This window comes from Pseudomonas sp. LBUM1660 (assembly GCF_059695935.1).
The window spans coordinates 1-115,343 of the sequence record NZ_CP166796.1; the positions used below are offsets into that span (position 1 = coordinate 1).

The following is a 115,343-nucleotide window of genomic DNA, read 5'->3' on the forward strand; positions in this document are numbered from 1 at the left end:
ATGAATGCAGCTACTGAACAACTCGATCAATACACCTTCACAGACTTCGCTGCCTTGAGATACAGCCCGAAATTTGCAGCGGAAAGCTTGCAGATCAGTAAGCAAACCCTAAAGGCGATCGAAAAGGATAACGACCTCACAATCGACCGCATTCGTGGGCCTGTCGGTGTTCGTAGTTACTCACTGGCGGATTTGTTTCGTATCGCTGCAATCCGGCGCCAAAATGGCAATACTAAAGGCCTTAGTCGCCAAGTCACTTTCAGCACCTATGTACAGAAAGGCGGCACGGCTAAGACCACGACCACGTGCAACATAGGGATTTTGTCCGCACTTGCTGGCTATAAAACCTTAATCATCGACAACGATCCTCAGGCAGACGTTTCCAGCATGCTGGGGTATGACCCAGATCAGACGACTGAGGAATTGGCCGAGCTCGGGTTGCCGGTGGACCGCGCAGTTGAAGGCCATTTGGGAAACCTCATGCAACTCGGGTCTACATTCCCAGCTATGGATCTGAGTCAGGTGATCAGGAAGCCTTTCGGCGAGGATGGCCCTCACCTAATTCCCGCTTTCGATTCACTCGATGATATGGATATTGTTCTTCGTAATGCGCATGTCGCTGATTTTCGCTATTCGCTCTTCATTGAGAAGGCTCGCCAAGGCAAGTTCCCGCATTGCGACCTTTCCAGCTATGACGTGATCATTATGGACAATGCCCCCTCAGGCACCATGCTTTCGCGTAACAGTCTTGCTGCTGCGGATTTTTTGTTGTGCCCCATTCGCATGGACAAGTTTTCGTTTCGCGCCCTTTCCCGACTGGCGTTCAAGATCAGTGACATGAGCCAGGACTTCGGGCGTGCTCCTGAAATCATTGCCATTCCTACGATGTACATCAAGAATCGTCCGCGCATTCAAGCCAATTTGGCCAGGCTTTCCTCGCTGTTCCCGGGTAAGGTGACCGAGCAACAGTTGATCCATTCCGAGGACTATTCGAAGTGCTTGGAGGAAGGCATTCCGCTGGTGCTTTGGAAACAAGGCTCCGAAAACTCCCTCGGCGCCTTCCGCAAGGTCTTTGACGAAGTAATGGACCGCGCCAAATCCGTGCTGGAGAAATCCAAATGAGGAAAACAGCTCCTATCGGTCGCCCAACAGTCATTTCTGCCGAGGGTAGTAGCATTCAGGGAGTCTCAGTACCAAAGCATATCCCTGAAGCCAACCTGAAGCCGATGGGCGAAGTTCTTCGTCAACTCGGGCTGGCTGATGAAGAACCAGCCAAAACGTCACCACCTCAGAACGGTGCGTCGGTGTCCACTACACGGCACTTTGAGCCGGGCCCTACGGATGTCGCGCTCGCCGGGGAGAAATTTCCCGGCGAAGTCATGTTTCTTCAGATGTCGAAGATTCGAAAGGGGAAGTATCAGCCCCGGCGAGTATTTGACCAGGAGAAGCTTGCCCTACTCGCGAATACCATCGAAGACAACGGCGGACTCAACAACGCAATCGTCGTGCGGCCGTTGTCGGATGGAAACTACGAGCTGATAGCCGGCGAACGTCGCTTCTTGGCGCACGAGTTGTTACGCAAACACACCATCTACGCCCTTGTCCGTCAGCTCACTGATGAAGAAGCGGCCGTACTGTCCGTTGCGGACAACGACGCACGCGAAGACCTCACCGATTTCGAACGTGGCGTTAGCTACAAGCAGTTGCTCGACGACAAGATTGTTCAGAACCAGACAGAGCTGTCCCGCCGGGTTGGTCGTAGCATGGCGACCATCAGCCGGTGCCTGGCGTACTTCAAGCTACCCGCGCCAGTCATTGGGATGCTTGAGGAAAATCCGGAACTCATCGGTAACAGGGTAGTGGCTGATCTGGTCGCGCTATCTGACCATGGCCATACCGAGACGGTCATTGCGGCTGCCTCAAGGATTCGAGACGGCTCCTCCCAGGACAGCTCTATCAACTGGGCCAAAAGCGAAGTCCGTAAAAAGGAACATCCGCACACCCCGTCGCCTCCCAAGCACATCGCTTATAAGGAGCGCACCCAGCTGGATGCTCGCATTGACGGGCGTAAAGTGATCCTGACTCCACCAAAAGGTGTCAATCCAGAAGACGTCCTGAAGTATCTGGAAGAGATGCTTAAAGCCCCTTCGTAGCAAAGCCTTCTCAATCGATATGTAGTGGTCTAATGAAACCGGACACCCATTTAGGCGAGAATGCTCGCCAGATCGAGGTGTCAGATGACCAAACAACGTCGTTCCTTTTCTGCTGAATTCAAACGCGAGGCTGCCGACCTCGTGCTTAAGCAAAACTACAGCTACATCGAAGCCAGTCGTTCACTCGGCGTCGGCGAGTCGGCCCTGCGCCGTTGGGTTGACCAGGTTCAGACAGAACGCCAAGGCGTCACCCCGCAAAGCAAAGCGCTGACCCCGGAACAGCAAAAAATTCAGGAACTGGAGGCCCGGATCGCCCGCCTTGAACGGGAAAAATCGATATTAAAAAAGGCTACCGCGCTCTTGATGTCGGAAGATCACGAGCGTACGCGCTGATCAATCAGCTAAGTGTCCATGAGCCGATTGATTGGCTGTGCAACGTGTTTGAAGTCAACCGCTCAAGCTATTACGCCCACCGCCTCAGGCGCCGAACGCCTGATGTTGAACGGCTTCGATTGCGCAGCCGAGTGAGCGAGTTATTTTCACAAAGTCGCAGTGCTGCCGGCAGCCGTAGCATTCTCTCGTTGATGCGTGACGATGGTGAGCAACTCGGTCGATTCAAAGTGCGCAGCTTGATGCGTGAGCTTGATCTCGTCAGTAAACAGCCAGGTTCTCATGCCTATAAACGAGCGACGATTGAACGGTTGGATATCCCGAACATCTTGAATCGGGAGTTCAATGTCCCGGCACCCAATCAGGTGTGGTGCGGCGACATCACCTACATTTGGGCTCAGGGGAAATGGCACTATCTGGCGGTCGTGCTGGATCTTTGCGCGCGTCGGGTGGTGGGCTGGGCATTGTCGGAAAAGCCGGATGCCGAGCTGGTTATTAAGGCCCTGGATATGGCTTACGAGCAACGAGGAAGGCCTCAGGGCCTGCTATTTCACTCGGATCAAGGGTCGCAATATGCGAGTCGTTTATTTCGCCAGCGGCTGTGGCGTTATCGCATGCGCCAGAGCATGAGTCGCCGGGGAAATTGCTGGGACAATGCGCCGATGGAGCGCGTGTTCCGCAGCTTGAAAACTGAATGGATACCGACCACGGATCGTGTCCCTGGACGTGGTGTAACTCCCGTGTTCTTGGCTGTTGAGTTTGATGCCTCAGTTAATTATGGCTGATAGTTTAGCCGTGGGGTTGTCACTCACCGCCTGGAAGCCTTCCAGCTGCATGTAGCGCTTCTGCAGGCTCCATTCGTCGTTCTGCTCCAGTAGCATGGCGCCGACCAGGCGCACGATGGCGGCGTCGTTGGGGAAGATGCCCACCACGTCGGTTCGCCGCTTGACCTCGGCGTTTAAGCGTTCCAGTGGATTGGTGCTGTGGATCTGTTGCCGGTGGGCCTTGGGAAATGTCATGTGCGCCAGGACTTCGTCCTCGCTGGCATCCATCAGCTGGCTGATTTTCGGGTACTTTTCGCGTAATTGATCCGCCACGACACGCCATTGCCGGCGTGATTCGGCCTCATTGTCCTGGGCAAAGACCGTGCGCAGCAGGGCCGCCACCATGGTGCGCTGGCCTTTGCCCACATGGGCCATGGCATTGCGCATGAAATGGACCCGGCAACGTTGCCAGGTCGCGTTGAGTACCTTAAAGATCGCGGCCTTCAGGCCTTCATGAGCGTCGGAGATCACCAGCTTTACGCCCCGCAGTCCTCGCCGCATCAGGCTGCGCAAAAAATCCGTCCAGAACGGTTCAGCCTCCGAGGGGCCTACGCGCATGCCCAGCACTTCACGACCTCCGTCAGTGTTGACGGCCACGGCGATTATGACGGCGACCGAGACGATCCGTCCGGCCTCCCGCACTTTGACGTACGTCGCATCGATCCACAGATAAGGCCAATCTCCTTCGATGGGGCGATCCAGGAAGGCGTGCACACGCTCATCGATTTCGCCCGCGAGTCGTGAAACCTGGCTTTTGGAAATCCCGGTCATGCCCATGGCCTTGACCAACTCGTCGACCGATCGCGTTGAGACGCCTTGGATGTAGGCCTCCTGAATGACCGCGGCCAAGGCCTTTTCAGCGGTGCGGCGCGGCTCCAGGAAGCCAGGGAAGTAGCTGCCACTGCGCAGCTTGGGGATGCGCAGATCCACGTCACCGGTGCGCGTCTGCCACAAACGGTCCCGATAGCCGTTGCGGCTGTTGGTGCGCTCCATGCTCTTGATGTCGTAGCCGGCGCCGCACAGGCCTTCAACATCGAGTTCCATCATGCGCTGGGCGACAAATTGAATCATTTGCCTGAGCAAATCGACGTCAGCCCCTTTCTCCAGCAGCTCGTTCAGTGAGACAGTAGGTTTGGTCATCGTGGTTCTCCCGGTTCAGGTTAGGTCTTTGCAAACTCAACCTTAGCCAAGAACCACGGTGACCCACTTCTTTCGCCGCAAGGCGCCTTCAGCTGGTTTCAGTTACACCACTTCCAGGGACACGATCCCGACCACGGGTTACAGAACTGCTCAAGAAGCCCAACGCGATATCAGCCATTTCTTGATGCATCGGTACAACTGGATTCGGCCCCATCAATTCAACGGTGGGCTGGCGCCAGCTCGGGCCGAAGAAAAACTTAACGTCGTGTCCGGGATTAGTTGACCACTACAATAATCGCCACTGGAGACGGTGGCGTGATTTCGTTCATGGACGAGCCCCATGAAAGACAGGACACCGTTTCCCCCTTAAGATAAGGGATAGGCAAACGGTTATGTATATGACTAATAGTAGTGATAAGGGTGGGGAGCTGCTGGGCCAGGAGCGTCGTCGCCGTTGGAGCCCAGAGCAAAAGCTGGCGATGGTTCGCGAGAGTCTGCAACCAGGACAAAGTGTTTCGGTCGTGGCCCGGCGCCATGGCGTGAATGCCAACCAACTCTTCCAATGGCGCAAGCTTTATCAGAATGGCAGCCTCTCGGCGGTCAGTGCCGGAGAGACCGTAGTGCCGGCTTCTGAATTGGCCGACGCACTCAAACAGATCCGTGAGTTACAACGGATGCTGGGCAAGAAAACCATGCAAGTCGAGATCCTTCAGGAAGCCGTGGAGATTGCTCGGTCGCGAAAATGGATTGCGCACTCACCCTTGTTGCCGGGGGACGACCTGTGAAGCTGATCAGTGAAAGTCTCGGTGTAGCGCGCTCGCAATTAACGGTTCGACTCAAGCCAGCTGCACGGCCCGCAAGGCGTCGTCCAAGAATGGACGATGCCGCTTTGGTCAAAGAGATTCAGTCTGAAGTCAGTGAGTTGCCCAGCTATGGCTACCGCCGTGTGTGGGGTTTGCTCCGTCGTCGGCGCGAACAACAAAGTCAGGCGCCAATCAACGTCAAACGGGTCTATCGCGTGATGCGCGATCATCAGTTACTGCTGGAGCGTCGAATTAAACAGCCCGGAGTGGCGCGCCGCCATGAAGGCCGCATCGCAGTGGCCACCAGCGATACCCGCTGGTGCTCTGACGGGTTTGAGTTTCGCTGTGAAGACGGCGACAAGCTGAGCGTGACCTTCGCCCTGGACTGCTGCGACCGCGAAGCCATCGGCTGGGTGGCCAGCCCGACGGGGTACAGCGGCGACGATATCCGCGATCTGATGCTGGAAGCGGTGGAAACACGCTTCGGTGAAGAACCGCCTGCCACCCCGGTGCAATGGCTGAGCGATAACGGCTCGGCCTACATCGCTGAACAGACACGCCAGTTTGCCCGACAGATCGGTTTACAGCCGGTGACGACACCGGTGCGCAGCCCGCAGAGCAACGGCATGGCCGAGAGCTTCGTTAAAACGATGAAGCGCGACTACGTCGCGCACATGCCCAAACCTGACCGGGAAACCGCCTTGCGCAACCTGACGGTTGCCTTTGAGCATTACAACGAGGAGCATCCGCACAGCGCTCTAAAATACCGTTCACCGCGGGAGTTTAGGCGTTTGGCAGCGGCATCAATTTAACGGGGTATTGGTGTCCGGTTTAGCAGGGGCCAGTCCACTCCACAGCTTCCCTCTGTTCGTCATTGAGCCTCATTGCTCCCTCAACCAATTAATCGCATTAACGATGTACGAGGGCACCGTTCCCGCCAATTCCACATGGCGAGCTGCGACTTGGGCGAATCGCCCCTTCCCGAAGCGCTTGGCAGTTCGGAGGACCTTATTCCTCAGCTCTACGGGTACAGGATCTAACCCGAGCAGATCGTGACGTTCCAGCGCCTCACGCAGTCGTGGTGCGCATTCCACGCCATCCGGCCACCCAGCCCACCAACATCCGGCCACCTATTCCACGCTCATCCGGCCGGGCAGTCGGAGCGCAGCGACGCAGGTTTGTATTGTTAGTCTGAAGTCTCTGTCGCCGTCAATTTCGTTGCGCGTCTGCGCATCGATTCGCCCTTCAGTTCGATCCGATAAGCGTTGTGCACCAGCCGGTCGAGGATCGCATCGCCCAAGGTTGGATCGCCGATCAGCGCATGCCATTTGTCCACTGGCATCTGGCTGGTCACTAGCGTCGAGCGGTTGCCGTAGCGGTCGTCCAGCAGTTCAAGCATGTCGCGCCGTTGCGCAGCGGTAAACGGCGCCAAGCCCCAGTCGTCCAGGATCAGCAAATCGGTCTTGGCATAACCCGCCATCAGTTTCGCGAAGCGGCCGTCGCCGTGGGCCAGGCCTAGTTCTTCCATCAAGCGCGGCAAGCGCAGATAACGCACGCTGTAACCGTCGCGGCAGGCCTTATGAGCCAGCGCGCAGGCGAGCCAGGTTTTGCCTACGCCAGTTGGGCCGCCGATGATCAGGTTCAGGCCGTCGCGCAGCCACTGGCCGCTGCCCAGTTGCAGGATCAGGGACTTGTCCAGACCGCGCGGGCTGCGGTAGTCGATGTCTTCCAGGCAGGCGTTATGGCGCAGTCGTGCAGCCTTGAGGCGAGTAGTCAGGCGTGCGTCTTCGCGCTCGGTCAGCTCGCGGTCGACCATCAGACCGAGGCGTTCGTCGAAGCTGAGATCGTTGATGTCAGGCGTTGCGTGTTGTTCGCCAAGCGCCTTGATCATGCCGTGCAGGCGCAGGGTTTGTAGCTTGTCGAGTGTCGGGGTGGGCAGCATTTTGGTGCTCCTTTTTCAGGTCAGTGGTAGTAGCCAGGGCCGCGCAGATTGATGTGTTCTTCGGGCAGTAACGGCAGGTTTGGCTGGGCAAGCGGCAGCCGTTCCAGCCCTTGGCGCAGGATCGATTCCAAGCTTTTGTAGCTGCACGCGCCCAGTGCCAGCGCTCGCTGGCAAGCGGCTTCCAGCCGCTCTTCGCCGTGCTGTTTGCTCAGGCGCAGGATCCCCAGGCAGGCGCGGAAGCCGTGCTGCGGATGGATTCGGCGTTCGAGGATATGAGCGATGACACCAGCGGTGTTCGGCCCGGTCTGCTCAGCCCAGTGGATCAGTCGCTGCGGCGTCCATTCGGCATGTTCGCGGTGACTTTTGGGCATGTGCTCGGTTTGGGTGGTGTGGCGGCCTTTGTGCATGGAGCGCAGATGGCTGGCCACCCGCTGGTTGGCGTGGAAGCACTCGACGGTCTTAGCGGTTAGCCGCACTTCGAGTGGGTGCTTCACCAGCTGGTACGGAACCGAGTAGTAATGGCCGTCGACCTCCACGTGGTAGTCGATGTGCACTCGCACCTTTTTCCATTCGGCGTAGACATACGGATGTTCTGGTAGCGGTTGCAGTGCGGGTTGGTCGATGGTCTCGAAGGCCGAGCGGCGTGAGCCGGGCAGTTTCTTGAAGGGCTTCTGATTGAGGCGATCCAGCAGCAGCGCGATGGCTGTGTTGAGTTCGCCCAAGGAGAAGAACTGGCGGTTGCGCAGCACCGCCAAGATCCACCGCTCGACTACCTGTACGCCGACTTCAACCTTGGCTTTGTCCTTGGGTTTACGCGAGCGCGCGGGCAGCACGGCTACGCCGTAATGCTCGGCGAGATCGCGGTAACTGGGGTTGATATCCGGCTCGTAGCGATGCGCCTTGGTGACGCCGCTGCGCAGATTGTCCGGTACCAGGATCTGCGATGTACCGCCGAGAAAGGCGAAGCAGCGTACGTGCGAGCCCAGCCAGTCGGGCAGTTTCTGCGACCAGGTGGCCTCGGCGAAGGTGTAGCTGGACGCGCCGAGGACGGCGACGAAGATCTGCGTCTGGCGGATCTCGCCGGTTCGCCGATCAATGACCGGCACGGTCTGGCCGGCGTAATCGACAAACAGCTTTTCTCCGGCACGGTGTTCCTGGCGCATGACCACGTCGACCTTGGCAGCCCAGAGGCGGTAGTGCTCGCAGAACCAGCTGTACTGGAAGCCTTGCGGATGGGTGAGCCGATACTCTTGCCAGAGCAGGGCCAAGGTGACGCCGGGGCGACGTAACTCGGCATGGACATGAGCCCAGTCCGGCATCGGACGTTGATCGCTGGGAACCGTCGGCGCTGGCGGAATAGACATCGCTCCAGTTCGGCGTCCGGCAACTGCGTGGGCCAAGTCAGCCCGCAAGCGTTGAAGCGGTGCAGGTAATTGCCGGCACTGCCGCTGCTAATGCGCAGGCTGGTAGCAATTTTACGCACGGACAGGCCGGCGTCGAACTTTAGGCGTAGTACCTCTCGGATTTTACGCATGGATATACGCTCCACGACGACCTTTCGCTTCGAGAAAAGAGGTCGATGGTAGTGAATAATCCTGCGGTTGCTGCCTGCCTGAGCTTGGGTCGGATCAGTGAGAGATCACTGCCCAAGTGCTCGTGGAATGAGTGTCCAAGTCAGCGTGGAATCGCTGTCCAAGTGTTCGTGGACTGGGTGTCCAAGTGCGCATGGAATCCCCACCCTGGCGTAACAGCAAGCCGCGATCGCCCAGATAGCCATTGATGACCTGCAAAATCCCGCCGGCCAGCTCATGTTTTTCCAACAGATGGCGGAAATTGAGGATCGTGGTTTCATCGGAAATTCGATCCAGATGCAGCCCCGAAAACTGGCGCAGAATCGTGGTCTCGTAAAGTGCTTCTTCCATCGCCGGATCGCTGTAACCGAACCAGTTCTGCATCAGATGAACCCGCAACATGGACAGCAACGGATACGCCGGACGACCGCCTTCACCCTTTGGATAATGCGGCTCGATCAAGGTAATCAAACCCTTCCAGGGCACGACCTGATCCATCTCGATCAGGAAACGCTCGCGGCGGGTCTGCTTACGTTTGCCGGCATACTCGGCATCGGCGAAGGACATCTGTTTCATCGGGGCTCAACCGTTGGGTTCGTGTGAGGTGCGTATTTCACCAAATTTGGAAGTCTTTTTCAGAGTTTCCCTAGGGTCTGTTCCCGTTTCCATCTAAGTCATTGATATATAAGAGCAAGCTCGTATCGTTGTAGCTCTCACACAAAACCAATACGAGCTTGCAATGCCCCGATTACTGCTCAGTGATGAGCACTGGTCGAAGCTGCGGGAAATTCTGCTGCACAAGGCCATCTACAACAAGCGCGATCTACGGATGACCGTCGAAGGCATGCTGTATCGCATGCGCACAGGATGTCCCTGGAGAGACTTGCCCGAGGCCTTTGGAAGCTGGAGCAAAGTCTACAAGCGTTTCAATGCCTGGTCCGCGTCAGGTAAGTGGCTCAAGGTTTTTCAGGCGCTGGTAGCTGAACCGGACATGGAATGGGTTTTCATCGATGGCAGCTATGCCAAGGCCCACCAGCACAGTGCCGGTGCTGCCAGTGGCAAGGATGAGGCAATAGGGAAAAGTCGAGCAGGCAACACCAGCAAGATCCACTTGGCTGTAGATGCCTACGGGCTACCCGTCGTATTTGAAATCACGGGTGGCCAGATCAACGACTGCACACAGGCGCCTGCGTTGATTGCCAAGGTTCCCACTGCCGAAACAATCATTGCGGACAAAGGCTATGACAGTGAGGCCATACGTGAACAGGTTGAACAACAGGGCGCCAAAGCCGTGATTCCGAGAAAACGCAACTCGGTGAAAGGCAATGCGGATCTGGATAAAGAGCTTTACCGCAACCGGCACCTGGTAGAAAACGCCTTTGCCCGGCTGAAGCACTATCGAGCGGTCGCATCGCGATTCGACAAACTCAAGAGAAATTACGAAAGCGTGGTGGCTATGGCTTGTGCCTTCCTCTGGCTACCCATGTGAAACGGGAACAGCCCCTAGTGACGATAAATATTCGAAACCACAAAACTGTAGCGCCTACTTAAAGTCAAATTTCTTGGCCAGAGCCTGATCACGCTGTTGCAGGTACGCAAGTTTTAATGCGCAGTGATCGGCGTCTGCGGCAAGAGCCGCAAGATCTGCTGCAACCGCAGGATGAAGCTCGGCGGTGTCGGCACCATCGCCCACGACGCTGGTGGGGGCGACGGATGACATCCCACTGGCCCATACCGGGCTGACAACCCGGACTGACAACCGCTGGCTAGCAGTAGCGAGATCAACGTTGAGACGCTGGGCGGTGTTCTGAACATCCTGGACCTCCTTAAAGCGGCGGTGCTCCAATTGACGGAGTGCTTCAGCCAGTTGAGCATTGCGCTTTTGCTCCTGGGCGATGGCGTGGCTGGTGACGCTCGAACGTTGCGTTTCGTTTTCGGCTACTTGGGCCGTGATACTGGCAATTTCGGCGTTGTATCGATTGGCCTGCCAGTGCCAGACCACGAAAGCACCGACACTGGTGAGTGCCAGCGCCAAGAAGCCGTGGAGTCGTCCGCTCCACGCACTCACTTTAATACCGACAGCGCTAAACGATAAAAGACCAAGCGCTCAGGGTATCCGTTGAGACCGCCGTTGATCCGGCGAGTAATCGATTCAAATTCCCCCTCATCCGCCAAACGGTTTAATCCTTTGGAGTGCCAAAACCAGGCCGCGGAAAGGCAAGCATATTCGGGCAGTTCCAGCCATTGGGGGTGATTGATCAAGTCGAGCGCTAACGCCTCGCCGCACTGGCGATAGTTACTTAATCCTGTGATCTGAATGAGCCCGCGTCCGCAATATAATTGGCCGTCCCCATCCGCTTCAGGGGAATTACCCAAGCGCATGGCGAGCTCACCGGTATCGTACCGCTGAAGGTATGTCTGACTGCCCATTTCACGTAAGTAGCGTAACTCACCCGATTCGTGACCGATTTGAGCAATGAAAGCGGCGACACGATCTTTGGTATTAATGTGATATTGATCCATCGCCTTGTTGAGCAACGGGGCAAAAAGCCCCGCGGCCGGACCTGACCGAGGAAGAATCGTAGAAAGTTGCAGAACTGTAATTGCCATGAGTCAATACCTTTATATTAATGGATCACTCGCAAACCAAGGTCTATACCCCAACAGCCAACGTACAGCACCCCATCTGCAACACCAGTGCGTGTATATTCGTCGGTCACATACGGCTATAATACAGGTTAAAAACCTTAAATTCGAAAAAACTCAGATCAAAGGCATTTAACGACTGCGCGAAGTAACACATAACTATTACAACTTTCAGTCGCCAAAATGACACAAATCATCCCCGCAAGCATGTAGCTGATTGGGAGGCCCAGCTCGTGCGTGCATATCTTGTCACTCGAAAACCGCCGGAGCTTTTCATCTACACATTTAATATGATCGTAGTATTCAAAGCCACGCGCTGAAAAGCCCCCCCATAGAGACCGTCTAATAAAACTACTCAATGACGCTCTTACCGCTACGGGGTCTTATTTGGCTTTTGGTTCATCGTCAGAACCTGGTCCGATTTTAAGCCTTTTATAAATATAATCCTGCAGCAACATTAAAGTAGCATCCGCCCCCAGCCAACCGCACAAGCCAATGATGACACCTGAAATATCCGGAGGGATACCAAGTGAACGACAACCCAGCAGAACCAGATACCCGGCAAATGCCGCGCCTACACCTTGCAATACTGTTTCACCGACACGAACCGGTTGTTGAGCGCCTAGACGACGCATCATATGCCCTAATACACCACCGATCGCAGCAATTGAAACAAAAATCCATGTGCGCATTATTTCCTCCATACTTTTTTCGTCCATATTTTCGCGTCCAAATAAATCAACCTTACGAGCGGCGTAGAATAAACCGTTAATCACCCTTAAAGCTGATTACGCTTCTACGATTAACACCCCTAATAACAAGCAGCACTAAACCATCCGATAAAATAAGTGAAGCGCTGCATGACTCAAGCGGCCTGCAAGCGTTCCCGCCGTGAGACTCAATCCCCGTCTCTAATACAGCGTATTTATAGCGAGCGTTGCGCATCATTGGCAATGACAAAGTCTATTAGCGGAGCCGGGTAGCGACCACGACTCATTGTGTGGTACTCGGTATTCCGTCAACACATCACCAGTGTGCTGTTCTCGAAATCTTCAAGTCACTCGGTACAAATTAAAACCCATCGTTCACGCGCTATGATCGTGCTCAACATCTCCGCGACCCTACATACAAAACTTACCGAGCAGCCTTCGTGTCGGGCAATAATGTCGGGGTGACGGATCATACCCAACACTCATCTTGGCCCCGATGTCAGGCGCCATGGCCGAAGCACGGAGAAACGGTAAGTAATCCATTTTGGGAACACCTACTGGTTTCGCTCACTCTGACATTGTAGAGCCCATACGCGAGCAGTTACTGCCCCTTTGACCGCCGAGATCGCATTCAGTTTTTTCAATGACTTAATTATTTTTATACATACAAAATATTTCAAAGAAATCGCCAAACTTAACCACGAAAGCTGGGAAGTCTAATATCGGATTTCCCCTTGAGTTACTTTTTACTTTGTGGCGTATTAACATGCTTCACTGCAGTCGTGCGTTTAACGCGCCGCTGCAGTGGTGATGTGGAGGGGGACCAATCTTGAAGAGCTGAGCTTATTTGCAGTTGCACCAAGCCTGTCTTAATCACAATAAGGAAATAAAATGACCACGTCCGGCTCCCAGAATCTCAAACGTTGTGAAAAATGTCAAAACCCGGCGAGACTATCCAGTATTTACGCACATGGATAGAGTAGCATGGAACATTTAGGATTGCAGACGACGGAGATAAGATATCCAGCGTTGATAAACGAGCAATAGTTTCAGTCGAAGACGGTGCTTGGCAAATGATTGTGGGAGGGCATAGAACAATCAACATAATTTGCGCTGACGGAATTGTTTGGCTTGACAACACGCTGCCCGAAGATGCCCAAGAGCCCACGCAATACAAGACTATTTCGCGCACTCAGTACTACGAACTTCCGATCAACCCCACTTCGCTCTCTGCGCTTGACCCTCAGTTCGTCAATGGGATGTTCGACTTTGTAAGTCGTAGCACAAGCGAGATATCACATAATTGGTTGACTCAATGTACCAATGATAGCTATAAAAAATAAAGGCCTTCCTGGAGTGGATTGATTCACTACCACGCAGTATCAAAGAAAAATTCACCATGATATTTTTCATAAGTTCCATCACTGGCGAGTGGTGTCCCAGATTTTGTGTATACGGGATTTCTATTAAACCGTTAACAGCCGATCTTCAAACTGGATACTGAAGCGATTCAACGCCGCTTTCTAGTCCCGGATCGGCATTGTCCACTTCTTGCTGATGTTATTCAGCGCCAGATGAAACAGCTTCATTACCGCCTCACCGGTCGGAAATGACGCACGGGTTTTGATTTCTTTGCGCAGGCTCATGTTGATCGATTCGACGGCGTTGGTGGTGTAGATCACCTTGCGAATTTCGGCTGGATAGTCAAAAACGGGATCACCCGAGCCCAGTTTCGTCACCATGACAGGCTGATCAATTGGTACTCGGCGTCCCATTTTGCTTCAAATTCGTCGAGCCGTTGTTCAGCCAACTCGGCAGTGGCCGAGGTGTAAATCAGCCTCAAGTCAGCCGCGACTTCCTCCTGCCGTTTCCACGATACGAAGTTCAAACTGTTGCGCACCATGTGCACGATGCACAACTGAACGACTGCCTTCGGGTAGACCGTTTCAATCGCCTCAGGGAAGCCTTTGAGGCCGTCCACGCAGGCAATGAAGATGTCCTGCACGCGCCGATTCTTGAGCTCGGTTACCACTTGCAGCCAGAATTTGGCGCCTTCGGTTTGCGCGATCCACAAGCCCAGCACCTCTTTGTGACCCGCCATGTTGACGCCGATGGCCAGGTAAACCGCCTTGTTGCGCACAGCGCCGGCATCACGCACTTTGACGTGAATGCAGTCCAGATAGAGGATCGGGTACAGCGCGTCCAGCGGTCGGGCCTGACAGAGTTTGACCTTGTCACTCACCGCGTCGGTAATCGCCCGAGATGAGGCTGGGAGAGACCTCGGTGCCGTACATTTCCTGCAAGTGCGCCTGAATTTCTCTGACGCTCAAACCACGAGCGTAGAGCGAGATGACTTTGTCATCGAAGCCCGTCCAGCGGGTTTGATTCTTGGTCCCCAGCTGCGGCTCGAAGGACGCCTGCCGATCGCGTGGGATGTCGAGCGGCAGTTCGCCGAAGTCGCCCTTGAGGGTTTTACCGCTGTGGCCATTGCGCGCATTGACGGCAGCGTTGGTGATCGCGGCGCTTTTGTCGTGCCCCAGATCCGTTTACACAAAACTAATTACCCCCTCCCTGGCACGAACGCATACTGTGCAACACAATTCTTCCCACAAACTGGCTTTACGGCAGCCAGAACTTACGTATTGAATTATGGCGGAGCTGTATTTTCAAAGCTTTATATGTATTGTATACGGTAAAAAAATCCCCTAGGGAAGGTCTGAAGTACCCACGGATTTTTGATGCCCTCACTACTTGATGCTCAAAAAATCATAAGCCGGTCGAAAATCAGACCTTCTTGTCCTTAATTCACGGTTCTTTCCTCTAATCGCGCTGTTTCAGGGCGATTAACCCGCATTACAGACGCACCTCGCCCATGCCCATCAACCGTTTTCGCACCATCCACAAGTTCGACAAAGCGAACAACGTTGTCTGCTGCGCGATATTTTTCGACAAGCCACGAAAGCGCACTTTCGTATAACCAAACTGGCGCTTGATCACGCGAAACGGGGGCTCAACCTTGGCCCGCACCTGCGCTTTCGCGTATTCGATCTTGCATCGCATGCGCCCGATCAGACTCTTTTTTGCGTGCTTTTTATAGCTGCTTGGCCGGGCGGCAATCGACCAGATCATCTGGCGACCCTGATGTTCGGGACGCTTGTCTACACCGGTGTAACCGGCATCGCCAGAGACGTACGTTTCATCACCATGGAGCAACTGATCGACTTGAGTCATGTCCGCCACATTGGCCGCCGTGCCCACCAGGCTATGCACCAAACCCGTCTCGGCATCGACACCGATATGCGCTTTCATTCCGAAGAAATATTGATTTTCTTTCTTGGTCTGGTGCATTTCGGGATCGCGTTTGCCGTCCTTGTTCTTGGTCGAACTGGGCGCATGAATGATCGTGGCATCGAGGATGGTGCCCTGGCGTAACAGCAAGCCGCGATCGCCCAGATAGCCATTGATGACCTGCAAAATCCCGCCGGCCAGCTCATGTTTTTCCAACAGATGGCGGAAATTGAGGATCGTGGTTTCATCGGGAATTCGATCCAGATGCAGCCCCGAAAACTGGCGCAGAATCGTGGTCTCGTAAAGTGCTTCTTCCATCGCCGGATCGCTGTAACCGAACCAGCTCTGCATCAGATGAACCCGCAACATGGACAGCAACGGATACGCCGGACGACCGCCTTCACCCTTTGGATAATGCGGCTCGATCAAGGTAATCAAACCCTTCCAGGGCACGACCTGATCCATCTCGATCAGGAAACGCTCGCGGCGGGTCTGCTTACGTTTGCCGGCATACTCGGCATCGGCGAAGGACATCTGTTTCATCGGGGCTCAACCGTTGGGTTTGCGCATTCCACGCCATCCGGCCACCCAGCCCACCAACATCCGGCCACCTATTCCACGCTCATCCGGCCGGGCAGTCGGAGCGCAGCGACGCAGGTTTGTATTGTTAGTCTGAAGTCTCTGTCGCCGTCAATTTCGTTGCGCGTCTGCGCATCGATTCGCCCTTCAGTTCGATCCGATAAGCGTTGTGCACCAGCCGGTCGAGGATCGCATCGCCCAAGGTTGGATCGCCGATCAGCGCATGCCATTTGTCCACTGGCATCTGGCTGGTCACTAGCGTCGAGCGGTTGCCGTAGCGGTCGTCCAGCAGTTCAAGCATGTCGCGCCGTTGCGCAGCGGTAAACGGCGCCAAGCCCCAGTCGTCCAGGATCAGCAAATCGGTCTTGGCATAACCCGCCATCAGTTTCGCGAAGCGGCCGTCGCCGTGGGCCAGGCCTAGTTCTTCCATCAAGCGCGGCAAGCGCAGATAACGCACGCTGTAACCGTCGCGGCAGGCCTTATGAGCCAGCGCGCAGGCGAGCCAGGTTTTGCCTACGCCAGTTGGGCCGCCGATGATCAGGTTCAGGCCGTCGCGCAGCCACTGGCCGCTGCCCAGTTGCAGGATCAGGGACTTGTCCAGACCGCGCGGGCTGCGGTAGTCGATGTCTTCCAGGCAGGCGTTATGGCGCAGTCGTGCAGCCTTGAGGCGAGTAGTCAGGCGTGCGTCTTCGCGCTCGGTCAGCTCGCGGTCGACCATCAGACCGAGGCGTTCGTCGAAGCTGAGATCGTTGATGTCAGGCGTTGCGTGTTGTTCGCCAAGCGCCTTGATCATGCCGTGCAGGCGCAGGGTTTGTAGCTTGTCGAGTGTCGGGGTGGGCAGCATTTTGGTGCTCCTTTTTCAGGTCAGTGGTAGTAGCCAGGGCCGCGCAGATTGATGTGTTCTTCGGGCAGTAACGGCAGGTTTGGCTGGGCAAGCGGCAGCCGTTCCAGCCCTTGGCGCAGGATCGATTCCAAGCTTTTGTAGCTGCACGCGCCCAGTGCCAGCGCTCGCTGGCAAGCGGCTTCCAGCCGCTCTTCGCCGTGCTGTTTGCTCAGGCGCAGGATCCCCAGGCAGGCGCGGAAGCCGTGCTGCGGATGGATTCGGCGTTCGAGGATATGAGCGATGACACCAGCGGTGTTCGGCCCGGTCTGCTCAGCCCAGTGGATCAGTCGCTGCGGCGTCCATTCGGCATGTTCGCGGTGACTTTTGGGCATGTGCTCGGTTTGGGTGGTGTGGCGGCCTTTGTGCATGGAGCGCAGATGGCTGGCCACCCGCTGGTTGGCGTGGAAGCACTCGACGGTCTTAGCGGTTAGCCGCACTTCGAGTGGGTGCTTCACCAGCTGGTACGGAACCGAGTAGTAATGGCCGTCGACCTCCACGTGGTAGTCGATGTGCACTCGCACCTTTTTCCATTCGGCGTAGACATACGGATGTTCTGGTAGCGGTTGCAGTGCGGGTTGGTCGATGGTCTCGAAGGCCGAGCGGCGTGAGCCGGGCAGTTTCTTGAAGGGCTTCTGATTGAGGCGATCCAGCAGCAGCGCGATGGCTGTGTTGAGTTCGCCCAAGGAGAAGAACTGGCGGTTGCGCAGCACCGCCAAGATCCACCGCTCGACTACCTGTACGCCGACTTCAACCTTGGCTTTGTCCTTGGGTTTACGCGAGCGCGCGGGCAGCACGGCTACGCCGTAATGCTCGGCGAGATCGCGGTAACTGGGGTTGATATCCGGCTCGTAGCGATGCGCCTTGGTGACGCCGCTGCGCAGATTGTCCGGTACCAGGATCTGCGATGTACCGCCGAGAAAGGCGAAGCAGCGTACGTGCGAGCCCAGCCAGTCGGGCAGTTTCTGCGACCAGGTGGCCTCGGCGAAGGTGTAGCTGGACGCGCCGAGGACGGCGACGAAGATCTGCGTCTGGCGGATCTCGCCGGTTCGCCGATCAATGACCGGCACGGTCTGGCCGGCGTAATCGACAAACAGCTTTTCTCCGGCACGGTGTTCCTGGCGCATGACCACGTCGACCTTGGCAGCCCAGAGGCGGTAGTGCTCGCAGAACCAGCTGTACTGGAAGCCTTGCGGATGGGCGAGTCGATACTCTTGCCAAAGCAGGGCCAGGGTGACGCCGGGGCGGCGCAACTCGGCGTGAACCCATGCCCAGTCGGGCATCGGACGCTGATCGCTGATCGCTGGGAACGGCGGGCGGCGGTGGAAAAAGCCGCCGTTGCAACTCGGCGTCCGTTAACGCAGACGGCCAAGTCAGGCCGCTGGCAGCAAAGCGATTGAGGTACTCACCGACGCTGGCTCGACCCACTTGCAAGCTGACAGCGACCTGGCGGGCAGATAGGCCGACCTCGAACTTGAGACGTAGCACTTCTCGAATCTTACGCATGGATAACCGCTCCACGACGACCTCTCAGCTTCGATAAAAGAGGTCGATGGTAGTGAATTAATCCTGCGTTGCTGCCTGCTTTAAGGGTGGCCGGATGAGCGTGGAACGGGTGGCCGGATCACCGTGGAATCAGTGGCCGGATGTTCATGGAATACGCGGCCGGATGGGCGTGGAATCCGCAGTTGGGTTCGTGTGAGGTGCGTATTTCACCAAATTTGGAAGTCTTTTTCAGAGTTTCCCTAGGGTCTGTTCCCGTTTCCATCTAAGTCATTGATATATAAGAGCAAGCTCGTATCGTTGTAGCTCTCACACAAAACCAATACGAGCTTGCAATGCCCCGATTACTGCTCAGTGATGAGCACTGGTCGAAGCTGCGGGAAATTCTGCTGCACAAGGCCATCTACAACAAGCGCGATCTACGGATGACCGTCGAAGGCATGCTGTATCGCATGCGCACAGGATGTCCCTGGAGAGACTTGCCCGAGGCCTTTGGAAGCTGGAGCAAAGTCTACAAGCGTTTCAATGCCTGGTCCGCGTCAGGTAAGTGGCTCAAGGTTTTTCAGGCGCTGGTAGCTGAACCGGACATGGAATGGGTTTTCATCGATGGCAGCTATGCCAAGGCCCACCAGCACAGTGCCGGTGCTGCCAGTGGCAAGGATGAGGCAATAGGGAAAAGTCGAGCAGGCAACACCAGCAAGATCCACTTGGCTGTAGATGCCTACGGGCTACCCGTCGTATTTGAAATCACGGGTGGCCAGATCAACGACTGCACACAGGCGCCTGCGTTGATTGCCAAGGTTCCCACTGCCGAAACAATCATTGCGGACAAAGGCTATGACAGTGAGGCCATACGTGAACAGGTTGAACAACAGGGCGCCAAAGCCGTGATTCCGAGAAAACGCAACTCGGTGAAAGGCAATGCGGATCTGGATAAAGAGCTTTACCGCAACCGGCACCTGGTAGAAAACGCCTTTGCCCGGCTGAAGCACTATCGAGCGGTCGCATCGCGATTCGACAAACTCAAGAGAAATTACGAAAGCGTGGTGGCTATGGCTTGTGCCTTCCTCTGGCTACCCATGTGAAACGGGAACAGCCCCTAGGGGGTGTTCTCATTTGAGCTAATTAGTGCCATTCGATACCCTTGAGCTATTTGGGGGTAACTGGTGAGCCGCTATAGGTTGCGTGACGATCAATGGGTGCGCATCAAGGAACTGCTGCCGGGCAAAGCCAGCGACCGTGGCGTGACCGCCCGCGATAACCGTCTATTTGTAGAGGCGGTACTCTGGATTGCCCGAACTGGCGCGCCCTGGCGGGATCTACCTGAAACCTACGGTCACTGGCATCGGGTCTATGTGCGTTATAACCGCTGGTCACGCAAAGGCGTCTGGTTACAGATCATGGCATCGCTTGCGACTGACGCTGACCTAGAACACCTGATGGTGGATGGCAGCATAGTGCGCGTTCGTCAGCATGGTGCGGCAAAAAAACATGGCAGGACGCCGAAGCCATGGGCAAGTCCAGAGGCGGACTGAGCACCAAGATTCATGCGGCCGTCGATGCCCTGGGGAACCCGGTACGCCTGCTGCTGACGCCCGGACAAAGCTCTGAATATGGCCAAGCCGAAGCGCTGATCGAAGGTTTTACGCCCGATGCGGTATTGGCAGACAAAGGTTATGACTCAGATGCCTTCGTGGAGTTGATACAGCGCAATGGGGCTGAAGCCGTCATCCCCTCAAGAGGGAATCGTCTGACGCCCCGAAAGCTGGATCGACATACCTACAAGGCACGTAATCTGGTGGAGCGTTGTTTCCAGAAACTGAAGCAGTACCGCCGTATTGCAACCAGATATGAGCGACTGGCAAGAAACTACCAGTCGATGCTGAGTCTTGTATCAGTCGTCATATGGCTGGCCTGATTGAGAACACCCCCTAGAGTTTTATTTTCGGGGTGATTGGCTTTTATCGATGTTTTCCACAAGCGCGGCTCGACTCAAAAACCGTTTTAAGAAGAACATCCTTGCCAAAACGGATGAGAAAATATCGTTCCATATGCAAATTTCTACCCGACGAACGGTAGCGGCGTGGCATGTCCCACGCTCAATTCAGAGAGGTTGAAATTTTCAGTGTTTAAGTCACGCGGTGCGCATGGTGCGAAACCATGGCGCTTTCTGGACGGGTCACACTACCATGAGAACATTGGACTATCCCGTTAAAAATTCTTGGGAAGCTCGGGAGTAGCGCTAAACTGACGAGACACAATTTTTACCCCACCATTTCTGTTGCATAGGATCTTTCGTGCCCCCCAGTAAGAATTTGCACGTGCAACACCACAGAGCAAGTACAGACGGCGGAGCGATGATTGTTGGTCTGGGAGCCTCTGCGGGTGGCCTGAAAGCATTGGAGACTTTCCTTCGGAGCATGCCGAGCAATTCTGGATACGCCTTCGTCGTAATCCAGCACCTCAACCCAGACCACACCAGCCTCCTGACTGAAATCCTGGCCCGTGCCACGAGCATGCCGGTGCATCAGGCTGGTCAACAGATGCAAGTATGTGCCGACCAAGTGTATGTCATCCCCCCTAACCACAGCATCACTCTAAAGCGAACACGATTACTGCTCAGTCCGCTGGAACCCACTCGCGCCCAGCGGCTACCAGTAGATAAGTTTTTTACGTCGCTGGCCGAGCAACAAGGACAGTGGGCAGTGGGCATAATATTGTCCGGCACCGGCTCGGATGGTACCCAAGGCTGCCGCGCCATTCTCGAACATGGCGGCCTCACACTAGTGCAGACACCGGACGATGCTGCATACAACGGCATGCCCACCAGCGTTATCGAAGCCGGTTATGCCTGTCAGGTATTAGAGGTGCAGGGCATGACACAGTTGCTGCTGGAGCGAAGGCAGGGCAACCCAGAGTATGCTGCAAACGCTGCAATGATTGATCATCGAGGCTTGACCCAGATCCTGCTACACCTCCGTCACATCACAGGACACGACTTTACGCACTACAAACACAGCACGTTGTTGCGACGTATCGAGCGACGCATGCAAGCGCAGCAAATAAGCAACGAGACGGCCTACGCCGACTTTTTAAGCCATCACCCAGATGAAACCCGCCTGCTATTTAGCGAGGTGCTGATCAACGTCACTCAGTTTTTCCGTGACCCTGACGCTTTTGTGGTGATGAAAGACAGTATTCTGCTGCCGCTTCTGGCCGGCAAACCGCGCGACGACTTGTTCAGGGTCTGGGTCGCAGGCTGTGCCAGTGGCGAAGAGGCTTACTCGGTGGCGATCCTATTGCATGAGTTGATGGCACAGCATGAGCTGCATTTGACTGTGCAGTTCTTTGCAACGGATCTGGATGACGATGCAATCCGCACCGCCCGCGCGGGCTTTTACCCATTGAGTATCGCTCGGGATGTTTCGGCTGCGAGGCTGCAGCGCTACTTCATTAAGGAGGATTCGGGATATCGGATTCAGAAGGAAATCCGCGAAATGATCGTGTTTGCCGTGCAAAACGTTACCAAGGACCCGCCGTTCACTCGACTGGACTTGCTGTGTTGCCGAAATTTGATGATCTATCTTGGGCCGCAGCTGCAGTCTCAATTGATTCCGACCTTTCATTACGCGCTCAAGCCTGAAGGCGTGCTGTTTCTTTCACCATCGGAAAGCATCGGCAGTCATGGCTCGCTGTTTGCACCGTTACATCGTAGATGGAAGTTTTACCGATCCAATAAAATCCCATCCCCGAAAATTATGACGATCAACAGCAGCCAACCTTGGGTTCATGAATGCGTCAGTAAACCATCGGATCACCAAAAAAAAATGAACACGGAATTAAACATAGCCGAATTGACCCGACGCATATTGCTGCAGAAGTTCGTTCCGGCTTCAGTGGTAACAGATCTGCGGGGTAATATCGTCTATGTCCACGGTGATACCGGCAACTACCTGCGTCCTGCACCGGGACAGGCGACTCTGAATGTTATCGATATGGCCCGCGAAGGACTGCAACTTGATCTGCGCAACGCCGTTCATCAGGCGGCGGGCATTGGCGAGCCGACGCTGCACCGAGAAGTTTGCATCACCGGCAACAACGGGACGGCGCGTTGCATTCGCTTAAGCGTGCGTCGACTTGCAGATAATCCACAGAGTGAGCGCCTCCTGTTGATCAGCTTTGTCGAGCAGTCGGAGGATATTGTGACCTCCCCGGTTAAGCAGGACGCAAGTTCGTCTACCACACCGTCCGGCGACCGCATCAAGGTGCTGGAGCACGATCTAGCGTATACCCGCGAGAACCTGCAAGCCTCTATTGATGAATTGCAATCCACCAACGAAGAACTGCAATCCACCAATGAAGAGCTTCAATCCTCTAACGAGGAGCTGCAGTCCACCAATGAAGAGCTTCAATCGTCCAACGAAGAGCTGGAAACTTCACGAGAAGAATTGCAGTTGATCAATGAAGAATTGGCGACTGTCAATGCCGAGTTGCAGGAAAAAATTGAGTAACTGGGCGATATGCAGAACGACATGAAGAATCTGCTCGACAGCACTCATATTGGAACTATTTTCCTTAATTCAATGCTGACAATTCGTCGTTTCACACGGGACGCAGTGAAGATTTTCCGTTTGAGCTCCACTGATGTGGGGCGACCATTGGCTGATATCACATCGTGCCTGGATAATATGGATTTGCTGGTACCCGCCCAGCAAGTGCTCGACACCCTGATCCCCTATGAAGTTGAGGTATGTACCACCTCCGGTCGTTGGTTTTTGGCGAGGCTGTCACCCTACCGAACATTGGACAATGTAATTGACGGCGTTGTGTTGACGTTCCACGACATCAATGCACGGGTCGCCAATGATCAGGCCATTCAAGCTGCGCTGGAGCTGGCCGAGGCAATCATCGATACGGTTGTTGAACCGCTATTGGTGCTTGATGACCAGTTACAGGTGATTTCGGCCAGCCGCTCTTATGTTAAGAATTTTTTCACTACGATCATGGCTACGGTCGGCCGCACACTTTACGAATTAGATGATGGCCAATGGAACATCCAGGCCTTGAGGGATCAGTTAGGTACTATCCTTAAGGAAGACAGCAGTTTTGAAGGTTTTGTAGTGGAGCAACACTTTCCCGCAGGGGAAACACGTAGGATCACGCTGAATGCTCGGCGTGTAACCGGATCCGGTGCACGACCGCACCTGATCTTGTTAGCCATGCGGATCAATCTTCCAACGCCCTGAGAACACTCATGAGTACAAAGCCAACCAATGATGCTAAGCCACTGAGAGTCAGGGCAGAACAGATTGCTGACAGTACTCCGTTGGATGGCCGTCCGGTCGGGCTGCTACACGAGCTTCGAGTGCACCAAATCGAACTTGAGATGCAGAACGAAGATCTGCGCATAGCGCACATCTCGCTGGAAGCCTCTCGCGATCTGTATCAGGACCTCTATGAGCACGCACCGGTAGGCTACTTGACAGTAGCCGTAAGTGGCGTAATTAGCGCCGTAAACCAGACGGGGTCGTCACTATTGGGTCACGCGCGTGAACGGTTGCTAGGGCGACGCTTCAGCACCAAGGTGATCGCTCAGGACCGCGAGCGCTGGCAGCAGGTTTTTATGCGGGCGTGTCGCGACGATGCACATCATCAGTGTGAAGTAACCCTGATCCGTGGTGACGGTAGCCGTTGGTATGCACATCTGGATTGTATTCAGCGCGACGTTTTGGAGTCCGGGGTTCGTATCACTTTGATTGACCTTTCGGAGCGACATAAAGTCGAGTCGCGCCTGATGTTGGCCGCTAGCGTGTTCACCCATGCCCGCGAGGGCATTATGATCACGGATGCGACTGGCGATGTGCTTGAGGTCAATGATGCATTTAGCACAATCACTGGCTACAGCCGCACCGAAGTCATTGGCCAGAACCCCCGTCTTCTGGCTTCAGGAATGACTGATCCTGAGTGCTACCGAGAGTTGTGGCGCAATCTTTTGGAGAACCATCATTGGCAGGGCGAAATGTGGAACCGGAGGCGCAATGGTGAACTATTCGCGGTGCGGCAAACCATTACCGCGATCCTCGATATTAAGGGGGAAGTGCAAAACTACGTGTCGCTGTTCAGCGATGTCACGGAACTGCACGAGCACCAGCGTCAGATGGAGTACATTGCCTATTACGATCCACTCACTCGCTTGCCCAATCGTGTCCTACTCGCAAAACGCATGAAGCAGGCGATGGGCCTGGCGCGGCTCAGCGGGCACCGGTTGGCGATCGCCTATCTGGATCTAGACGGATTTAAAGTGGTAAACGATACTCATGGTCACCATGTAGGCGATCGCGTTTTGAGCACAATCGCACGGCGTATGAGACAGACCCTACGTGAAGGCTGCACCCTGTCCAGGTTGAGTGGCGACGAGTTCGTGGTGATCATTGTCGAGATCCAACAAATCAGTGACAGTGTGCGGACCCTTGACCGTCTAATGGCAGTGGTCGCTGAGCCCATGCAGGTCAACAGTGAACACATCCAAATTTCTGCCAGCATTGGTGTCAGCTACTTTCCGCAAGAGGGTGATGCTAGCGCCGATCAACTGCTACGCCAAGCTGACCAAGCCATGTATCAGGCCAAGTTGCTGGGCAAGAACCGGGTTCACTTCTTTGACGCTCAACATGACCTGGATATGCGTAGGCACAACGCTCGACTGGACCGAATTGATCAAGCGATACATGACAACGAACTGGTGCTTTATTACCAACCCAAAGTGAATATGCGCACCGGCGATGTGATGGGGCTCGAGGCTCTCCTGCGTTGGCAGCATCCGGAACATGGGCTGCTTGCACCGGATTTGTTTCTGCCCTTGATTGAAGGCAGTCAGCTGTCCGAAGCCATCGGTGACTGGGTAATCGAAAGCGTGTTGATTCAGATCGAAGACTGGCTGACCACCGGGGTACAAATCCCGGTGAGCGTCAATGTCGGCGCCCAGCAACTGCAGCAGCCAGACTTTGTGAGCAATCTGATCAAACGCCTGAAATCTCACTCGCGGGTACCACCGGCGATGTTGATGATCGAGATTCTCGAAACCAGCGCACTGGAGGATATCGAAAGGATGTCGGGTACCATCAAGGCCTGTGCGGCGCTAGGCGTACTTTTTGCGCTAGATGATTTCGGCACAGGTTACTCCTCACTGGCCTACCTCAAACGTCTACCGGTAGCGCAACTAAAGATCGATCGCAGCTTCGTCCAGGGGATGCTTGATGACTCGGAAAACCACTCCATCCTGCAAGCCATCCTCAGCCTAGCTAACGCCTTTAAGCGTGAGGTGATTGCTGAAGGTGTGGAGACTGCCGCTCAGAGCATCCACTTGCTGCAGTTAGGGTGTGAATTAGGGCAGGGGTTTGGTATTGCTCAACCAATGCCGGCCAAGGCCGTGCTCGACTGGATGGCGCAGTGGCAGCCGGAGCGAATATGGCAAACAAAGGACGTTTAGGTCCGCAGCGGCCCACTATTAAGGTGCTCACATTTGAGATGAGACTTTCGGACCCGCTACATTCGAGCCTTACAAAACAGCTAAATCTAATTCTGGATACTAATGGGGAACGGACAGTTAAAAAGCTCACCAGCATCGGTTTCTGCTGCACGTAAAGCCGACACGAGATGGCGGGCGTATGAGGCCAACAGGCTAGCGAGAGCAACGCGCTATGGCGCCATAAACGCAAGCTAAATTTTATGACTCGATATTGCAAAATACGAGGGGCAGGAGCTCAAAGAAGTGGGTCGAAATCCAACCAGCCAGTCTTGGACACGAGCTTCGCCCCCTTCGACAAAAGTCAGTGTACGTAAAAAGATTAAGTTTTTCTTCTAATGGCTTTTCCTAATGAAGAAAAGAAACCTCTTATACCTCCTTGCCGTCTGCTTGGCTCTGCTCCCCTTCCTCCAGTACTTGCTCCTGGGTTATAAAATCCCCACAGTTCTGGATCTGCAACCCATGGGGACTCAGTCTCGACGTTGTCCTTATAGAAATGAATTTTTCCTACCAATTTTTCTCTGTTTCTATACGCATAACGCAGCTCACTAGCTGTGATGGACTGACCTCCAGCACCTTCTTTTCTGACGACGGAGGGTATATCCAAATCATCAATGACAAAATGAATTTTATTACCAGCCCCGCTGGCCGCCAGCTCAATGCCCAGTTTACTTCCTCTTTTCCACAGAAGCTTGGGTGCTATTACTGGCAAGGTAGTGGACCATTCATGATACTGACTTCTTCTGGGTGAATCTTGGACTTCCCTGTATATGGATGTCATATTAAATTTTTTATTACTTTGTAGTGGTCAACTAATCCCGGACACGACGTTAAGTTTTTCTTCGGCCCGAGCTGGCGCCAGCCCACCGTTGAATTGATGGGGTCGAATCCAGTTGTACCGATGCATCAAGAAATGGCTGATATCGCGCTGGGCTTCTTGGGCCGTTCTGTAACCCAGAGTCGGTATCCATTCGGTTTTCAAACTGCGGAACACGCGCTCCATCGGCGCATTGTCCCAGCAATTTCCCCGGCGACTCATGCTCTGGCGCATGCGATAACGCCACAGCCTCTGGCGAAATAAACGACTCGCGTACTGCGACCCTTGATCCGAGTGAAACAGCAGGCCCTGAGGCCTTCCTCGTTGTTCGTAGGCCATATCCAGCGCCTTGATAACCAGCTCGGCGTCCGGCTTTTCCGACAACGCCCAGCCCACCACCCGGCGCGCGCAAAGATCCATCACGACAGCCAGATAATGCCATTTCCCCTGAGCCCAAATGTAGGTGATGTCGCCGCACCACACTTGGTTGGGTGCCGGGACATCGAACTCCCGATTCAAGATGTTCGGGATATCCAACCGGTCAACCGTCGCCCGTTTATAAGCATGAGACCCTGGCTGTTTGCTCACGAGGTCAAGCTCACGCATCAAGCTGCGTACTTTGAACCGACCGAGTTGCTCACCATCGTCACGCATCAACGAGAGAATGCTACGGCTGCCGGCAGCACTGCGACTTTGCGAAAACAACTCGCTCACCCGGCTGCGTAGCCGAAGCCGTTCGACATCAGGCGTTCGACGCTTGAGGCGGTGGGCGTAGTAACTTGAGCGGTTGATTTCAAACACTTGGCACAGCCAATCAACCGGCTCGTGGACGCTCAGCTGATTGATCAGCGCGTACGCTCGTGATCTTCCGACATCAAGAGCGCGGTAGCCTTTTTTAGTATCGATTTCTCCCGTTCAAGGCGGGCGATCCGGGCTTCCAGCTCCTGGATTTTCTGCTGCTCTGATGTCAGCGCTTTGCTCTGCGGAGTAACGCCTTGGCGTTCCTTCTGAACCTGGTCAACCCAACGGCGCAGGGCCGACTCGCCGACGCCGAGTGAACGGCTGGCTTCGATGTAGCTGTAGTTTTGCTTGAGCACGAGGTCGGCAGCCTCGCGCTTGAACTCAGCGGAAAAGGAACGGCGTTGTTTGGTCATCTGACACCTCGATCTGGCGAGCATTCTCGCCTATATGGGTGTCCGGTTTCATTAGACCACTACAGTAACGCCGCCTTGATGTATAGGGAGGGTTACAGCTTTGAGTTTCCTATACATCGAGAATAACCGGCTTTTAAATAGGTTCTTCACGGAATCCCGGGAAACACAGAAACAAGAACGCCGATTTGATTGATGATGTTCGTGCGAGCAAACACATCTAACAAACCGGCGTTCTTATGCACGATATTAATACTTTCCTTCCTTTTGGGGAGGGCTTTTCTGTCGTTACGATCAAGCCTGATGGCGATGATCTACAGATTGATCTGATTCCCCACGCCACCCGATTCCCTACCTGTGGCGGCTGCCAAAAACCTTGTTCAACCACCCATGAGTATTGCGAGCGAACCGTTCGTGACCTGCCCATTCTCGGTCGCGCAGTACGCCTGTGCGTGTTGCTCCGACGAGTTGGCTGCCGCGACTGTGGCAAACGCATGGAGGCCGTCAGTTGGCTGGATCGCTATGCGCGCATGACGCGCCGCTTGGCCGAAGCGGTCATTCAGGCCTGCGAGCGCCTTCCCACCCTGCACGTGGCCCAGATGTTTGGGCTGCATTGGGACACCGTTCGGTTGTTGGAGCGTCGAGCCTTACAAGCGGCGTTGAGCGTTTTGCCAAAGGCACAACCGCGACGTCTGGTGATGGACGAATTCGCCCTGTTCAAAGGTCATCGTTACGCCAGCGTGGTGCTGGATGCGGATACACGACGGGTGCTGTGGATCGGAGAAGGCCGCAGCCGGGCTGCGGTTCGGCCCTTTTTCGAAGAGCTGGGGCCAGAGGGATGTGCTCAGATCAAAGCGGTGGCAATGGACATGAACACCGCGTTTGAGATCGTGTCCCTGGAAGTGGTGTAACTGAAACCAGCTGAAGGCGCCTTGCGGCGAAAGAAGTGGGTCACCGTGGTTCTTGGCTAAGGTTGAGTTTGCAAAGACCTAACCTGAACCGGGAGAACCACGATGACCAAACCTACTGTCTCACTGAACGAGCTGCTGGAGAAAGGGGCTGACGTCGATTTGCTCAGGCAAATGATTCAATTTGTCGCCCAGCGCATGATGGAACTCGATGTTGAAGGCCTGTGCGGCGCCGGCTACGACATCAAGAGCATGGAGCGCACCAACAGCCGCAACGGCTATCGGGACCGTTTGTGGCAGACGCGCACCGGTGACGTGGATCTGCGCATCCCCAAGCTGCGCAGTGGCAGCTACTTCCCTGGCTTCCTGGAGCCGCGCCGCACCGCTGAAAAGGCCTTGGCCGCGGTCATTCAGGAGGCCTACATCCAAGGCGTCTCAACGCGATCGGTCGACGAGTTGGTCAAGGCCATGGGCATGACCGGGATTTCCAAAAGCCAGGTTTCACGACTCGCGGGCGAAATCGATGAGCGTGTGCACGCCTTCCTGGATCGCCCCATCGAAGGAGATTGGCCTTATCTGTGGATCGATGCGACGTACGTCAAAGTGCGGGAGGCCGGACGGATCGTCTCGGTCGCCGTCATAATCGCCGTGGCCGTCAACACTGACGGAGGTCGTGAAGTGCTGGGCATGCGCGTAGGCCCCTCGGAGGCTGAACCGTTCTGGACGGATTTTTTGCGCAGCCTGATGCGGCGAGGACTGCGGGGCGTAAAGCTGGTGATCTCCGACGCTCATGAAGGCCTGAAGGCCGCGATCTTTAAGGTACTCAACGCGACCTGGCAACGTTGCCGGGTCCATTTCATGCGCAATGCCATGGCCCATGTGGGCAAAGGCCAGCGCACCATGGTGGCGGCCCTGCTGCGCACGGTCTTTGCCCAGGACAATGAGGCCGAATCACGCCGGCAATGGCGTGTCGTGGCGGATCAATTACGCGAAAAGTACCCGAAAATCAGCCAGCTGATGGATGCCAGCGAGGACGAAGTCCTGGCGCACATGACATTTCCCAAGGCCCACCGGCAACAGATCCACAGCACCAATCCACTGGAACGCTTAAACGCCGAGGTCAAGCGGCGAACCGACGTGGTGGGCATCTTCCCCAACGACGCCGCCATCGTGCGCCTGGTCGGCGCCATGCTACTGGAGCAGAACGACGAATGGAGCCTGCAGAAGCGCTACATGCAGCTGGAAGGCTTCCAGGCGGTGAGTGACAACCCCACGGCTAAACTATCAGCCATAATTAACTGAGGCATCAAACTCAACAGCCAAGAACACGGGAGTTACACCACGTCCAGGGACACGATCAAAAGCCCGGCGGTTCTTTCAACGTGCGCCGCACTATTCGTGGACCGCAGGGCTCGACGGAATCCGTGGCTATGGCGAGTGGGTCGTGGGCATGACCTACTTGTACGAAGGACGTATGCCGCCGGCCGAGGCCGCTTTCAGCAAGAGCTTGCTGCGCGCGGAGCAGGATATCGGCCGGCGCAGTTCAGTGGGGGTGATGCTCGCCTGTGGACTGGTCACTGCGCTTCTGGAGCGCGGTGAGATTCTGGAGGCCTCGACGGTACTCGCCAATCGGCCGGATGTCGTCGAGCGGTTGGCGTCGCAGGATGCGATTACGATTACGATTACGTTGGGATTGGGATTGGGATTGGGATTGGGATTGGGATTGGGATTGGGTTAGTTTTGCATCGGTACTGACATCTACAACAAGGGTTACCGGGTCTGCGAGGTCAATCCGGCCACGACCCATGCCTACGCTGGCAGCGAATTGCGCGGATCAAAACCGATAAAAGCGACGCCATGTTGATCGCTGACTTCGCCCGGGAAAAGGATGAAAAGCTTCAGCTGTGGGCGCCGGAGCTTCTGAAGTATCGCCAGTTGAAAGCCTTGGTTCGCCGCCTGGGAAATGGAACAAATGGAGCTCAATCGTCTGGAGGTGTCTGACGAAAAGGTCAAAGGCTCGATCAACTCCGTGCTGCGTCATATCGAAAAAGAGATTGCAGGCATAAGGTTGAGCTAGACCGGTTAGAAGTTGCCTGATCCATTCAATTGCTGTCCACTCCCGCGAACTACTCGCACTTGTGGAATATGGGCCGGCCCGTGCGCACATGCGTATAGCGGGCCGTCTTTGCTGGCGCGCGGTGCTTCTGTATTTTTGACTACTGGGTGAGCGCAGAACAGGCTCGGTTCTACCAGATACCCTGCTATCCGATGGGCTCAGGTGGGGATGTTCGGAGTGTGCTCTGCGGTGAACGTTGGTAGGCGCGAGTTGCAGATCTTTCGTCCACTGATCATTCTGTGGTAACCCCTTTTCACGCGGAGTAAAGACCATGCCTCTTCCAATGCCTGCCGTAGATCCTCAGCAAGTCACCGACACTGCGGATGCGTTGAACGAATGGCTAACGTGCCCTTACACGCGACAAGATCTATTGGATTGGGTGGATGTTTCCTTGGCGTTGTGGGATTTCACGCGGCAGTCTTCCCCGGCAACTGGACCCGAAAATCACAGCCTCTCGCCGCCTGAGCTTTTATGCCTATGGCGCTTCGGAACTGAACGGAGACCCGTGGCCGCTTGAACTCCTGTGACTCTTGCCAGCGGCGCAGGCTGGCCGAGCAGTGAGGGATGTAGCTGCCGACCATCATGTGGTCGGCGCCATCCATGATGGACTGGCCCCTGCTAAACCGGACACCAATACCCCGTTAAATTGATGCCGCTGCCAAACGCCTAAACTCCCGCGGTGAACGGTATTTTAGAGCGCTGTGCGGATGCTCCTCGTTGTAATGCTCAAAGGCAACCGTCAGGTTGCGCAAGGCGGTTTCCCGGTCAGGTTTGGGCATGTGCGCGACGTAGTCGCGCTTCATCGTTTTAACGAAGCTCTCGGCCATGCCGTTGCTCTGCGGGCTGCGCACCGGTGTCGTCACCGGCTGTAAACCGATCTGTCGGGCAAACTGGCGTGTCTGTTCAGCGATGTAGGCCGAGCCGTTATCGCTCAGCCATTGCACCGGGGTGGCAGGCGGTTCTTCACCGAAGCGTGTTTCCACCGCTTCCAGCATCAGATCGCGGATATCGTCGCCGCTGTACCCCGTCGGGCTGGCCACCCAGCCGATGGCTTCGCGGTCGCAGCAGTCCAGGGCGAAGGTCACGCTCAGCTTGTCGCCGTCTTCACAGCGAAACTCAAACCCGTCAGAGCACCAGCGGGTATCGCTGGTGGCCACTGCGATGCGGCCTTCATGGCGGCGCGCCACTCCGGGCTGTTTAATTCGACGCTCCAGCAGTAACTGATGATCGCGCATCACGCGATAGACCCGTTTGACGTTGATTGGCGCCTGACTTTGTTGTTCGCGCCGACGACGGAGCAAACCCCACACACGGCGGTAGCCATAGCTGGGCAACTCACTGACTTCAGACTGAATCTCTTTGACCAAAGCGGCATCGTCCATTCTTGGACGACGCCTTGCGGGCCGTGCAGCTGGCTTGAGTCGAACCGTTAATTGCGAGCGCGCTACACCGAGACTTTCACTGATCAGCTTCACAGGTCGTCCCCCGGCAACAAGGGTGAGTGCGCAATCCATTTTCGCGACCGAGCAATCTCCACGGCTTCCTGAAGGATCTCGACTTGCATGGTTTTCTTGCCCAGCATCCGTTGTAACTCACGGATCTGTTTGAGTGCGTCGGCCAATTCAGAAGCCGGCACTACGGTCTCTCCGGCACTGACCGCCGAGAGGCTGCCATTCTGATAAAGCTTGCGCCATTGGAAGAGTTGGTTGGCATTCACGCCATGGCGCCGGGCCACGACCGAAACACTTTGTCCTGGTTGCAGACTCTCGCGAACCATCGCCAGCTTTTGCTCTGGGCTCCAACGGCGACGACGCTCCTGGCCCAGCAGCCCCCCACCCTTATCACTACTATTAGTCATATACATAACCGTTTGCCTATCCCTTATCTTAAGGGGGAAACGGTGTCCTGTCTTTCATGGGGCTCGTCCATCTTTCTATTCCCGAATCTGGCTGTAGATAATTCCCAAAAGGCCGTTATTGAAGTGGGTTGAAGCGGTTTTAACCGGGTTGAAGCGGGATGAAGTGAAACTAGCCGAGATGAGGCGAAACGGACTGGGGGCTTCGCGCCCTCAGTCCGCCCGGCCCGATGTTGCCAAAATCGCTATTTTCCACACCTGAGCGTCGTGCTTTGCAGAGCAGCACCTTGCGCCAAGGTTGGTCGATGATTCGACTCGGCCTTGGCACCGCGTGACGTTATTTTTTCATCACTCCCTGTCGAAATGCGCCTGTCTCATAGAGCCAGAGGTGAGTTTTTGTGTTCGCTGGGTGAGGGTCGCTGTAAATAAAGCGTATCCGTCCGGCAAAGTCATCTAGTCCGCTCGGCGAAGCCAAGACATGGTGTGCACTTAAATTTGATCTGACCCCGGAAAGTTGGACATCAACATCGGGGGATGTCATGAAGAAGTACACAGAGCAGACGAAATTGTCGGTTGTTGAAGATTACTGCTCGGGGAGCGCAGGCCACAGAGATCCGCATCGACACCATCTGGCTCGCCACCGAGCCGATGGACATGCGCGCCGGCACCGAAACCGCGCTGGCGCGGGTGGTTGCAGTGTTCGGTGCGGCGCAGCCGCACTGTGCTTATCTGTTTGCCAATCGCCGCGCCACGCGCATCAAGGTGTTGGTGCATGACGGTTTGGGCATCTGGCTAGCGGCCCGCCGTCTGCACCAAGGCAAGTTTTTCTGGCCGGGCTCTCGACACGGTAGTCAGGTGGAATTGGGCGCAGAGCAGTTGCACGCTCTGGTGCTGGGTTTACCTTGGCAACGAGTCGGGCCAAACAGCGCGATCTCAATCGTGTGACGCTTGCCATGGCCAGCTTGGCCGTGCAATTGTCCGATGAGCCTATCGTCGGTTTTGGCCTGTTCTGGCAAAATCGGCGGCATGACTTCGCTGCCCAATCTCGACCAACTAAACCCTGAACAACTGCGCGCTCTGGCGGCGCAGTTGATGCAGCGTGTCGAACGTCTCGATCAAAAAATCGAGACGATGGACAAGCAAATCCACCACCACAAAACGGTCAACGAGAAGCTGGCTCACGAGATCGCGCAGCTCAAGCGCTTCAAGTTTGCCAAGCGCAGCGAGCAATTAAGCCCGGATCAAGCCAGCCTGCTCGATGACCTGATCGACACTGACATCGCGGCCATCGAAGCCGAGCTTGAGGCGCTGCAACCTGCTCCCGTGTTGACCGAGGCTCGGCAAAAACCTAAGCGCGCCGCCTTGCCGCCACAGTTTCCGCGCACCCTGATCCACCACGAACCCGACAACAGCCATTGCCAGTGCGGCTGTGCCCTCAAGCGCATTGGCGAGGGTGTCAGCGAGAAACTCGACTACACGCCGGGCGTGTTCACCGTCGAGCGTCATATCCGTGGCAAGTGGGTCTGCGATCAGTGCGAAACACTGATTCAGGCACCGGCTCCGGCGCAGGTCATCGACAAAGGCATCCCGACCGCGGGGCTGCTGGCCCACGTCATGATCGCGAAGTTCGCCGACCATTTACCGCTCTATCGCCAGGAATCGATTTTTGGTCGAGCCGGTTTGGCTATCGCGCGTTCGACCCTGGCGCAATGGGTCGGCAACTGTGGCGTGCAGTTACAGCCGCTGGTCGATGCCCTGCGTAATGCTGTCCTCGAACATGGCTTGATCCATGCCGATGAAACGCCGGTGCAGATGCTCACGCCGGGTGCTAAAAAGACTCACCGAGCCTATGTCTGGGCCTACGCCACCAGCCAGTTTTCGGACTTGGCGGCGGTCGTTTACGACTTCAGCCCCAGCCGCGCCGGAGAACACGCCCGCAACTTCCTGCAAGACTGGAAGGGCAAGCTGGTCTGCGACGATTTTGGCGGCTACAAGGCCAGCTTTGAACTGGGCGTGACCGAGATCGGCTGCATGGCCAATACGCGGCGCAAGTTTTTCGAGCTACACACCACCAACAAGAGCTAGCTTGCCGAGCAGGCCTTGCGCTACATCCAGTTGCTCTATGAAATCGAACGCGACGTCCGCGACTTGGAACCGGATTTACGCCTTCAAATACGCCAAGAAAAAGCCGTGCTGGTAATGGACGCCTTGCATGCCTGGATGATTGCCCAGCGCCAGCTCGTGCACGACGGCTTGGCTATTAGCAAGGCTCTGGATTACAGCCTCAAACGCTGGACGGCGCTGTCGCGCTATCTCGATGACGGTACCGTACCCATTGACAATAATTGGGCCGAGGTGCGACACGAAGTCGCTTACAGAAGTTGTTCCTCTTGGAGGGAACCACCCGTGTCACCGGGTGAATCTAGAAGGCTGAATCAAGAGCGCTTTCGACAATGTGACGAGGCACCGCAAGGTGCGGGGTACTGATCGTGAGAGATGTACTCTTCTGGCAGCCATGGCCGGACAAGGGCCCCCGGTGTCAGGATAGTTGTCGCCTCTCCGGTTTTTCCTGAAAAAGCATATCGGGGGCGGAAAGAGACTGGTCGTGCCGTACTATTCACCTGAACGCAGAGCCGCATTACTTAAGATGCTGCTTCCCCCGCTGAACCTGTCGATGGCCGAGGTTTCCCGGCGCGAAGGGGTCAGCGAAATGTCTTTGTCCAACTGGCGCAAGCAGCTCAGTTCTGAAGGAAATGCAGTGTCCGAAAACAAGCCGTTGACCGAGAACTGGTCAGCCGAAACCAAGTTTGCTGTCGTGCTTGAAGCCGCCGGTTTGTCCGAGATCGACTTGGGCGAATATTGCCGCCGCAAAGGCCTTTACCCCGAGCAGATCACGGCCTGGCGACAAGCGTTTATCGCTGGCCAGAAGTCGGAAAAAGCCCAGCAAATAGAAGACCGCGAACAGTCTCGTAAAGATAAGAAACGCATCCAGGAACTTGAGCGCGAACTGCGCCGCAAAGACAAGGCGCTGGCTGAAACAGCCGCGTTATTGGTGCTGCGGAAAAAGCTCAACGACTACTGGGGGACCGACAACGAGGACAACTGACGTCTTTGCCAGAACGGCACTTACTGGTTGACTGGCTGAGCGAAGCGGTCGCGGCGGGAGCCAGAAAAATCAGGGCCTGCCGGGAAATCGGTCTATCGCTGCGGACCTTGCAACGGTGGACTGAAACAGACGTTATCCAGGCCGATGCCCGAACGACTGTCACACGGTCAACGCCGCGAAATGCACTGAACGAGGCGGAGCGACAGACCCTTGTGACGCTGTGCAACAGCCCGGAGTACGCTCATCTGCCGCCGAGCCAGATCGTGCCGCGCCTGGCCGATCAAGGGCGCTATCTGGCGTCGGAGGCGACGTTTTATCGGGTCTTGCGGGCGGCGGGTCAACAGCAACATCGAGGCCGTAGTCAGCGCCCCAGGCGGTACGCCGCACCGACGACGCATGCGGCCAAAGGGCCCAATCAGGTGTGGTCGTGGGACATCACGTATCTGCCGTCGCCGATACGCGGCCAGTATTACTACCTCTACCTGATCGAGGATATTTACAGCCGCAAGGCCGTGGGCTGGGAAGTCTACGACGCGGAAAGCGGCGAGAAAGCCGCCGCGTTGCTGCAACGCAGCGTGATCGGCGAGCAGTGTTTACGCGAGCCGCTGGTGCTGCACTCGGACAACGGCGCGCCGATGAAGTCGGTGACGCTGTTGAGCAAGATGTACGAACTGGGAATCACGCCCTCGCGGGGCCGACCGCGGGTGAGCAACGATAATCCGTACTCGGAGTCGTTGTTTAGAACGCTGAAATACTGCCCGCAATGGCCGCAGGACGGCTTTGCCAGTTTGGACGCCGCACGAGCTTGGGTGAGGGATTTCATGCGTTGGTACAACAACGAACACCGGCATAGCCGTATCCGCTTCGTCACACCGGCTGAGCGGCATCGAGGACTGGACCATCAGGTCCTGGCCCGGCGACATGAGCTGTACGAACGAGCTAAAGAGAAAAAGCCGGAACGGTGGTCGGGTCGAACACGTAACTGGGAGCCGATCGGAACCGTGTTGTTGAACCCGGATCGAGAGCAACAGGTTGAGAAAAGAGCGGCATAGTTAGACGGTTGACGCGACAACTACCTTGAAAAACGCCGGGGCTGGCCATGCTCTTTTCGATCATCTGAGCCGGTTTGTCAGCGGTTACCGGTGCCGTTTCACAGCCACGGCACGCGTAGACCTTGCGGATGTGTTTGATCACACGGATCTGCATCGGCACGATTTCAAGCTGTTCGCTGGTTTCTTCGCCGATGACGTGTTTACGACAGCCGCACACGCAGCTCAGTTCGTGCTCGGGCAGTTCGTGGACGACTTCAATACGCGGTAGATCGGCGGACAGCGGTTTGCGTTTGCGTTTGCGTTTGCCACGGCATTGGGTCGGGGCAACGACTTCTTCGTCTTCGGCAATACCGTCTTCCAGCACGGCAACGCTTTCGGCTTCGTTGAACAGCGCCAATTGCGGTGTGTCAGCTTCGACCGTCTGCTCGGATTTGTGGCCAAATAAACGGTCACGCAGCAACTTGATCTGTTCTTTCAAGTCGACGATCTGAACTTGATACGCTTGATCCACTTCCTGCTGACGGCCAAGCAACTCAAACGCCTCAAGCAACATCTGTTTGAATTGCACAGGATCATCGGGAAGGTTTTCAGGCAGCGAGTTCATCGCCGGATTATACCCAATCAGGCCACGAATCGAGGGGTCAAAACTTGATGCGGTCGGTTACGCCACAAGTCGAAACCGTCGAGCAACCAGTTCAATTCTTGAACCGTCAGGACAATAGCTTCATCGGTGAAATCAGGCGATGTTTTGAAGCGCTAGATTCGAGGCGCTTGAGCCAAAGGCAGAATCCGTTGCGCTCCCAGTACAAAATCTTCACTCGGTTGCGGGGCTTGTTGAGGAAAACAAAAAGCACGGGGTCGAACACCGCGACTTTGATATCCAGTTCGACCAGCGCGGCAAGGCCGTCGATGGACTTTCGAAAGTCCACGGGTTTGGGGTACAGAAAAACTATTTCGACTTTTGCGTCGGGACGCATCATGGTTGCGGGCTCCTGAAAGAGATCAAGAGCACAGCATCAGGCTTCAACTGGCGGCTTTGAATGTGTAGGCGATGGATCGCTTACGTACAGGACGCTGCGCTTGCCCAGTTTTTGGTAAGTGCTGCGCCGGATGGCAATCTGCCAGATGACCTCGCGACCCTCATGCTCAGGGCGTTAATCCACGCCGGTATAGCCGGCATCGGCACACACCACGTTTTCTTCGCCGTGCAACAGCTTATCGACCTGTGTGACATCGGCCACATTGGCTGTCGTGCCCACCACGCTATGCACCAGGCCCGACTCATCATCCACACCGATATGGGCCTTCATGACGAAGTACCATTGATTGCCTTTCTTGGGCTGGTGCATTTGCGGATCACGCTTGCCTTCCTGGTTCTTGGTCGAACTCGGCGCATGAATCAGCGCGGCATCGACGATGGTGCCCTGGCGCAACGACAGGCAGCGATCACCCAGATAGCTATTGATCACGCTCAAAATCCCCGTCGCCAGTTCGTTTTTTTCTAGCAGGCGACGGAAGTTGAGGATGGTGGTTTCGTCGGGAATGCGCTCCAGACTCACCCCAGCAAACTGGCGCAGAATAGTCGTCTCGTACAGTGCTTCTTCCATCGTTGGATCGCTGTAGCCGAACCAGTTTTGCAGCAGGTGAACACGCAGCATTACCATCAGCGGATAAGCCGGACGACCGCCATCACCCTTCGGGTAATACGGTTCGATCAGAGTCATCAGGCCCTTCCAGGGCACCACCCGATCCATCTCGATCAGGAACAACTCTTTGCGGGTCTGTTTACGTTTGCCGGCATATTCTGCATCGGCGAAGGACATCTGTTTCATCGGGGTTCAACCGTTCGATTCGTGTGAGGCGAGTATTTCATCAGAGTCGGAAGTCTTTTTCAGAGTTTTCCTAGTTATGTCGATCACCCAAGAAAGCTTGTAACTTTGTCAAGGCTTGGTATAAAATCCGCCGCCGCAGGGAAATATCAATTACTGGAGCGATATTGGATTATTATAGGGTAACGCTGGATTTAGTCGGCACGCCGCAAAATCAGGACCATGTGGCTATCCGGCAGATTCGTGAGCCGGGTGCGATTCAAGATATTATGAATGGTCGGTTTCGAGAAAGTATTTCAAAGTGTCGCAATATCTGGGCCAGTCTCCCCGGAGCTGGCTACGGTCAGTACGAGCAATCCACGGATCTGCTTATTTTCCAATATGTGCGGGCTGGTGGCTTAATCGTGTATTAGAGGATTCTAATAGTTTAGCTTTAATTAGATGGCCCGCCGAAAGGTTGAACGGGGCCGTCAGGGTGATTAATATTTGAATGCGTTGAAGAGCTAAATTTGAGTGTCCTCATCGGGAGGTGTTTGCGGCGGCAGTCGTCATCATTAGTATTTATCAGGCAGCTTTCTATTAATACAAGAGAGGTATCCGCCGTCCATTTTGATATAGCCTCCCTGTTTTAATGATTTCATGATGGATAGTGCATGGGAGCGAGATACACCGGTGGTATCGGTAATAAATGTAATCACCGTGAATTTTGTTCGAATGGAAGCTGGTAGAACACTCATCCATTCCAGCGCTGATTTAACCTCCGTGTAGCTGTCGCCCATACATTGCATTAGCCATTTTTTAGAAATGTTTCTAGCATTCCATGCCATGAATTCGAACAGCCCATTAAACAGCTCTTTATCCGATGCGGCCAGGTGAATGTTTTTCATTGGCAGTTCATAATAAGTTGAGCGCGAGACTACCTCATATCGACGAAGCTGGTTGCGTGGGGGCGCGGGATGATAATCAAGTGATATAATGCCGCCTGACCCTATAATACGGATCACCTTGTGCTCCCCCATCAAGAGCCGCCATGCCCCCGTTTCAATAGCCAATATCGAACTGGCGTTTGTTTCGAATAGTACCTCTCCAGCGTCGACTGTCTTTTTGGTTCCATGTTGTATAACCCAGTTGAATAAATATCGAATGCTGGTTCCGGCCAGTGTTTCGCATCCCACATTAATTCCTGGTAACTGAGCACCTTCCATTTTGTGGCTTCCGTTTCGAATGCGAGTAAACGCGCATTTATATGGTGGGTTGCTCGCCTGCGCCTTAGTTTAAAGTGGTGGGCGTCGCTTGATTTTTTCGGTACTTGACTAGGATAATGATTGCAAGTGATGCGCATTCAAGTCTCGTTCATTAATGAAGCTGTGTTCAATTGATAGTCTGATTATGGACTGGCTTGACTGTTTGGTTTTGCGGGCAATATTGTTTCGGTACGTTTCAATATTTTCATTGTGGGTGGAAGCTTTAATTAAGTTTTCATTAAGGGTGATTAGATTTTTACATTCAAGGTAGTTGAATATTTTTGTTGTGGCGCCGTTCGGTCGTGTAGATGGGCAGGTCACCTATGATTGTTTGTGTTTTTCAGGACGGTTTTAATCAGTGCTTGCAAAGGATATAATCGTGCTAGTTGGTCTAAAACATTGCCTTGTTTTGGAGTTAATGACGGTGAAACTTTCAATTATTTTCTTACTATTCGCATCGCTTTTGAGGTGCTGTGAGATACGTTGTCATTGGCTTCGAACTTTTCTAAAACCAAAGGCTCAATGATCCCGGAGTCCATCTGCTATTTTGATAGAATAGTGGATTTGGTTGGTGGACACTTTCTTTAATAGGTGCATCGGCGAAGGACATCTGTTTCATCGGGGCTCAACCGTTCGGTTCGTGTGAGGTGCGTACTTCACCAAATTTGGAAGTCTTTTTCAGAGTTTCCTTAGCTAAACGGCCTGAGTGCTGTTGAATACAGAAGTCAGGCCGCATAGGTATGGCATGTAATCGTCCAGCTTTTTGGGTCAGTTCATTATTAGGTGGACACCATCACCCTAAACCCTTGAAGGAAGACTACTGAGCATATTTTCAGCCAGTGTAGTCAGCGCCTTGAAGGAAGACTCTTGTTTTTTCAGTTGCGCTAGCGCGTACAGGGTGCGTGCGGTTCGTCCATTGCCATCACCATAAGGGTGGTAACGGACGATGGCGGCAAAGAGTGCCTCACCCATATCCACCTGACCGGCCTGTACCTTGATTTTGATCGCATCCAGAGCTTTTTCAAAACCGACGCGGGCGATATCCGACCCCATGAACAGCGGGTCGCTGCTTGAGCGGAACACCCGCTCTACTTGCCCTGCTGTTGGCTGGTATACCGCACTGTGCAAGCGATCGATGGTGTCGATATGCAATAGATCTGCCTGGCGATTCTGTGAAAGCGCATTCTTAATGCGTCCTTGTAATTCGGTGATCGACCCTGGGTCGGCGGCGGAGCGGCTATTGCTCGTTATCCAGTTCGCGGCAACTTGTTCAGGGTCGCCTAACAAGGTTTGGCGTGGTACAACGGGAGGAGAATCCAGGAGTCCACGGATGTGACCATTCACCTCGCTCAAACGAACCAGGTCTGACTGCAACCGCCGCTGAACCTGAGCTTGTTCGAGGGCAAGGTCACCCCAGGCGAAGCGGTTCCTTACCGAACCCAACGAATCCAATAACAAATTCTGGCGTATCGAGTGCTCGACCGCACCGGGAGAGCTCAAACGTGCCAAATTGCGGGCAGGTTCGCTGTCCTTCATGCTGTCAACCAACAATTCGATTTTGGTTCCATCGGCCAGTTTGGGCCAGGTCACTTTGCGCAATGCCGAAGGAATGAGCGTGTGTTTTGCTAACTTGGTCTGCCGATAGAGGGCAAGGGCTTCGGTAAAGCCCCGCGAGGTCAAGGGAACTCCGTTAGCAATAGCCCCCAATCCACTCAATACGCCGGCAAAGATAGCTTCATCGCGGAAGGCTGCGGCATCTTCCGGCCTGTCGGCTATGTGCGCCTGTGTCAGGCTAGCAGCGATATAAGCACCATCCACGGCCAGGCTGGCCATGAACAGCCCAATGCGGCTCAATAGGGTCCCCGTTCCGGGAATGGCGGTATTCAAAGCAATCGCAACAACCGTCAGAATTGTCTTGGCCACCTCCAGTAAGTACCCGGTCGTTCGCTCCCAAGAACTGAACACCAAGTAATCAATGTCCGAATCCAGGCGGTTCATCAGGCCATCATAGAGTTTATTGGCCAGATCGCCTTGGCTTTGGCTTGGGCTTGAAATAAAAGAAAAAGGACGGGTCAAGTACACCGATGGCGGCACGGCCATCAGGTCTGATGTCTCAGTAGTCCTGAATATTGAAAGCGGACTGTCTTTATATTCTTGCGCAGTAACACTGGGTAATTTGGCAAGAAGCCACTCCTTAAATGCAGTGGTCTCAGGAAAATCAGAGACTGATTCGGTCACCCACTCCCCGATCCCCCTATAAGTAAATTCCCGGCTAGTCACATGGAAAAAACCGGGTTGATCCACACTGAAAAGCACACCGCCCGCATAGCCGGAACGTATCAAGAATGCCCCGTTCAGCTTAGTCCCCTTAAAGGACACTTCATGGGCCTGGATATTTCCGGCTAGAAACGCCTGCACAGCTTGTCGATATGCGGCGTCTCTGTTTGGGCCATCCAGATACTCCAGACTGCGCAGCTTTATCATGTTCTGATAAATCTGCGTCATCCCGGTTCGGTTGGCGGGATTATTGCCGTACGTCGACAAAGCGCGTTCCATTACGGTTTGCAGATTTTCCTGCATCAGCGCATTGATTAGTCCACTCGGCTCAAAAGTGGTTAGGGGATACGAGTACTGACGGCCGAGCGAATCCCTCGCTTGCTTGAAAGCATACAAATAGTGTCCCGTAACGACGTCCCGGAGCGGAACATCGACGGTGAGGCTGCTCGGCGCGGGGATGTTGTAGGGCAGCGTATTGGGGTCGTAGGGGCCGGGACGGTAAATCACATTTACAACGCTGTCTGGCACCAATCGAGTGGTCGTGCCGCTTTGTTGGTCATAGCGTTGAATCCCTGCCTTGATGTAATTATCAACAAACACCGCGGGATCCAGAATAGGACTGAAAAGCATTTCGAGCTGTTGCAAGGTATGCTCTGCAGAACGCTCTATGCTGGCCTGCCGCGGATTGGTTTGCGGCCCAGTTTCCACCTCGACTTCTTTAGGCTCCGTGGGTTGTTGCGGTGTGTGAACGGCCTCTTTGTATTGGCTGACTCTGATTTGCCCGTAAACATCGGACAGCTCGTCCGCAATGCCCCACAGCCCATCCAGCAGCGGACGGTAAGTTTGGGCCGAGGCGAAGTCCAGTCCGCTTATAAAGACAGACACATACTCAATGGTTTTGAGGAGTCGTTCGACATTTATTTCTGCTGACGGCCTTCCCTGTACGCCTCTTACCGCCTCCGAATTACTCGCATTCGTAAAGATTTCAGAGACAATGGAACTGTTAGTAAACCCTGTTTCTTGAAGAAGACTAGTAATACGCTGCGGGATCGAGCCACTGCCGTTCTGAATGCTTCTTTTGGCCCTGTTTGTTTTTTGTTCGTCAGACGTTGATCCATCTATAGCGACCGTGGCTTCCTGCTCCAGCGACGAATTCTCCACTACGGCCCGATCACCGGATAGCAGAGTACTCAAATGCTCCGGAGCACCTACTTCATCACTCCTAAAATCAGCTGAAGATGTAAGCGGGGGAACACTGTATATTTTAGACGGTTTTTTTTTGCTCATTTCGTTAGATCTCCACAAAACATTTCTGATATTTAACTGTATTTTTTAAGTCGCGTTGCTCATCAACAAAGACTCAATCAATCTCAACCCCCGTTTCTGGGCGAGTTATCTTCTAGCACTTGAACATATGGCGAATACTAAGCGCTTATTTGAATTAACTGGTAGCGTTGCACGACGCGTACAACGTCACCAGAAAGTCATTAAAGACTTAAACTGACGCTTCCTGGGGTCGCATAAGAGAACGCACTGTCAGCAATAACATTGACGCAAAATTCGTGAGATCGGAAGAGCTAAATCAGACAGTCGTCCAGGGAGCGGTTATCGCCCATCCAATGGACGACGGGTTTGGACATTGATAACATAATAGGTGGATAAGATCGCAAGGACCAAGAGCCTTGACTAGACGGAAGGTACAACGGACTAATGTTTACGCAATCGCGTGCTAATACACGGTCGCTCGTTTTGTGAAGCATCGGGTCGGTAGCACCGAGGTAATCCCAACCAATTTCGTCGCGCCGAAGGCCTATTACGCAGGAGTTAGTATAGCCTAGGCCCCACTTCACACGATTTAGCGAAGATCCGATTTGCGTGCGGCGGATTTTGTAAAATTAGATTTCATCTGCTGCCTCGGAACGAATGCGCAGACCGTGACAGTCAGCTTCTGGAATAACACTGGCCTTCAGTCCTCATACGACTCAGGCATTTAAGACTGTTCGCGCAAGCACGCGTAAAGCAAAAGGATGCCAAGCGAATATGTTTATAGTCATTTACTGCCACTTAAAATGGCTTAGATAAATTAGTTATTTCAGCGTATAACTAACAAATTAGATTCATAATAATTTCGCCTATCATCTTCATCCGTTCGAAACCTATTCGTGAGTACAGCGTGAGACTTATTGGAGCGGGGTGTCAATGCACTGTGCTTGCAGGGGATATTCGGCGCAGTCGCTCACCGCAACCTGGCAGATGCGATCTGCCCTTGCTGGTTTACTTGAGTGTCAACTATTTATAGGCTAGATTGAGATCGGTCTGTGGCGCCTTTCGAACTACGTAAAGGTCTGAAACAGTCCAATACCAATACTTTGCCGGGCGTACCCCCCCCCGCGAACAATTAGGGAAGGTCTGAAGTACCCACGGATTTTTGATGCCCTCACTACTTGATGCTCAAAAAATCATAAGCCGGTCGAAAATCAGACCTTCTTGTCCTTAATTCACGGTTCTTTCCTCTAATCGCGCTGTTTCAGGGCGATTAACCCGCATTACAGACGCACCTCGCCCATGCCCATCAACCGTTTTCGCACCATCCACAAGTTCGACAAAGCGAACAACGTTGTCTGCTGCGCGATATTTTTCGACAAGCCACGAAAGCGCACTTTCGTATAACCAAACTGGCGCTTGATCACGCGAAACGGGGGCTCAACCTTGGCCCGCACCTGCGCTTTCGCGTATTCGATCTTGCATCGCATGCGCCCGATCAGACTCTTTTTTGCGTGCTTTTTATAGCTGCTTGGCCGGGCGGCAATCGACCAGATCATCTGGCGACCCTGATGTTCGGGACGCTTGTCTACACCGGTGTAACCGGCATCGCCAGAGACGTACGTTTCATCACCATGGAGCAACTGATCGACTTGAGTCATGTCCGCCACATTGGCCGCCGTGCCCACCAGGCTATGCACCAAACCCGTCTCGGCATCGACACCGATATGCGCTTTCATTCCGAAGAAATATTGATTTTCTTTCTTGGTCTGGTGCATTTCGGGATCGCGTTTGCCGTCCTTGTTCTTGGTCGAACTGGGCGCATGAATGATCGTGGCATCGAGGATGGTGCCCTGGCGTAACAGCAAGCCGCGATCGCCCAGATAGCCATTGATGACCTGCAAAATCCCGCCGGCCAGCTCATGTTTTTCCAACAGATGGCGGAAATTGAGGATCGTGGTTTCATCGGGAATTCGATCCAGATGCAGCCCCGAAAACTGGCGCAGAATCGTGGTCTCGTAAAGTGCTTCTTCCATCGCCGGATCGCTGTAACCGAACCAGCTCTGCATCAGATGAACCCGCAACATGGACAGCAACGGATACGCCGGACGACCGCCTTCACCCTTTGGATAATGCGGCTCGATCAAGGTAATCAAACCCTTCCAGGGCACGACCTGATCCATCTCGATCAGGAAACGCTCGCGGCGGGTCTGCTTACGTTTGCCGGCATACTCGGCATCGGCGAAGGACATCTGTTTCATCGGGGCTCAACCGTTGGGTTCGTGTGAGGCGCGTATTTCACCAAATTTGGAAGTCTTTTTCGGAGTTTCCTTAGGAGAAACGCGATGGCATTGCTTGTCGTCGATGCGCGCCTTCCTGGTTGGATGCATGTTGCACCAACTGATTTTGAATCGCAGATGCCGTCGTGTTTGCCTATAGCAATAACCTCTTGCGGGCTATCCCATGGCGATAGTGTTCATTCGGCGGGTGTACTCGCTGAAGTTTTATGGTCATAAGAGTTTCTCATTAGAAGGTTAGAAATGATGCCGAATGGGTTCAGCTTTTACATTTACTGAAATAGTTCCATTTATGTTGAAAAATAGCGACGGAAGGTCTAGTGTTTTATTATGCGCATCCCCGCCGACTCTGGCCCGAGACGCTTCTCCCGCTGGGCGGACATGCGGATGCGCTTGACCTCTGGAGGTCACTATGCGCGACACAAAATCGAATGGCCTTGATGTTGTCGGGCAATGGCGAGCAAAAAAGGAACTGGCGCTGTATCTGCAAAACTGTATGCGCGAGAATGATCCTGGTCTTCTGGCTGCCGCATTGGGTGCTGAGGCTCGCACCGAAGGACTTACTAAGCTCTCCCGAGAAACCGGCATTCGGCGAACAACGCTGTACAGGTTGCTTGCCACTGACGCAGACCCAAGTTTTTCTACCATTCTCAAAGTGGCTCGCGCTCTCGGCGTAACGCTTTACTTTGAGGCTGCGCCGACTGGGGGAGAGGTGATCAGATGAATGCCAGTAACTCACCACTAGCGGTTGACCAGGTTATACCGAAAAAGCGGAAGAAGCCTGTGCGTGAAGGCGATGAATCCGAGTCCATGCGCGAATCGGTGATCGAGCCTGAATGGTTCGATGCGCTTGATGCCAGAGAGTTGCTCAACTCAATGACACGGAAGGTGCGCATCGGTCCTCCCGCCAAACCGCTTACACGGTTATGAGAAGCAATGGGGGGTGGTTGTGCTGCGCATTGATCGAGGGTGGCCCGTTAGGGAAACTCTGAAAAAGACTTCCAAATTTGGTGAAATACGCACCTCACACGAACCCAACGGTTGAGCCCCAATGAAACAGATGTCCTTCGCCGATGCCGAGTATGCCGGCAAACGTAAGCAGACCCGCCGCGAGCGTTTCCTGATCGAGATGGATCAGGTCGTGCCCTGGAAGGGTTTGATTACCTTGATCGAGCCGCATTATCCAAAGGGTGAAGGCGGTCGTCCGGCGTATCCGTTGCTGTCCATGTTGCGGGTTCATCTGATGCAGAACTGGTTCGGTTACAGCGATCCGGCGATGGAAGAAGCACTTTACGAGACCACGATTCTGCGCCAGTTTTCGGGGCTGCATCTGGATCGAATTTCCGATGAAACCACGATCCTCAATTTCCGCCATCTGTTGGAAAAACATGAGCTGGCCGGCGGGATTTTGCAGGTCATCAATGGCTATCTGGGCGATCGCGGCTTGCTGTTACGCCAGGGCACCATCCTCGATGCCACGATCATTCATGCGCCCAGTTCGACCAAGAACAAGGACGGCAAACGCGATCCCGAAATGCACCAGACCAAGAAAGAAAATCAATATTTCTTCGGAATGAAAGCGCATATCGGTGTCGATGCCGAGACGGGTTTGGTGCATAGCCTGGTGGGCACGGCGGCCAATGTGGCGGACATGACTCAAGTCGATCAGTTGCTCCATGGTGATGAAACGTACGTCTCTGGCGATGCCGGTTACACCGGTGTAGACAAGCGTCCCGAACATCAGGGTCGCCAGATGATCTGGTCGATTGCCGCCCGGCCAAGCAGCTATAAAAAGCACGCAAAAAAGAGTCTGATCGGGCGCATGCGATGCAAGATCGAATACGCGAAAGCGCAGGTGCGGGCCAAGGTTGAGCCTCCGTTTCGCGTGATCAAGCGCCAGTTTGGTTATACGAAAGTGCGCTTTCGTGGCTTGTCGAAAAATATCGCGCAGCAGACAACGTTGTTCGCTTTGTCGAACTTGTGGATGGTGCGAAAACGGTTGATGGGCATGGGCGAGGTGCGTCTGTAATGCGGGTTAATCGCCCTGAAACAGCGCGATTAGAGGAAAGAACCGTGAATTAAGGACAAGAAGGTCTGATTTTCGACCGGCTTATGATTTTTTGAGCATCAAGTAGTGAGGGCATCAAAAATCCGCGGGTACTTCAGACCTTTCTTGGACGCCATGAATCGGCGCGACATTGTCAATCAGATAACCTGAGATGGGCGCGCGAGTTAGGTTGCCGTTTAAACACTTTGTTTTTTATCGTTTTTGAGGCAGTCGGCAAAAAAACAGGGATTGCCCAACATTCTGCCGGAGGATGACTACACTATTTAAAGATATTCGCTATCGGAGCAAGAGCATGAACAGAAATGTTTTCTCTGTAAGCTTGGCGCTACTTCTTTGCATTGCTGGAGTTAATGCCGCCGAAACAGAATCCGCTCGGGGCAGCATCCAGTTTTCTGGCCGAATCGTAGAGGACTCGTGCATAGCAACCACAAACACTGGCGTTTCAGGTCCAGCCGCGGGAATAACGCTCGATAAATGCCCCCGCTCAGCCCAAAGAAACATTGTCAGCGTAAAAAGTATACCTATGGCAAATCAAAATAACTCGCGGCACGAATCGAGGCATAGTGTCAAGCTAGTTGTTGACAATATAAACCTCAACAAACAGTACATTTCTAGGTATATCTTAATAGATGATTCAGGCAAGCGAGTAAATTCTGGCATCTACCTAGTCACTCTGGCATTTCCATAGTGAGAAATTAGCACTCAATAATTTTCGCGAACAGCACACGGCAGATTAAATTTCGCCGGATTGCCTTACATGCGTTATTCCGACAGCATGGTGGGCCAGCGCTACTCTCAACTTGCCTAATGCTCAGATTACTAAGTCACGCCGCCATTAACTGCAGGATAGTTCTTAAGGCGCAATAAAACGCCAATATCTCTTTAAATTGCGGTCTCTGCGAAGCGCCTAAATTCCCGCGGTGTGCGGTATTTTAGCGCGCTGTGCAGATGCCCCTCATTGTAATACCCAAAGGCAATCGCCAGGTGGCGTAGCGCTTGCTGGCCAGGCCTGGGCATGCGCGCGACGTTGTGGTGCTTGATCGTTTTGGCAAAGCTTTCCGCCATGCTGTTGCGTTATGGGCTGTGCACCGACGCAGTTACCGGCCGAAGCCGTTCTGCCGGGCAAACTGAAACACCTGCTTGGCATGTAGTCCGTAAGCGCGCCATAAAGCCCACATTCCAAGCCGAAATCTAATGACTGATGCTGTACTCCCGATTTCTTTCAGGAGCCAGCCGCCATAATGCGTCCCGACGGCAAAGTCGAAAAAGTGTACCTCTACCCCAAGCCCGTGGACTTTCGAAAACCCATCAACGGCCTCAGCGCTCTGGTTGAGTTGGATATCAAAGTCGCGGTGTTCGACCCCGTGCTTTTCGTTTTTCTCAACAAGAACCGTAATCGGATCAAGGTGCTGTATTGGGAGCGCAACGGCTTCTGTCTTTGGCTCAAACGCCTGGAGGCCGAGCGTTTCAAAACCGGCGTTTTTCAAGGTAGTTGTCGCGTCAACCGTCTAACTATGCCGCTCTTTTCTCAACCTGTTGCTCTCGATCCGGGTTCAACAACACGGTTCCGATCGGCTCCCAGTTACGTGTTCGACCCGACCACCGTTCCGGCTTTTTCTCTTTAGCTCGTTCGTACAGCTCATGTCGCCGGGCCAGGACCTGATGGTCCAGTCCTCGATGCCGCTCAGCCGGTGTGACGAAGCGGATACGGCTATGCCGGTGTTCGTTGTTGTACCAACGCATGAAATCCCTCACCCAAGCTCGTGCGGCGTCCAAACTGGCAAAGCCGTCCTGCGGCCATTGCGGGCAGTATTTCAGCGTTCTAAACAACGACTCCGAGTACGGATTATCGTTGCTCACCCGCGGTCGGCCCCGCGAGGGCGTGATTCCCAGTTCGTACATCTTGCTCAACAGCGTCACCGACTTCATCGGCGCGCCGTTGTCCGAGTGCAGCACCAGCGGCTCGCGTAAACACTGCTCGCCGATCACGCTGCGTTGCAGCAACGCGGCGGCTTTCTCGCCGCTTTCCGCGTCGTAGACTTCCCAGCCCACGGCCTTGCGGCTGTAAATATCCTCGATCAGGTAGAGGTAGTAATACTGGCCGCGTATCGGCGACGGCAGATACGTGATGTCCCACGACCACACCTGATTGGGCCCTTTGGCCGCATGCGTCGTCGGTGCGGCGTACCGCCTGGGGCGCTGACTACGGCCTCGATGTTGCTGTTGACCCGCCGCCCGCAAGACCCGATAAAACGTCGCCTCCGACGCCAGATAGCGCCCTTGATCGGCCAGGCGCGGCACGATCTGGCTCGGCGGCAGATGAGCGTACTCCGGGCTGTTGCACAGCGTCACAAGGGTCTGTCGCTCCGCCTCGTTCAGTGCATTTCGCGGCGTTGACCGTGTGACAGTCGTTCGGGCATCGGCCTGGATAACGTCTGTTTCAGTCCACCGTTGCAAGGTCCGCAGCGATAGACCGATTTCCCGGCAGGCCCTGATTTTTCTGGCTCCCGCCGCGACCGCTTCGCTCAGCCAGTCAACCAGTAAGTGCCGTTCTGGCAAAGACGTCAGTTGTCCTCGTTGTCGGTCCCCCAGTAGTCGTTGAGCTTTTTCCGCAGCACCAATAACGCGGCTGTTTCAGCCAGCGCCTTGTCTTTGCGGCGCAGTTCGCGCTCAAGTTCCTGGATGCGTTTCTTATCTTTACGAGACTGTTCGCGGTCTTCTATTTGCTGGGCTTTTTCCGACTTCTGGCCAGCGATAAACGCTTGTCGCCAGGCCGTGATCTGCTCGGGGTAAAGGCCTTTGCGGCGGCAATATTCGCCCAAGTCGATCTCGGACAAACCGGCGGCTTCAAGCACGACAGCAAACTTGGTTTCGGCTGACCAGTTCTCGGTCAACGGCTTGTTTTCGGACACTGCATTTCCTTCAGAACTGAGCTGCTTGCGCCAGTTGGACAAAGACATTTCGCTGACCCCTTCGCGCCGGGAAACCTCGGCCATCGACAGGTTCAGCGGGGGAAGCAGCATCTTAAGTAATGCGGCTCTGCGTTCAGGTGAATAGTACGGCACGACCAGTCTCTTTCCGCCCCCGATATGCTTTTTCAGGAAAAACCGGAGAGGCGACAACTATCCTGACACCGGGGGAAACCTCGCCCGATATGACCGAGGAGGTCATTGTGCTGACGGTTCAGGAACTGAACTTGGGGATTCCATGCGCACTTGGACACCCAGTCCACGAACACTTGGACAGCGATTCCACGCTGACTTGGACACTCATTCCACGAGCACTTGGACACCCAGTCCACGAACACTTGGACAGCGATTCCACGCTGACTTGGACACTCATTCCACGAGCACTTGGACAGTGATCTCTCACTGATCCGACCCAAGCTCAGGCAGGCAGCAACCGCAGGATTATTCACTACCATCGACCTCTTTTCTCGAAGCGAAAGGTCGTCGTGGAGCGTATATCCATGCGTAAAATCCGAGAGGTACTACGCCTAAAGTTCGACGCCGGCCTGTCCGTGCGTAAAATTGCTACCAGCCTGCGCATTAGCAGCGGCAGTGCCGGCAATTACCTGCACCGCTTCAACGCTTGCGGGCTGACTTGGCCCACGCAGTTGCCGGACGCCGAACTGGAGCGATGTCTATTCCGCCAGCGCCGACGGTTCCCAGCGATCAACGTCCGATGCCGGACTGGGCTCATGTCCATGCCGAGTTACGTCGCCCCGGCGTCACCTTGGCCCTGCTCTGGCAAGAGTATCGGCTCACCCATCCGCAAGGCTTCCAGTACAGCTGGTTCTGCGAGCACTACCGCCTCTGGGCTGCCAAGGTCGACGTGGTCATGCGCCAGGAACACCGTGCCGGAGAAAAGCTGTTTGTCGATTACGCCGGCCAGACCGTGCCGGTCATTGATCGGCGAACCGGCGAGATCCGCCAGACGCAGATCTTCGTCGCCGTCCTCGGCGCGTCCAGCTACACCTTCGCCGAGGCCACCTGGTCGCAGAAACTGCCCGACTGGCTGGGCTCGCACGTACGCTGCTTCGCCTTTCTCGGCGGTACATCGCAGATCCTGGTACCGGACAATCTGCGCAGCGGCGTCACCAAGGCGCATCGCTACGAGCCGGATATCAACCCCAGTTACCGCGATCTCGCCGAGCATTACGGCGTAGCCGTGCTGCCCGCGCGCTCGCGTAAACCCAAGGACAAAGCCAAGGTTGAAGTCGGCGTACAGGTAGTCGAGCGGTGGATCCTGGCGGTGCTGCGCAACCGCCAGTTCTTCTCCTTGGGCGAACTCAACACAGCCATCGCGCTGCTGCTGGATAGCCTCAATCAGAAGCCCTTCAAGAAGCTAGCCATTACACCTTGCGCCCCCGGGGTTTTGACTGGGAAGGTAGTCAAGGCCCTGTCCCTGAAGCCCTCAAGGCCATGCGCAAGAGCTATCGAGCTATGACGCCACTGCAACAAATGATGGTTCTGACAATCCTGCACTTGTATCACCAGGGCAAGGACAAAGACTTTTTGATCGGTGCCCCCAGTGTCAGAGTAGTTGCCGTCGGGATACATCGCCCGGCCGACCCCACCCAACAGGATCTCGACCTCGGTGGTGAAGGGAAAATCGCCAGCCTGGTCCGGGCGGAAATGGTTCGCTGCTGTCATGCGGTAACTCCTGTTTAGCGGTTGACTTGACGAACGACACGGAACGTTCATCGGTTAATTGGTAAATCGTTTCGGACGGCCGGGGCTCGCCGGCCCCGCATCCGCCGGCGGGGTTCAAATGTGCCATCGTTAGTGATAGCCCTTTAAATCCACCAAACCCCTTGAATACAGGGGGTTTGCTCAAATCCAGATGTGCCATCGTTAGTTTTCGGTGGTTCGGATAGATCTTTTGGTCAAGTCAGCGCTTGTTATTGCGCCATCACCAGGGATGCTCGCCATCGGGGGAAACATGGGCTTATGGCTGAACCAGAACTCTGCATACCCCGGCTCCGAAAGGTCGCGTATCCAGGGATTGGTTCCGAGACGCTGACTGACCTTTCGTAGAACCAACGTAAATTGGCACCAATTTTCTGAGGAAACTTTTACCCGAACCCCGGACAACACGGCCTTCGGCCGCATATCGACACTCAGAAGCCACGGCATTGCCCAGCACCTCGTCGAACCATTCCTCGTGCATTCCTTGGGCCGCTGCAACACCAACACCCCAAAACCGATCTGGGTCTTCAGTCAGATCTTCAAACCAAATGGCCAGGTCCCGGTACACGGTCGGCGATACCGCTCTTCCCTGATCGGTGCTGCTGATCCTGGGTCCTCCGCCGCCGGGCAAACCTCTACCGTTTCAGGGAGGAAAATCTCGGCCAACCGCCGTAAAAACGAAAAAGAGTACATTTGTACTACACCCGAGAAAAAGAGCCTTGGCCACGCCAAAGCTGGATTACAGAAATACGGATGGAGCGGCCTGTGCCGACTTCTCTGCGGTCTGGGCGCCCTTCCGAGCTGGTTTCTTGCCGCGCCCCGGGCTGTTGAAGCTCACACCGTACAACTCGCACAAGCTGGCAAGGTGCTCACCGTTCAAGAGGCGGTGGGTCTGACTCAGACGCAGCAAGATTGCCTTGGGGGGGCGCCGATGAGCTTTGGCCAATGCCGCGACATCAGCGCAATCCTGATACGCCGCTACAAGCCGCTGGTCCTCGTCGTCCGTCCACTTGCTCCCCTGCGCAGTTGCCTCTGCTGCCACCTCTGCTGCCGCCGGTGATTCCGCTGGTAGCGGCGCTGGTGCTCGTGGGGGTATCCCTGCTTCTGGCACCGATGGCAGCTCGGCGTCGATCACGGTCGAGAGCATGGCGAGCCACCGGGTACGGTCAGAATCCCGCGCATGGTGAAAGTTCACGCTGCCGATGATCGCCATGGGATTCACATTCAGCGCAGTGGCGACCTGCCAGGCGTGGTAGTTGTCGAGTAGGTCCTTGCCGGTGCGCCAGCGTGAAAACTGGGTTGGGCTCACGCCCAGGAACTCCGCCGCCGTCACATCGCCGTGGAACCCTTTGGCCTGCTTGAGCTGATCCAACCAGCCCGCCGCCGACTTGACCAACTTCACGTTCGGGCTACCGGTGTCGTTGGCGAACGGCGTGCAGCGCTTCGAGCGCGGGGACAATGCGGCGGCCAAACGCAAGTTGGCGGTCAGCTGCACCCGGTCATCATCACACTCGCGACCGGTCTCATCGAGCCCGGCGGACAGGTTGACCAGAATGCCGATCGAGCGGTTTGTCAGAGCCTCGTTGCTTGCCATTTCTCCTACCTCCTCGGTACAGGTATCGCCATTACGCCAAGGCGTGACATACGCGGGCAGGCCGGTGACACGAATGCCCCGGCCCTCCTCTGTCGCGGCTCTACAGCTTCAGGTCCTTGCGGATCTGGGTCGCCGCCGGCATGTTCTTGTAGCGGATCACCGCCACCCCCACCGCCTTCATGAGATCGTCGCGACGACGATCCTTGGAGCGGGCTTTGAAGTTGTTGTGAGTCGAGTCGTCGACCTCCACCAACGCCACTGGCTTGAGCTTCTTGTCGCACAGCAAAAAATCGCACCGGTTGTGGGCGACCACATGCCGGGCGTGGTTCTTGTCGGTCAGCGCGTGGCCTTCACCTTGATGAACGCCCCGAACACCACCTGGGGAGCAATGACCAGGTCATCGCGCACCGCTTCCTTGAGCCGCCAGAAAAATTCCTGCTCCCGCTCGGTCAGCAGCGGGATGCACTGGTAGTGCTTGGTCGAGTACTTCTTGCGGTTGCCCAGCTTGAAATACACGAAGACCGCTACTGCGCAGGCCACCACCACGATTGCGGTGTTGCCCCCAAAAACGTCTGCAAGTGCCATCTTAGCTCCTTTTATTAAATCTATACACGTACTAATACGTGTCATTGGCAGAATCTGTCGAATGGTTCGCCTGTGTGATTGGTCAAGTTAGAATTACATTTTGCAGCGGTTACAGCGTCCGGCTCATGACAAAGCCTGTTCCTGTTCGGTTCAGCACGGCGCGGGCTTCGGAGATTCCGCCTCGCACCTGACTGAAGATTTCGAACATCATCGGGTCAATCGAGACAGAGGTCCGCTTCGATTTCCCGCCGACTTCGCGCCTGTACACGATGCGTATGAAGTCATCCGCCATGGTAGCCTCCATCACCGATCAGTGAGCGACGCATATCAGGCCGCCTCCAACTGGATGTTGGTGACCAGGCGTTGTGTGACCGCCTCGCAGTCGAGGAACAGCACCGCCGAAAGCCGGCCGCAACGCACCATCGTGGCCACAGCATCGGCGACCTCGGCCACCGAACCGCCCAGGGCGCCCGCCAGACCGGCCGCCGTCAGCAGACCCTGACGCAGAATAGCCAATTCAATGCGCGACTCCAGTTCATCACCGTCGAACAAGAGCGCCGCATCCGGGCCCACCAGCTCGGCCACGTTGGCGAAGGCGCCCACGCCGTACTCAACCGCGGCGAACGCACCCTCTGGTTCACCCTCAACAACCAGAGCAGCCCCCCACTTTGTTTGGTGCTGTTCGAAGCCGCTAAAGCCGCAGTACGGACTCGGCCGGCGGTTTCGCAGTAGCGCACGATCGCCAGAATTTGCTCATTCAGCTCAATGGCCGACTTCGCCCGGGTCAATGCCACGTACAGCAGGTGCAGTTCCTGACGCAGCTCAGGGGTATCCAGCACCAGCGGCAGGCCGCCGTCGGTGATCAGGTTGTGGAAGTCGCTGAGCAGTACCAGCTGCGGGAATTCCAATCCCTTGGAGCGGTGGGCAGTCAGCAGCGCAACGTCGGCGTCCTCGATCTTGCTGACGCAGGCGGCCTTGATCTGGCTGACCAGCGACGGGATCTGATCGCCGTACTGCTTGGCGACGCTGATCAGGGAGTGGATCTCTTTGTCGTCGGTATCCTGGGCGTACGCCTCCAACTGGGCGAACGAAGCAAAGGCACTGATAGAGGATCGCGCAGTTGAGCGCCGGTGTTGGCACGCAGATGGTGTACCTCCAGCCCCGGGACCACTGACGCAGACGGAGCAGATCCGACCACACCAGCACGGCCCACTCCACCGCCTTGGGTTTGTCGGTATCGCCGATCATCGACGGCACGTGCGCAGGTAGGATCTCGCCGTCGGCGAGCGTGCTCGATCAACAGGGCGGTCTTGCCGGTAGCGGTTCAGGACTTTTGGAATCGACTGCAAACCGGTAAGTGGGGAACAGATGAGTGGACCGCGGCAGCCGCGGCTTGGTTATCTGCAAACCACAACATGCAACTCGCCCAGGAGCGCGAAGAAGCAGCACGGGCGTTGCTTGTGTCTCTAATGCCGAAAGGGTTGAAGCGTCATGAAGCAAATGGCGTTTCCGTATCCTTTAGCTCTAGAAAGGGGAATGTTGACTGGCGGAAACTCTTTGCCGATCACGGGATAACAATGACAGAGGATCAACTCAATCAATACAGAAGGGCTACCTCGGACAGCGTAACCATTCGAGATCTAAACGGAACACCACTGAGCAGCAACTCGGCGCACATCCGAACCGTAAACGCAGCAATGTCGAACCAAATGGTCGCGGTACCAGCGTTACCAAACCCATCTGCCCATGACGTACCGGTCGTACTCGACACAGGCCGGGAGTTCATTTTCTAAAGACCCACGCCCCCCATTTTTTTGGGGGCTTTTTTTTGCGCGTTGCCCAGGTACCCGCCGACGAAATCCTTAGGTTCACCTGTAAACCATCCCCAAGAACTAGGACTATCAATTGGAGCTGGTATGCGCAAATTCAAACTCTCGACAAGTCAATTCGTTTGCTTGGCTTTAGCTGCCATCGGTTTAACGTTGGCGGTGCTTGGCGGTCGGACTTACCTGTGGATCTTGATTCCTATCAGCATTGGAATTTGTATGCCTTTTAACTCACTGTTGAATACGGGGCGTTTCACGTATTTTCCGCCATTAAAAAGCATCGAAGTTTCAACCCAAAAGGATAAGCAAACAACTTTTCCAACTAAGGCCGAAAGAGCACACAAAACATCTGATACCAAACAGAAAGAATACAATCTACGAGATATTCCCTATCCACCTAAGCGAAAAGGTGACCAGCCGATTACAAACCTCCCATATGGGAATGGACTGAGCCCACAGAAACCAGTAACAAAGGTTTCCAGCTCGCTGGTGTGCCTTACTGAGCCCTAAGCCATCAACTCAACCTGGTGCCCGCAGCCCAGAGCCACCAATAGGTGCAACGCTTCAGCTTTTCCCCAACGCCGACACCCCGACTACACAAGTTCCTGAAGACATCTTTGTGCAGCAGGACTGCATTTTCCTGTGAACCGCTCCACAAACCGTCGCCATTTTTTGGCGACGGTTTTTTTATCGTATATCTTTTAGTTGTACCCCAGCCTTAATAAGTTATATTCAAAATTTGGTCTGCAAAAAACATATACCAATTTTCGCACGCATTAAAGTGTAAGAAATCAGTAACATTTTGGGCGCTGTATTATTGACCGCATGTTTAACAGTTACCTATAATTTCATTCGTGGATCCAACCTAACGGAATTCGATGGATATTATGGTTACTGATATGTCATATGGCTTTGACAAGAATAACGGCGCAACGGAAATTGGGCTTACCTCGCTTGGCTGTCTTTCCGTCGACGGAACGCCCCGCTGCCCCAGGTACCTAAATGATTGCGATGTCGCCTGCGCAACGACGTGCATGGTTACCGCTATGACTGATTTCCCTGAAACCAAAGCGGAAATCCTGCTGGCAGGAATCCTGATTGCTTCCACTCATGTCTCATCGCTGGTAGAGATGCATGGTGCCTTGTCCAGTTTCGAAAACGTGATCCAGGCCACCTGCATCTAGCGCCTGTCACGACCCTACCTTCTAGTTTAAACATCCACGCGCAGCACAGAAATAGCGTTTCTAATCTCATAAGGCTTCTACTTACGCGTTATGGATTCGATTGACGCAATCTGTCACGTACGTATAATCAATTTCAGCAGCCCACAGTGGTCGCTACCAGAGGTAATGCTTCATGAACCACGAATACACCCCAATCGAGATTGGCCTGGATGCTCTCGGTGTTGTGCTTGATCAGAACCCGGTTAACGAAGCCAGGGTCGATGGATGTCAACTGACAAGCCAGGTGCAGGAGGTAAATGAGCGCATTGAACATTCCATGCTTAAGTACCCAGAGATCAGAACTGAGATCCTGGCAGCAGGCATGAAAGTCCTCCTTGAGATGTCCAGTTCCTTGGAGCATTTCAAAGAGGTTGTTCTCCTCCGTCTGGATCGAACTGTGGACAACGTGGCTGCGTAGGCTTTTTTGAATCAACGAGCCCCTCTATGGCAGCAGAACAAGCAAAAGCTCCGGAGTTGGAACTGAATCCGGCGCAAGATAGAAACACCAGCGATATACCTGACTCCCTCCTGAGCCCCTCCGGGAAAAAGTCGTCATTCGAAAAACTGTGCGAAAAGTACATTTCGAATGGCGATCGCTCCTCTCTCCTCGTCAATCGAATCGCCTACGCGATGAATCAAGACGAGCGTGTTCGCAAAATCTGCCGCGTAAAAGCAAAACAGAACGGCTGTGACCTCAACGATTTGGATGAGGTCTTGCAACGCGTTATGGAGGTGTTCTTACTGTCCATGTTGCCTAAGACTATCGACACCGATGCTGTCTACGCTGTCGTTTATGCAGTGGCCAACAATGTGACCCGTGAGGTTTTGCGAGACCGCCAAAAGCTGGTCGCGAACCATTCCTCCATTGAGGACATGCAGGAACGAGGTGAGGAGATAGGTCAATCGACTCTGGTGGATCAAGAAGAAATCGATCACGATCGTGAAATAGACACTCAAACTGCCACAAAGCGGATGGCAGCGGCACTTCAACGGGTGATAAGCGGAGAACAGACAGTGGCAGATTCCGGCGTATTCCAGATGGAACAAGACCCCCTAGTGCGTCTTGTACTGCAAAAACCAGACACCACCGATGACGATATTGAAACACCGGCATCGATGACCCAGCGCAATTCGCAGACTCCAGCAGGGGAAAAGAAGGCACGCGGTCGTACCGAGTTGTCTGTCGACCAGCAAGAATTGGTCGACATCGGCAACAAGCTCGGCCTTCGTAACCAGGACTACGCTTTTGCACTGGGCATTGGCCTCCCTCGGCTTTCCTCCTACATCTACGGTCGAACAGCTTCGGTACCAGACGACGTAATGAGCAAGGCCCGAGCACTGTTTGCAGAAGAACCGCTTCGCGTCGAGCGGTTGAAGCGATTCAACCGGCCAATGAGCCAGATTTTCAAGGAATGGGAACAACGCCTCAATCCCAAGAATGATGAAGATCTCGCCACTATGTTAGGCGTGACCAAAATGACGATCTACCGCTGGCGCAATGACGAAACTAAACCTGACCCTACGGCACTGGCCAGGTACGAACAGTGGATCGATGAATACGAGAAGCGGTTTTCCCACATGCTCGAGCAGCGGTTAGCCAAGTAACCCTAAACCCCCGCCTCAGTAGCGTAATGCTGTTCACTTAAGCGGAGCAGCCTTACGGTCCACTGGAAACCGGGTCTTTGAGATCTTCACCGTCCTTGGCCTCGAAGGCCTGGGACGGTGATCCAGAAACAATCCCCCGATACCTGCCCTCAGCTCTGCCAAACGTCTTCCTGTCGCTGAAACTGGGTTGGCTGCGGCCATCACAATCAGTTGCACAGCGATGTACTGACAAGCTGGTTTGAAACGGATGTCCGATGGTGCTCGGCCAAACGCCACCGCCGCCTGACTGGCCTCTCGACGAATCACGTTGTAAGCCAGCAAAAGCCACCACACTTCCTGATAGATCAGCTCGACTTTTTTGCTGCGCAAGGTCATTGCGTTCTGCTGCATCGAACTCTTGATGTCCCTGAAACCCAACTCGATCTCCCAGCGCTCCTGATAAAGCTTGGCAACGGCCTTGGTGTTGTAGGTCTTGGCCGGCAAGGACGTCATGACGGTCTTTACTTTGCCTTGGACTTCATAGCTGACCTCGCGTGCCTCCCAGTGCGATGGAAGAGCCGGATTTCGCTTTCTGGCCTGCGGCGAGACTTTCATGCGCACCAAACGGTCGTGCTGGCTGTAACGGGCCACTTCCTCACAGACCATCCCTTTTTTGGCCGGGATCAACCAATGACGGTTGATGCCCGCACTGCTCAGGCTCGACAGCAGCTCGGCGCCCCAGAACCCTTTGTCGAACAGCGTCACCGAGTGGTCGGGAATCTGCTGCAAAAACTCGTCGGCCAAGCGTATTTCACTTCGTCGGTAAGGGCTCAATTGAGCATCCAGGATCACGTGCGAACGCACATTCATCAGCGCCACCAGGCGCAACATCGGAAACGGCGTCTGGCGGTCGTTCGGCGTGTTTCCCGACCCGAAGTGATCGCGGAGTTCGGGCGTATCCGGAGAGCGCAAAAGTGCACCGTCCACCGCGAATACCTGCAGGTCATGCCAGGCATCATCGTCGTAGCGCTCCGCGCCCCATTGGGTTCCGGCTTTGCGGAATAGCCACTCAACAGGATCGGCACCGAGCCGCTTTCGCGCCTCGGTTACACCACTGCGGGCCAACAAGTGATCAGAGGCCAGGCCTTGGGCGCAGATGTTCAAGCGTCTGGCCACCTCGTGAACCGGCTCGTCACGAAACAACGCCATGCCGAGCACCAGCCAAAGCACTTGGTCAGCGGGCAGGCGACGTCGGCGAATGGTTGCCTGACTCGACAGATCCAGCGAAGTCGCTACCCATTCAATGGGAATGTTTTGGGTGAAAGTGCTCAGGTCGCAGAAGTTGAAAAGGTCGCCGAGGTCGAGCAGGTCCTGTTGAGCAGACATAAAAAATCCGATGCCAGAGGTCTGGCATCGGATTTTCGGATAAGCCCGGCTTTGACTCAAATGCTTAAGTGAACAGCATTACTGGGGGGGAGGGACAGATAAGCACAGTGCGGCTTCGCCGCACCGAACACCGCAATCACCCTGGCTAACGCGGTCTCGGTGCCTGCGCGCATGTCCATCGGCTCGGTGGCGAGCCAGATGGAATCGATGCGGATCATTGAGCGAGCCCACGGATGAAGCGGGCGCACCCTTCGGGATCGGAAGTTGGCCACTTTACTGTGAGCGTTTGCTGGCCAAGTGGTAATTCAATAACCACCGACGCTTCAGCCACTCGTTTTGCTTCGACTTTCAAAGGAATGAAAGCTGGCAAGGGTGGCCGCCTGCTGATCGCGGTAAAGCGGTAGCCACCGGCGAACGACATTCGCGTTGATACCATGCCTCATCGCAATAGCCGCCACGGAAACACCGGGCAGCTCGCACTCTTGGACGACTTGGGTTTTGAAGGATTTCGGGTAGGACTTACGTTGGCGCATGGCGATCCTGGCGTTAAGGGTAATTGCGTCCGCTTAAAAATACGCGGACACAATCGCCCTTATCGGCCGGGCTCGGAAGGTGTGTTCACCGGCCCCTTACTCTGGGTATACAGTCTGCAACTGCGTAGGAGCAGTTATTTCTATCCAGCGCCGTCTGCTAGCTAGTCCCACAACCAAACGAGCGGGCATAAGCGAAAATCCGGATTGAACTCAGGGACGCTCCAAGACGCCACCCCGCTGATGCGTTCTCTGCCGGCCAAATGGTGTCCACTTAAATTTAGGTGGACACCATCGCCTCAAGCGAAAGTGTCAGAAAGGTGCGTTGGCCGGACGCTTAGTGCGCCAGTTAAAGCTGGCGGAGGATAGTCGATGAAAGTTCGATACTGGTAAGAAATGGCGAATCAACCAGACCCCGAGTCATGCATGTTGCACCGTGAGGTGCAGGGTGAAGCGTTGACAGGGGAAACCGATGGGCCAGCCATTGAGCCGCGTAATCAGGAATCCGGGATGCCGATGCTGTTATGCGAAGCAGAAGGCAATACGGAGCATGGCGTTATACGCCAGTCATGCTCTGATCCCGCGCGGTCGGAGACCCTGTGCACGTCGGGAAGTCCTTCGCACAGAAACTGGGAGATCTCAGCGATGCCCGGTGCGCAAGTACCGGGCGGAGTAGGAAAGGCCAAAAGCCGTAACCCTGCTGTCTACGTCGCTGAGAAGTCGGATACGTCCGTAGTACCTGAGAAACCATCGAACAAGGGGCCTAGCCCTGCGGAGATAGTGGAGGAAAGGGACGTAGCCAAGGGAAACACCGACACGCCCCCCGCGCCCCGGACACTGAGCCGGATCAGCTGCGCGTCGATGGGACTTGAAGGTGTACGTGAAGCAGCCCGAAGGAACAAGGGCATGCAGTTCACGGCATTGCTGCACCACATCACCCCGCAAGTATTAGCGCAGAGCTTTTATGCGCTTCGCCGCGATGTGGCGGTGGGCGTGGACGGTATGTCGTGGCGAGAATATGAGGAAGGTCTTCTCCAGCGGGTGACCGATTTGCACGCAAGGCTTCACAGTGGAGCCTATCGGGCAACGCCGTCGCTTTGGGTCTATATACCCAAAGCTGACGGCAGGCAGCGTCCGCTGGGTATTGCCTCGTTGGAGGATAAGGTTGTACAGCAGGCAGTTGTAACTGTTCTGAATGCGATCTATGAAGAAGACTTTCTAGGATTCTCGTATGGATTTCGGCCGGGACGTAGCCAGCACGATGCGCTGGATGCGTTAACGGTCGCGCTCAAGGGTCAGAAGGTGAACTGGATATTGGATGCGGATATCACGTCGTTCTTTGATGAGATCGACCATGAATGGATGCTGATGTTTCTAGGACACCGGATTGCAGACCGACGCATGCTCGGACTCATCTGCAAATGGCTTCAGGCGGGAATAATAGAGGATGGCCGTAGGGTGGCTGCGACCAAGGGGACGCCCCAAGGCGCAGTGATATCGCCGTTGCTGGCGAATATCTATCTTCACTACGTGCTGGATCTGTGGACAAGGCAGTGGCGCCAGCGCCACGCCCGTGGCGATATGATTGTTGTGCGCTACGCAGACGACAGCGTGGTGGGTTTCAGGACGCAATGGCAGGCTCAGCAGTTTCTGGTACAGTTGCAGGAACGCTTGGCCAGGTTCGGTTTATCCCTCAACGCCTCGAAGACACGGCTTATTGAGTTTGGTCGTTTTGCTGCGAGAAATCGTAGGAAGCGAGGGTTAGGTAAACCGGAGACGTTTGATTTCCTGGGATTCACGCACTGCTGTAGTACCAACAGAAGCGGTGGTTTTCAAATTCTGCGACTGACGGTAAAGAAGCGAATGCGTGCAACGCTGCTGGCTATTCGGGATGAGCTGAAACGCCGACGTCATGAGCCTGTTCGAGTCGTGGGTCAGTGGCTTAACCGAGTTGTCAGTGGATACTTCAATTACCACGCGGTGCCGGGAAATCTGATACGCCTTGGCGGTTTTCGGTTGGCGGTATGCCGTCTATGGCGGCAAGCCCTCAAGCGACGCAGCCAGCGTAACCGACTCCAGTGGTCACGCTACGGACGGCTTGCCGACCTCTATATACCTAGACCCAGAAATGCACATCCTTACCCTGAGGATCGTTTCGCGTCACGTACCCAAGGCAGGAGCCGTATGCGGTAGTTCCGCACGTACGGATCTGTGCGGGGGGCGGCAGGTAACTGCCGTCCCTACCGCGACCACCCTAGCCAATCATGAGGCAGATGGATGGGGGCAGCAGTTCGGCTGCCCGCACGGCGCAGGCAAGAGCGTCGCGGTGCTGGGGATTTATTTGCGGCTGGCGCTCAAGGCGTAGAACCAATGCCGCGCCACCTTGCAAACGCTGGGCGAACTCAAGGCGCCGAAGCAGGTGGCAGCGGCATCAATATAACGGGATATTGGTGTCCGGTTTAGCTGGGGCCAGTCCAGTAGGGCGATCGAGAGTGAAACAGACCTTGAAAGGTGCGGTAGGCTCCGATCCGAAGCCAGTACCCCAGCAAAAAATAAATGACGGCATCCTTCGCCGCTATGTGCCAGAAGACGGTCAACTGATTGGTCAGATAGCTCTTGATCAAGACAAGCCCTGACATGCCTACCAGCATCCAGAGGGCGTTAGTGGCGGAAGCTTTCCCGCTGATTGAGTACCTGCCCGCCAGCCCGTAGCCGATGGCCACGGCGAAAGGGAGTAAAAGGCTTTCTTGACTATATAGGAAGCCCAATACTAGGCTCAGAGCACCCAGCCCGAACCATGTATATGGTTGATTGGCGATTGATGCGCCTGTGGTCCTTTCATGTTTGTCTTGCAGTTGCTCAAGGCAAACAAACGCGATACCCAAGCAGAGGCCCGCCAGCACATCTGAAATGAAGTGAACCCCCAACCAGACTCTGGCCAAGGCCGTCCATAACGCTAATGTCAGAGTGATAGGGGCACCATAACTCATTGGGATTCGTGATCTGGACCAGGAGGCCAAGGCGCCGAAAAAAAACATCGCACTGAATGCGTGCCCGCTCGGCATGCCAAATCCAGAGGCGCCCTCCAGGCTTAAGCTTGGCAGGTAACTGAATGGTCTGGCCAGGGATGCCATTGGTTTGAGCGCCTGGGTGAGGAGAGTCACCAGCATTAGACCTAACAGCATCCGGTGCAGGTAACGCCATCCGAGCCGCCAGGCTATGAGGGGAAGACATAGGACGTAGAACCAGGTTTCGCCAAGGAAGTTGCCGGCTTGAAAAAACACCCGCCACTCGGACGTTGCATTCGCCAACTTATTCATCCAGACAAGTTCGACGGCTTGAATACGGGGCAGACGGTCAGAAAAAGCGTTGACCTCCTCGAGTGAACTGTCCTGCCAAACGGTGCTGAGTTCGAGCAGCCGGCGAAGTTGTTCAGGAAACCTCAGTTTGAGACTTTCAATTTCCGAGGGGTTAAAAAGACCAGCCTGGATGGTTTCTCGTCCGAGGTGAGGGGCATTTAAAATATTGACCCTGTTCGCGGACACCTGGAGGGCTTGTTCAGTCACGCATACGAAAAGTCGGATCTGGTGGTCCCCCGTATCGATAGATTCACCCACGCTTACCTTCAACCCTGTTTCTTCGAACGTTTCTCGCTGTGCCGTTTGTTCTGGTGTTTCATGTTCTTTCGCATAGCCGCCCGGTAGTGACCATTTATTACCAGGGCCGCCTTGAACCAACATAATGCGGTCTTGCGAGCTGATCACGCAACCTGCGGGAGGGATGGACAAATCGGTAGCCTGTGCCAGGTTATGGAAAACCAGATTGGACACTAAGAAGAGAATCGTGGTGAAGGAAATTTTTCTCATTGACGCTCCTTAAAGAGAAATGCCTGCCTTGGAACACCCTCGACAACACGGCGGTAGGTGGGAGGGAGTAGTGGAATGTGGTCAAACAGCGAGATACCTGTTGTTTAGAACCACGGATTTTAAGGCGATAAGAAAGGAATGAACTTTTTCATAATACCAGCGTGTGGCCGTCGCCACCAGTAGCCAATAGGCTAGACGGCCACCCCACCTCAACGGTCCTTCACACGACAAAGATCAAGATCGTTCTCTTAGTAATTCAAATAGATCAGATATTTTGCTGTTGGATGAGTCTGAATAAAGGCTCGCAGCATGATTGATGCCGGAATGTATATACAGCCTGCTGAGGCGATCTGTGACCACTACTGCGCTAACGTTTTATAGTACAAAACATTAAATTCTCCCTCGCATGAAATAAAGCGAGACAGAAAAAAGGTTTTTTGCAAAGCTGTCGCCAGCCCTGAAGTCCGCACAAAACAGGTTTGAGGAGATGACCCGTAATACGATTAATTGGTGTTTGACGGCCATGTGGCGTCAGGGAGGGCAGTCTTTCTGCCCTCCCTGACGGGATGTCATGATTAGCGGCGACGCTTAATTAATGCCATAAAAGTAAAATTTATTCCCCCCTGATCTGATGCTGTTCAATGCGGCGGTTCTAGCTGCTAGCCACCCGGTTTGAGGGTGGAATGTCCTTGCGCCAGCGCTACCATCTATTTTTGTTAGCCCTGTAAATCCCGTGACATCAACATCAAGAGCGTTGGCAAGTCGTTGCGCCTGGGACGAAAGTCTCCCGCCAACAGCGCTGTAGCAGCTTTTCAAGGTTACTGGCCGGGTGCTATCAATGATCGGTCGAATCCGGTTTGCAAGTTGCCCGCCAGTGTCCAGCCACCCGCCGGTTGTTTGCGTAACAAAATTGCCTCCCTCGGCCACTACCATATTATTTTTCGCGTAGTATTCGAGTGAACCGTACAATTTGCCTCCGTTCACTCGAACACTATAGCGGGCAGTCGTCAACGCCTCCAAGGCCCTTGCCTGATGACGAACCACGGATCGGGCAGAATGCGCTGCACTTGCCCCCGCACCAGCTCCCATTGATGCAATACCAAAGGCCAGGGAGGCATATCCCAGATTGGTAGAGAGTTCTTTGTTATCTTCGGTCAGCGCGGATGCAATCCCTAGCGCTGACGACGTAACACCCAGCACCCCACCTGCTACGGCAAACCCTCCTGCTAATGTCAGAAGTGTTCCGCCAGCAATGGCCCCGACAATCGGGATCACAGACAGAAGAATTCCCGCAATACCTAAACCGATCCCCCATTGAGCGGAATAGCTGAGATGACCACTGGGGTCAATATTGTTGATGGGGTCAAGATTGCAATATTGATATCGATTGACGCCCGCCGCCCCAAAAGGACTCATGCTGTCAGGTGAAAGAAAGGTTTTAAGTTCAGGGCTGTAAGCGCGATAGCCATTGCCGAGAATATAGGAGTCGGAAACACTATCAAACAGACATCCATTAAAACCAAGCGTGTTGCGATGAATGAGCGCGGTATTACTGCTGACCGATCCTGTGGCAGTCGACGTGCGAACACCATAGTCGGAGTAATCGTAGTAGACGGTTGAGACTTCGCTTTCGCCAACATTGCCTGGGGCGAAGGTCTTGACGCAACGAACGGTCCCTGTGGCGTCGGTGCCAAACAGTTCGAGCCGCTCCTCTGTGCCCCGAACAATATAACGACCAATGGTAATATCCGCGATTCGCAAGTATAAAGTCTTCGCGTCCCCGCATATTTCGCCGATCAGTTCATCACCCTCATACAGGTAAATAACGGTTTCGCTCTCATTGGTAATCTGGGAAAGTCTTCCGGAGGGGTCATAAAAATAATCGTGTGTGACGCTGCCGTTTGCGACCCGCATAATTTGGTTGGCCGCGTTATATCGGATGATTCGCGCAGGTAAGCCGGTGATGTTGCCCCTGGCATCTGCGGTGAATGTATGGTTTTGAGATCCCTGCACGATCGCGGACACACGATCAGCATCGTAAGTGTAGACTGTTTGCGGTTTGCCTGTTTCTGTGCATGAGCTAAAGCGTTGGCCACCAGCATATTGATAGTGGGTGACTGATTCCGTGCTGCCGCGCTTCGCGGTGGAAGTCTCGAGTTGCCCATACGGTGCTTGGTAGGTGTAAGTCTGGGTTAAGGTTGAACTTTCGTCACCTTTTTTTATAACACGAGACGTCAGACGTGCAATGTCATCATAAGTATTGTGAACACTCAATGCCACCGTTGATGTACCAGGAGTGATGTAAATTTTAAGCCTTCTCTGGGCTTCCAGGTTGGCACTATTGTAATCCAGCGTTAAAGAGGAAAGGCTATGGTCCTTCCCAGGACCGTTATTGGAGAATTTATGGGAGGCGATATTGAGTTCAGAGATATTCCCCTCAGTATCGTAGTGAATGGAAATTAAGCCGATGTTGTTGTAATGCTTGCTCACCAATTGACCTGCAGCATTGAACATATTGGTTTCATCGAAGCGCAGGTGATTGACGGATTTGATCATGCGTTTGCCGCTGGCGGAATAGGTGTTTTCCGTGAGGGTGGAGGCTCGCGTTCGATCAGGCCCCCAAGTGTATTGATTCGAGATACGCGTGGGCGACCCATGGTTGTTAACGTTTTTGTTAAATAAACATTTTTCGGTGATGGCGGAAATTGGCCAGCCTGTTTTCCTATGGTAGGAATAGGCTGCATTGGTGGAGGCTCCGTCGGTAAAGATTTTTACATCGTCGATTTGTGATGTCGCTGAATTCAACGTACGCAAAGTGTAGGCACTTTGTTCGGTCCCCACACAAAATGCTTTTGACGGCGTATCGTAATAAGGTCGGTCGTATGAGAAACGTTGATTGTCCTGTTCAGTCAGGCGCCCAAATCCGTCGTATTTCCTGGTCGAAACCAGAATGGTACTCTCAACGCCCTGACGCGTTTTGTTCGTCAGTGTCACGGGCAAAAGAGCGTTCTGAATGTCAGACGAATAGACATACTCCACCGTGTCTTTACGCCCATTATCATCCGCGCTGCTGATTGTTTTTTTGGTGAGTCGATCATCCTCATTGTAGGAAAATTCATTTCGCTCGCCCGTAGGGTGGTCCATCATAATTTTTCGACAAAAACCATCATATTCATGGCTCTCCAAGAGAGTCTCGCGCGCGCCCTCTTTGACTGTTGTACTGATGGGTAATCCAATATCATTGAACGTTGTCGTGTAGATTGGACCGTTCTGAAATTGTGAACTTTCAATGTTGAAAGCTAGTTTTTTTTGATTTTTCTGCTTGGTCCCATTTGCGTACTCGGTCTCTACAAGTTGTCGCAGGGCGTAAGTGTATTTTGTTTTGGTTGCGCATTTTTCTACAGGTGTGCCCAACAGTTTTACCTCGTCGTACTCGATATCTTCTGTAATGAGGTCGGCGTTGTTGTAACAAATCTTGCGGACGCAGAACGGCCGAGAAGTCTCTGTTAATTGCTCAAGCGAGTAGCAAAGTAGGTTGTTAAAATTAACATAGTTAATCTGTTTCAATCCGCTGGGCTTGGTAATGGTAACGACGTTCTGATATTTATAGGTGGCATCAATAAACCTATAGTCGTCATAGGCATATGTCTCAGTCTGGGGATTGGCAGTATCTGCAAACTCAGCTTGTCGGACAAGGCGATTGAGGTCGTCGTACTGGTAATTCGTAACTGCCCCGTTGTAATCGACGTCCTGGGTGACAAGTCCACTAGCCAGGTTGATTACCTTCGCACTTCCTTTTTTAAGCTCCACTACAACCGCGCCTGTACCCATATTAGTAGTGGCTGAGGACACCTGTTCAGTATGAATGGTCGCTTGTGCGCCTGATAATGTATATCGATAGTTTGTGACCAGCGTCCCTACAGTCTCTTTTGTGGGGAGTCCGACAAAGACCGGATTCGTAGCGGCAGCTGTACCTGTCTCAACGTATTCATAGGCTTTTACTTCGATCCCATTTTTTTTCTCTGCCTTGACGAGCACCATCGGGGACGCCCTGGTACCTCCGAAAGGTAGCGCATGCGGCAGTCCTTGGACGGCTACGTAAGTCCACTCTGACAACTTGACTGCAGAGTTAGTTGGGGCATCATTGGGGATGAGTTTCGAGGTCTTTACATAATTAATAAATCCATGAGAAACGGCAGGGCATTTGTTAGGCTCCCCAGCGGGCGCATAATACGTATTTTCAATGCGCATGCCATTGGATAGCTTCTGTTTTAGCAGATTGCCCTGCGTATCATGCTCGCGTGTCTCAATCACGTCCCGTCGCAGAATACTAACAGACTCATGCAGGGTGTTTGAATAGGTGGTTTTCAACTCTGTCCATAGAGCATAATTGGCCGGCTGATTGTGTATGTTGACATTAGAAATAAGCGGGTATTTAAATCTTGTTAGTATGCCGCCGTCTTCGCTTGTATCATTCCCCTCCTTGGTCCATTCAGATACCAATAAATGAAAGCGGTTGAATTGTCTGATGAAGCGTATGTCGCTGTGTATTTCGGTGACGCTGTACGTATAATCGTCAGTGAGCAAGATACAATTGTCTTGGTCGGGCAGCATCACTTCGTCGTGCTTGTAACCGGTAAAATTACGAGCCGAATATTCATATCGGACCGTTTTCTTCTCGTCCGTTGCTGAGTGATGTTCCCCCATGATTTCAAGTTTCGTCACGACCGGAGTAGTATCGGTACTGGAGCATGGGATGGAGCCGTAAGTAAATTCTTGTACCTGCCCATTAGGTGTAGTGATTTTTTTAACCCACACTTGGTCGTTTTGCGTTGTGTATTCCAAACGTGTTGTCAGCAAATCGTTGTTAGGTAACGATACGCTGTCCAGGGCGTAGAAATCCGAATTAAGCCTTTTTAGTTTGACTTTTACTATTTTTACGCCTGAGCCAGTGTCTTCTTTGATGATAATCGTGCTTTCCGGGGTTGTTTCAGCATATTCGGGATACTGGATCGTGATTTTTGCACTCAGGCCATCATTTATTTCTTTTAGCGTGCGTAAGTTCGCACCGCTGTCCTCATAAACAAAATTTAGACGGTGTCCGCCGGCAGACACCATTTTGGTGATCTGGCCCCTGTGGTCTAGGTACTCTACAGTGCCGCTCTTATGAGTGATCATGTAGATAACGGTCGGATTTGGGCCCGGGTTGACGAGGCGTTCAATGCAGTAATCCTCCAGTTTGTGATAGACGAACTTAAACGTGGTCGGATCGTATTTTTCAGCTGTTCCGTTGCTTAAATAAATTAATTTGGAAGCCACGTCGATTCTCGGGACATTGAGAGACCAGTTGTTTCCAAAGCCATGGACATCCAGTCCGATACGCCCAGCTTTGGATAGTAGACGTAAAGAAAAGGATGCCGGGGATTGAACACCACTGCTGATACTGGCAAGCGGAATGGAAATATCGACTCCGCCCGTCCTCATGTTCACAGACGAGGTTAGTGGGGAGTGATTATACGCAGCGGAATTAACTTTCATTGCAGTCATGTAAGTTGAGCCTCTAGCTGGTTGGGGCTGGTATTAAGTTTATGAGCGAGCCATTCGACTCGACCCTCATTAAGATTGGTTCGCAGTTGGGGGGGAGTCAATCGCATGTCTGAGTTCGGACTAAGTGAGCTCAGATAGAGGTGGCTTGAATCAGGCTGCCAGGCGGCACAAGGCGTGTTGGCCGGGCGGTTACGCTCATTTCGACGTTCAGGAAGATTTTGATCGAACTACCGCTGTGTTCGGATTCGGAAAAATTCACGCAGGTGAGGAGGTGTTGAGCAGCGACGTTATTTTGATCACTCCTCCCGCGGAGCTCACTTCGATTCTGGTGCGAGTACATGCTGCTGAGCTCAGTGTCCCCATTAACTTTTCAATTCCCGTGGTCGTTAAACCGGATCCCCGTGAGCTGAGTTTTAGCGAGCTGCGAAGTATTGCTCAAGTCGAATAAAGCGTTTCTGAATCTGAATTAGGAGAAAAAAATGAGTGCAGATTCTAGGTCCGGGTTTTGCCCCGACAAATGCTCGGACGGGAAACCTGATCGTCAGATGGGCATCAACGAAAAGCTGCTTGCGCGGTTTCCCGAGAGCATTCAGGCGAAAATAAAAATTAGTGGTAGCGCAAAGCGTTGTACCTACTGTGGGTTGGTCTATCTACAAACGACTAAAGATTTCGGGCGGCAGACCCAAGAACCTTGTGAGCGTTTAATGAAATTTCAGAATATCTTGCGGGGCGTTTCCAATGTAAGCGCGCCATAAAGCCCACATTCCAAGCCGAAATCTAATGACTGATGCTGTACTCCCGATTTCTTTCAGGAGCCAGCCGCCATAATGCGTCCCGACGGCAAAGTCGAAAAAGTGTACCTCTACCCCAAGCCCGTGGACTTTCGAAAACCCATCAACGGCCTCACCGCTCTGGTTGAGTTGGATATCAAAGTCGCGGTGTTCGACCCCGTGCTTTTCGTTTTTCTCAACAAGAACCGTAATCGGATCAAGGTGCTGTATTGGGAGCGCAACGGCTTCTGTCTTTGGCTCAAACGCCTGGAGGCCGAGCGTTTCAAAACCTCGCCCGATATGACCGAGGAGGTCATTGTGCTGACGGTTCAGGAAACCCCGCAGCTTGTGCTGTTTAATGAAGCCGAAAGTATCGCTGTGCCCATCGCTGACAAGGCTGATGAAGAAGCTGAAGAAGTCGTCGCCCCGACCAAGCTCCGTCGTAAACGCAAGCCGCTGCCTGCCGAGCTGCCGCGCATCGAGGTTGTCCACGAACTCCCTGAGCACGAACTGACCTGTGCCTGCGGCTGCCGCAAACATTCCATCGGCGAAGAAACCAGCGAACAGCTGGAGATCGTGCCGATGCAGATCCGCGTGATCAAACATATCCGCAAGGTCTACGGCTGCCGAGGCTGTGAAACAGCGCCGATCACTGCCGACAAACCAGCCCAACTGATTGAAAAAAGCATGGCAAGCCCCAGCGTCTTGGCGATGCTGCTAACGACCAAATACGTCGACGGTTTACCGCTGTATCGTTTCGAGAAAGTTCTCGGGCGTCACGGCGTCGATATCCCGCGTCAAACGTTAGCGCGCTGGGTGATCCAGTGTTGTGAGCGCTTCCAACCGCTGCTTAATCTGATGCGTGACCGATTGCTGGAAAGCCCAGTGATTCACTGCGATGAAACCTGGGTGCAGGTATTGAAAGAGCCGGATCGCGACCCGACCAGCCAATCCTGGATGTGGGTTCAAGCCAGTGGGCCACCTGAGCGCCCCGTCATCCTTTTTGACTACACCACCAGCCGAGCGCAGGAGGTGCCGTTGCGCCTGCTGGGTGATTATCGCGGCTATCTGATGACCGATGATTACGGGGGCTATAACGCTTTAGCGTTGCAACCGGGCATTGAACGTTTGGCCTGTATGGCCCATGTACGACGTAAGTTTGTCGATGCGCAGAAAGTGCAGCCCAAGGGAAAAGTGGGCCGTGCGGACGTTGCGTTGGCGATGATCAACAAGCTGTATGGCATCGAGCGCGACTTCAAGGACGCCAACGATGAACAGCGGTTTGTCGGGCGTCAGGAAAAGAGCTTGCCAGTGCTCGCCCAGTTGAAAAATCGGCTGGAAAAAACCCAGCAACACGTCACCCCGCAAAACGCCTTGGGTAAAGCAGTCAACTACTTGGTCAATAACTGGAGTCGGTTGGAGCGTTATGTGGAAACCGGTTTTTTACCCATAGACAACAATAAGGCCGAGCGCGCAATAAAGCCGTTTGTTATTGGAAGAAAGAGCTGGTTATTCAGCGATACCCCAAAGGTGCGACGGCCAGCGCGCAGATTTACAGCTTGGTCGAAACCGCGAAGGCTAATGGTCAAGAGCCCTATACGTGGCTGCTCCACGTACTGGAGCGGTTGCCGCAGGGCGTGTCGGTAGAGGACTTTGAAGCACTGCTGCCGTGGAATGTGGAGACATTATGAGTATCAATATTGATCATCTGAGTGCGGATGAATTGGTGGCGTTGAATCACCACATCATTGAACGGCTGAAGATGCTGAAGATGCTGGAGTCGCTGGAAGCGCACAAATCGATGATGCAGTTCCATTCAGGTGCGCGGGTAAGCTTCGACTCCCCCAACAATGGGCGCCTGTCTGGGACCATTATGAAGTTCAACCGCAAGAGCGTCACCGTGGTCACCGATAATGGACAGCGTTGGAATATTTCCCCCGGTGTCAGGATAGTTGTCGCCTCTCCGGTTTTTCCTGAAAAAGCATATCGGGGGCGGAAAGAGACTGGTCGTGCCGTACTATTCACCTGAACGCAGAGCCGCATTACTTAAGATGCTGCTTCCCCCGCTGAACCTGTCGATGGCCGAGGTTTCCCGGCGCGAAGGGGTCAGCGAAATGTCTTTGTCCAACTGGCGCAAGCAGCTCAGTTCTGAAGGAAATGCAGTGTCCGAAAACAAGCCGTTGACCGAGAACTGGTCAGCCGAAACCAAGTTTGCTGTCGTGCTTGAAGCCGCCGGTTTGTCCGAGATCGACTTGGGCGAATATTGCCGCCGCAAAGGCCTTTACCCCGAGCAGATCACGGCCTGGCGACAAGCGTTTATCGCTGGCCAGAAGTCGGAAAAAGCCCAGCAAATAGAAGACCGCGAACAGTCTCGTAAAGATAAGAAACGCATCCAGGAACTTGAGCGCGAACTGCGCCGCAAAGACAAGGCGCTGGCTGAAACAGCCGCGTTATTGGTGCTGCGGAAAAAGCTCAACGACTACTGGGGGACCGACAACGAGGACAACTGACGTCTTTGCCAGAACGGCACTTACTGGTTGACTGGCTGAGCGAAGCGGTCGCGGCGGGAGCCAGAAAAATCAAGGATCGTGTCCCTGGACGTGGTGTAACTCCCGTGTTCTTGGCTGTTGAGTTTGATGCCTCAGTTAATTATGGCTGATAGTTTAGCCGTGGGGTTGTCACTCACCGCCTGGAAGCCTTCCAGCTGCATGTAGCGCTTCTGCAGGCTCCATTCGTCGTTCTGCTCCAGTAGCATGGCGCCGACCAGGCGCACGATGGCGGCGTCGTTGGGGAAGATGCCCACCACGTCGGTTCGCCGCTTGACCTCGGCGTTTAAGCGTTCCAGTGGATTGGTGCTGTGGATCTGTTGCCGGTGGGCCTTGGGAAATGTCATGTGCGCCAGGACTTCGTCCTCGCTGGCATCCATCAGCTGGCTGATTTTCGGGTACTTTTCGCGTAATTGATCCGCCACGACACGCCATTGCCGGCGTGATTCGGCCTCATTGTCCTGGGCAAAGACCGTGCGCAGCAGGGCCGCCACCATGGTGCGCTGGCCTTTGCCCACATGGGCCATGGCATTGCGCATGAAATGGACCCGGCAACGTTGCCAGGTCGCGTTGAGTACCTTAAAGATCGCGGCCTTCAGGCCTTCATGAGCGTCGGAGATCACCAGCTTTACGCCCCGCAGTCCTCGCCGCATCAGGCTGCGCAAAAAATCCGTCCAGAACGGTTCAGCCTCCGAGGGGCCTACGCGCATGCCCAGCACTTCACGACCTCCGTCAGTGTTGACGGCCACGGCGATTATGACGGCGACCGAGACGATCCGTCCGGCCTCCCGCACTTTGACGTACGTCGCATCGATCCACAGATAAGGCCAATCTCCTTCGATGGGGCGATCCAGGAAGGCGTGCACACGCTCATCGATTTCGCCCGCGAGTCGTGAAACCTGGCTTTTGGAAATCCCGGTCATGCCCATGGCCTTGACCAACTCGTCGACCGATCGCGTTGAGACGCCTTGGATGTAGGCCTCCTGAATGACCGCGGCCAAGGCCTTTTCAGCGGTGCGGCGCGGCTCCAGGAAGCCAGGGAAGTAGCTGCCACTGCGCAGCTTGGGGATGCGCAGATCCACGTCACCGGTGCGCGTCTGCCACAAACGGTCCCGATAGCCGTTGCGGCTGTTGGTGCGCTCCATGCTCTTGATGTCGTAGCCGGCGCCGCACAGGCCTTCAACATCGAGTTCCATCATGCGCTGGGCGACAAATTGAATCATTTGCCTGAGCAAATCGACGTCAGCCCCTTTCTCCAGCAGCTCGTTCAGTGAGACAGTAGGTTTGGTCATCGTGGTTCTCCCGGTTCAGGTTAGGTCTTTGCAAACTCAACCTTAGCCAAGAACCACGGTGACCCACTTCTTTCGCCGCAAGGCGCCTTCAGCTGGTTTCAGTTACACCACTTCCAGGGACACGATCGGGCTTTTTCCGGTTGCCCCTGGAACAGCGCTATGCGGGCGACCAGATTGGCAACGATGGCTTGCAGCTTGATCGAACCCGAAGACAATTTTTCCATCCAGGGCGCGAGCAACGCCATTGATGCGTCCGGCTGGTCGGCAAAGTAGGCGGAGGCCGCTATCGCCGCCGCTTCGCACCGCGTTTCATCATCCGCTGTCGGGTCCTGTTCTATGCAGGCGATCAACCTGGCGGCCTCCACATGCCGCTCGCTCATCGCCAGGGCCCAGGCCGCTGCCAGGCACAGACGCGGACGCGATTCCACCTCCTGCGCAGGCACTCTTCGACCCACTCCAACACTCGGCTGAACTGACTGCGCAGCATGACCCCGTAGAGACACTGTTCGATCATCAAATACCCTTGAGTCGCCAGGCCGGCCAGCAAGTATTGCCGCGCCGCCTCCTCAAAAAAGGCGTTCGCCTCCAGCCAGTTTGCTGCCCGCTCATGGAGGGCCTGTCGCTGCGCCTGCGGGAGGTCGCGAACACGTCTTTGCAAAAACTCTCGGGGCAAAGGATGGAACCGTACCCCGTCACTGTCGACCCCTTCGGCGAAGATCGGCGTTGAGGCGCATAACTCATGCAGTAGCTCCCTGCCCACTCACTGCCGGTTAGCGCGGCACAAAGTGAAGGATGAATGATTTCCAGCGTAAGCGACCCATAAACCACACATGGCAAAAAACCGATGTGTGCATTTAGCACGAGATAGTTGGGGAACAGTTCCACGGAAGCAAGGCTTCGAAGTCTTCTACCGAAGTAGCGTGTGGCAGGCGTTCAAGTACGTGGCGCAGCCACGTATAGGGCTCTTGGCCGTTGGCTTTGGCAGTTTCGACCAGGCTATAGATCTGCGCACTGGCCATCGCACCCTTGGGCGTGTCGCTGAACATCCAGTTTTTGCGACCGATCACAAAGGGTTTTACCGCTCGCTCGGCCTTGTTGTTATCAACGGGCAAGAAGCCGGCCTCGATGTAACGCTCAAGCTTGCTCCAGTTGCTGGCCAGATAACCGACCGCCTTGCCCAAGGCACTTTGCGTCGTCACCTGAGGATGGGTTTTCTCCAGCCAGATTTTCAGTTGGGCGAGTACCGGTAAGCTCTTTTCCTGTCGACCGACAAAACGCTGATCATCAGTGACCTCTTTGAGTTCACGCTCGATGCCATACAGTTTGTTGATCAGATTCAGCGCGATGTCGGCTCGCCCGGTCTTACCCTTGGGCTGCACTTTTTGCGCATCGACGAACTTACGTCACGCATGTGCCCAGCAGCCCAAACGCTCGACACCTGGCTGCGTACCCTCCCAGGGCACGAGACACTTTGAGAGTGGTCGAAAAAACGGGATCTGCATCACTGGCGAGCAACCTGTACAGCGTCGTTCGCCGGATGCCGGTATCACGGGAAAGTTGGGTATAGCCTTCGGTACGAGCCACGGCACCCAAAGCGGCAGCCAGAAGACCAGGGTCATTCTCTCGCATGCAGTTTTGTAGATCCAGCGCTAACTCCCTTTTGGCTCGCCATTGACCGACTACATCAAAGCCTGTCGATTTTGCGTCGCGCATAATGACCTCCAAAAGTCAGCGCATCCACATGCCGTCCAGCTGGAGATGCATATCGGATCAAAACCGGCGGGGAAGCGCATAACAAAAATGTAGTTCAAAAGTCTGGCCATATCCATCCAAATGGAACTATTTATATCTCCACTTGGATTACCAACCACAGCCCGCAATGGTGGTTGTACGTGGGATGCCTTCGGACACTCTGGGTCACTTGATTCCCGGACGGTTAACCCCTCCGTATAGCCGCGAACTGTGGTAGTTCGAATTGGCGCCTAAAGGCTTTGTGTTTGTTGGTGGTGCCTCCGGTGTCAGGGTAGCTCCCTTTCCCTTGGTATAAAGTGGCTCAGCGCCATGCACCCGCCACCTGATGTCGTCGTCCGGTTGTCGGTCTAGGCCGTTGTCCTTATCGTTTGGAGCTATCCACACCACTGACACTGCCCGGCAGGAGTTCGATCGTATCCTCTCATTACCAGCGTGCCTTCACACCCAATGATCCTTGCACAGGGCCGCGGACGGTCGCGTCGCCATCCATGTCCCACAAGTGCCCAATTTCGCCATAGAGGCTGGTGCTGGAGGTCAGCTTCCACGTGGTGCCGGCGGCGGCTTCGGCGACACTGTAGCCGCCGGGGTTGCTGATGGTTGTGGCTGCCGCAGGACCGGCGAAGGTGGTGTCGTCATCGCTAAAAGTCGCGTGGTAGATGTTTAGGCGCACATAGGGCAAAAGCGTTCCAACATCAATGGCCATCTCGCCTTTGACGCGCACCCCAAGGCGGGCAATCCAGCCGCTGTCTGCACCGATGTGCACATCCGCCCCGCTGATATGTTCGTCGTCCACGTTGGTATGCTGATAAATCAACTGGGCTTGCGGTTCGATACTCCAGGGTCCGCCTAACGTAAAGGGTTTACCGGTCTCGATCGATGCGGTGACACTGCTGGCTTTACCCGACACATTCGGGTTGCTGTCAGGGCGCAAAGTATAGCGCTGATCGCCACCTTGAAGCACATTGTCGACGTAAAACCCGTCGGCATTCATCCAGGTCATATAGCCGCCCAGATAGTTCGACTGCACGGTGTTGTTACCCACACCCGCGGTGACGCCACTTGCATTCCCTTTAATGTCCGCTTCACCATCGAGATGGCCTACATAGACACCCGCTCGCCAGTCACCGTTGAGCCACACGTCGGTCCCCAGTTGGAGGCCGCTCACGTCTCCTTCGGATTGTGTATCGGCGACGCCCGGCTGCTTGATGTCGAAACTGCTGTAGACCGCACGAGCCCATGCGCGGGGTGTTTTTGGCTCGGCGCTTGATGTGGCCGCACTGGATTCTGCGCTGGTTTCGTCGCCGATACGTTGGTGCAGATTACCGAGTATTTCGAGGTCGGCCTGCCGCAACTGGGCTGGTAGCGCTACAAAGAGGGGAACCTCGGCGCGATAAGTGGGTACGAGTCTCACTGGCTGGCTGGGTTTAATTGGTACGGAGGGCTGCCCTGATGATGGCGGTTCCTCGCCGGGCTGGGGTTGCTCCGGCAGAATTGCCAATGCTTCCGTCACCGGAACCTCTGTACGAAGATACCAATTCTCTCCAGAGCCTTGAGCATTAGCTGCATAGAGTCGATATTCAAAGGCGCCGGCATCCACATGACCGTTGGCGAGGTTAAAGGCGCTCCTGTTGGCTTGAGCGGTGCTGGTCGCTCCATTGATGCCGCTGACAACCTCAATGCCATCGCCTGTTGTCGGTGCACCGAGTCCATTCAAGCTTGTTAATTGAATGGTCGTATTGCCACTCGCACTGGCGGTCGTCCCATTCAGCACCAACCGATCGCTAACGCTTGCGCCGCTATCAAGTCCGGTACCCAGTCTCAAGGTCCCGCTGTTGCCGACATAATCGCCAGTAACTGTTAACGTGTGGCCAGCGGTTGCGCTCGACAGGCTTACAGTACCTGCGTTCTGCAGCGCTGCCACGTTCTGGTTGAAGCCGGCCGTATCCAGCGTGACACCCGATGAAACAGTAAAAGCCGAGTTGGGGCTGAAGGTATCGGTACCGCCTGCCCGCAAGGTACCTGTCGAAACGGTGGTGGGGCCACTCCAGGTATTAGCACCGGATAGCACGGTGGTACCCGTGCCGATCTGGGAGACAGCACCTGTGCCGGAGATTACGCCAGCAAACAGGATTTCGTCCGAGCGGTTGAAAGCGAGTGTGCCATCGTCGGCGACATTCCCCACGATGCTACCGGTCGTGCCGCCATCACCCAACTGCAATGTGCCGGCCGCGATGGTCGTACCACCGGTGTAGGTATTCTCGCCCGTGAGGACTGTGGTGCCTGTACCGATCTGGTTCAAGGTGCCGGCCCCGCTGACGGTGCCGGGAAGGAGCACGGTGTCGGAGCGATTGATGGACAGTGTGGCGTTGTCGAGAATATTGCCCACCAGGCTACCGCTGGTACCACCATTGCCCAGTTGCAGGGTGCCGGTCGCGATGGTCGTGCCGCCGGTATAGGTATTCTCGGCGGTGAGGACTGTGGTGCCTGTACCGATCTGGTTCAGGGCGCCGGCCCCGCTGACGGTGCCAGGAAGGAGCAAGGCGTCGTAGCGGTTAATGGACAGTGTGGCGTTGTCAAGAATATTGCCCACCAGACTGCCGCTGGTACCACCATTGCCCAGTTGCAACGTCCCGGCCGAGATGGTGGTGCCGCCGGTGTAGGTATTCTCGGCGGTGAGGACCGTGGTGCCTGTACCGATCTGGTTCAAGGTGCCGGCCCCGCTGATCGTCCCGGGAAGGAGCAAGGCGTCGGAGCGATTGATGGACAGTGTGGCGTTGTCGAGAATATTGCCCACCAGACTGCCGCTGGTACCACCATTGCCCAGTTGCAACGTCCCGGCCGAGATGGTGGTGCCCCCAGTGTGGGTGTTGGCTCCGGTGAGCGCCAAAATACCGCCCCCCGTTTTTTGCAAACTGCCAGTACCGGAGCTGTTCCCGGCGTTGCTCAGCACCGTGCCCGGAGCGGTATCGATCGTTCCGAGGCCATTGAATACGACTGGACGATTCATCGTCATTATTGCGGTGTTATGCAGTATGCCGCCATTAAATGTCAGGCCGCCGTTGGCTGCACCCAAGTTGGCATCTTGTCCGACCGAAAGCGTACCCGCATTGATTACCGTACCTCCTGGATAGGTATTCAGGCCTGTCAGGGTAGTCGTGCCACTGCCGATCTGGGCTACAGTGCCCGTGCCGGAGATTACGCCAGCAAACAGGAATTCGTCCGAGCGGTTGAAAGCGAGCGTGCCATTGTCGGCGACATTCCCCGCGATGCTGCCGGTGGTGCCGCCATTACCCAGCTGCAATGTGCCAGCCGCGATGGTCGTGCCACTGGTGTAGGTATTCTCGGCGGTGAGGACCGTGGTGCCTGTACCGATCTGGTTCAGAATGCCGGTCCCGCTGATGGTGCCGGGAAGGAGCAAGGCGTCGGAGCGATTGATGGACAGTGTGGCGTTGTCGAGAATATTGCCCACCAGACTGCCGCTGGTACCGCCATTGCCCAGCTGCAGGGTGCCGGCCGAGATGGTGGTGCCACCGACGTGGGTGTTGGCTCCGGTGAGCGTCAAAACACCGGTCCCCGTTTTTTGCAGGTGGCCAGCGCCTGAGCTGCCCCCGGCGTTGCTTAGCACCGTGCCCGGAGCGGTATCGATCGTTCCGAGGCCGTTGAATACGACAGGACGATTCATCGTCATTGTTGCGGTGTTATGCAGGGTGCCGCCATTAAATATCAGGCCGTCGTTGGCGGCGCCCAAGTTGGCATCTTGTCCGACCGACAGCGTACCCGCATTGATTACCGTACCTCCTGCATAGGTATTCAGGCCTGTCAGGGTGGTCGTGCCACTGCCTATCTGAGCGACGGAGCCGTTGCCAGAAATGATGCCCGGGAAATTGATTGCATCTGCACGATTGAAGGCCAAAGTGCCATTGTTGAGGACATTACCAATGATCGACCCCGTGAGGCCTCCGGCGCCTAATTGAAGCGTGCCTGCCGTAATCTGCGTACCACCGGTGTAAGAATTAGCGCCCGTCAGAATCAATGTCCCAGCACCGTCTTTGGTGGCAGTCCCACTACCCGAGATAATGCCCGTCTGTGTGGCGTGATCTGTGCCGTCAACAATTAGGCGCGCAGCGCTATTCAGTATCACCGGGCTGGCATTGACGACCCCATCGTTATAGCTAATGTCCCCACCGGCGGCGGTCAGTGAGGTCAGCCCCAATGATGAACTGCCCAATCGCAGGGTGCCTCCGGTGACGGTCCAACTGGTGGCCGTTGCAGCGCTCCCATTGAGCGTCCAGGTGCCCGGCTCTATCTTCCGGAAGAGTTCGAAGTTTCGATACTGTCCAGCAGGTCCAATCAGGCCGATATTAAAGTTACCGTTAGTGGCGGCACCGCCCAGCGAGAGTGTGTCAACGCCAGCTTGACCGTTGACTATGCCGGTAATGCTAGACGTGGGTTCCAATGTTACCGAATCGCTACCGCTGCCTAAGCTGATCGCGGTACCGCCGACGACGCCGGTCGAAATTGTTCCCGCATTGCGCAGGACCGTTTGCTTGGTGCCGGTGACATTGACCGCTATAGCCGTATCGCCCCGAATCGTCGCGCCCGGACGGTTGTCTAAGGTGAAAACTCCACCGGCACCAGGCATATAAATCGTGCCTTCGCTGGCGCCACCAGTGGATGAAATCGTCCCCATATTAATGACCGTGCCTGAGACACCAGCATCGAAATTCGTGATGGCATTGGCGAAAGGATTAGCGTTATTACTCGCTATGACGCCTGTCGGCCCATTGACGATCGTAAAGCCCGTTGCACGGGCCGCTATGACGTCCACCGCAGTGTTAGCGACTGTAACGCCTATGGTGCCGTTGTTGGTCAGGGTTTGGTTCGGGGCCGTCATCCCCACGGCGATAGTGCCACCACCAGGTGCATTGAGTAAATACTGAAAAGTCCCGCCATTTGCGACGTTCAGGGTAGCGCCAGTCCCCGTCATGCTGATCCGGCCATTTAGGGTAGCGCCCGATTGAATCGTGAGTGGCTGACCAGCAGTGACGGCGATACAACCAGCCGTTTCGTTGCCAGTGACCACGTTGCAGTCCGCCAGCGCATAGTGCGGAATGAGAAACAGCATGAGGATCGGCGCGAATCGTAGTGCAGAGGCTAGATATCCAATCCGTTGTGAGGAAAAGACAGCTTTTCCCGAATCGAGCTCTCTTGCACCGCTCTGGCTTGAACCTGCAAGGAGAATTGACATAGATTCCTCTCGAAAATGACATTTCGAAAAGTCGATTTATCTCTGTCAATGACAATGGATCGCCGGCTAGCGACATGACGAAATAAACCGAACCTAGGAACCGCCATGCCCGCACAGAAAAAAGCGCTTACGCTCAGGCATGAGCTGTTTGCATTAACTCTAGAGCGGTTCTGTGATTTGTGCATTTCTGGCGCAAGATTTGTTATCCCTGCGGTTGAGGTGTTCGACTTGAATGGCCCAGAGAGAAAAGCTCGAAGGTCACTGCCCCCTACTCTTGCACTGATACGCGGATCGAACGTATGCAATGGGATAAGCATACGGATCATGTCCGTTGAGCCGCGCTGATTAGATCAGGCAAGCGTGAAAGCCACCTCACAAGTGAGCTGGAGGCACTAGATTCAAGGCTTACGCCCAAATGGGTTTCCACTGACAGGTTTCCACGGTTTGGAGCTATTTCGGGCAGCGCCATGTAGGGCGAGTGGGGAGAGATTGCCGAGTTCACCAAGTGCAGGCGGACAGCAGGATTTGTAAACCGTCAGACAGTGAGCAGCCACCCCATGAAGACCTGACAAAAGTTGCCATCGATGGGGGGGCGACGACTGCGAAAACTGCCGGGGAGGACTAACCTGATGGACTGGCCCCTGCTAAACCGGACACCAATACCCCGTTAAATTGATGCCGCTGCCAAACGCCTAAACTCCCGCGGTGAACGGTATTTTAGAGCGCTGTGCGGATGCTCCTCGTTGTAATGCTCAAAGGCAACCGTCAGGTTGCGCAAGGCGGTTTCCCGGTCAGGTTTGGGCATGTGCGCGACGTAGTCGCGCTTCATCGTTTTAACGAAGCTCTCGGCCATGCCGTTGCTCTGCGGGCTGCGCACCGGTGTCGTCACCGGCTGTAAACCGATCTGTCGGGCAAACTGGCGTGTCTGTTCAGCGATGTAGGCCGAGCCGTTATCGCTCAGCCATTGCACCGGGGTGGCAGGCGGTTCTTCACCGAAGCGTGTTTCCACCGCTTCCAGCATCAGATCGCGGATATCGTCGCCGCTGTACCCCGTCGGGCTGGCCACCCAGCCGATGGCTTCGCGGTCGCAGCAGTCCAGGGCGAAGGTCACGCTCAGCTTGTCGCCGTCTTCACAGCGAAACTCAAACCCGTCAGAGCACCAGCGGGTATCGCTGGTGGCCACTGCGATGCGGCCTTCATGGCGGCGCGCCACTCCGGGCTGTTTAATTCGACGCTCCAGCAGTAACTGATGATCGCGCATCACGCGATAGACCCGTTTGACGTTGATTGGCGCCTGACTTTGTTGTTCGCGCCGACGACGGAGCAAACCCCACACACGGCGGTAGCCATAGCTGGGCAACTCACTGACTTCAGACTGAATCTCTTTGACCAAAGCGGCATCGTCCATTCTTGGACGACGCCTTGCGGGCCGTGCAGCTGGCTTGAGTCGAACCGTTAATTGCGAGCGCGCTACACCGAGACTTTCACTGATCAGCTTCACAGGTCGTCCCCCGGCAACAAGGGTGAGTGCGCAATCCATTTTCGCGACCGAGCAATCTCCACGGCTTCCTGAAGGATCTCGACTTGCATGGTTTTCTTGCCCAGCATCCGTTGTAACTCACGGATCTGTTTGAGTGCGTCGGCCAATTCAGAAGCCGGCACTACGGTCTCTCCGGCACTGACCGCCGAGAGGCTGCCATTCTGATAAAGCTTGCGCCATTGGAAGAGTTGGTTGGCATTCACGCCATGGCGCCGGGCCACGACCGAAACACTTTGTCCTGGTTGCAGACTCTCGCGAACCATCGCCAGCTTTTGCTCTGGGCTCCAACGGCGACGACGCTCCTGGCCCAGCAGCTCCCCACCCTTATCACTACTATTAGTCATATACATAACCGTTTGCCTATCCCTTATCTTAAGGGGGAAACGGTGTCCTGTCTTTCATGGGGCTCGTCCAGTCAATTACAAAACGCCCGATAGTTGAATCGGGCGTAGGAATTAGGCTCGTGCAAGCCGTTCATCAGACTGGAGCCTTGTGGTTCAGACCTTCTTCACTAATCTTCCTTGCTAATCAGGCGATAAGCCAGAGCGCCTAAAACTGCCCCGATAATGGGGGCGAGCCAAAACAACCATAGCTGGGAGATTGCCCAATCACCTGCGTAGAGTGCAACGCCGGTACTCCGTGCCGGATTTACCGAGGTGTTGGTCACTGGAATGCTGATGAGGTGAATTAGCGTCAGTGCTAAGCCTATAGGGATTGGTGCAAAGCCCGTAGGCGCGTGTTTATCTGTGGCTCCGAGAATAACCAGCAGAAAGAACATTGTCATAATCACTTCCGACACCAACGCTGCCGTTAGCGAATAACCACCGGGAGAGTGGGGGCCATAGCCGTTTGAGGCAAAGCCACTGGATATGTCAAAACCCGGAGCACCGGTAGCGATTATGTAAAGCACACCACCTGCGGTAATGCCCCCGAGAACCTGGGACACGATGTAGGGTGCCAGTTTATTCGCCGGAAAACGTCCTCCGGCCCAGAGCCCTATGGATACGGCGGGGTTAAGGTGACAACCGGAAATATGCCCAATAGCGTATGCCATGGTCAGTACTGTCAGTCCAAAGGCCAAAGATACACCCATGAAACCGATTCCAAGGCCGGGAAATTGTGCGGATAGCACCGCACTGCCACACCCACCAAGCACGAGCCAGAAGGTGCCAAAAAACTCTGCTCCATATTGTTTCATTAGTTGTACCTTGTAAAAAAAGATAATGCGTCATCCAACACAATTGTTGAATTTGCGCAGTCTGTTCAGTTTAGATAGGTGCCCGAATTTCTTTATGGTTGATGAATACTCAAAAGTCTGACGGCGCTCTAAAATATTGGAAAGGCGAAGGGTCAGCTAGTGGGACGATTCTGTTTATTGCAAGTCGGGAACTGAGGCTTTCTGGACGGGGGCAACCACTTACAATTCAGTGAATGCAAGTGATTTGGCTATTGAGGTGCAGTTTCATCTGGCTGATAGAAAATAGTGCACCTGATTGGCTTTCGACAAAATCAATTTAATTGACTATTTCGGTGTGATGGACATCAACGCTTGCGAGTCATCATGTCTCTCTCGACTTCACCAACCAACTTAAGCTTTGTCTTGTCACTGAATGCGACCAATGGTAGATCTTCGTTATCGATCTCTACTGGTGCCGCTGGCGTCCTTAAACTCGTACTTGGCATCATAGTTCAGTTTTCTAGTGATGTAGCCTTAGAGTACGACCGGAGTATCATCGGCGGCTTCGTTGGCGCCTGCTACTGTAGTAATGGCTTGAACTCCAGGTCCGGTATACGTTGCGGCCAGCACTGCGGTGCTAAATAGGGGGGCAAGCAGCAGAGTGAAATAGCGTGCCTTCATGAATTTCATCCTTTGGGTATGGGTTTTGGGCTTTAGGTTGATTTGCAGCTATATCAGCGCAACCGTACAATTAACTTATGCATGTCTCGTCAAACGGGCGAAAAAATCACCGTAGCTTGGTTCGAGCCAAATATGCGGAGATATTAAAAGTCATGAAGCTTGGTTCGTCTGTAGGAAAATTCTGAGCATTCTAAAATAGGCCGGCAGCGTGCTAGTGAGTTTCTCTGGGCAAATAGTTGCTGTACTCGAGTATTCGGGTACTGGCTAAGGGGGAGGAGTGCTCTCGACTCTCCCTCTTGTCGTAATCAGCAAGCAACTGTGTGGCAAGATCGGGCATAGGCTTCGCGGGGGTAGATGACAGGTCTTCGGAAAAGCAGTCGCGACGCTTCTTGTGGCACGTCTGTTTAAAAAATGACAGGGTTTTGTGTCGAATGTCATCGTTCCGCGTTGAGTGCTTATCCTACAGTTGCGCTTGGGAAAATTCCTACGCGTCGGCAGGATGGTTCCTACTCGTACTGTCGTCCGGCGTCGTCATCATTAAGGGCTTAAATTCACCAATGGTTAAGGAAGATGACCCCTCCAAGTGTTCTAGTGCTAGACAATCACTCGTTTAATAGCAGTGTCAACGTGATGCTGCTGCGGCGCTTGGGTGTACGCGACATATTACAAGCCAGCCATGGTGAGCAGGCGTTGAAGCAATTGCAACTGTCAGGTGGTGTGGATGTTGCCTTGTGTGACTTGGCCGACAAAAGCTCCGACTATCTGGAATTCCTGTTGCAGGCCAAACGAGGGGGGCTTGTTCGTGCTGTAGCATTTTGCAACGTGCTGCGCCCCGAGTTGGATCGCGCATTAGGGCAGGCTAGTTTGTTGGCCGGCTTGGAGGTGCTCGGAGTGATGAGGCAACCCATGCAATTGCGTTCATTGCATCGCATACTCCATCGCTACAAGTCACGGGGTGCTGCTCCTGCGACATCCGTATTGCAGGAATTACCCAGTGAAGCAGAGATCCGTCGAGGGTTGGTGCGAGGTGAATTTCGAGCCTGGTTCCAACCCAAGTTACATATGGCGCGAGACTCATTGGTTGGGCTCGAAGCGCTTGCCCGCTGGGAGCATCCTAATAAAGGGGTACTGCTTCCAAAGGAGTTTTTAGCGGCTGTTCTGGCTTACGACTTAATAGATGAAATGTTTATACAGTTGCTGGAACAGGGGGCGGCCGTGCTAGGAGTATTGCGTCGAGAGGGGGTAAGTCTTGAGCTCGCATTCAACTTGCATGCATCTCAAGTTTCCGCCGAATTGGTCGAGCGTATTCGTAGCGCTTTGAAGCGCCACGCATTGCCCGGTTCGGCATTCAGCTTCGAGTTGTCGGAAAATGGTTTGCTCCACCTGCCTCCCAAGACCCACGACAACCTGCTAAGACTGCGTATGCTCGGCTGCGGCCTGTCAATCGATGATTTTGGGAGGGGGTTCTCAACCCTGCAATTATTGTGCCGGTTGCCATTTGATCAAATCAAACTGGACCAAATTTTCGCTCAGTCGTTAGGTCGCCCATCTAGTAAAGCGATGGTCGCCAGTACGATGGCGCTCGCTCGCTCGCTGAATATGAGCTTGGTTATCGAAGGGGTCAGTAATCAATGGGTGCGCGATACTTTGATTGGTATGGGGGGCTTGATCGGCCAAGGGTTTCACCTTGCGCGTCCGATGAGTCTGGATGATTTGCTGGAGTGGTTGGCTAGGCGAAAGCTGCGTCAGCTTCAAGGAAAATTCCAAGAAACGTCCTATAATTGAAAAATAGCATACGATTAACATATTTTGATTAGCTAACGATTTAACGGTTTGCACTCAGTTTGTAGGCGGTGGCGTCCATAGAGTCGGACTATAGGAGGAGATATGCATAAGGTTTTACTGGTGGATGATCATCCGTTTATTCGTTCGGCAGTTAAAATGCTTTTGACGCGAGAGCAATATGATGTGGTTGCGGAGGCGGATAACGGAGCTGATGCGGTTCAGTTGGTGATAGAGCATGTGCCGGATCTGATTGTATTGGATATCGCGCTCCCAAAGCTTGACGGTTTGGAGGTTATCCGAAGAGTTGGCCTTTTGGGATTATCAAACAAAATTTTAGTATTGACGTCGCAACCAGCACTATTCTATTCCCGGCGTTGCATGAGTGCCGGTGCGGCTGGTTATGTATCCAAGAGCCATAGTCTCGACGAGTTAATCAAAGGGATTAAAGTTGTTATGAGTGGTTATACTTATTTTCCAAACTTGGCTACAAGTTCGGTGCGGCGTAGCGAAGTTGAAGTTACAGATACTGATTTGATTAAAACCCTGTCGGATCGAGAGCTTACAATTTTGCAGCAACTGGCCAATGGTTTGTCTAATAAGGAGATTGGTGATTCTATGCTTTTAAGCAACAAGACGATTAGTACTTATAAAACTCGTTTGATTGATAAGCTCAACGTGAAGTCGGTGGTTTATTTGGCTGATTTTGCTAAACGTAATAATTTAGTTTGAATGAAAACTTACAAGCGGATGTACCTGGTAGCATTAGTGCTTTTAGGGGGGCTGTACATCTCGGTATCTGTCGAGGCGGAACCCGGTCACTTACGCCTGCTTGGACGGTCGGATGTTGAGGGATATCAAGTCGTTCTCGATGAGGTAGATTGGCGTTGGTTGCGAAATAAACGTACGTTATTGCTCGGGGTTTCTGTTCCGGATTATCCTCCATTCGAAATGGTGGTCAATGATTCTGAGCTAGAGGGGATAACTTCCGATTTTTCGGTGTTGATTGGTCAATTGCTGCATATAAATATTGAGGTTAGGCGTTATGATAGTCGCGAGGAACTTGTTGCTGCTGTAAAGAACGGTGAGGTTGACTTTTTAGGAACTTCAAATGAATATGAAGCGGCTGACCCGCTGACTATCATGTCTCACGTTTATGCGGATGACAAGCCAACTTTAATTTCCCGGAAAGGGGAAAGTAGAGCGCTTCGACCCGATCTCGCAGGCAATCAGATCGCGATGCTTTACCACTATCAGTCTCCTGACGCGGTCAGGGCGTTTTACCCAAAAGCGACACTTCAGCTTTACCCTTCCATGTTGGCTGCTATCGGTGCAGTTTCTTTCGGCCATGCTGATGTCTATCTGGGTGATGCCATCAGTGCCAACTATTTGATAAGTAAGAATTTCCTTAATAATGTGCAGTTGGCTGATTTTTCTCGCATGGAAGTTCGAAATTTTTCCTTTGCACTCAATCGAAGCAATGTGCGTTTGCTTCGCATCCTTAATGCGGCTATGGATGTCATACCCGAGAGTGAGAGGATGACTATCATGCGCCGCTGGAGTGCGGGTGGCGCCAGTATGCCAGGGCAGCATCGACTTCAATTCAGCGATAATGAGCAGCAGTGGTTGGATCGTCATCCACGTTTGCGTGTTGTTATTGATGAAAATCTTCCTCCATTATCCTTCTACAATAGCAAAAGTGAGTTTGTCGGAATTGCCGCTGACGTGCTGTCAAAAGTCGCTTTGCGTTCTGGATTAGATTTTGAGGTGCTGCGAGTTCAAACGGTTCCGGAATTAATTGATAAAATAAAAAAAGGTAAAGCCGATCTGCTGATTACATTGGCTCCAAGTGTTGAGCAGGAGGGAGTATTAAGGTTTACTCGACCTTACTTAAACACTCCATTTGTGATGATTACTCGTGTAGGCAAAGATAGCCCTCGTTCTCTGGACGAAATGACGGGCAAGCGCATGGCTTTGGTTTACGGTAGTTCTGTATCGGACTTTATCAAAGTAGAATACCCAGGAATCCAGTTGGTTGATGCGGACAGCTCAAGTCAGGCCTTGAGTATGGTTGCCGACGGTGAAGTGGATGCGACGGTTGACTGGCTTATCTCCGCGCGCTACGCGATTTCCCGTAATTATGATGATCGATTGCAAATAGTCAGTACAGTAGGAACATCCGACGCGAGAGTGGCCTTTGCTACTGACCGTGGGTCGCTGGAACTCTATTCGATCCTGGACAAAGCACTTCTCAGTGTTCCGCCAGAGGAAATGGATGAGGTCACTAATCGCTGGCGCAACGAAATGATGAGTGATGACAGTTATTGGGTGCGTAACCGCACGTTGATCATTCAAATTTTCTCAATAGCGATGGCTGTACTTCTAATGGCGTTGGGTTGCATTGCCTATATGCGGTTGATTATCTATCGTCGTGATCAGGCGGAGCGGGCACTGAACTATCAGTTAGAATTTATGCGGGTCTTGATAGATGGTACGCCACACCCTATTTATACTCGTGATCGGGAGGGGCGGCTACTGATGTGCAATGCTGCATATCTCGACGCGTTCGGGGTAAAGCGTGAAGATGTGATCGGTAAAACTGTGCTTGAAGGGGCATTGCATGACCCCATCGAGGCGAAGACCTTTCATGAGGACTATCAGCACGTTATGGAGCTTGGATCGCCTCTGGTGCAGGACCGCTGCTTGACTATATTCAAAGATAGAGTTCTGACGATTTATCATTGGATGCTACCCTATCGTGGGACTAACGGCAAAGTTGCAGGCATGATCGCCGGCTGGATCGATATTAGCGAGCGTCAGATGTTGATGGCGGAATTGCTGGAAGCGAAGGACTTGGCGGACGGCGCCAATCGTGCAAAAACCACATTTTTAGCGACCATGAGTCATGAAATTCGTACGCCAATGAATGCAGTCATTGGCATGCTTGAGTTGGCTATAAAAAAAGCTGATAAAGGCGTGATGGATCGGTTTGCGATTGAGGTTGCCTCCGGGGCTGCGCATGGTTTGCTGGATTTGATTGGTGATATTTTGGATATCGCCCGTATCGAGTCCGGACGGTTGTCATTGGCTCCGGAGCGGGCAAATCTGCGCGATTTGGTTGAGTCGGTGCTAAGGATTTTTGAAGGGCTGGCGCGACAGAAGCATTTGTCGCTGATACTCGATCTGGATTTCAAAGCTAGCCAGGATGTGCTGGTTGACCCTGTGCGCTTCAAGCAAATTTTGTCGAATTTGTTGAGTAATGCGATCAAGTATACCAATGCAGGCGAGGTGCGCTTGAGTGTGCGGGTTGAGTTCTCGCGCGATAATCAGCGTCTAAAGCTGCACCTTGAGATTGAGGATACAGGTATCGGTATCTCAATCGAAGATCAGCAGCGTTTGTTCAGTCCGTTTGCCCAAGCCAGTAATAATCTTCAGTCATCCCGAAGTGGATCGGGCTTGGGACTGATGATCAGTCGAACCCTTTGCGAAATGATGGGGGGGCAATTGTTACTGCACAGTGCGGAAGGTAGGGGGACGCGTATTGTTGTTTCACTGGAATTGGCGGTGCTCGAGCCGATTGCCGAAGTGCCCCTACAGAAAGACGAGCCCATTGTGCACAGTCACACGCTCAATATTCTGGTTGTGGATGATTATCCGGCCAACAGACTGTTGTTATCGCAGCAATTGAGTTATCTCGGGCATAGGGTCATTGACGCCGAGGACGGGGCTCATGGTTTGCGTGCTTGGCGTGGTCAGCATTTCGATGTGGTGATAACTGATTGCAACATGCCAATCATGAATGGCTATGAATTCGCCAGGGTTATTCGTCAGGAGGAGATCGCCAAAGCTATTCCGCCATCGTTGATCCTTGGCTTTACCGCGAACGCCCAGCCAGATGAGAAGGGCCGCTGCATTGATGCGGGAATGGATGACTGCTTATTTAAGCCCATCAGTCTTCAGGATCTCAGTGTTCACCTAGCGACAGTAGTGTCTGTTGCACAGGCTTTCACGCATAGCGATCAGCAGGAACTGAGTGACGATATTGATTTGACGAGTCTTGAACAGTTGACTCGTGGCGATAGCAACTCAATCAAAACCTTATTAGGTGATCTGGTCAGTAGTATTGATGAGGATATGGTGCGGTTGCTTCAGTTGTTCTCTAAGCATGACTTGACGGGGCTCTCTGATCTCGCGCATCGAGTGAAGGGTGGGGCGCGGATTATCAAGGCTCACGCGCTAATCCAGTATTGCGAAAATCTGGAGGCAATATGTAATGGTTTCGATGCTTCGGGGTTGACTGAGGCGGTTGATGTGCTTCAACAAGCTATGGAACGGTTGTCAGTCAAGCTCAGGCTTTATATCGGTTGATGAAGTGTTACGTCGTTTTTAGAGGGCCGACCCGGCGAAAACATATTTCTGATCCGGTTGCTTAGGAGGTACATAGATGACTGGCCTCCAAAGTCGTTGTTTAAGACATCGAAGATACTGTTGGTAAGGAGCAGAGGTCTAAAGATAGTCGGCCTAAGTACACCAACGTCATGATATTCACTATACCAGTATTCTTCTAATAGGACTGTTTTCGGCAGGTCCGGTGATTGTGGTAGGTCCGAGCGATCTGCCGGTCAACTGTATAATTCAGAGTCGGATCGAAGGCTTGTAGCTGATTCGTGTCAGCGAGAAGTGTCCTGTCGGGAGTTCGTCGCGTGCGGCTGGAGGTCGAAGCTGGCTTGTCTCAGGGAGTTGCTAGTGCGCAAATAATTATTCTACGCCGCGAGCGGGCCGTGCTTATGACAATTTGTCGTGTGCATCAACAGTGAGCGCCCGCCGGCTCCATTCTTTTCGCGGGATGATTTGCAGGCTGTGTTCAATTATGTGGACGTTGGTAATAATGTGCGCGCTGAGCGTAAAATTTCGCACGGAAACGCGAAATTAATACGTTGCAAAAGAACGGAAGAGTGAGATCTGATTGATCAGATCAGAGTAAAAAGTGCCGAACAAAGCGTTGCTCTTTACTTGGTTCGGACATATATGCAGTTCCACTCGAAGTTCAAAAGATTAGACCTTGATAAGACGGGTCTCGCTCTGTAGGGTTGTGCATACCTGTGGTTTTTGACGAACGATTATTTCTCAGGAAAGGGGGCGGTTCTGCACTTGGAATAGGGTCCTGTGAATAAGTTTTCATGCTGGGGGAAGCTAAGCCCGGATGCTGCTCTTGGGAATACTTGATGGTTTCCCCCAGTTCCTGATGTCGCTCGATAATCGAATTTAGCATCACGCCGACGAGGCAGGACGAAAACACGACGCAGATCAAAGTAAACCAGGATAGTGTGATGGTGTGTCGCATCATGAGGATTAGAATCTTTGCACCAAGGTGTTTGTATTACAAAAAAATGCATCCCAGTCATGCGGAGAGATACTTTAGAGCATTGCCTGGCTAGTTGACAGAGTGCTTCTTGGACAAGTGCCAAAAATTCAATCAGTTCACTCACTTGACTTTCTATCGTGACGGCACATTCAAGCAGATCCCCTTCCAGGCGCTTGAGTGACAGGTGCTATGAGTTGATACAGTTTAAATAGATCATTGTGTAGCAGCGATGGACGTCCGTCTCCGTCATCCCTAAGAGCATCGCGAAGGTTATCGAGTCCATCGATAGCGCACAGCAGGGTAACTACTGCTTCCTTTTTAAGGTGCAGCTCCCCATACTCATCATTCGTAATCATCATAGATGTTTTTATGATTGGGTTAGACGTTTCATTATGGGTGCACTATCTCGGTGAGAGTGGGAGGAACCATTGTGATGCTGTCGTTTGCCTTTTGGGCATGAATAGGCCGATAAACTTCCTTGCTATGAATAGTTACCTCTTGGGGTGCCACAATGCTTAGCTCCGCCACTCCGTGGTTAGTACTCAGCACTTTGATATGGAGGTTATTGAGAAATATTGATTCACCGATGTTCCGAGTGATTACCATCATGGTTGGAGACCTCAATGTTTGCTGTAAACGGCGTTGATTGTGAGAAATTGCTCATAAGAGGGTAGGAGTAGATATAGGCGGCCGGAATTCTTCTTCTGTATCCTTCCAGTCAGGTATGCAGCCAACCCTCCCCGTCACTACGCAGATTAGTAATTTGCTCTTCATCTGGCTGTAGGACGCTTCTGAAAGTGACCCAAACGAGTGACATCACGGGCGAGAAATGCAGTGGAAATAGACTATGGTCAACAACAGCTCCAGCACGAAGCAAGACTAGCATTGATGGCTCAAGCTGTTGGGATGTCGAGAAACGTGTGCCCCCCTTGGTCAGCTGCCTCAAGTCTAAGCGGGCTTTGCCACTTTCTAGGCGACGTATGGTATTGGCGCGAAGCTTATGGGGGGGTATAACCCGCCAATTCCAGCCGCGTCGCCCGGTGTGCCAACACTTTGGTACTCCCCTGAACATATTGATTGCCTTCAAGTCAAGCCCCTTCGAATCCTGTGAAGGAATGAACCGCTGAACTCTTCCTCCTCAGTCCGATCTACCCCGAATGTATACCTGATATGGCGGCAAGCATTTTGAGAAGCAAGTTGTTTGTATGTTCAAGGTAAGAGGAAGTGGCTTACTCAAAAGGGGATCATTTAGCTGGACATACTTATCCCTGCGTACTCAGTGCTGCTACATCAGGGCTTAAGAATTTGCTTGGTCGGTACCAACGCGCCGTAATCATTAATGGCGTTAAACTCGACCTGGGCGCCCGCAGCAGGCAGCGCCTTGAGCGAGGGCAGAGCAAATTCCTTGGTTTCGCCCGGAGCGACCATGCCGTCGACGCTGTTGTAGCGCTGACCTGCGGCGACCAGAGTCAGCTCCACTTGCGACACGTAGAAGGCGGTCGGGTTATGGGCCTGTAAGGCATAGCCCTGAGCGACCTTGATGACCTTCCATTGCACCTGATCAATTGCTTCGGTTGCGCTACTGGGCAACCCATCTGGACGGTAAAAAATCTTGATTCGCGAGCGAAATGCCATTTGCAACACATTCAGATCCACCGGACCTTCGGCTGCCGGGGGAATTTCCAATACGTTGAACCAGAACACCGACTCTTTGTCGGTTGGCAAGGTCGAACCGGTAAACATCAACCGCAAACTCTGACCCTTACTCGGATCGATACGCGCGACCGGCGGCGAGATTACGAACGGTGCCTTGGAACTGGTTGGGCTAGACTCCACATCGCCACTGTCCACCCAAGACTGCACCAGGGCCGGACGCGTGCCGTTATTGTTCAGTTTAACGGTGATTTCTTTCTGGCCCGCCGGGTAAATCAAGCGGGTTCCGGTGATCACCACACCGGCCATGGCATGAGAGCAGACCAGGCTAACAAGCATCAACAACACGCCGCGACGAACTGTTTTAAAACTAGACATAAAACCCCTCACTAAGCGTACCGATGCGCGCCGGCTCCTACAGGCAGGACGCACACCAGTGAACATGACTTATTTGTAGTCGATATTATAGGTCACCGAGCTGACCACGGTACCTGGAGTGGTGGCGCCGGTAGCCAGGTACTGCACGGCGTATGGCATGTTGGCGGCACCGGTACCATCAATAATGTTCCAAGTGGTGGTGGCCTTCTGCTGACTGAAACCAGCCTGAATAGGGGCGCCGCTTCGAGCGTCAACCAGTTGAAGTTGAACGTTGGTAGCAGTACCGGTCATGTTTTTTAGGTTGCCGGTGACTGGATCAACAGTCGCGCCGTTGTTGAAGAATGCGGAAGCAGCGACCGTAGCATCGACGCACTGGCTCAGTTGAATGTTGAACCCAGTACGACCTTCGGTTTGACCCGCAGCAGTCAACAGGCTGTTGGAGATAGTCGGCAAGGTTACGGTCGCCGGAGCAGGACTCACCACGCCGTTAACGGCGATGGTGCACGTTGTGCTATACAATAGACCGTTGAAGTTAATAGTACCGTCGGCAGCATTGGCAAACTGAGAAACCGAAGCAGCAACCAGCCCAGCAAGGGCAAGGGCAAGAACTTTGTGATTCATGTGTAAACTCCAAAAATTAGGATTCTAAAACCTGCGACAAAAACTTTGATGATTTTCCAGACACGGGATGCGTCATGGGTAAGAACAAGTCATCTGCTTGAGCCATGAATCATGCACTGGAATACACACACTGAGCGTAGGCGCTATCCTTGCGGACTGTAGGAAATTTCCTGCAAAAAAAGCGAATTTTGACGTTTCTGCACTGAGGGCTTCGGTCTTTAATTTATGCGACTGCTTTCACGCTGTCGCTAAACGTCGATGTCGAAGAGCACTCACTGTCATGCTGCTTCTGGTTACCGAGCAGCAGCAAGTTCGTGCGCGGTAGTAACCTGTCCGAAGATCGCATCGAGCTGATGGAGCGTTGGTTAAAGGTGAACGAGCCCCATGAAAGACAGGACACCGTTTCCCCCTTACGATAAGGGATAGGCAAACGGTTATGTTTATGACTAATAGCAACGATAAGAGTGGGGAGCTTTTGGGCCAGGAGCGGCGGCGCCGCTGGAGCCCAGAGCAAAAACTGGCCATGGTTCGCGAGAGCCTTGAGCCAGGACAAAGTGTGTCGGTCGTCGCTCGGCGCAACGGCATCAATGCCAACCAGCTGTTCCTGTGGCGCAAGCTGTACCAGGACGGCAGTTTGTCGGCGGTCAGTGCCGGTGAAGCCGTGGTGCCTGCCTCCGAGCTGAGCGATGCGCTCAAGCAGATCCGTGAACTGCAACGGATGCTGGGCAAGAAAACGATGGAAGCCGAAATCCTCAAAGAGGCCGTGGAGATCGCCCGGTCGCGAAAATGGATTGCGCACTCACCCTTGTTGCCGGGGAACGACCAGTGAAGCTGGTCAGTAAATGTCTCGGTGTAGCGCGCTCGCAATTAACGGTTCGAATCAAGCAATCGGTATCGCCCAAAGTGCGGCGAAGCAGGCCTGTGAACGATGTAGAGCTGGTCGCTGAAATCCAGCAAGAGGTCAGCGAACTGCCCAGCTATGGATACCGTCGCGTCTGGGGACTACTGCGTCGTGCACGTGAAAAGCGCTCGCTGCCGGCGGTCAACGTGAAACGGGTTTACCGGGTGATGCGTGACCACAACCTTTTGCTTGAACGCCGGATCAAACAGCCCGGCGTGCCGCGTCGGCACGAAGGCCGTATTGCCGTGGAAACCAGCGATACGCGTTGGTGCTCGGACGGCTTTGAGTTCCGCTGCGAGGACGGCGCCAAACTGAGCGTGACCTTCGCCCTCGATTGCTGTGATCGCGAAGCCATCGGCTGGGTGGCAAGCCCGACCGGGTACAGCGGCGATGATATCCGCGACTTGATGCTGGAAAGCGTGGAGAAGCGTTTTGGTGATCAACTGCCCACCACACCAGTTCAATGGCTAAGCGACAACGGTTCGGCGTACACCGCCGAACAGACACGCCTGTTTGCTCGACAGATCGGCTTGCAGCCGGTGACCACCCCGGTACGCAGCCCGCAGAGTAACGGCATGGCCGAGAGCTTCGTGAAGACGATTAAGCGAGATTACGTGGCGCACATGCCCAAGCCGGATCGAGAAACGGCGTTGCGTAACCTGGCAATTGCCTTCGAGCACTACAACGAGCAGCATCCACACAGCGCCTTGAACTATCGCTCTCCGAGGGAGTTCAGGCGCTTAGCGGCAGCATCAATTTAACGGGGAATTGGTGTCCGGTTTTGCAGGGGCAAGTCCCCGATGTCAGACTTGTTGCGGCTTCTCTGATTCTTTTCTCAATGTATCTCGGGGGGCGGACAGATATTGGTCGCGCCCTGCCATTCACCCCAATGTAAAGCCGTACTACCTAATTATCGGCCCGGATTTTTTGTGCTGTCGCAGCCAATCCATGAAGGCCTCACCCGATAGCGGGCGGGAAAACAGGTAACCCTGGCCAATGGGGCACCCTAAGCCCTGCAACAATGTCAATTGTTCCTGCGTTTCGATGCCTTCGGCCACCAGCTCGATACCCAGTTGGCGAGCCAGATGCAACTGACTCTTAACCGCCACCAACGTCCGCGGATTGTGCGGTAGGCTGTGGATGAAACTGGCGTCCAGCTTCAGCTCGGTGCAGGGCATTTCACAGACGCGCTGCAAGGAAGAAAATCCGGCTCCCAAGTCATCGATGGAGATCCCGCAGCCGAGTAAGCGCAGGCGCACCAGGTTTTCGATACTGGTAATCGGTGCCTGCATCAATCCATTTTCGGTAATTTCCAGGATAAGACTCGCTGCCGGTATTCCCTGTGTATCAAGCACTTCACGTACGGCGTCGACCAGATCGGGCAAGGCCAATTGGCTTGCCTCCAGATTGATCGACAGGCGCATGCTACTAACCAATTGCTGCTCTCGAAAAAATTGCAGAGCATGTTTCGCCAAGATCCGTGTCATGGTGTTAATGGCGCCTGCACGCTCAACCGCCCCCAAAAACTGAGCGGGAGCCAGGAGTCCATGCTGCGGATGCTGCTAGCGCACGAGTACCTCCGCGCCAACCACGCCCAGGGACTGCAGATCGAGTTTGGGCTGGTAAAACGGCACGAATTCCCCGTCAAACAATCCGTCCTGCACCTCGACATCCGAGAATGACAATTGATCGTGTCCCTGGACGTGGTGTAACTCCCGTGTTCTTGGCTGTTGAGTTTGATGCCTCAGTTAATTATGGCTGATAGTTTAGCCGTGGGGTTGTCACTCACCGCCTGGAAGCCTTCCAGCTGCATGTAGCGCTTCTGCAGGCTCCATTCGTCGTTCTGCTCCAGTAGCATGGCGCCGACCAGGCGCACGATGGCGGCGTCGTTGGGGAAGATGCCCACCACGTCGGTTCGCCGCTTGACCTCGGCGTTTAAGCGTTCCAGTGGATTGGTGCTGTGGATCTGTTGCCGGTGGGCCTTGGGAAATGTCATGTGCGCCAGGACTTCGTCCTCGCTGGCATCCATCAGCTGGCTGATTTTCGGGTACTTTTCGCGTAATTGATCCGCCACGACACGCCATTGCCGGCGTGATTCGGCCTCATTGTCCTGGGCAAAGACCGTGCGCAGCAGGGCCGCCACCATGGTGCGCTGGCCTTTGCCCACATGGGCCATGGCATTGCGCATGAAATGGACCCGGCAACGTTGCCAGGTCGCGTTGAGTACCTTAAAGATCGCGGCCTTCAGGCCTTCATGAGCGTCGGAGATCACCAGCTTTACGCCCCGCAGTCCTCGCCGCATCAGGCTGCGCAAAAAATCCGTCCAGAACGGTTCAGCCTCCGAGGGGCCTACGCGCATGCCCAGCACTTCACGACCTCCGTCAGTGTTGACGGCCACGGCGATTATGACGGCGACCGAGACGATCCGTCCGGCCTCCCGCACTTTGACGTACGTCGCATCGATCCACAGATAAGGCCAATCTCCTTCGATGGGGCGATCCAGGAAGGCGTGCACACGCTCATCGATTTCGCCCGCGAGTCGTGAAACCTGGCTTTTGGAAATCCCGGTCATGCCCATGGCCTTGACCAACTCGTCGACCGATCGCGTTGAGACGCCTTGGATGTAGGCCTCCTGAATGACCGCGGCCAAGGCCTTTTCAGCGGTGCGGCGCGGCTCCAGGAAGCCAGGGAAGTAGCTGCCACTGCGCAGCTTGGGGATGCGCAGATCCACGTCACCGGTGCGCGTCTGCCACAAACGGTCCCGATAGCCGTTGCGGCTGTTGGTGCGCTCCATGCTCTTGATGTCGTAGCCGGCGCCGCACAGGCCTTCAACATCGAGTTCCATCATGCGCTGGGCGACAAATTGAATCATTTGCCTGAGCAAATCGACGTCAGCCCCTTTCTCCAGCAGCTCGTTCAGTGAGACAGTAGGTTTGGTCATCGTGGTTCTCCCGGTTCAGGTTAGGTCTTTGCAAACTCAACCTTAGCCAAGAACCACGGTGACCCACTTCTTTCGCCGCAAGGCGCCTTCAGCTGGTTTCAGTTACACCACTTCCAGGGACACGATCAAATCAAGGCCTGCCGGGAAATCGGTCTATCGCTGCGGACCTTGCAACGGTGGACTGAAACAGACGTTATCCAGGCCGATGCCCGAACGACTGTCACACGGTCAACGCCGCGAAATGCACTGAACGAGGCGGAGCGACAGACCCTTGTGACGCTGTGCAACAGCCCGGAGTACGCTCATCTGCCGCCGAGCCAGATCGTGCCGCGCCTGGCCGATCAAGGGCGCTATCTGGCGTCGGAGGCGACGTTTTATCGGGTCTTGCGGGCGGCGGGTCAACAGCAACATCGAGGCCGTAGTCAGCGCCCCAGGCGGTACGCCGCACCGACGACGCATGCGGCCAAAGGGCCCAATCAGGTGTGGTCGTGGGACATCACGTATCTGCCGTCGCCGATACGCGGCCAGTATTACTACCTCTACCTGATCGAGGATATTTACAGCCGCAAGGCCGTGGGCTGGGAAGTCTACGACGCGGAAAGCGGCGAGAAAGCCGCCGCGTTGCTGCAACGCAGCGTGATCGGCGAGCAGTGTTTACGCGAGCCGCTGGTGCTGCACTCGGACAACGGCGCGCCGATGAAGTCGGTGACGCTGTTGAGCAAGATGTACGAACTGGGAATCACGCCCTCGCGGGGCCGACCGCGGGTGAGCAACGATAATCCGTACTCGGAGTCGTTGTTTAGAACGCTGAAATACTGCCCGCAATGGCCGCAGGACGGCTTTGCCAGTTTGGACGCCGCACGAGCTTGGGTGAGGGATTTCATGCGTTGGTACAACAACGAACACCGGCATAGCCGTATCCGCTTCGTCACACCGGCTGAGCGGCATCGAGGACTGGACCATCAGGTCCTGGCCCGGCGACATGAGCTGTACGAACGAGCTAAAGAGAAAAAGCCGGAACGGTGGTCGGGTCGAACACGTAACTGGGAGCCGATCGGAACCGTGTTGTTGAACCCGGATCGAGAGCAACAGGTTGAGAAAAGAGCGGCATAGTTAGACGGTTGACGCGACAACTACCTTGAAAAACGCCGAGGGCTAGATAGTCGGTACGGTGAACACATGTGAATCTGCGCAAAGATCGTTAAATTGAACGAGCGGAAATGGCTTATACGCTCGAACCAAAAGGTAACGGAGGTGGGAACAGCGTTTTTTGCACGCGCGTTCGTGACCCACAGGCAGGCTTCCCTCCGTCAACATCCTTCTTGGCAGTTTGGGTGCTTTGGGTGCGCTCTCCGCCCCGACCTGCACCATCACCACTCCGTATAAACCCAGGAACGTCCCACACCACACTCACCCAACCCTTATAAGCACCCACTGAGCACTCAGCGAGCCCTAATCCGCACCTAAAAAACACCGTCTATTTCTCGACGACTTTCAACTGAAAGCACCGTAGACGCACCTACGCCACACCATCTCAACCCGGACGCCACCCCTAACGCCCCGACACAGCCCAGATCAGCACTCATATCGCACCGAGGGCGATATTGTCGTGGCGCACATGGACCCAATTCAGGTTCATTCACGCCTGCACTGGTCAAACCAGCATGGGGCTCCAGTTTCCTGGTCACGCAAGGGGGGACAAGCCAAAGCTAAAACATGGCCAATTGAATTATGCGGAGCTTGATAAAGGCGCGCAGCCGATTGGGATGTCAGAAACAAGGCCCGCGCGATGCCGGCGATGACATGCGTGCAATAGGCGGCAACACGGCGAGGGGAGCAGCATTTCGGCGCATAACTCCGCCTGCGTCCCCAGTGGCCCGCCAAACCGATGGAGGGTGGCGGAAAACACTCTCGAATCAGTGCCAAATTTGGGGGACAGAAATCAGTTAAAACACCGTCTAATGTAATTATACGAACTGACCCATGTGTTACCTCTGTTTTCCTGCTCTCCCAGGGTGCAAGACGGGATGCCCGGACGCATAGTGCGCCAGTTAAAGCTGGCGGAGGATAGTCGATGAAAGTTCGATACTGGTAAGAAATGGCGAATCAACCAGACCCCGAGTCATGCATGCTGCGCCGCGAGGTGCAGGGTGAAGCGTTGACAGGGGAAGCCGATGGGCCAGCCATTGAGCCGCGTAATCAGGAATCCGGGATGCCGATGCTGTTATGCGAAGCAGAAGGTAATACGGAGCATGGCGTTATACGCCAGTCATGCTCTGATCCCGCGCGGTCGGAGACCCTGTGCACGTCGGGAAGTCCTTCGAACAGAAACTGGGAGATCTCGGCAATGCCCAGTGTAGTGGTCTAATGAAACCGGACACCCATTTAGGCGAGAATGCTCGCCAGATCGAGGTGTCAGATGACCAAACAACGTCGTTCCTTTTCTGCTGAATTCAAACGCGAGGCTGCCGACCTCGTGCTTAAGCAAAACTACAGCTACATCGAAGCCAGTCGTTCACTCGGCGTCGGCGAGTCGGCCCTGCGCCGTTGGGTTGACCAGGTTCAGACAGAACGCCAAGGCGTCACCCCGCAAAGCAAAGCGCTGACCCCGGAACAGCAAAAAATTCAGGAACTGGAGGCCCGGATCGCCCGCCTTGAACGGGAAAAATCGATATTAAAAAAGGCTACCGCGCTCTTGATGTCGGAAGATCACGAGCGTACGCGCTGATCAATCAGCTAAGTGTCCATGAGCCGATTGATTGGCTGTGCAACGTGTTTGAAGTCAACCGCTCAAGCTATTACGCCCACCGCCTCAGGCGCCGAACGCCTGATGTTGAACGGCTTCGATTGCGCAGCCGAGTGAGCGAGTTATTTTCACAAAGTCGCAGTGCTGCCGGCAGCCGTAGCATTCTCTCGTTGATGCGTGACGATGGTGAGCAACTCGGTCGATTCAAAGTGCGCAGCTTGATGCGTGAGCTTGATCTCGTCAGTAAACAGCCAGGTTCTCATGCCTATAAACGAGCGACGATTGAACGGTTGGATATCCCGAACATCTTGAATCGGGAGTTCAATGTCCCGGCACCCAATCAGGTGTGGTGCGGCGACATCACCTACATTTGGGCTCAGGGGAAATGGCACTATCTGGCGGTCGTGCTGGATCTTTGCGCGCGTCGGGTGGTGGGCTGGGCATTGTCGGAAAAGCCGGATGCCGAGCTGGTTATTAAGGCCCTGGATATGGCTTACGAGCAACGAGGAAGGCCTCAGGGCCTGCTATTTCACTCGGATCAAGGGTCGCAATATGCGAGTCGTTTATTTCGCCAGCGGCTGTGGCGTTATCGCATGCGCCAGAGCATGAGTCGCCGGGGAAATTGCTGGGACAATGCGCCGATGGAGCGCGTGTTCCGCAGCTTGAAAACTGAATGGATACCGACCACGGGTTACAGAACTGCTCAAGAAGCCCAACGCGATATCAGCCATTTCTTGATGCATCGGTACAACTGGATTCGGCCCCATCAATTCAACGGTGGGCTGGCGCCAGCTCGGGCCGAAGAAAAACTTAACGTCGTGTCCGGGATTAGTTGACCACTACACTTAAGGGGTTGGCACAACCGGGTGTTCTGCTACATGCCCCTGCGGGTAACGGAAAATAAGATGCCGCTGTCAAAATTGATGTCATCAGTACTGAGTGACGCAAGGCAAAGACGCCCCAGCCTGCAGCAAATCATGGCTTTTGTCGGCGTTTGTGCCGTGCTTTTCGGGCTTCTCAGTATTCCGCTCCTACGCTATTCCAAGGCCTGGCTTTTTACGGAAGTTCGTCTACCGCATGCGGATTGGATCGTTGTGCTTGGCGGCGAATCCGGGCAGCGAGTGATCGGTGCCGCCGAACTTTTCCATATAGGACTCGCCCCGCGCATCCTGGTCTCTGGAGACGGGGACTGTACTCTCATTGCCTCGCGACTCGAAATGGCAGGAGTGCCCAATGAAGCCATCACTCTAGAGTGTGAGTCGCGCAATACTCGGGAAAATGCACAGTACACGCTACAAGCGCTCGCCCCAACACGGCCTCAGAGAATTATGCTGGTTACTTCGTGGACGCATTCAAACCGCGCGCTGTGTCTCTTTCGGCGAGCTTGGCCGGAGGTCGAGTGGGGCGTTCATAGTGTTTATCCAGGGGATAGCTTGAGAAATACTTTGGCCATCTATGAAGCAGGCGCGGTTATGAAAGAGTATGTATCCAATATTTTGTTAAAATATTGGTAAACGTCGGCGCTGTCCCCCATCGGATCTGCTGCTTATGGTGGGTGTTGGTGTTTTGCACTTTTACAGAAACTTCCTACATACACGGTGATTGACGATGGGCGGTCGCGAAAACTGAGTGCAACACCTCACCCTCCGGTAAGGTGCCGTCATGTCCTATACAGAACTCAGCATTGAAGAGCGCGTGACCATTCAAGTCGGGCTATATAAGAACCTTAGTAAACGCGAAATAGCCCGGATGCTGGGGCGAAGCCCGTCCACTATCAGTCGTGAGCTTCGTCGCAATGAACTCATTACCGGTTATTCGGCCCATGAGGCTCAAGCGTCGACCCGTAAACGCCGCGTAACCTGTCGACCGCTCAAGAAGCTGACCATGCGCAATGAGCGCTTTGAGCTGGTTATCCACTTGATTCGAGAACGCTTTTCTCCCGACCAAATCGCGGGCAAGCTGCGCCTTATGAAAATCAATTTTGAAGAAGCCTACGTCTGCCGCGAAACGATCTACAACGCCATCTATGCGATGCCTTTCGGGGAGTTGCACAAAGAACTGATCCAGTGCCTTCGCCCGGGAAAAAGTACCCGTAGGCCACGTTCTGGTGGGGTTGACCGTCGTGGACAGATCCCGGAGATGGTCAGTATTCACGTGCGCCCTCCGGAAATAGATGACCGCTTAATGCTCGGCCACTGGGAAGGCGACCTGATTAAGGGCAAGGATAATGGGTCGTCTGTCGGTACTCTTGTGGAACGCACGAGTGGCTATTTGATGTTGGTAAAAATGAACGATGCTACGGCGACTTCTGCTGTTCAAGGCTTCAGTGCAGCACTGAACAGCATGCCGCTGGCGGTGCGCAAAAGCATGACGTATGACCAAGGCCGCGAAATGGCAAAACATGCTGAAATCACGTAGAATACCGGGGTGACGATTTACTTTTGTGACCCGCATAGCCCTTGGCAGCGCGGCAGTAATGAGAATATTAATGGCTTGATTCACCAGTACCTGCCCAAGGGCACGGATTTGTCGGTACATAGTCAGGAAGCATTGGATGCCATTTCGTATCAAATGAATATTCGTCCCCGCAAACGCTCCGATTACAAATGTCCGATTAAAGTGATTACAGAGGTGATGGGAGTGGATGATTACAATCAAAAGAACACCTTGCCATCAAAAGGAATGAAATATTGAAGGACAACAACTCTGAAAAAATAGACATTTTGCATAGAATGCCGAACGGGTATCGTTGGTGCCTGCTAATGTCAATAGCGTTGATATTAAGTACTTTATGCCTCCTGGGTATATACTATACCGCTGAATTTGCCAGTCGTATAATCAACCATTTTCATGCGTATTATTCACTTTTTATAATGGCGGGGTATGCGCTTCTAATGTTTTCGGCGGTGTTTGTCTCCATGTTTGCGATTATCACAACTTGCTCATATTTTGTTTGCACAAAAAAATTCATGCTGCTATTTTTTTCGGAACGGTGGTGATTATTGCTTTGAGTTTGCTTTTAATATTCTATCCAGCTGGGCACATATAGTTCCACTGTCGTTTTGTATATTCAATCTTCACAACTTTGAAAGATTTTTTGTGGTTTTTTTCCTGCTGTCTTTGCAGGTGGTTGTTTGGATTTTTTGTAGTACAGAGAAAAACATTCAGTTTGAACAAATGGTAACCAAGCAGAGAGTTTTTGCCATTTTTCTAAGCACGAAGTCGGGATAATTAAAAACCAAAGTGCACAACGGGGAGCCTAAAAATCCGGAAAAATCGCACTACAAGGGCTTCCCGAAATACCGCGCTCGGCCATCATCTGCTCCAGATGACGCAGACTCAGCGGATAAACGACGTACCAGTGCACCCACAGCAACATCACATCCAGCGGGTAGTGCAGGAGCTTCAAAACGGTCGCGATGTCGGCACTCATCAGAAACTTACGGTATCCATTTCGCGGGTCAGACAGTCTACGCAACGCTTAGTGCGACAGATCCCTCAATCGTATGCCCGGTGTTTTGCAAGGTAGTTGTCACGTCAGCCATTTTGTACATAGTTTTATGCTGCTTTTTTATCCTGCTGCTGCTCTCGTTCCGGGTTCAGCAGCACCGTGCCAATCGGCTCCCAGTTGCGTGTATGGCCTGACCAGCGCTCCGGCATTTTCTCCTTGGCGAGTGGACGAGCCCCATGAAAGACAGGACACCGTTTCCCCCTTAAGATAAGGGATAGGCAAACGGTTATGTATATGACTAATAGTAGTGATAAGGGTGGGGAGCTGCTGGGCCAGGAGCGTCGTCGCCGTTGGAGCCCAGAGCAAAAGCTGGCGATGGTTCGCGAGAGTCTGCAACCAGGACAAAGTGTTTCGGTCGTGGCCCGGCGCCATGGCGTGAATGCCAACCAACTCTTCCAATGGCGCAAGCTTTATCAGAATGGCAGCCTCTCGGCGGTCAGTGCCGGAGAGACCGTAGTGCCGGCTTCTGAATTGGCCGACGCACTCAAACAGATCCGTGAGTTACAACGGATGCTGGGCAAGAAAACCATGCAAGTCGAGATCCTTCAGGAAGCCGTGGAGATTGCTCGGTCGCGAAAATGGATTGCGCACTCACCCTTGTTGCCGGGGGACGACCTGTGAAGCTGATCAGTGAAAGTCTCGGTGTAGCGCGCTCGCAATTAACGGTTCGACTCAAGCCAGCTGCACGGCCCGCAAGGCGTCGTCCAAGAATGGACGATGCCGCTTTGGTCAAAGAGATTCAGTCTGAAGTCAGTGAGTTGCCCAGCTATGGCTACCGCCGTGTGTGGGGTTTGCTCCGTCGTCGGCGCGAACAACAAAGTCAGGCGCCAATCAACGTCAAACGGGTCTATCGCGTGATGCGCGATCATCAGTTACTGCTGGAGCGTCGAATTAAACAGCCCGGAGTGGCGCGCCGCCATGAAGGCCGCATCGCAGTGGCCACCAGCGATACCCGCTGGTGCTCTGACGGGTTTGAGTTTCGCTGTGAAGACGGCGACAAGCTGAGCGTGACCTTCGCCCTGGACTGCTGCGACCGCGAAGCCATCGGCTGGGTGGCCAGCCCGACGGGGTACAGCGGCGACGATATCCGCGATCTGATGCTGGAAGCGGTGGAAACACGCTTCGGTGAAGAACCGCCTGCCACCCCGGTGCAATGGCTGAGCGATAACGGCTCGGCCTACATCGCTGAACAGACACGCCAGTTTGCCCGACAGATCGGTTTACAGCCGGTGACGACACCGGTGCGCAGCCCGCAGAGCAACGGCATGGCCGAGAGCTTCGTTAAAACGATGAAGCGCGACTACGTCGCGCACATGCCCAAACCTGACCGGGAAACCGCCTTGCGCAACCTGACGGTTGCCTTTGAGCATTACAACGAGGAGCATCCGCACAGCGCTCTAAAATACCGTTCACCGCGGGAGTTTAGGCGTTTGGCAGCGGCATCAATTTAACGGGGTATTGGTGTCCGGTTTAGCAGGGGCCAGTCCAAAAGATCCCCCCATTACGCCTCAGTAGCGGGGTTTTTTTTCATCGTTGAAAGCTCGGCTCGGTACGGAACGTACACCATGATTTGTCTTTATGATGCATACGCAGCTTCTGGCCACCACCACCATATCGCGACATTGGGACCTGGTATGGCGTTTCATGGTCTCTACGTAATTACCAGCCTTCCCACGGTTCTCACCCGGGGTAGTGAAGAGTTCTACTCGTTCATCGTGTCGGACTTAACGGGACGTATGCCCTGCTTGATTCCAGTACATAGAACTCACTGGCAGCAAACACCGGAATTTGAATCGCAGCGAGTTCTGATCGAGGGGAAGACTGTCCTCATACAAGAGAACTTGACGGCCCTCGTCCGAGACCTGGAGCCGGTGAAAATAATCTGGTGAGCAAAAAAAAACCTTCTGGCCCGAAGTCCAGAAGGTTTCTCTTATGTCAGCGCCCTGATGCAGGCCTGACTCAATGCAACGCGGGTGAAGCTGGCCATCGTGAGAACCTGATAGGCAGCGGCAACCCTCCCCTCCTCCAGCGCCGCAGTCGCCAACGCATAAAGGGCGTCGGCCGGCACAAGCTCAGTCTCTAAGCTTCTGGAATCCTCGAACACGATCGTGATCTCATCATCGGACGTCAGTGATTGGCCTGAGCACAGCCCATCAAAAACACCCGGAGCCTGGGACAGCACGAGGTCGAAGAACTCAACGAAGGCGCGAAGCTCGGCAGACTTCTCGTCAGACCAAGAGGTGCGCCCAGTGTCGAGGGAAGTTTTAACTGTGTGAAGCCCGTACTCAACAGCATCCACCTCACGCAGAAGATCCTGATCTGCGGAAAGAAGCGCCTCAGTGAGCTGAGCGCCTGTACGCGCATCAGCCACACGGATGACTTCAAGATCACCGCCCGCGTCGCTGTAACGGCACTGGGAGATGACACGGATCATGGCTTCATAGGAGGTGTCAGCGTCCACAACATCACTGAAGGCTTCCCCATTAGGGAATGGGGCCTGAAATGAGCAGGGACCGAGAATTGAGTTGAGTAGTTTGTGATTGCTGAATCATGGGGAATCTCCTGAAAGAGTATGCAGTTGAGGCGTTCCGCCTAACGGCCTTGCAACAGGAGATGGTCAACAGGAAGTTATAATCGTGCCCACACAGAACAGTACTTTCGGATACTGTCAAGGCTATATTTAATCATGGCTGAGTACTGTTATGCGTTATTATAGTGGCCCTTGGGAATTACCATACGGACTAGCATATGGTGGCCAATTTCTGCGAGAACCACCCGAAACGTTGGGGTCACCCTGCACCCAACGCTACAATTCGCACCGCGAATCGACCTAACCTGCGAGAGACTATGAGAAACCTGGAGCGGATATTTAAACGACCCGCAGCACTGCCAACGATCTCGACTGTTGTCATGGACCTGTACGAGATGACAAAGGACTCCGCGGTTCCTCTGTCGAACATCGTGAAAAATATAAGTGTTGACCAGGTCTTGGCGGCGAAGGTGCTGAGAACAGCCAACTCCGCATATTTTGGCCGTAGCGGGTCAGTGTCGCGCCTCGAGGATGCAATTTCGACCATCGGGATACACACGCTGCGAACCACTATCATCACGAACGGTCTGATGAAAGGTAAGCGGATGGCGAACTCATCTTCCCGACCAAGAGATCAAGAGCGATAAGGGCAAAAGCGTCCACGATTTTTAAGCGGACGCAATTACCCTTAACCTCAGGATTCCCATGCGCAAACGCCACACCTACTCCAAAACCCTCAAAGCCCAAGTCGTTCAGGAATGCCAGCAACCGGGCATCTCTGTCTCCAGTGTCGCCTTGAGGCACGGGATCAATGCCAATGTCGTCCGTAGATGGCTTCCGCCCAAACGCAATAATACGGTCGCGAACTTGCCTGCTTTTGTGCCCTTGCAACTCGCCACCACGGATCAAGCAAAGTCTGAGACATCGATCAGCATCCAGATACCGTACGAACAAGGGGCCGTGACTGTAATGTGGCCTGCTGCTGACCCGGTAGGATGTGCCCGATTTGTTCGCGGACTGACACGATGATCCGCGTCGACTCAATCTGGCTCGCCACCGAGCCGATGGACATGCGGGCAGGTACCGAGACAGCGCTGGCCAGAGTGATCGCAGTGTTCGGTGCGGCGAAGCCGCACTGTGCTTATCTGTTTGCCAACCGCCGCGCCACTCGGATGAAAGTTCTGGTGCATGACGGGTTTGGCATTTGGCTGGCGGCTCGCCGGTTGAATCAAGGTAAGTTCCACTGGCCAGGCATTCGGCATGGCTCTGAAATGGAATTGGATGGCGAGCAACTTCAAGCCTTGGTACTGGGCTTGCCATGGCAACGCGTGGGATCTGGCGCCGCGATCACACTGCTTTAACGGCTGCCATTAGCCTATCGGTCTATCGCCGCGAATTGCCCGCTCTGGCAAAATCCGCAGCATGACTTCTTCGGCCAATCTCGATCACATGTCCCCCGACCAACTGCGGGCATTCGCTGCGCAGTTGCTGTCGCAAGTCGAGACCATGGGCAAGACGGTCGAGACCATGGGCAAGACGGTCGAAACGATGGGCAAGAAGATCAACCGCGACCAAACGGTTATCGAGAAGCTGACCCATGAGATCGCGCAGCTCAAGCGCTTGAAATTTGCCAAGCGCAGCGAGCAGATGAATCCGCAGCAGGCCAGTTTGCTCGATGATCTGATCGATACCGATATCGCGGCGATTGAAGCAGAGCTTCAGGCCTTGCAAGCAGTGCCAGCGGCGACCGAAAAAAAGCAAAAACCTAAGCGCACTGCGTTGCCGGCGGAATTCCCACGCACGCTGATCCATCACGAACCGGACAACACCCACTGCCCATGTGGCTGCGCCCTCAAGCGTATCGGTGAGGACGTCAGCGAGAAGCTGGACTACATGCCCGGCGTATTTACCGTTGAACGCCATGTGCGTGGCAAATGGGTCTGCGATGACTGCGAAACGCTCATCCAGGCACCGGTTCCGGCGCAGATCATTGATAAGGGAATCCCGACCGCTGGGCTGCTGGCCCACGTCATGATTGCCAAGTTTGCTGACCATTTGCCGCTTTACCGGCAGGAATCGATCTTTGGTCGAGCGGGCCTGGCGATTCCACGCTCAACCTTGGCTCAATGGGTTGGCGAGACTGGAGTTCAGTTGCAGCCGCTGGTCGATTCGCTGCGCGACGTGGTAATCGGGCAGCAGGTTATTCATGCCGATGAAACACCGGTGCAGATGCTCATCCCGGGAACAAAGAAAACTCACCGTTCCTATGTTTGGGCCTACGCCACCAGCCAGTTCTCGGATGTGGCAGCGGTGGTTTATGACTTCAGCCCCAGCCGTGCCGGAGAGCATGCTCGCAACTTCCTGAAAGGCTGGAGGGGCAAGCTGGTCTGTGACGATTTTGGCGGTTACAAAGCCAGTTTCGAACTCGGCGTGACCGAAATCGGTTGCATGGCCCATGCACGGCGCAAGTTTTTCGAGCTGCATGCTACGAATAAAAGCACGCTTGCTGAGCAAGCCCTGCGCTATATCCAGTTGTTGTACGAAATCGAGAGCGAAGTCCGAGATCTGAAACCGGATTTACGGCGTCGAATACGGCAAGAAAAAGCCGTACCGGTAATGGAAAAGCTGCATGCCTGGATGATCGCCCAGCGTGACCTCGTGCCCGAAGGTTCGGCGATCAGCAGAGCGCTGGATTACAGCCTCAAACGCTGGGCAGGGCTGTCGCGCTACCTCGATGACGGGGCCATCCCAATAGACAACAATTGGTGTGAGAACCAGATCCGGCCGTGGGCGCTTGGACGCAAGAACTGGCTCTTCGCAGGGTCGCTACGCAGCGGCAAAAGGGCAGCTGCGATCATGAGTCTGATCCAGTCGGCGCGGCTGAATGGTCATGATCCGTATGAGTATCTCAAAGATGTGCTGACGCGGCTGCCGACGCAGCGGGCCAGTGAGATTGACCAACTACTGCCGCATCAGTGGGCGCCCGACAGAGTCACGCAAGATTTACGCCCGGTTTAACTACCAGCGACGTTGGGGGATGATCTTGTGCAACCTTTTTCGCTAGCTGTTTGGCTAGGGCAGCTGTCCCGGATCAGATTGCACGAGGTGATGCCAAGGGAATATTCCCTTGCTGAAATGATTAACATATCCGCCCTGTGTCGCCTGTATGACCATCAATTGCAGGTTCGGTCGGATTGCCTGAAGTGACTGGAGTTGTTCCAGCGTGAGGCATGTATTACGCAAATACAGGCCCCTTAGTGGATCACACGCAGCGCTGCGCAGCAGTCGCTCATACGATGCAAAGGATGTGATGACACCTTCATGGCGTTCATTCGACCAAGTAAATTGCAGCTCGGTTGATTCTGTGAAGTCCAATACGGTTAGCCTTGGCAGATTCGTGGATTTTGCAAGGTTCTCAATAAACCTTTGGGTGTCCGAACCACCGCCAACATGCAGAGCCGAGAGATGAGGCAATTCCACTTGGAAAAATGTTGAATCTGGGGCATTTGGTACTATAAGTTCGGAAAGATAAGGTGCCTTTTGCACAAACCGCGCAACCTCCCCGCCCTCTTCCATGTTGGTGCCGGAGCGCTGAATGAGTGAAATGTTGTGATCCTGCGGCTCAGTCGGTCGGATTGAAAGAGACCTGAGGATGGGAAAGCTAACCTGAGTGTCGAGTAAGGAAGTAAATTCCCATTCGCGCGTACCATTCGCCCCCTCGTCAGGCCCCGAAAAAGCAAGAGAGCTAATGGTGTCGGCCACGGGTTCTTCGGCTAGGCATTCGAGAACCCATTGAAATGGCTCGTCCCACAGTTCGCCGTAGAACTCCACATGCAAACCACCCCTCATAGGCGCAATGGCCAAATAGTTGTAATCGCTTACCCAAAGCGGGTGATCTGCCGCCTCAAGGCATACGCCTTTATCGGACAGGGCATCTCTAGTGAAGTCATAGATACGATTTTGGAGGGCACGGCGTTTTTCAAGGTAGTTGTCGCGTCAACCGTCTAACTATGCCGCTATTTTCTCGATCTGTTGCTCTCGATCCGGGTTCAGCAGCACGGTGCCGATCGGCTCCCAGTTACGCGTCTGGCCTGACCATCGTTCCGGTTTTTTCTCCTTGGCTCGTTCGTACAGCTCATGTCGCCGGGCCAAGACCTGATGATCCAGCCCCCGATGCCGCTCAGCCGGTGTGACGAACCGGATACGACTATGCCGGTGCTCGTTGTTGTACCAGCGCATAAAGTCCCTCACCCAAGCGCGTGAAGCGTCCAAACTGACAAAGCCATCCTGCGGCCATTGCGGGCAGTATTTCAGCGTTCTAAACAGCGACTCCGAGTAGGGATTGTCGTTGCTCACACGCGGCCGGCCCCGCGAGGGCGTGATGCCCAGTTCGTACATCTTGCTCAGCAGCGTCACCGACTTCATCGGCGCGCCGTTGTCCGAGTGCAGCACCAGCGGTTCGTGCAAACACTGCTCTGCGATCACGCTGCGTTGCAGCAGTGCGGCGGCTTTCTCCCCGCTTTCTGCGTCGTAGACCTCCCAGCCCACGGCCTTGCGGCTGTAAATATCCTCGATCAGATAGAGGTAGTAATACTTGCCGCGTATCGGCGAGGGCAGATACGTGATGTCCCATGACCACACCTGATTGGGCGCTTTGGCCGCATGCGTCGTCGGTGCTGCGTGCCTTCTGGGTCGCTGGCTGCGGCCTCGATGTTGCTGTTGGCCTGCCGCACGTAGAACGCGATAAAACGTCGACTCCGACGCCAGATAACACGCTTGATCGGCCAGTCGTGGCACGATCTGGCTCGGCGGCAAGTGGACGTACTCCGGGCTGTTACACAGCGTCACGATGGTCTGACGCTCGACTTCGCTCAGTGCATTTCGCGGTGTTGGCCGTGTGACAGTCGTTCGGGCATCTGCCGGGATAACGTCTGTTTCAGTCCACCGCTGCAAGGTTCGCAGCGATAGACCGACTTCCCGGCAGGCCCTGATTTTTCTGGCGCCTGCCGCGACCGCGCTACCCAGCCAGGCAACGAGCAACTGGCGCTCTGGCAAAGACGTTAGTTGTCCTCGTTGTCGTTCGTCCCCCAGTAGTCGTTGAGCTTTTTTCGCAGCACCAACAACGCGGCTGTTTCAGCGAGCGCCTTGTCTTTGCGGCGCAGTTCGCGCTCAAGTTCCTGGATGCGTTTCTTGTCTTTGCGAGCTTGCTCGCGATCTTCTTTTTGCTGGGCTTTATCTGCCTTCTGACCGTTGATGCAGGCCTGCCGCCAGGCCGTAATTTGCTCAGGGTAAAGGCCTTTGCGGCGGCAGTATTCACCCAGGTCGATCTCGGATAAACCGGCGGCTTCGAGCACGACAGCAAACTTGGTTTCGGCTGACCAGTTTTCGGCCAACGACTTGTTTTCGGACACTGCACTTCCTTCAGAACTGAGCTGCTTGCGCCAGTTGGACAAAGACATTTCGCTGACCCCTTCGCGCCGGGAAACCTCGGCCATCGACAGGTTCTGCGGGGGAAGCAGCATCTTGAGTAATGCGGCTCTGCGTTCAGGTGAATAGTACGGCACGACCAGTCTCTTTCCGCCCCCGATATGCTTTTTAAGGAAAAATCGGAGAGGCGACAACTATCCTGACACCGGGGGGGCAAGCAGACGTTGATAACCTGATGTAGATAATGGATGTGGCATACGCTCTCGCAGAGTGGGTTCATATCAAGCTAGTGTAGGGGGAAGGCCGGCCCCAAAACATTCCGCCACCCTAGTGTGGCTAGGCTACACACCCGTGTCACCAGTTGCTATATGGGGAGCTATTGCTGCCCGGGGGGTGCCAACTTAATCACACAAAATATGTTGGGCAAATCATGCTTGGCAAGGGGATTGTCAGCTGTAGTCGCAGATACGTAATGTTCGTAAGCAATTGGCGAAGTCGTCTAGGCAAGATGTCTTAGGCAGACGCTTACGATGAAAGCGATTCCAGAAGTGCAAGGCATCGATATGCCCGCCTATTGGAAAATGGGGCTTCATACCGCGTTCATGGCTTCTCACCTGGCTGCAAAAAAAGACCATGACCGTGATGAGGCATTCACGACAGGATTAATGCAGGGTTTGGGCGTGCTATTGATTCACCTTGTCATGCCGAATGAGGCGTCTGAAGTAATTCAACACGTAGCCCCTTTGGACTTTATGAAACGGCGAGCAGTTGAAAAGGATCTACTAGGCTTTGACAACGCAGAGGTGGCCGCTGAGCTCCTCAAACGTTGGAAATTCCCGGTGGCAATCCAAAAAGCGTTGCTCACGTATTCCAATGTTGAGCCACTACCCGATAAACTTGGCCAATTGCTATCAGTATCCTCGGCCTTCGCTTTTAGTGTTGTCTCGGGGTTGGATGAATCTTCAGTTACCGAACGTGTTGATCCCAATGTCATTTTCAGATTCGGCTTAGCTCAAGATTGATGGGCTGTCAGCCGAGATAGGGTATCCGCTTCGGTGAATTTGATGATTGTATGAAAACGAAAAGGATTCGTCGTGCTTAAAGGGCTCCGCCTTTATCAGGCCATAATTGACAGAAGTGATCTGCTATCTGTTCCGTTCGCAGTTGCCAGTAATCAGTGTGGATTCACTGCGGACTCTCTTGCCAGTTGCTTCGGCGATGTGTCGAGGTCCAAGCCGCATGTGTTACTCGATGTTCTGGATCGCAAACGTATCGATAAAATTGCCGCATTTTTAGGCTGCTCTGGGTTTCGTGTGCTGCAAATGGCAGACGTGTTCTGTTGGTCGGATTATTGCTTGATCCAGTCCTCCGCTGTGTTCAAGTCTTCTTTAAATGCACAGGACAGCCGAGAAGCCGCGGACTACTTTGACTCCGTCACGAAATCGAACGTCGCCGGCTCAGCGGAATTCATCATTGATGAACTGATTGCCGCAACGTGGTCTACCGATCTGAGGGAGGCGGCGGAAAAGACGCAGATACCATTTTTGAAGCTACGCTCCTGGCGTGCCGGAAAGCCCATGCCGACATTGAAGGATTTGGAGGCCATTCGAGTCCTCGCAAAGCACCTAGATATGGGGACGCCATTGGTGATGATGGCCCTTGGTGTGATCACGCCAAACGACTTCATGATTGATGGTATGGCGGTCGACATTGAGT

At 54.2% G+C, this 115,343-nt stretch carries 79 protein-coding genes and 23 pseudogenes (1 of these 102 running past the window's edge); 52 read left to right on the forward strand and 50 right to left on the reverse strand.

Going from position 1 to position 115,343, the window contains the following annotated elements:
* The 3 genes and pseudogenes from ACA068_RS29770 to ACA068_RS29780 all read left to right on the forward strand — a co-directional run.
* On the forward strand, positions 1–1,122 hold the full coding sequence (locus ACA068_RS29770; protein WP_497310782.1) for a ParA family protein: 1,122 nt from the start codon (positions 1–3) through the stop codon (positions 1,120–1,122).
* Entirely contained in the window at positions 1,119–2,153 is a 1,035-nt protein-coding gene (locus ACA068_RS29775) for a ParB/RepB/Spo0J family partition protein (RefSeq protein ID WP_497310783.1), read from the forward strand. Before ACA068_RS29770 ends, ACA068_RS29775 begins: the two co-directional genes overlap by 4 nt.
* 84 nt (positions 2,154–2,237) lie before the next feature.
* A pseudogene (locus tag ACA068_RS29780) lies at positions 2,238–3,250 on the forward strand (IS3 family transposase); the annotation flags it as partial.
* A gap of 60 nt (positions 3,251–3,310) precedes the next feature.
* Here the strand turns inward: ACA068_RS29780 and ACA068_RS29785 are convergent.
* A complete protein-coding gene (locus tag ACA068_RS29785; protein ID WP_497303600.1) occupies positions 3,311–4,507 on the reverse strand; it encodes an IS256 family transposase in 1,197 nt (398 codons plus the stop codon).
* Positions 4,508–4,628: 121 nt separating this feature from the next.
* Here ACA068_RS29785 and ACA068_RS29790 point away from each other — a divergent pair.
* Both ACA068_RS29790 and ACA068_RS29795 read left to right on the forward strand, forming a co-directional pair.
* Positions 4,629–4,790, forward strand: a pseudogene (locus ACA068_RS29790) (IS3 family transposase); the annotation flags it as partial.
* Positions 4,791–4,905: 115 nt separating this feature from the next.
* A protein-coding gene (locus ACA068_RS29795) for an IS3 family transposase (RefSeq protein WP_497304932.1) occupies positions 4,906–6,122 on the forward strand; the annotation gives its coding sequence in 2 pieces (ribosomal slippage) (positions 4,906–5,251 and positions 5,251–6,122; 1,218 coding nt in all).
* 374 nt (positions 6,123–6,496) lie between these two features.
* On the opposite strand, the gene istB (ACA068_RS29800) is transcribed toward ACA068_RS29795, so the two are convergent.
* The 3 genes and pseudogenes from istB (ACA068_RS29800) to ACA068_RS29810 all read right to left on the reverse strand — a co-directional run.
* Positions 6,497–7,252, reverse strand: a complete 756-nt coding sequence (gene istB / locus ACA068_RS29800) for an IS21-like element ISPsy14 family helper ATPase IstB (protein WP_497310704.1) — start codon at positions 7,250–7,252, stop codon at positions 6,497–6,499.
* Positions 7,253–7,272: 20 nt separating this feature from the next.
* Positions 7,273–8,786: pseudogene (istA, locus tag ACA068_RS29805) on the reverse strand (IS21 family transposase).
* Positions 8,787–8,988: 202 nt separating this feature from the next.
* Positions 8,989–9,399 (reverse strand): annotated as a pseudogene (locus ACA068_RS29810) (transposase); the annotation flags it as partial.
* Positions 9,400–9,562: 163 nt separating this feature from the next.
* Between ACA068_RS29810 and ACA068_RS29815 the strand changes: the two are divergent.
* Positions 9,563–10,312, forward strand: a complete 750-nt coding sequence (locus ACA068_RS29815; RefSeq protein WP_497309286.1) for an IS5 family transposase — start codon at positions 9,563–9,565, stop codon at positions 10,310–10,312.
* 54 nt (positions 10,313–10,366) lie between these two features.
* Here the strand turns inward: ACA068_RS29815 and ACA068_RS29820 are convergent, their stop codons facing one another.
* From ACA068_RS29820 to istA (ACA068_RS29850), 7 genes and pseudogenes are all read right to left on the reverse strand, one after another.
* Positions 10,367–10,858, reverse strand: a complete 492-nt coding sequence (locus tag ACA068_RS29820; RefSeq protein WP_497310784.1) for a hypothetical protein — start codon at positions 10,856–10,858, stop codon at positions 10,367–10,369.
* Positions 10,859–10,887: 29 nt separating this feature from the next.
* Positions 10,888–11,433, reverse strand: a complete 546-nt coding sequence (locus tag ACA068_RS29825) for a glycoside hydrolase family 19 protein (RefSeq protein WP_497310785.1) — start codon at positions 11,431–11,433, stop codon at positions 10,888–10,890.
* Between the two features lie 419 nt (positions 11,434–11,852).
* Positions 11,853–12,188 (reverse strand): phage holin family protein, encoded by a 336-nt coding sequence (locus ACA068_RS29830; protein ID WP_497310786.1) that lies wholly within the window; start codon positions 12,186–12,188, stop codon positions 11,853–11,855.
* Positions 12,189–13,702: 1,514 nt separating this feature from the next.
* Positions 13,703–14,719 (reverse strand): annotated as a pseudogene (locus ACA068_RS29835) (IS256 family transposase); the annotation flags it as partial.
* Positions 14,720–15,032: 313 nt separating this feature from the next.
* The gene (locus tag ACA068_RS29840) at positions 15,033–16,010 is read right to left on the reverse strand and encodes an IS5 family transposase (protein WP_497310714.1); all 978 of its coding nucleotides are present in this window, start codon (positions 16,008–16,010) and stop codon (positions 15,033–15,035) included.
* Between the two features lie 124 nt (positions 16,011–16,134).
* A complete protein-coding gene (gene istB, locus ACA068_RS29845; RefSeq protein ID WP_497310704.1) occupies positions 16,135–16,890 on the reverse strand; it encodes an IS21-like element ISPsy14 family helper ATPase IstB in 756 nt (251 codons plus the stop codon).
* Between the two features lie 20 nt (positions 16,891–16,910).
* Positions 16,911–18,432 (reverse strand): annotated as a pseudogene (gene istA, locus ACA068_RS29850) (IS21 family transposase).
* A gap of 332 nt (positions 18,433–18,764) precedes the next feature.
* Here istA (ACA068_RS29850) and ACA068_RS29855 point away from each other — a divergent pair.
* From ACA068_RS29855 to ACA068_RS29875, 5 genes and pseudogenes are all read left to right on the forward strand, one after another.
* Positions 18,765–19,514, forward strand: a complete 750-nt coding sequence (locus ACA068_RS29855; RefSeq protein WP_497309286.1) for an IS5 family transposase — start codon at positions 18,765–18,767, stop codon at positions 19,512–19,514.
* A gap of 114 nt (positions 19,515–19,628) precedes the next feature.
* Positions 19,629–20,347, forward strand: a pseudogene (locus ACA068_RS29860) (IS5 family transposase).
* A gap of 439 nt (positions 20,348–20,786) precedes the next feature.
* A complete protein-coding gene (locus tag ACA068_RS29865; RefSeq protein WP_497310787.1) occupies positions 20,787–22,940 on the forward strand; it encodes a chemotaxis protein CheB in 2,154 nt (717 codons plus the stop codon).
* Positions 22,941–22,961: 21 nt separating this feature from the next.
* Complete coding sequence (locus ACA068_RS29870; protein WP_497310788.1) at positions 22,962–23,675, forward strand: PAS domain-containing protein; 714 nt, start codon at positions 22,962–22,964, stop codon at positions 23,673–23,675.
* A gap of 119 nt (positions 23,676–23,794) precedes the next feature.
* Complete coding sequence (locus tag ACA068_RS29875) at positions 23,795–25,915, forward strand: putative bifunctional diguanylate cyclase/phosphodiesterase (RefSeq protein WP_497310789.1); 2,121 nt, start codon at positions 23,795–23,797, stop codon at positions 25,913–25,915.
* 358 nt (positions 25,916–26,273) lie between these two features.
* Here the strand turns inward: ACA068_RS29875 and ACA068_RS29880 are convergent, their stop codons facing one another.
* Both ACA068_RS29880 and ACA068_RS29885 read right to left on the reverse strand, forming a co-directional pair.
* Positions 26,274–26,663: a hypothetical protein gene (locus tag ACA068_RS29880; RefSeq protein WP_497310790.1), complete on the reverse strand. Its 390-nt coding sequence runs from the start codon at positions 26,661–26,663 to the stop codon at positions 26,274–26,276.
* 96 nt (positions 26,664–26,759) lie between these two features.
* A protein-coding gene (locus ACA068_RS29885) for an IS3 family transposase (protein WP_497310791.1) occupies positions 26,760–27,922 on the reverse strand; the annotation gives its coding sequence in 2 pieces (ribosomal slippage) (positions 26,760–27,667 and positions 27,667–27,922; 1,164 coding nt in all).
* Positions 27,923–28,158: 236 nt separating this feature from the next.
* Between ACA068_RS29885 and ACA068_RS29890 the strand changes: the two are divergent.
* The 4 genes and pseudogenes from ACA068_RS29890 to ACA068_RS29905 form a co-directional block, all read left to right on the forward strand.
* Positions 28,159–28,809 (forward strand): annotated as a pseudogene (locus tag ACA068_RS29890) (transposase); the annotation flags it as partial.
* A gap of 123 nt (positions 28,810–28,932) precedes the next feature.
* Complete coding sequence (locus ACA068_RS29895) at positions 28,933–30,129, forward strand: IS256 family transposase (protein ID WP_497303600.1); 1,197 nt, start codon at positions 28,933–28,935, stop codon at positions 30,127–30,129.
* A gap of 148 nt (positions 30,130–30,277) precedes the next feature.
* Positions 30,278–30,565 carry a hypothetical protein gene (locus ACA068_RS29900; protein WP_497310792.1) on the forward strand — a complete coding sequence of 96 codons (288 nt, stop codon included), beginning with the start codon at positions 30,278–30,280 and terminating at the stop codon, positions 30,563–30,565.
* Positions 30,566–30,684: 119 nt separating this feature from the next.
* Positions 30,685–30,828 (forward strand): hypothetical protein, encoded by a 144-nt coding sequence (locus ACA068_RS29905; RefSeq protein WP_497310793.1) that lies wholly within the window; start codon positions 30,685–30,687, stop codon positions 30,826–30,828.
* Positions 30,829–31,584: 756 nt separating this feature from the next.
* Here the strand turns inward: ACA068_RS29905 and ACA068_RS29910 are convergent.
* A protein-coding gene (locus ACA068_RS29910; protein ID WP_497310794.1) for an IS3 family transposase occupies positions 31,585–32,801 on the reverse strand; the annotation gives its coding sequence in 2 pieces (ribosomal slippage) (positions 31,585–32,456 and positions 32,456–32,801; 1,218 coding nt in all).
* Positions 32,802–33,371: 570 nt separating this feature from the next.
* On the opposite strand from ACA068_RS29910, the gene tnpB (ACA068_RS29915) reads away from it, so the two are divergent.
* The 3 genes and pseudogenes from tnpB (ACA068_RS29915) (at position 33,372) to ACA068_RS29925 (ending at position 36,956) form a co-directional block, all read left to right on the forward strand.
* Positions 33,372–33,743 carry an IS66 family insertion sequence element accessory protein TnpB gene (gene tnpB / locus ACA068_RS29915; RefSeq protein ID WP_497310795.1) on the forward strand — a complete coding sequence of 124 codons (372 nt, stop codon included), beginning with the start codon at positions 33,372–33,374 and terminating at the stop codon, positions 33,741–33,743.
* Positions 33,744–33,824: 81 nt separating this feature from the next.
* Positions 33,825–35,153 (forward strand): annotated as a pseudogene (tnpC, locus tag ACA068_RS29920) (IS66 family transposase); the annotation flags it as partial.
* A 250-nt stretch (positions 35,154–35,403) separates the two neighbouring features.
* Positions 35,404–36,956 (forward strand): IS3 family transposase gene (locus ACA068_RS29925; RefSeq protein ID WP_497310712.1). Its coding sequence is split into 2 segments (ribosomal slippage): positions 35,404–35,866 and positions 35,866–36,956, totalling 1,554 coding nucleotides; the frame shifts between segments, so codons are not numbered across the junction.
* 31 nt (positions 36,957–36,987) lie between these two features.
* On the opposite strand, the pseudogene ACA068_RS29930 reads toward ACA068_RS29925, so the two are convergent.
* From ACA068_RS29930 to ACA068_RS29940, 3 genes and pseudogenes are all read right to left on the reverse strand, one after another.
* Positions 36,988–37,560, reverse strand: a pseudogene (locus ACA068_RS29930) (IS66 family transposase); the annotation flags it as partial.
* Positions 37,561–37,666: 106 nt separating this feature from the next.
* The gene (tnpB, locus tag ACA068_RS29935) at positions 37,667–37,936 is read right to left on the reverse strand and encodes an IS66 family insertion sequence element accessory protein TnpB (protein ID WP_497310711.1); all 270 of its coding nucleotides are present in this window, start codon (positions 37,934–37,936) and stop codon (positions 37,667–37,669) included.
* Positions 37,937–37,975: 39 nt separating this feature from the next.
* Positions 37,976–38,788 (reverse strand): annotated as a pseudogene (locus ACA068_RS29940) (IS5 family transposase); the annotation flags it as partial.
* A 39-nt stretch (positions 38,789–38,827) separates the two neighbouring features.
* Between ACA068_RS29940 and ACA068_RS29945 the strand changes: the two are divergent.
* A complete protein-coding gene (locus tag ACA068_RS29945; protein ID WP_497310858.1) occupies positions 38,828–38,971 on the forward strand; it encodes a hypothetical protein in 144 nt (47 codons plus the stop codon).
* Positions 38,953–39,198 (forward strand): lysozyme family protein, encoded by a 246-nt coding sequence (locus ACA068_RS29950; RefSeq protein ID WP_497310796.1) that lies wholly within the window; start codon positions 38,953–38,955, stop codon positions 39,196–39,198. The genes ACA068_RS29945 and ACA068_RS29950 overlap by 19 nt, the downstream gene beginning before the upstream one ends.
* A gap of 141 nt (positions 39,199–39,339) precedes the next feature.
* Here the strand turns inward: ACA068_RS29950 and ACA068_RS29955 are convergent, their stop codons facing one another.
* The 3 genes from ACA068_RS29955 to ACA068_RS29965 all read right to left on the reverse strand — a co-directional run bounded on the left by ACA068_RS29955 (position 39,340) and on the right by ACA068_RS29965 (position 45,830).
* Positions 39,340–39,990 (reverse strand): helix-turn-helix domain-containing protein, encoded by a 651-nt coding sequence (locus tag ACA068_RS29955; protein ID WP_497310797.1) that lies wholly within the window; start codon positions 39,988–39,990, stop codon positions 39,340–39,342.
* Between the two features lie 837 nt (positions 39,991–40,827).
* Positions 40,828–43,593: a hypothetical protein gene (locus ACA068_RS29960; protein ID WP_497310798.1), complete on the reverse strand. Its 2,766-nt coding sequence runs from the start codon at positions 43,591–43,593 to the stop codon at positions 40,828–40,830.
* 1,259 nt (positions 43,594–44,852) lie between these two features.
* Entirely contained in the window at positions 44,853–45,830 is a 978-nt protein-coding gene (locus ACA068_RS29965; protein ID WP_497310714.1) for an IS5 family transposase, read from the reverse strand.
* Positions 45,831–46,278: 448 nt separating this feature from the next.
* Between ACA068_RS29965 and ACA068_RS29970 the strand changes: the two genes are divergently transcribed.
* From ACA068_RS29970 to ACA068_RS29980, 3 genes are all read left to right on the forward strand, one after another.
* Entirely contained in the window at positions 46,279–46,590 is a 312-nt protein-coding gene (locus ACA068_RS29970) for an addiction module antidote protein (RefSeq protein ID WP_497310799.1), read from the forward strand.
* Positions 46,587–46,796, forward strand: coding sequence for a hypothetical protein (locus ACA068_RS29975; RefSeq protein ID WP_497310800.1), 210 nt, complete (start codon positions 46,587–46,589; stop codon positions 46,794–46,796). Before ACA068_RS29970 ends, ACA068_RS29975 begins: the two co-directional genes overlap by 4 nt.
* A 121-nt stretch (positions 46,797–46,917) precedes the next feature.
* The gene (locus tag ACA068_RS29980; protein WP_497310801.1) at positions 46,918–47,895 is read left to right on the forward strand and encodes an IS5 family transposase; all 978 of its coding nucleotides are present in this window, start codon (positions 46,918–46,920) and stop codon (positions 47,893–47,895) included.
* 921 nt (positions 47,896–48,816) lie between these two features.
* Here ACA068_RS29980 and ACA068_RS29985 read toward each other — a convergent pair.
* A pseudogene (locus ACA068_RS29985) lies at positions 48,817–49,044 on the reverse strand (integrase core domain-containing protein); the annotation flags it as partial.
* A gap of 131 nt (positions 49,045–49,175) precedes the next feature.
* Here ACA068_RS29985 and tnpB (ACA068_RS29990) point away from each other — a divergent pair.
* On the forward strand, positions 49,176–49,559 hold the full coding sequence (gene tnpB / locus ACA068_RS29990) for an IS66 family insertion sequence element accessory protein TnpB (protein WP_497310802.1): 384 nt from the start codon (positions 49,176–49,178) through the stop codon (positions 49,557–49,559).
* On the opposite strand, the gene ACA068_RS29995 is transcribed toward tnpB (ACA068_RS29990), so the two are convergent.
* Positions 49,447–50,999 (reverse strand): IS3 family transposase gene (locus tag ACA068_RS29995; protein WP_497310712.1). Its coding sequence is split into 2 segments (ribosomal slippage): positions 49,447–50,537 and positions 50,537–50,999, totalling 1,554 coding nucleotides; the frame shifts between segments, so codons are not numbered across the junction. The two genes, tnpB (ACA068_RS29990) and ACA068_RS29995, sit on opposite strands and share 113 nt — an antisense overlap.
* 404 nt (positions 51,000–51,403) lie before the next feature.
* Between ACA068_RS29995 and istA (ACA068_RS30000) the strand changes: the two are divergent.
* Positions 51,404–52,284: pseudogene (gene istA / locus ACA068_RS30000) on the forward strand (IS21 family transposase); the annotation flags it as partial.
* A 95-nt stretch (positions 52,285–52,379) separates the two neighbouring features.
* Positions 52,380–52,607 (forward strand): hypothetical protein, encoded by a 228-nt coding sequence (locus tag ACA068_RS30005; RefSeq protein WP_497310803.1) that lies wholly within the window; start codon positions 52,380–52,382, stop codon positions 52,605–52,607.
* A 757-nt stretch (positions 52,608–53,364) separates the two neighbouring features.
* Here ACA068_RS30005 and ACA068_RS30010 read toward each other — a convergent pair.
* From ACA068_RS30010 to ACA068_RS30035, 6 genes are all read right to left on the reverse strand, one after another.
* On the reverse strand, positions 53,365–54,219 hold the full coding sequence (locus ACA068_RS30010; RefSeq protein WP_497310804.1) for a hypothetical protein: 855 nt from the start codon (positions 54,217–54,219) through the stop codon (positions 53,365–53,367).
* A 100-nt stretch (positions 54,220–54,319) separates the two neighbouring features.
* Entirely contained in the window at positions 54,320–54,532 is a 213-nt protein-coding gene (locus ACA068_RS30015; RefSeq protein ID WP_497310805.1) for a DUF2726 domain-containing protein, read from the reverse strand.
* Between the two features lie 23 nt (positions 54,533–54,555).
* The gene (locus ACA068_RS30020) at positions 54,556–54,804 is read right to left on the reverse strand and encodes a DUF2726 domain-containing protein (RefSeq protein WP_497310806.1); all 249 of its coding nucleotides are present in this window, start codon (positions 54,802–54,804) and stop codon (positions 54,556–54,558) included.
* A gap of 109 nt (positions 54,805–54,913) precedes the next feature.
* Complete coding sequence (locus ACA068_RS30025; RefSeq protein ID WP_497310807.1) at positions 54,914–55,096, reverse strand: hypothetical protein; 183 nt, start codon at positions 55,094–55,096, stop codon at positions 54,914–54,916.
* A gap of 35 nt (positions 55,097–55,131) precedes the next feature.
* Positions 55,132–55,320, reverse strand: a complete 189-nt coding sequence (locus ACA068_RS30030) for a hypothetical protein (protein WP_497310808.1) — start codon at positions 55,318–55,320, stop codon at positions 55,132–55,134.
* Entirely contained in the window at positions 55,293–56,042 is a 750-nt protein-coding gene (locus tag ACA068_RS30035; protein ID WP_497310859.1) for a 3'-5' exonuclease, read from the reverse strand. Before ACA068_RS30035 ends, ACA068_RS30030 begins: the two co-directional genes overlap by 28 nt.
* A gap of 678 nt (positions 56,043–56,720) precedes the next feature.
* Between ACA068_RS30035 and ACA068_RS30040 the strand changes: the two genes are divergently transcribed.
* The 4 genes from ACA068_RS30040 to ACA068_RS30055 all read left to right on the forward strand — a co-directional run bounded on the left by ACA068_RS30040 (position 56,721) and on the right by ACA068_RS30055 (position 59,458).
* Positions 56,721–57,140: a hypothetical protein gene (locus ACA068_RS30040; RefSeq protein ID WP_497310809.1), complete on the forward strand. Its 420-nt coding sequence runs from the start codon at positions 56,721–56,723 to the stop codon at positions 57,138–57,140.
* Positions 57,141–57,508: 368 nt separating this feature from the next.
* Entirely contained in the window at positions 57,509–57,814 is a 306-nt protein-coding gene (locus ACA068_RS30045) for a hypothetical protein (protein WP_497310810.1), read from the forward strand.
* Between the two features lie 172 nt (positions 57,815–57,986).
* Positions 57,987–58,271 carry a hypothetical protein gene (locus tag ACA068_RS30050; protein ID WP_497310811.1) on the forward strand — a complete coding sequence of 95 codons (285 nt, stop codon included), beginning with the start codon at positions 57,987–57,989 and terminating at the stop codon, positions 58,269–58,271.
* A gap of 26 nt (positions 58,272–58,297) precedes the next feature.
* Entirely contained in the window at positions 58,298–59,458 is a 1,161-nt protein-coding gene (locus tag ACA068_RS30055) for a hypothetical protein (RefSeq protein ID WP_497310812.1), read from the forward strand.
* A gap of 33 nt (positions 59,459–59,491) precedes the next feature.
* Here ACA068_RS30055 and ACA068_RS30060 read toward each other — a convergent pair whose 3' ends face one another.
* From ACA068_RS30060 to ACA068_RS30070, 3 genes are all read right to left on the reverse strand, one after another.
* Entirely contained in the window at positions 59,492–60,823 is a 1,332-nt protein-coding gene (locus ACA068_RS30060) for an IS4 family transposase (RefSeq protein WP_497310737.1), read from the reverse strand.
* Positions 60,824–60,879: 56 nt separating this feature from the next.
* Positions 60,880–61,041: a hypothetical protein gene (locus ACA068_RS30065; RefSeq protein ID WP_497310813.1), complete on the reverse strand. Its 162-nt coding sequence runs from the start codon at positions 61,039–61,041 to the stop codon at positions 60,880–60,882.
* Between the two features lie 105 nt (positions 61,042–61,146).
* The gene (locus ACA068_RS30070) at positions 61,147–61,356 is read right to left on the reverse strand and encodes a transposase (RefSeq protein WP_497310814.1); all 210 of its coding nucleotides are present in this window, start codon (positions 61,354–61,356) and stop codon (positions 61,147–61,149) included.
* A gap of 642 nt (positions 61,357–61,998) precedes the next feature.
* Here ACA068_RS30070 and ltrA point away from each other — a divergent pair.
* Positions 61,999–63,584: pseudogene (gene ltrA, locus ACA068_RS30075) on the forward strand (group II intron reverse transcriptase/maturase).
* A 228-nt stretch (positions 63,585–63,812) separates the two neighbouring features.
* Here the strand turns inward: ltrA and ACA068_RS30080 are convergent.
* Both ACA068_RS30080 and ACA068_RS30085 read right to left on the reverse strand, forming a co-directional pair.
* The gene (locus ACA068_RS30080; protein WP_497310815.1) at positions 63,813–65,219 is read right to left on the reverse strand and encodes a phosphatase PAP2 family protein; all 1,407 of its coding nucleotides are present in this window, start codon (positions 65,217–65,219) and stop codon (positions 63,813–63,815) included.
* A gap of 588 nt (positions 65,220–65,807) precedes the next feature.
* Positions 65,808–70,766, reverse strand: coding sequence for an RHS repeat-associated core domain-containing protein (locus tag ACA068_RS30085; protein ID WP_497310816.1), 4,959 nt, complete (start codon positions 70,764–70,766; stop codon positions 65,808–65,810).
* 479 nt (positions 70,767–71,245) lie between these two features.
* On the opposite strand from ACA068_RS30085, the gene ACA068_RS30090 reads away from it, so the two are divergent.
* The 5 genes and pseudogenes from ACA068_RS30090 to ACA068_RS30110 form a co-directional block, all read left to right on the forward strand.
* Positions 71,246–71,521 carry a hypothetical protein gene (locus ACA068_RS30090; RefSeq protein WP_497310817.1) on the forward strand — a complete coding sequence of 92 codons (276 nt, stop codon included), beginning with the start codon at positions 71,246–71,248 and terminating at the stop codon, positions 71,519–71,521.
* A 72-nt stretch (positions 71,522–71,593) separates the two neighbouring features.
* Positions 71,594–71,824 (forward strand): annotated as a pseudogene (tnpB, locus tag ACA068_RS30095) (IS66 family insertion sequence element accessory protein TnpB); the annotation flags it as partial.
* A 48-nt stretch (positions 71,825–71,872) separates the two neighbouring features.
* Positions 71,873–73,227: pseudogene (gene tnpC, locus ACA068_RS30100) on the forward strand (IS66 family transposase); the annotation flags it as partial.
* The gene (locus ACA068_RS30105) at positions 73,224–73,565 is read left to right on the forward strand and encodes a hypothetical protein (RefSeq protein WP_497310818.1); all 342 of its coding nucleotides are present in this window, start codon (positions 73,224–73,226) and stop codon (positions 73,563–73,565) included. The pseudogene tnpC (ACA068_RS30100) and the gene ACA068_RS30105, both read left to right, overlap by 4 nt.
* A pseudogene (locus ACA068_RS30110) lies at positions 73,546–74,120 on the forward strand (transposase); the annotation flags it as partial. The gene ACA068_RS30105 and the pseudogene ACA068_RS30110, both read left to right, overlap by 20 nt.
* A gap of 57 nt (positions 74,121–74,177) precedes the next feature.
* Here the strand turns inward: ACA068_RS30110 and ACA068_RS30115 are convergent.
* From ACA068_RS30115 to ACA068_RS30150, 8 genes and pseudogenes are all read right to left on the reverse strand, one after another.
* Positions 74,178–75,374 carry an IS256 family transposase gene (locus ACA068_RS30115; RefSeq protein ID WP_497303600.1) on the reverse strand — a complete coding sequence of 399 codons (1,197 nt, stop codon included), beginning with the start codon at positions 75,372–75,374 and terminating at the stop codon, positions 74,178–74,180.
* Between the two features lie 98 nt (positions 75,375–75,472).
* Positions 75,473–75,817, reverse strand: coding sequence for a hypothetical protein (locus ACA068_RS30120; RefSeq protein WP_497310819.1), 345 nt, complete (start codon positions 75,815–75,817; stop codon positions 75,473–75,475).
* 411 nt (positions 75,818–76,228) lie between these two features.
* A pseudogene (tnpC, locus tag ACA068_RS30125) lies at positions 76,229–76,819 on the reverse strand (IS66 family transposase); the annotation flags it as partial.
* 16 nt (positions 76,820–76,835) lie between these two features.
* A pseudogene (locus tag ACA068_RS30130) lies at positions 76,836–77,087 on the reverse strand (addiction module antidote protein); the annotation flags it as partial.
* A gap of 463 nt (positions 77,088–77,550) precedes the next feature.
* On the reverse strand, positions 77,551–82,374 hold the full coding sequence (locus tag ACA068_RS30135) for an autotransporter-associated beta strand repeat-containing protein (protein WP_497310820.1): 4,824 nt from the start codon (positions 82,372–82,374) through the stop codon (positions 77,551–77,553).
* A gap of 667 nt (positions 82,375–83,041) precedes the next feature.
* A protein-coding gene (locus ACA068_RS30140) for an IS3 family transposase (RefSeq protein ID WP_497304932.1) occupies positions 83,042–84,258 on the reverse strand; the annotation gives its coding sequence in 2 pieces (ribosomal slippage) (positions 83,042–83,913 and positions 83,913–84,258; 1,218 coding nt in all).
* Between the two features lie 167 nt (positions 84,259–84,425).
* Positions 84,426–85,112, reverse strand: coding sequence for an aquaporin Z (gene aqpZ / locus ACA068_RS30145; RefSeq protein ID WP_497310821.1), 687 nt, complete (start codon positions 85,110–85,112; stop codon positions 84,426–84,428).
* Between the two features lie 316 nt (positions 85,113–85,428).
* A pseudogene (locus ACA068_RS30150) lies at positions 85,429–85,772 on the reverse strand (YgiW/YdeI family stress tolerance OB fold protein).
* Positions 85,773–86,342: 570 nt separating this feature from the next.
* Here ACA068_RS30150 and ACA068_RS30155 point away from each other — a divergent pair.
* The 3 genes from ACA068_RS30155 to ACA068_RS30165 all read left to right on the forward strand — a co-directional run bounded on the left by ACA068_RS30155 (position 86,343) and on the right by ACA068_RS30165 (position 91,922).
* Complete coding sequence (locus ACA068_RS30155; RefSeq protein ID WP_497310822.1) at positions 86,343–87,557, forward strand: EAL domain-containing response regulator; 1,215 nt, start codon at positions 86,343–86,345, stop codon at positions 87,555–87,557.
* Positions 87,558–87,659: 102 nt separating this feature from the next.
* Positions 87,660–88,286: a response regulator gene (locus ACA068_RS30160; protein WP_497310823.1), complete on the forward strand. Its 627-nt coding sequence runs from the start codon at positions 87,660–87,662 to the stop codon at positions 88,284–88,286.
* Complete coding sequence (locus tag ACA068_RS30165; protein WP_497310824.1) at positions 88,287–91,922, forward strand: ATP-binding protein; 3,636 nt, start codon at positions 88,287–88,289, stop codon at positions 91,920–91,922.
* Positions 91,923–93,309: 1,387 nt separating this feature from the next.
* Here the strand turns inward: ACA068_RS30165 and ACA068_RS30170 are convergent.
* From ACA068_RS30170 to ACA068_RS30180, 3 genes are all read right to left on the reverse strand, one after another.
* Positions 93,310–93,528: a carbon storage regulator gene (locus ACA068_RS30170; protein WP_497310825.1), complete on the reverse strand. Its 219-nt coding sequence runs from the start codon at positions 93,526–93,528 to the stop codon at positions 93,310–93,312.
* A gap of 681 nt (positions 93,529–94,209) precedes the next feature.
* Complete coding sequence (locus tag ACA068_RS30175) at positions 94,210–94,950, reverse strand: fimbrial biogenesis chaperone (RefSeq protein ID WP_497310826.1); 741 nt, start codon at positions 94,948–94,950, stop codon at positions 94,210–94,212.
* Between the two features lie 69 nt (positions 94,951–95,019).
* Positions 95,020–95,571 carry a fimbrial protein gene (locus ACA068_RS30180; RefSeq protein ID WP_497310827.1) on the reverse strand — a complete coding sequence of 184 codons (552 nt, stop codon included), beginning with the start codon at positions 95,569–95,571 and terminating at the stop codon, positions 95,020–95,022.
* Between the two features lie 442 nt (positions 95,572–96,013).
* Here ACA068_RS30180 and ACA068_RS30185 point away from each other — a divergent pair.
* Positions 96,014–97,233, forward strand: a protein-coding gene (locus ACA068_RS30185; RefSeq protein ID WP_497310828.1) for an IS3 family transposase whose coding sequence is annotated in 2 segments (ribosomal slippage) — positions 96,014–96,359 and positions 96,359–97,233 — 1,221 coding nt in all. Because the reading frame shifts where the segments join, the coding sequence is not laid out codon by codon here.
* Positions 97,234–97,374: 141 nt separating this feature from the next.
* Here ACA068_RS30185 and ACA068_RS30190 read toward each other — a convergent pair.
* Complete coding sequence (locus tag ACA068_RS30190) at positions 97,375–97,995, reverse strand: EAL domain-containing protein (RefSeq protein ID WP_497310829.1); 621 nt, start codon at positions 97,993–97,995, stop codon at positions 97,375–97,377.
* A gap of 24 nt (positions 97,996–98,019) precedes the next feature.
* Between ACA068_RS30190 and ACA068_RS30195 the strand changes: the two genes are divergently transcribed.
* The gene (locus ACA068_RS30195; RefSeq protein ID WP_497310830.1) at positions 98,020–98,154 is read left to right on the forward strand and encodes a hypothetical protein; all 135 of its coding nucleotides are present in this window, start codon (positions 98,020–98,022) and stop codon (positions 98,152–98,154) included.
* A 62-nt stretch (positions 98,155–98,216) separates the two neighbouring features.
* Here the strand turns inward: ACA068_RS30195 and ACA068_RS30200 are convergent, their stop codons facing one another.
* Positions 98,217–99,413: an IS256 family transposase gene (locus ACA068_RS30200; RefSeq protein ID WP_497303600.1), complete on the reverse strand. Its 1,197-nt coding sequence runs from the start codon at positions 99,411–99,413 to the stop codon at positions 98,217–98,219.
* Between the two features lie 60 nt (positions 99,414–99,473).
* Here ACA068_RS30200 and ACA068_RS30205 point away from each other — a divergent pair.
* The 4 genes and pseudogenes from ACA068_RS30205 to ACA068_RS30220 form a co-directional block, all read left to right on the forward strand.
* Positions 99,474–100,526: pseudogene (locus tag ACA068_RS30205) on the forward strand (IS3 family transposase); the annotation flags it as partial.
* Positions 100,527–101,832: 1,306 nt separating this feature from the next.
* Positions 101,833–102,995 (forward strand): IS3 family transposase gene (locus tag ACA068_RS30210; protein WP_497310860.1). Its coding sequence is split into 2 segments (ribosomal slippage): positions 101,833–102,088 and positions 102,088–102,995, totalling 1,164 coding nucleotides; the frame shifts between segments, so codons are not numbered across the junction.
* A 69-nt stretch (positions 102,996–103,064) separates the two neighbouring features.
* Entirely contained in the window at positions 103,065–103,673 is a 609-nt protein-coding gene (locus ACA068_RS30215) for a YdcF family protein (RefSeq protein WP_497310831.1), read from the forward strand.
* A gap of 148 nt (positions 103,674–103,821) precedes the next feature.
* A pseudogene (locus ACA068_RS30220) lies at positions 103,822–104,853 on the forward strand (IS30 family transposase).
* A 604-nt stretch (positions 104,854–105,457) separates the two neighbouring features.
* Here ACA068_RS30220 and ACA068_RS30225 read toward each other — a convergent pair.
* A pseudogene (locus tag ACA068_RS30225) lies at positions 105,458–105,592 on the reverse strand (IS6 family transposase); the annotation flags it as partial.
* A gap of 312 nt (positions 105,593–105,904) precedes the next feature.
* Here ACA068_RS30225 and ACA068_RS30230 point away from each other — a divergent pair.
* Positions 105,905–107,121 (forward strand): IS3 family transposase gene (locus ACA068_RS30230; protein ID WP_497304932.1). Its coding sequence is split into 2 segments (ribosomal slippage): positions 105,905–106,250 and positions 106,250–107,121, totalling 1,218 coding nucleotides; the frame shifts between segments, so codons are not numbered across the junction.
* 479 nt (positions 107,122–107,600) lie between these two features.
* On the opposite strand, the gene ACA068_RS30235 is transcribed toward ACA068_RS30230, so the two are convergent.
* Positions 107,601–108,131 carry a hypothetical protein gene (locus ACA068_RS30235; protein ID WP_497310832.1) on the reverse strand — a complete coding sequence of 177 codons (531 nt, stop codon included), beginning with the start codon at positions 108,129–108,131 and terminating at the stop codon, positions 107,601–107,603.
* Positions 108,132–108,517: 386 nt separating this feature from the next.
* Here ACA068_RS30235 and ACA068_RS30240 point away from each other — a divergent pair, with 386 nt between their 5' ends.
* The 4 genes from ACA068_RS30240 to tnpC (ACA068_RS30255) all read left to right on the forward strand — a co-directional run bounded on the left by ACA068_RS30240 (position 108,518) and on the right by tnpC (ACA068_RS30255) (position 111,218).
* On the forward strand, positions 108,518–108,847 hold the full coding sequence (locus ACA068_RS30240) for an HDOD domain-containing protein (RefSeq protein ID WP_497310833.1): 330 nt from the start codon (positions 108,518–108,520) through the stop codon (positions 108,845–108,847).
* Between the two features lie 58 nt (positions 108,848–108,905).
* Positions 108,906–109,229, forward strand: a complete 324-nt coding sequence (tnpA, locus tag ACA068_RS30245) for an IS66-like element accessory protein TnpA (protein WP_497310834.1) — start codon at positions 108,906–108,908, stop codon at positions 109,227–109,229.
* Positions 109,226–109,561 carry an IS66 family insertion sequence element accessory protein TnpB gene (gene tnpB / locus ACA068_RS30250; RefSeq protein ID WP_497310836.1) on the forward strand — a complete coding sequence of 112 codons (336 nt, stop codon included), beginning with the start codon at positions 109,226–109,228 and terminating at the stop codon, positions 109,559–109,561. Before tnpA ends, tnpB (ACA068_RS30250) begins: the two co-directional genes overlap by 4 nt.
* A gap of 61 nt (positions 109,562–109,622) precedes the next feature.
* Positions 109,623–111,218 carry an IS66 family transposase gene (gene tnpC / locus ACA068_RS30255; RefSeq protein ID WP_497310837.1) on the forward strand — a complete coding sequence of 532 codons (1,596 nt, stop codon included), beginning with the start codon at positions 109,623–109,625 and terminating at the stop codon, positions 111,216–111,218.
* Positions 111,219–111,272: 54 nt separating this feature from the next.
* Here the strand turns inward: tnpC (ACA068_RS30255) and ACA068_RS30260 are convergent, their stop codons facing one another.
* Positions 111,273–112,031 (reverse strand): hypothetical protein, encoded by a 759-nt coding sequence (locus ACA068_RS30260; protein ID WP_497310861.1) that lies wholly within the window; start codon positions 112,029–112,031, stop codon positions 111,273–111,275.
* A 177-nt stretch (positions 112,032–112,208) separates the two neighbouring features.
* A protein-coding gene (locus tag ACA068_RS30265; RefSeq protein ID WP_497303394.1) for an IS3 family transposase occupies positions 112,209–113,764 on the reverse strand; the annotation gives its coding sequence in 2 pieces (ribosomal slippage) (positions 112,209–113,297 and positions 113,300–113,764; 1,554 coding nt in all).
* Between the two features lie 393 nt (positions 113,765–114,157).
* Between ACA068_RS30265 and ACA068_RS30270 the strand changes: the two genes are divergently transcribed.
* Positions 114,158–114,649, forward strand: a complete 492-nt coding sequence (locus ACA068_RS30270) for an HDOD domain-containing protein (protein WP_497310838.1) — start codon at positions 114,158–114,160, stop codon at positions 114,647–114,649.
* 72 nt (positions 114,650–114,721) lie between these two features.
* On the forward strand, positions 114,722–115,343 hold the 5' portion of the coding sequence (locus ACA068_RS30275) for an XRE family transcriptional regulator (RefSeq protein ID WP_497310839.1). 38 nt of this gene lie beyond the right edge of the window; the window shows 622 of its 660 coding nt (coding positions 1–622); it begins with the start codon at positions 114,722–114,724; its stop codon lies off the right edge, out of view.

What these genes read in the sequence shown, in the direction of transcription:
- ACA068_RS30165 (WP_497310824.1), top strand. Translation starts at nt 88,287, where the DNA reads ATGAAAACTTACAAGCGGATGTACCTGGTAGCATTAGTGCTTTTAGGG.
- ACA068_RS30115 (WP_497303600.1), bottom strand. Translation starts at nt 75,374, where the DNA reads ATGACCAAACCTACTGTCTCACTGAACGAGCTGCTGGAGAAAGGGGCT.
- ACA068_RS30215 (WP_497310831.1), top strand. Translation starts at nt 103,065, where the DNA reads ATGCCGCTGTCAAAATTGATGTCATCAGTACTGAGTGACGCAAGGCAA.
- ACA068_RS30105 (WP_497310818.1), top strand. Translation starts at nt 73,224, where the DNA reads ATGAGTATCAATATTGATCATCTGAGTGCGGATGAATTGGTGGCGTTG.
- ACA068_RS29870 (WP_497310788.1), top strand. Translation starts at nt 22,962, where the DNA reads ATGAAGAATCTGCTCGACAGCACTCATATTGGAACTATTTTCCTTAAT.
- ACA068_RS29855 (WP_497309286.1), top strand. Translation starts at nt 18,765, where the DNA reads ATGCCCCGATTACTGCTCAGTGATGAGCACTGGTCGAAGCTGCGGGAA.
- ACA068_RS30025 (WP_497310807.1), bottom strand. Translation starts at nt 55,096, where the DNA reads ATGGCGGATGACTTCATACGCATCGTGTACAGGCGCGAAGTCGGCGGG.
- ACA068_RS30005 (WP_497310803.1), top strand. Translation starts at nt 52,380, where the DNA reads ATGACGCCACTGCAACAAATGATGGTTCTGACAATCCTGCACTTGTAT.
- ACA068_RS30270 (WP_497310838.1), top strand. Translation starts at nt 114,158, where the DNA reads ATGAAAGCGATTCCAGAAGTGCAAGGCATCGATATGCCCGCCTATTGG.
- ACA068_RS30060 (WP_497310737.1), bottom strand. Translation starts at nt 60,823, where the DNA reads ATGTCTGCTCAACAGGACCTGCTCGACCTCGGCGACCTTTTCAACTTC.
- ACA068_RS29900 (WP_497310792.1), top strand. Translation starts at nt 30,278, where the DNA reads ATGACCTACTTGTACGAAGGACGTATGCCGCCGGCCGAGGCCGCTTTC.
- ACA068_RS30045 (WP_497310810.1), top strand. Translation starts at nt 57,509, where the DNA reads ATGGATATTATGGTTACTGATATGTCATATGGCTTTGACAAGAATAAC.
- ACA068_RS30050 (WP_497310811.1), top strand. Translation starts at nt 57,987, where the DNA reads ATGAACCACGAATACACCCCAATCGAGATTGGCCTGGATGCTCTCGGT.
- ACA068_RS29960 (WP_497310798.1), bottom strand. Translation starts at nt 43,593, where the DNA reads ATGAGCAAAAAAAAACCGTCTAAAATATACAGTGTTCCCCCGCTTACA.
- ACA068_RS29840 (WP_497310714.1), bottom strand. Translation starts at nt 16,010, where the DNA reads ATGAAACAGATGTCCTTCGCCGATGCCGAGTATGCCGGCAAACGTAAG.
- ACA068_RS30065 (WP_497310813.1), bottom strand. Translation starts at nt 61,041, where the DNA reads ATGATCCGCATCGATTCCATCTGGCTCGCCACCGAGCCGATGGACATG.
- istB (WP_497310704.1), bottom strand. Translation starts at nt 7,252, where the DNA reads ATGCTGCCCACCCCGACACTCGACAAGCTACAAACCCTGCGCCTGCAC.
- ACA068_RS30175 (WP_497310826.1), bottom strand. Translation starts at nt 94,950, where the DNA reads ATGTCTAGTTTTAAAACAGTTCGTCGCGGCGTGTTGTTGATGCTTGTT.
- ACA068_RS29775 (WP_497310783.1), top strand. Translation starts at nt 1,119, where the DNA reads ATGAGGAAAACAGCTCCTATCGGTCGCCCAACAGTCATTTCTGCCGAG.
- ACA068_RS30240 (WP_497310833.1), top strand. Translation starts at nt 108,518, where the DNA reads ATGAGAAACCTGGAGCGGATATTTAAACGACCCGCAGCACTGCCAACG.
- ACA068_RS30200 (WP_497303600.1), bottom strand. Translation starts at nt 99,413, where the DNA reads ATGACCAAACCTACTGTCTCACTGAACGAGCTGCTGGAGAAAGGGGCT.
- ACA068_RS29785 (WP_497303600.1), bottom strand. Translation starts at nt 4,507, where the DNA reads ATGACCAAACCTACTGTCTCACTGAACGAGCTGCTGGAGAAAGGGGCT.
- tnpB (WP_497310836.1), top strand. Translation starts at nt 109,226, where the DNA reads ATGATCCGCGTCGACTCAATCTGGCTCGCCACCGAGCCGATGGACATG.
- tnpB (WP_497310802.1), top strand. Translation starts at nt 49,176, where the DNA reads ATGCGTCCCGACGGCAAAGTCGAAAAAGTGTACCTCTACCCCAAGCCC.
- ACA068_RS29965 (WP_497310714.1), bottom strand. Translation starts at nt 45,830, where the DNA reads ATGAAACAGATGTCCTTCGCCGATGCCGAGTATGCCGGCAAACGTAAG.
- ACA068_RS30155 (WP_497310822.1), top strand. Translation starts at nt 86,343, where the DNA reads ATGACCCCTCCAAGTGTTCTAGTGCTAGACAATCACTCGTTTAATAGC.
- ACA068_RS29895 (WP_497303600.1), top strand. Translation starts at nt 28,933, where the DNA reads ATGACCAAACCTACTGTCTCACTGAACGAGCTGCTGGAGAAAGGGGCT.
- ACA068_RS30160 (WP_497310823.1), top strand. Translation starts at nt 87,660, where the DNA reads ATGCATAAGGTTTTACTGGTGGATGATCATCCGTTTATTCGTTCGGCA.
- aqpZ (WP_497310821.1), bottom strand. Translation starts at nt 85,112, where the DNA reads ATGAAACAATATGGAGCAGAGTTTTTTGGCACCTTCTGGCTCGTGCTT.
- ACA068_RS30090 (WP_497310817.1), top strand. Translation starts at nt 71,246, where the DNA reads ATGAGTGCAGATTCTAGGTCCGGGTTTTGCCCCGACAAATGCTCGGAC.
- ACA068_RS29770 (WP_497310782.1), top strand. Translation starts at nt 1, where the DNA reads ATGAATGCAGCTACTGAACAACTCGATCAATACACCTTCACAGACTTC.
- tnpC (WP_497310837.1), top strand. Translation starts at nt 109,623, where the DNA reads ATGACTTCTTCGGCCAATCTCGATCACATGTCCCCCGACCAACTGCGG.
- ACA068_RS30135 (WP_497310820.1), bottom strand. Translation starts at nt 82,374, where the DNA reads ATGTCAATTCTCCTTGCAGGTTCAAGCCAGAGCGGTGCAAGAGAGCTC.
- ACA068_RS29955 (WP_497310797.1), bottom strand. Translation starts at nt 39,990, where the DNA reads ATGGAAGGTGCTCAGTTACCAGGAATTAATGTGGGATGCGAAACACTG.
- ACA068_RS29980 (WP_497310801.1), top strand. Translation starts at nt 46,918, where the DNA reads ATGAAACAGATGTCCTTCGCCGATGCCGAGTATGCCGGCAAACGTAAG.
- ACA068_RS30070 (WP_497310814.1), bottom strand. Translation starts at nt 61,356, where the DNA reads ATGCGCCAACGTAAGTCCTACCCGAAATCCTTCAAAACCCAAGTCGTC.
- ACA068_RS30085 (WP_497310816.1), bottom strand. Translation starts at nt 70,766, where the DNA reads ATGACTGCAATGAAAGTTAATTCCGCTGCGTATAATCACTCCCCACTA.
- ACA068_RS30055 (WP_497310812.1), top strand. Translation starts at nt 58,298, where the DNA reads ATGGCAGCAGAACAAGCAAAAGCTCCGGAGTTGGAACTGAATCCGGCG.
- ACA068_RS29975 (WP_497310800.1), top strand. Translation starts at nt 46,587, where the DNA reads ATGAATGCCAGTAACTCACCACTAGCGGTTGACCAGGTTATACCGAAA.
- ACA068_RS30170 (WP_497310825.1), bottom strand. Translation starts at nt 93,528, where the DNA reads ATGATGGTAATCACTCGGAACATCGGTGAATCAATATTTCTCAATAAC.
- tnpB (WP_497310711.1), bottom strand. Translation starts at nt 37,936, where the DNA reads ATGATGCGTCCCGACGCAAAAGTCGAAATAGTTTTTCTGTACCCCAAA.
- ACA068_RS29905 (WP_497310793.1), top strand. Translation starts at nt 30,685, where the DNA reads ATGTTGATCGCTGACTTCGCCCGGGAAAAGGATGAAAAGCTTCAGCTG.
- ACA068_RS29815 (WP_497309286.1), top strand. Translation starts at nt 9,563, where the DNA reads ATGCCCCGATTACTGCTCAGTGATGAGCACTGGTCGAAGCTGCGGGAA.
- ACA068_RS30020 (WP_497310806.1), bottom strand. Translation starts at nt 54,804, where the DNA reads ATGGCACTTGCAGACGTTTTTGGGGGCAACACCGCAATCGTGGTGGTG.
- ACA068_RS30010 (WP_497310804.1), bottom strand. Translation starts at nt 54,219, where the DNA reads ATGGCAAGCAACGAGGCTCTGACAAACCGCTCGATCGGCATTCTGGTC.
- ACA068_RS30040 (WP_497310809.1), top strand. Translation starts at nt 56,721, where the DNA reads ATGCGCAAATTCAAACTCTCGACAAGTCAATTCGTTTGCTTGGCTTTA.
- tnpA (WP_497310834.1), top strand. Translation starts at nt 108,906, where the DNA reads ATGCGCAAACGCCACACCTACTCCAAAACCCTCAAAGCCCAAGTCGTT.
- ACA068_RS30080 (WP_497310815.1), bottom strand. Translation starts at nt 65,219, where the DNA reads ATGAGAAAAATTTCCTTCACCACGATTCTCTTCTTAGTGTCCAATCTG.
- ACA068_RS29970 (WP_497310799.1), top strand. Translation starts at nt 46,279, where the DNA reads ATGCGCGACACAAAATCGAATGGCCTTGATGTTGTCGGGCAATGGCGA.
- ACA068_RS29865 (WP_497310787.1), top strand. Translation starts at nt 20,787, where the DNA reads ATGATTGTTGGTCTGGGAGCCTCTGCGGGTGGCCTGAAAGCATTGGAG.
- ACA068_RS29825 (WP_497310785.1), bottom strand. Translation starts at nt 11,433, where the DNA reads ATGGCAATTACAGTTCTGCAACTTTCTACGATTCTTCCTCGGTCAGGT.
- ACA068_RS30195 (WP_497310830.1), top strand. Translation starts at nt 98,020, where the DNA reads ATGCTGCGGATGCTGCTAGCGCACGAGTACCTCCGCGCCAACCACGCC.
- istB (WP_497310704.1), bottom strand. Translation starts at nt 16,890, where the DNA reads ATGCTGCCCACCCCGACACTCGACAAGCTACAAACCCTGCGCCTGCAC.
- ACA068_RS30180 (WP_497310827.1), bottom strand. Translation starts at nt 95,571, where the DNA reads ATGAATCACAAAGTTCTTGCCCTTGCCCTTGCTGGGCTGGTTGCTGCT.
- ACA068_RS29830 (WP_497310786.1), bottom strand. Translation starts at nt 12,188, where the DNA reads ATGGACGAAAAAAGTATGGAGGAAATAATGCGCACATGGATTTTTGTT.